This is a genomic window from Catenulispora sp. GP43 (assembly GCF_041260665.1).
Classification (GTDB): domain Bacteria; phylum Actinomycetota; class Actinomycetes; order Streptomycetales; family Catenulisporaceae; genus Catenulispora.
The window spans coordinates 228,572-341,307 of the sequence record NZ_JBGCCT010000004.1; the positions used below are offsets into that span (position 1 = coordinate 228,572).

Here is a 112,736-nt window from a genome sequence, read left to right on the forward strand (position 1 = left end):
ATGAGAAGCCTGACATGGAGGCCTACCTGGCTGACGTCCTGCCGACCGGGCCGGTGGGTCTGCCGGATGTGCCTTCGGCGCTGTCGCGGCTAGCCTGACTCGGTGACCGATGCCGCTGCTGCCGCCGCCAATGCCGACACCGCTGCTTTGTGGGTACTGCCGATCGCGCTGGATGAGACGACGCGGCCGGTACTGCGTCCGCTGCCGCTGCGCGCGGCAGAGCTGTTGCGCGACGTCCAGGCTCCGCCTCGGCTCGTCGCGCATCTGCGGGCGGTACACGATGTGGCGGCACAGCTGGTCGCCTGGACCGCGAAGCGGGGGCTGCCGATAGACGCGGACGCCGTCCTGTTCGGGGCGGCGACGCATGACATCGGCAAGGCGGTGCATCCCGGCGAGCTGTCCGGCCCGGGATCAGAGCACGAACCCGCGGGCCGCGATCTGTTGCTGGCCCACGGGATCGCACCGGAGCTGGCGAAGTACGCGGCGATCCACTCGACGCTGAGCACCGACTCCACGCTGGACGAACTCCTGGTGAGCCTCGCCGACACCGTGTGGAAGGGCAAGCGGCGCACCGAGCTGGAGGATCTGGTGGTGGCGCGGCTGGCCGCGGCGAGCGGGCGCGAGGCGTGGGACGAGTTCCTGGAGCTCGACACACTGCTCACCGACATCGCCGACGGCGCCGATGAGCGGTTGGCGTATCAGATGGGCTATCCCTTGGCTGCTGCGGCTCCTGCGGCTCCTGCGGCTCAGAAGTAGGTACGAGCGCCGCCGACGACGTCGTAGCCCTCGTTCACCAGCAGGAACAGCCGCCACCGGTCCATCGTCATGCAGGGGTGCGAGACGCCGAGGGCCACCAGGTCGCCGACGGCCAGCGGGCTGGCGGGATCCACGCGCAGGAAGGCGTGCTGATCGCTCAGGGCGCTGATGTGGGCGGCGTCGCCGAGCTCGACCGGGCTGTCCGTGGCGGCGCGCCAGGCGGCCAGCGGGACCGGCAGGCCCGCGTCGTGGGAGACGTCGCGGCGGCCGGCGTTCAGCAGGACCAGGTCCGGTTCGGGGCGGGAGACGACGCGGGTCCAGACCTCCAGCGCCGGCTGGAACGGCGGGAGGGTCCATTCGGGGCGCGCGCTCGGCGTCAGGGTGGCGTACTGGCCGTTGTCGTGGGTCAGGTAGCAGCCGCTGCGCAGTACGACACGAATGCCGTCGGTGGTGAGCGGGCCGAGGATGTGCGCGACGCGCTCGAAGAAGCTGCTGCCGCCGGCGGTGGCGATCGGTTCGCGGTCGGGGGCGAACAGGCCGCGCTCGGCGAGTGTGGCGGCGAGGTCGCGCAGGTCTGTCAGGAAGGCGTCGACCCGCGCGAGGGTCTGCTCGGTGCGGTCGTGGCCGATGGTGCCCTCGTAGCCGGCGACACCCGCGACGGCAAGATGCGGGGCGGCGGAGGCGGCTTCGGCGACGGCGAGGGCGGTGTCGAGGTCGCGGGCTCCGGTGCGGCCGGACTCGTGGCCGAGCTCGATGAGGACCGGGAGTTGGAGGGTCGGTGCGGCTGATCCGTCGGCCGGCAGCGAGGCGGCGGCAGCAGTGGCATCGGCAGCTTCCGCGACCTCGGCGAAGGCCTCTTCGGCGAGCCGGACCCCCTCCGCCGAGTCCACGTAACACAGCAGCTCGCGCTCAGGATGCGCGGCGAGTTCGCGGGCCAGCCAGCGCAGCGCCGCGGGGTCGGTCAGCTCGTTGGCCATCAGGACCCGGCGCGCGCCGAAGGACCACAGCATCCGCACCTGCGCCGGCAGCGCGGCGGTCAGGCCCCAGACGCCGGCAGCGAGCTGGCGGGCGATGAGCTGCGGCGACATGGTGGTCTTGGCGTGCGGGGCGATGCTCACGCCGGCCGCGTCGCAGAAGCGGCGCATGACATCGAGGTTGGCGTCCAGGGCCGCGTCGCGCAGGACGGCGACCGGGGTGGAGGTGTCGCCGCGGCGGATGTTCCAGCCCTGCGCCGCGAGGCCGTCGAGGGTGGTGGCGGCGTGCAGCGGCAGGCCTTTGAAGGAGGCGTCGAGCAGTTCCGGCGCGGTCATACCTTGGGCCCTCGCAGGTAGTCGACGATGTGCACGGCCTTTGTGCGGCTCTTTGACTTCCGCAGCCCGGTCTGGAGTTGGCGCAGGCAGCCGGGGTTGACCGCGATGACCAGGTCCAGGTCCGCGGCCTCGATCTCGGCGATCTTCTTGGCCAGGATGGCCCTACTCTCCTTCTTCCGCACCAGGGCGTAGGTGCCGGCGGCGCCGCAGCAGGAGCCGGCGGAGGGCAGCTCGACGTAGGTGGCCGTGCGGCCGAGGAGTTCGCGGGGTTCTTTCCAGACGCCGAGGCCGTTGCGCAGGTGGCAGCTGTCCTGCAGGCCGACACACAGGGGGCGCTGCGCGGGAGCAGCATCGGTATTGGTGTCGGTATTGGTGTCGGTATTGGTGTCGGTCTCGGTACCGATGCCGGTGCTCTTCTTCAACAGCCACTCGGAAGCCTCGACCACGCGCTCGCGCCCGATCACGTCGGCCAGGTGCGCCGCGCAGCCGCCGCTGGTGGTGACGATGGTGCCGGGCAGCCGTTCGCCGAGCTTGCGCGCCAGGTCGCGGCCCTGTTCGAGCTCGCCGTTGTGGGCGTGCAGGGCGCCGCAGCAGCCCTGGTCCGGGTCGACGGCGAGGTCCGGGTCGAGGGCGGCGATGCCGCGGCTGACCGAGGGGAACAGGCCGCGTTCGAAGCAGCCGAGCATGAGGGTCGGCTGGCCGGTCGCGCCGCTTCGCTTGCGGGCGCTGCGGCGCACGAGGCCGAGAATCCGCAGCACCCACTTGCGATTCGCGACCAGCAGCAGCGGCCGGACGATCCACGGCCGCTTCAGGCCGCTCCATTGCTCGTCGCGCCACTCCTCCAGCAGGTGGCCGTACTGGACGCCGGCCGGGCACACCGTCTCGCAGGCGCGGCAGCCCAGGCAGAGCGAGGCCTCCTCGGCGAGGGTGGCGTCGTCGGGGGCCAGATCGCCGGTCTCCAGCAGGCGCATCAAGGTGATGCGGCCGCGCGGGGAGGACTGCTCCTGGCCGGTCAGCGCGTAGGTCGGGCACGCCGGGAGGCAGAAGCCGCACGAGATGCAGGCATCCAGCAGGTCCTTGCTGAAGATGCCCTTGGGCGCGCCGGGGCCGGTCTGCTCAGAGCCGGTCTGCTCCGCGCTGGTCTGCTCGCTCACGATCCCAGCTTCCCGGGGTTGAGCAGCCCGAGCGGGTCGAACGCGCCCTTGATCCGCCGCAGCAGCGCCATCTGCTCGGGCCCCAATCGGTGTTCCAGGTAGGGCAGCTTCGCCGCCCCCACGCCGTGTTCGCCGGTGATCGTACCGCCGAGATCCACCGCGTGCCGGAAGATCTCGTCGAAGGCGGCCATGGCCGCCGCGGTGGCCGCCGGGTCGTCGCCGTCCACCACTGCCGTGGGGTGCAGGTTGCCGTCGCCGGCGTGGCCGAAGGTGCCGATGCGGACGCCGTGCTTCTCGGCGGTGGCCGCGACGAAGGCGACCATCTCGGCCAGCTTCGGGCGCGGCACGGTGACGTCCTCCAGGATGGTCATGCTGCCGCTGCGCGCCAGGGCCGGCAGGTTGCAGCGGCGGGCGGCGAGCAGGTCCTCGGCGGCGGCGACGGACTCGGCGAGCTCGATGTGGGTCGCGCGCTTGCCGCAGACCTCGGCCATGCGGGCCACGGAGCGGTCCACGGCGTCGGGTTCGCCGTCGTCGCCGAACAGCAGCAGCGCCCCGGCGTCCAGGCGCAGGCCCAGGTGGGCGAAGTCCTCGACGGCGGCGACGCAGACCGCGTCCATGAACTCCAGGGTGGCCGGCGCGGGACCGGAGGCGACGATGTCGCGGACCGCCTCGGAGGCGTCGGTCATGGACTCGAAGTAGGCCACGCCGTAGCGGGCGGCGGCGGGGTTCGGGACCAGCGCCATGGTGATCTCGGTGATCACCGCGAGCGTGCCCTCCGAGCCGACCAGCAGGCGGGTGAGGTCGTAGCCGGCGACGTCCTTGACCAGCCGGCCGCCGGTGCGGATGACCTCGCCGTCGGGCAGGACCGCCTCCAGGCCGAGCACGTACTGGCGGGTGACGCCGTACTTCAGGCCGCGCAGGCCCCCGGCACAGGTGGCCACGTTCCCGCCGACGGTGGAGGCCTCCTTGCTGCCCGGGTCGGGGACGTAGACCAGCCCGACGGCCGCCGCCGCGCGGTTCAGGGCCCCTGCGGTGACCCCGGGCTGGCACACCGCCAGCATCTCGTCCCGGCTGACCTCGGTCAGGGCGGTCATCCGGGTCGTGGACAGCACGATCCCACCGGACAGCGGCACGGTCGCCGCGCACAGGTTCGTCCCGGCGCCGCGGGTGGTGACCGGGACCCGGTGCCGGGTCGCGATCCGCATCACCCCGGCGACCTCCTCGGTGGTCAGCGGCTGTACGACCACGTCCGGCGCGTGCCGGAACAGCGGCGTGGCGTCCCGGCCGTAGGCGGCCAGCGCCCCCGGTTCGGTGAGCACGCGCTCCCCCAGCAGGGCCTGCAGATCGGCGATCGCCGCGGGTGGGATCTCGGTCATGGCCTCAGCCTGGCAGACGGCCTGTGACCGTGGTCATGGCGGGCACCGATCAGGCGCCGAGCATCGAAAACGGCATCGGTGCGAGGATGGCCGGCATGACATTCGAGGCGGGCAAAGCGGTCGCGGCGGACGGAACCGCGATCGCCTACCAGAGCGCCGGCGCCGGCATCCCGCTGGTGCTGCTCGCCGGGCAGTCCAACACCCACCGCTGGTGGGACTCGGCGCGCGCCGACTTCGAGACCGCCGGCTACCGCACGATCACCCTGGACTGGCGCGGCACCGGAGCCAGCGACAAGCCCGACGAGCCTTACAGCACCAGGGGTTTCGCGGCGGACGTGGTGGCGGTGCTCGACGAGGCGGGCATCGAGCGGGCCCAGGTCTACGGCACCTCGATGGGCGGCCGCGTCGCGCAATGGCTGGCCGCCGACTTCCCGGAGCGGGTCGGGGCGCTGGTGCTGGGCTGCACCTCGCCGGGCGGGGCGCACGCGATCGAGCGGGACCGGTCGGTGCGTCAGGCGCTGGCGCAGGCCGATCGCGAGGCAGCTAATCGGTATCTGCTGGAGCTGATGTACACGCCGGGCTGGCTGGCCGCGCATCAGGGTCCTTATTACGTGGTCGGCGATCCGGAGATGCCGGCGTATGCGAAGGGCCGGCATCTGACGGCCAGCGGCAAGCACGACGCTTGGGACGTGCTGCCGGCAATCGCCGCTCCGACGCTGGTGGTGCACGGCACCGACGACATGTTCAACCCGGCGGCCAACGCACCGCTGATCGCCGAGCGGATCCCGGGGGCGCGGATGGTCCTGATCGAGGGTGCGCGGCATGCGTACTTCGACGAGTTCCGGGACGTCGCCGGTCCCGTGGTGCTGGATTTCCTCGGCGAGCACTGATCCGGCTGACGGCCGATGGCCGCGGACGTCCGGAGCGTCCGCGGCCATCGGCGGGCATCACATGGCGCTGAGCAGCTTCTGGATCCCCGGGCTGACGGCGTTCGGGCCGCCGAAGATCTCCACGAACTGCAGCGCCTTGGCCTGCCGCAGGTCCGTCACATAGCGGAAGGCCTCCGGCGACAGGGCCTGCGGGTCGGTCAGGAGCAGCGGCATCCCGAGCTTCGCCGCGAAGGCACCGCCGCTGAGCGCGTCGGGGAAGACCACGCCGCTGGCCAGGCCGACCATGGTCGGGGTGTGCCCGGTGACCGCCGCGTAGCGGGCCGCCACCGCGACCGCGGTCGCGTACCGGGTGGCGCCGGCGAGGGTGTGGTCGACGGTCTGGCCGGCGGTGTTCAGCGCCGCCACGGCCTTCTGCGCCTGTCCGCCGATCGGGTCGACATCGGCGTGCTGCCGGATGAAGGCCGCGGTGGCCGGGTCCGTGACGGCGTCGGCTGTGAGGACGATGGGCGCGTTCTCGGCGGCGCCGAGCGGGCCGGCGGCCAGCGCGTCCGGGAAGTTCAGGCCGGTGGCGACGATGACGTGCTTGGTCGCGCCGAAGTGGGCCGCGACCTTCAGTGCGGTCTCGTAGCGGGTGTCGCCGCCGATCCGGACCACGGTGTACCCGGCCGTGCGCAGGGTGTCCTCCTGCTGCTGCGACACCGCGCTGAGGCCGCCGAGGATGTAAACGGTCTTCTTCGTCTTCGGGCCGCCGGTCACGTGGTCGATCATGTCGCGGACGACGGTGGGCATCGCCGAGGTCTGCGTCAGCAGTAGCGGGCCGTTCACGTGGGCGGCGAACGGCACACCGGCGAGGGCGTCCGGGGCCGTGTCGCCGCGCGCCAGGACGACGGCGTCGGCGGTGCCCGGCGCCCACTGGTTCGCGACGGCCGCCGAGGTGTCGTAGCGGTCGATGCCCCAGAACCGCCCCACGCCCAGACCGCCGGGGTGGGTCTGGGTCTCGGTGCTGTCGATGACGACTGAGGTGGTCGCCGTGTACTGCGGCAGGGAGGTGTTGTTCGGGTCTGCCTCGTCGGCCATCTTCACCGAGATGGTGTAGGTGCCGGTCTTGGCGTAGTAGTGGGTCTGGTCATACGAGCTGGCGATCTGCTCGACCGGGCTGCCGTCACCCCAGTTGACGTAGTACCCGTAGTCGTGGCCGTTCGCGAGCGGGGCGCCGTAGCCCTGCTGCGCGAGGTGGGCGCCGCCGTTCGCGACGGAGGTCGCCGACGCCGTCAAGCCGTAGCCCGTCGCCCACGCGGTGTTGTTCTCGACGTAGTTGCTCCACGAGACGTCGATGCCGTCGGTGGTGTGCGTCGTGACCAGGTACCGGCCCATCTTCGCGTACAGGTGCTGGAGCTTCAGCGGGCCGCTGGCGGGCGCCTCGACGGTCTCGGCCGGGCTCCCGTCGCCCCAGGTGACGGTGTAGCTCTTGGTCGCCGCCGGGTCGACCGTGCCGCCGGAGATCTCGGCCTCGGCGGTGAACGGGGCGTCGCCGCCGGGCGTGGTGAGGATGACGGACGGTTCGGTGGGCGCCTGGACGTAGTGCCGGGTGGCGGAGAAGATCTGGCTGACCGGGGCGGCACCGTTGCCCTCGTCCACGGTCACGGTGCCCTTGTAGACCTGGTGCGCGGCGTACGTGTGGGTCATCCACAGCGGCGTCTGCCAGGTCGGAGCCGGGACGCCGGTCGTCGAGGACGTCGTGCCGTCGCCCCAGTCGACCGTGTACGTGGCGTTCGTCCCGATGGTGTCGCTGGTGGCGAGATAGATCTCGAATTGGGCATAGCCGGTGGTCGGGTTGACTCCTGGCAGGACGTTGATCCCGGTCGGCGTGAGCGTCTCCGTCGGCGTCTGGTTCGGCGCTACGACCGCCGCCGAAGCCGAGGCGGGCAGCGCGGTCGCCAGACCCCCGGTGACAGCCAGCGTGGACAGGGCAAGAGATGTGATGCGACGCCGTCGCGCCATGGTCGACCCCCACTGATCGGACGCTCGACGAGCGAGGTCCAGCCGATAGACGGCCGGATCCTAGCACTGATGATCCAATGTCAGGGGACGTTCATTGAACGCCGGCAGCCAACCGCTCCAGCACCGCCGCTATCCGCGCGGCCGGCACCGGCCTGGAGTAGTAGAACCCCTGCCCGAAGTCCACACCGAGCGCGGTCAGCCGGCGTGCCTGGTCCCCGGTCTCGATGCCCTCGGCGGTGACCGTCATGCCGGCGGCGTGGGCCAGGGCCACCAGGCTGGTGATCACCGACTCGGCGAAGCCGCCGGCCTGGCTGCCGAGGTCGGCGACGAAGGAGGCGTCGATCTTCAGCGAGGTGGCGGGCAGGTCGCGCAGCCGGGCCAGGTTGGAGTAGCCGGTGCCGAAGTCGTCGACCGCTATGCCGATGCCCATGTCGGCCAGGGTGCGCAGGGCGGCGGGGCCGGGGCCGGGCAGGCCGGCGTCCTCGGTGTCCATCAGCGCGGTCTCGGTGATCTCCAGGCACAGGCGGCGGGGCGGCAGGCCGGAGGCCTCCAGAGCGGCCGCCACCTCGCGGACCAGGTTGTAGTCGTGCACCTGGCGGACCGCGACGTTCACCGCGACCGCGGGGCCGTCCGGCCAGGACGCCGCGTCGTGGACCGCGCGGTCCAGGACCCAGCGGCCGAGCTCGACGATGGCGCCGGTCTCCTCGGCGACCGGGATGAACTCCTCGGGCTTGAGCAGGCCGCGTTCCGGGTGGCGCCAGCGGACCAGCGCCTCGACCGCCGGCGGGCGGCCGCCGGACAGGTCCACGATCGGCTGGTAGTCCAGGAACATCTCGCCGGACTCCAGGGCCGCCGGCAGCGCCTGGGCCAGGGCGTAGCGGTGGACCTCGCGGGCGTTGCGGTCCTCGTCGAACAGCGCGAAGTCGGCCTTGCCGGCCGACTTGGCCCAGTACAGCGTGATGTCGGCGGCGCGCAGCAGCTCGGTGGCCTCGGCCCCGGCCGCGGGCCGCTCGACCAGGCCGGCGCTGGCGGTGACGGTGACGCTGTGGCCGTCGAGCAGGACCGGCTGGCGGACCGCGTCCAGGACGTTCTCGATGACCGGGAACACCGACTGCGGGCCCTGGGTGCGCCGGAACAGGATCACGAACTCGTCGCCGCCCATGCGGGCCACGACGTGGCGGCGCGGGTCGGTGGCCGCCGACAGGCGGTGCGCTATCTCCGTCAGGAGCTCGTCGCCCGCCTGGTGGCCGAGGGTGTCGTTGACGCCCTTGAAGCCGTCCAGGTCCAGGAAGCACAGGCCCAGGCGGTCCTCGGGGCCGGCGCTGCGCAGCAGCTCCTCGACCGCGTCCAGCAGCCGGACCCGGTTCGGCAGGCCGGTCAGGGCGTCGTGGGTGGCCTGGTGCCGGAGCTGGTCGGTGGCCCGGCGGCGCTCGGTGACGTCCTCGTGCAGGGCGATCACCAGCGCCACGTCGCCGCCGTCGTCGCGCACGGCGGTGGTACGCACGTGGGTCCACACCACGCCGCCGTCCAGCCGCCGGATGCGGGTGTCGGCCTCGGCCTCGGTCTGCTCCCCGGCCAGCAGGGCGTTGTAGCCGCGCCAGTACTCCCCCGGCTCGGTCGGGTCGATCAGGTTCCTGATGGTGCGGCCGCGCGCGGCGTAGGCGTCGACGCCGAGCATCTCGGCCAGCGCCGGGTTCACCTCCAGCACCTGGCCGTGCTTGTCGGTGATGACGATGCCCAGGGCCGCGTTGCGGAACACGGTGCGGAACCGCGCCTCGCCGGCCCGGTAGGCGGTGAGCACGGCCTCGTGGATGGAGGCCTGCTCGGCGCGGGTGCGCTCGCGCAGGCCCTCGGCGAAGGCGGAGGCCAGACCGGCCCGCAACGCGGAGCGGGTCTCCGGACGCAGATAGGGCGGCAGGTGGCGGTCGATCACCTCGATGGAGGTGGCGACGCAGGCGCCCTGGAAACAGTGCGCGTCGATGAGCGCGCCGGCCGCCTGCACGCCGATCTTGCGGGCCAGCTCCGGATCGTCGGGCGCGGCGACGACCTGCTCGGCCAGCGGGGTGACGACGCGCAGGGAGTGCTCGAAGCCGAGCGGCGTGGCCGCGGCGGCGGACAGGGCGGCGGCCCAGGCGCGCGCGAAGGATTCGGTGGGGCCGCTGTCGGGGTCGGCGGCCGGCGGCGGGGACGTAGGCGCAGCCGTGGGGCCGGATAAGTCGGCGCTCTCGCGGGCGGCCGGGTCGGTGGTGGTGGCGAAGCGGACGTCGACCAGGCCGGCGATGACGGGGCGGTCGGAGTCCGGGCCGAGGTGGGAACCAGGATCGCGATGGGAGTCAGGGCCCGGGCCGAGGTGAGAATCAGGGTCGCGATGGGAGTCAGGGCCGGGGTCGAGATGAGAATGGGGCTCCGCGTGGTCGGGAGCGGTGTCCGGCGCGGCGGGGCGCGGCTCGGCGAGACCATCGCCGGCCGGCGGGAAAGCAGTGTCCGACCCGGGGTCGGGACTTCCGACCCCGAACTGCGCGTACCGTGCCACGGCCGTCCGCCTCTCGCCGGGGCGCCGTCAGCCGGCCGCGGGCTTGGTGCCCACGGCGGCGTAGGAGGCGTAGCGGACGTGGTCCAGGTCGGTCTGGCGGCTCTCCTCGGAATCCGGGCGCCACTGCTGCACCTGCACCACACCCGGTTCCAGGATCGTGAAGCCGGTGAAGAGGTTCTCGATCTCGTCGTGGGTGCGCCAGTACATGGGCTCCGGGGAGTTGGCGTTCCACATCTGGAGCATCTCGACGATGTCGCCGGACTGGCCGTCGTGGGAGGCGTGCTGGATGACCAGGATGCTGCCCGGGGCCACGGCCTCGCGCAGGGTCGCGACCAGGGCGGCGGGGTCGTCGGCGTCGGAGACGAAGTGCAGCAGCGAGCACAGCAGCACCGCGACCGGGCGGTCGAAGTCGATCAGGGCCCGGACCTCGGCGTGGTCCAGGATGGCCCGCGGGGAGCGGGCGTCGGCCTGGATGAAGGCCGCGTCGGGGTCGCCGGCCAGCATGGCCCGGCCGTGGGCGACGGCGACCGGGTCGTGGTCGACGTAGACCACGCGCGCGCCGGGGACGGCCTGGCGTGCGGTCTCGTGCACCGGGCCCATCGTGGGCACGCCGGCGCCGATGTCCAGGTACTGGTCGATGCCGGCGGCCGCGACGGTGCGGACCGCGCGCTGCAGGAACATGCGCACCTGGCGGGCCAGGTCGGGCATGTCCGGCTTGAAGGAGATGGCCTGCTCGGCGACCCGGCGGTCCACCTCGAAGTTGTGCGACCCGCCGAGGAAGTAGTCCCAGACCCGGGCCGAGCTGGGCTGGTCCAGGTCGATGGAGGCCGGGGCCCATTCCGGTCTGCTGTCGCTCATGTCTGGAACCTTCCGAGGGATCGGGTTCCCGCAGGTGGGGGCGGGTGCTGTCGGTGGTGCCCGGAAGGTCGCGGCCGGGCCGGGCCGGATCGGCCGGGCACCACGTCAAGACGCTGATCTACATGTTAATCATATGTCCGGCAAGCCCGTGGACGGCTTCCTTCACCGCCTCGCCGAGGGTCGGGTGGGCGTGGATGTTGCGGCCCACTTCGTGGACCGTCAGGTCCCACTGCTGGGCCAGCGTCAGCTCGGGCAGGAGCTCGGTCACCTCAGGGCCGATGAGGTGCGCGCCAAGCAGCTCGCCGTACTTGGCGTCGCTGATCACCTTGACGAAGCCGACCGCGTCGCCCAGACCCGCGGCCTTTCCGTTGGCGCTGAACGGGAACTTGGCGACCTTGACGTCGAAGCCCTCCAGCCGCGCCTGCTCCTCGGTCCAGCCGAAGCTGGCGATCTGCGGCTGGCAGTAGGTGGCGCGCGGCACCATGACGAAGTCGATCTCCATCGTCTCGGCACCCGCGATGGTCTCGGCGGCCACCATGGCCTGGGTCTCGGCCACGTGCGCGAGCATCACCTTGGCCGTGACGTCGCCGATCGCGAAGATGTGCGGAACGTTGGTGCGGCCGCGGCCGTCCACCGCGATCGCGCCGCGCTCGGTGATCGCCACCCCGGTCTTGTCCAGGCCGTAGCCGTCGACGTTCGGCGCGAAGCCGATGGCCTGCAGCACCTTGTCGGCCTCCAGCACCTGCTGGGCGCCGTCCTTGCCGGTGACGGTGACGCGCACCTTCGGGCCGGAGTCGTCGATGGCGTCGACCCGGGTGCCGGTGAGGACGTCGATGCCCAGCTTGCGGTACTGCCGGGCCAGCTCCTTGGAGACCTCGATGTCCTCCAGCGGGACCATCCGCTCCAGGAACTCCACGATCGTGACCTTCACGCCGTAGCTGTTCAGCACGTAGCCGAACTCCACGCCGATCGCCCCGGCGCCGGCGATCACGATGCTCTCCGGCAGCGTGGGGGACAGGATCTGCTCTTCGTAGGTCACGACGCGCTCGGAGAGCTGCGTCCCCGGCAGCAGCCGGGTGCGCGCGCCGGTGGCGATGATGCAGTGGTCGAAGGTGAGGGTCTCGGTGGTCCCGTCGGACTTGGCGACGCTGAGCGTGCGCTGGTCCAGGAACGTGCCGCGGCCGTCGTACTCTTCGATCTTGTTCTTGCGCATCAGGTAGTGGACGCCCTTGACCCGGCCGTCGGCGACCTGCCGGCTGCGCTCGTAGGCGGCGCCGTAGTCGAAGGTGATCGGGCCGTTGGAGGAGATCCCGAAGGTCTTCGCCTCGTGCTGGACGATGTGCGCCAGCTCCGCGTTGCGCAGCAGCGCCTTGGAGGGGATGCACCCGACGTTGAGGCACACCCCGCCCCAGTAGCGCTCCTCCACAACGGCGACTTTCTTGCCCAGCTGGGTCGCTCGGACCGCCGCTGTGTACCCGCCTGGCCCCGCGCCCAGGACGACGACATCGAAATGCGTGCTCATGGCTCCGACTCTAACCGCCGGGGCGTATGGCACGCCCGGTGGCCGGTGGAGCCGTGGGACTTACCGGGTTGGAAACCTGCTGGTCCAGGAGTTGTCAGCGTGGTCACCCCGGGTCCGGGGCCGGGTGACCGGCGCGGGTCAGGCAGCGGAGAGCGCGCGGCCGGCTTTCAGCGCGGCGGCGACCATGACGCACCGGCGGGCCTGGTGCCGCGCGGCCTCCAGCGCGACCTCGCCGGGCGCGCCTTCGCCGGCGACGTGGGAGGTGCCGTAGGGGTTGCCGGACGTGAACTGGATCGGGTCGGTGTAGCAGGCCCTGGCCCGGTGGTCTCCAGGAAGGCGCGCAGCTGGCTGGCCGGGTTGCCGAACCGCGTCGGGGCGCCGAACAGGAGGACGTCGGCCCAGGTCAGGTCGTCGTGGGTGGCGTGCCTCGGCGGCCCCCTCGGCGGCGGCCTCGGCCAGGGTGCGGATGGTGCCGGTGGCGCTGTAGTAGATGATCGCGTGTCTGCCATGCCGCCGCAGTGCCCGTGTCCGCAGTGCCCGTGTCCGCCGTGCCCGTGTCCGCAGTGCCCGTGTCCGCAGTGCCCGTGTCCGCAGTGCCCGTGTCCGCCGTGCCCGTGTCCGCCGTGCCCGTGTCCGCCGTGCCCGTGTCCGCCGTGCCCGTGTCCGCCGTGCCCGTGTCCGCCGTGCCCGTGTCCGCCAGGCCCGTGTCCGCCAGGCCCGCCGGCCGCGCGGCGGATACCTTGGGCACCGTGCCAGAACTGATCACCACTCCGGCCGGCGACGCCAGGCTCACCCGCTTCCCGACACCGGCGCGCACCAAGCGCCGGGCGGTCCTGGCGCTCGGGCACGGCGCGGGCGGGGGCATCGAGGCCGCCGACCTGCAGGCGCTGGCCGGGGCGCTCCCGGCGTCCGGCATCGAGGTGGTGCTCGTCGAGCAGCCCTGGCGGGTCGCGGGCAAGAAGATCGCGTCGGCGCCGAAGACCCTCGACCTGGGGTGGGTGCCGGTCGCCGAGGTGTTGCGCAAGCGCGCCCGCAAGACGCCGTTCGTCGTCGGCGGGCGCAGCGCCGGGGCGCGGGTGGCGTGCCGCACCGGGCTCGAGACCGGGGCGGTCGGCGTGGTCGCGCTCTCCTTTCCGCTGCACCCGCCGGGCAAGCCGGAGAAGTCGCGCATCGAGGAACTCCGCGACAGCGGGCTGCCGACGCTGATCGTGCAGGCCGGCGCCGACACGTTCGGGACCGCGTCGGAGTTCCGCGGGCTGCCGGGCACGCACCGGCTGGTCGGGCTGCCGGCCGGCGACCACGCGTTCAAGGTGAAGAAGGGTGATCCGCCGGTGCTGGACGCGGTGGTGGCCGCGGTCACGGAGTGGATCGAAACGCTGCTGCGGTAAGGAGTCCTCTAGAGTCTTGGGCATGGACCAGCCCCGCGCGATGCTCTTCGATTTCTCCGGCACCCTGATGCACTTCGAATCAGCGGAGAACTGGGTGCGCACCGTCACCGACCAGGCCGGGCTCGGCTTGGACGAGGGCGAGGTGGAGCACTGGGCCGGGCGCCTGAAGGAGGCCGGAGCCTGGTACGGCGCCTATCCGACGCACGTCCCGGACCACCTCGCGGAACTGTATGAGACCCGCGACCTGGACGCGCCGCACCACCGTGCCTGCTATATCGGCCTGATCCGCGAGTCCGGGTGGCCCTGGCCGGAGCTGGTCGAGGCGCTGTACGAGCGCAGCAACTCCCCCGAGGCGTGGGTGCCGTATCCGGACGCGCTGGAGGCCGTGAGCGAGGCCAAGGACCGCGGCCTGGCGACCGCGCTGATCAGCAACATCTCCTTCGACATCCGGCCGCACCTGAAGCACGCGGGGCTGCTGGACCTGCTGGACGCGGTCGTGCTGAGCTACGAGGTCGGCATGGTGAAGCCGGACCCGAAGATCTTCCAGCTGGCGTGCGACACGCTGGGCGTGGACCCGGCGTCGGCCGTCATGGTCGGCGACAACGCGGCCGACGGCGGCGGGTCCGCGCTCGGCGTGCGCACCCACTACGTCGATCTGGTGCCGGTCGAGCAGCGGCCGGACTCGTTGATCAGCGTGCTGCGAGAGATCACGGCTTCGTAGCCGGTTCCTGGCCGGGCGTGCCCGGGCCGGCGTCCGCCGACGCTTCCCCGGGCCTGCGGACCGAGCGCAGCAGCACCTCGGAGACGTCGGCGACCCGCACCGCCTCGTCGGCCTTGCCCTGCTGCTTGCGGGTGGCCACGCCGTCGGTGAGCATCACGATGCAGTAGGGGCAGGCGGCGGTCACCAGGTCGGGCGAGGTGCCGAGCGCCTCGTCGGTCCGGGTCTCGTTGATCCGCGAGCCGATCGTCTCCTCCATCCACATCCGCGCGCCGCCGGCCCCGCAGCAGAACGACTTCTCGCGGTTGCGCGGCATCTCGGTCAGCTTCACGCCGGGGATGGTGCCGAGGATGTCGCGCGGGGCGTCGAAGACGCGGTTGTGGCGGCCGAGGTAGCAGGGGTCGTGGTAGGTGACCGCGACGTCCACCTCGCCGGCCGGCTTGATCCTCCCGTCCTTGATCAGCTTGGCCAGCAGCTCGGTGTGGTGCACGACCTCGTAGTGGCCGCCGAGCTGCGGGTACTCGTTGGCCAGGGTGTTGAAGCAGTGCGCGCAGGTGACGACGATCTTCTTGGCGCCGGCGGTGTTCAGCGTCTCCACGTTCTGCGACGCCAGCTCGTGGAACAGGAACTCCTGGCCCAGGCGGCGGGCGGCGTCCCCGGTGCAGGTCTCCCCCGAGCCCAGGATCATGAACTCGACGCCGGCCTCGTGCAGGAGCTCGGCGACGTTGCGGGAGGTCTTCTTGGCGTTGTCGTCCAGGGAGCCGGCGCAGCCGACCCAGAAGAGGTACTCGACGTCGTCGGGGATGCGCTCCTCGCCTCCTGCGCCCAGGACCCGGACCTCGAACGGCAGACCGGCCGTCCACTCCAGGCGGGCCTTGGCGCCGCGGCCCCACGGGTCGCCGTTCTTCTCCAGGTTGCGGAGCATCGTGCCGGCCTCGCGCGGGAACTCCGTCTCGATCAGGACCTGGTAGCGGCGCATGTCGACGATGTGGTCGACATGCTCGATGTCCACCGGGCACTGCTCGACGCAGGCGCCGCAGGTGACGCAGGACCACAGGATGTCGGGGTCGATGACGCCGTTGACGTCCGCGCCGCCGACCAGCGGGCGCTGGGCCTCGGCGAAGACGTCCACGGCGCTCGTCTCCAGCGCCGCCTTGGCGTCCTCGCCTTCGGCGAGCAGGTACGGCGCCTTGGCCAGCGCGTGGTCGCGCAGGCTCATGATGAGCAGCTTCGGACTCAGCGGCTTCTCGGTGTTCCAGGCCGGGCACTGCGACTGGCAGCGGCCGCACTCGGTGCAGGTGGCCAGGTCCAGCAGGCCCTTCCAGGTGAAGTCCTCGATCGCGCCGCGGCCGATCTTGTCGTCCTCGCCCGGGTCCTCGAAGTCCACGGCCTTGCCGGCCGAGTAGACCGGCAGCAGCGGGCCCAGGGCGCGGGGGCGGCGGGAGAAGGCGATGTTGAACGGGGCCAGGAAGATGTGCAGGTGCTTGGAGTGCACGACCAGCACCAGGAAGCTCAGGACCACGCCGAGCGAGAGCAGCAGGCCGGCGGTCTCCAAGACGTCGTTGCCGGTCTTACCCGCACCGTGCAGCAGGTGGCCGGCGGCCTGGCTGGCGAACGCGCCGTGGGGGAAGGGGAAGTTGCCGGTGTTGATCTGCGCGCCGCGGTAGAGCAGCAGGGTCCACATGACGTTGAAGATCATGAAGAGCACGACCCACGCGGCGGTGGTGTGGGAGCCGAAGAAGCGGGACCCGCGGCCGCGCTTCTCAGGGTCCTGACGGAGGCGGATCACGGCGAAGGCCAGCAGCCCGGCCAGGACCGCGACGATGAAGAAGTCCTCCAGGAAGCCCAGCCAGGCGTCGGTGCCGATGAGCGGGATGTGGAAGTCCCGGTCGAACAGCGCGCCGAAGCCCTCGGCGATCGTCGCGCCGAGGATGACGAAGCCCCAGAACACCGCGAAGTGCGCGGCGCCGGGACCGGACCATTTCAGGAGCTTGCGCTGCCCGAAGACCTCGGTCACGACGGCCCACAGCCGCCTTCCCGGTTGGTCTGTGCGCCCCGGCTCGGCCGGCTGCATCGTGCGGCCCAGGCGATAGAGCATCAGCACACGGCGTCCGGCCAACGCGAACGCCGTGAGCGTGATCGCCGCGCCGATGATGAGTCGTACAGCCACAGGGGCCTCCGTTCAGGTGATCGGGATACGGGCTCTGATTTCCTCGAGGAGAGCGGGCAGGATGGCGCGGGCGTCACCCACGACGCCGAGTTCGGCGAGCTTGAAGATCGGGGCCGCCGGGTCGTCGCCGATCGCCACGACGGTCTTCGCCCCCTGCATCCCGGCGCGGTGCCGGACCGAGCCGGAGACGCCGCAGGCCAGGTACAGGCGCGGGTTGACGGTCTTGCCGGTGAGGCCGACGCGCGCCTCCGGCGGGATCCAGCCGAGTTCGGCGGCGGTGTGCGAGCCGGCCAAGGCGGCGCCGAGGGCCTCCGCGACGTCGGCGAGGACGGCGAAGGCGGCGCGGGAGCCGAGGCCGCGGCCGCCGGCGACGACGATGTCGGCGTGGTCCAGGGCGGGCGCGGCGGCGCGGGGCTTGGGGGTCGCGACGATGCGCGGAGCGCGAGTCCTGGAGGGTTCGACGGCGATGGTGCGCACGGCCGGGACCGCGGGGCTCGGCTCGGGGACGGCGGCCTCGGGGCGGACGGTGATGATCGGGGTGCCGCGGACGACCGTCGACTCGACGAGGTGGGAATCCGCCAGGCAGCGCTGGACGGCTATGGGGCCGGGGCGGATGTCGACGGCGTCGGTGATGATGCCGGAGTCGAGACGGATCGCCAGGCGGGCGGCGGCCTCCTGGCCTCGGTGGGTGGCGGCTATGAGGATCGCGGCGGGATCGAGATGCCGCGCCACGGCCACCAGGAGGTCGGTTTCCGTGCCTGTGACGGATTCGCTCGGGCCCCGTTGCCCGGGCAGCGATATCGCAGAACTGTCCGGGCACCAGATCTCCGTCGCGCCGTGGCGCCCCAGGACCCCGATCGTCTCCTCGTCGGGCCGCGCCGGGCACACCGCGACCGGCTCCCCCAGCCGCCGAGCCAGCGTCAGCAGCGCGCACGCCGAGCGCCGCACCGTGCCCTCGCGCGCGTCGCGGTCGACGAGCGCCACCACTTTCGCCATCCGGCCTCCTTGCCGTGATGTCGGTCGTGCGGGTCAGAGGAACTGTCGTCGGGTCAGGAAGTCGGCGATCCGGGCGGCCGCCGCCGCGGGGTCCTCGTTCACGGTCGTGGTGCGCGCCTCGGCGCGGGTGACGCCGGTGACCTTCGTCGCGGCGGCGGCCAGGCCCACCTCGTCCGGCCCGATGCCCAGGTCGTCCAGAGACCAGGTGCGGACCAGCTTCTGGCGGGCGTCGGCGACGGCTTCGAAGCGGGGGTAGCGGGGTTCGCCGCTGCGGTCGGTGACCGAGACCACGGCGGGCATCGCGGCGGCCAGTTCCTCGGTGCCGGTGCCGGGGGCGTCCTCGCGGGTGGCGAAGAGCATGTCCTCCTCGGTCTCCAGGGTGTCGCAGCAGCACAGGGCCGGGACGCCCAGGCGCTCGGCGAGCATCGCGGGGATCACGGACATCGCCGAATCCGTGGAGGCGGTGCCGCACAGGACGAGGTCGAAGCCGAGGCGGCGGCAGGCGGCGGCCAGGACCAGGGAGGTGGCCGGGGCGTCGCTGCCGTGCAGGGCGTCGTCCAGAACGTGCACGCCCTCGTCGGCGCCGCGGGCCAGTGCGGAGCGCAGCGCCCCGCTCGCTCCGGACGGGCCCATGGTCAGGGCGGTGACCTGCACGTCGAGACGACGGCAGGCGATGCGCGCGGCCTGCTCGACCGCGTATTCGTCGGCGTCCTGCAGGCGGCAGCGCACCGCCGACCGGTCCACCGTCAGATCACGGCCGAACGACACCTCCGCCACCGCTTGCGGGACGTGCTTGGTCAAAACGACGATCTTCATCCCACACCTCGCAACTGCTGCGGGAGTGTAGAGGCCTGATGACCAATGGAGAAGACCCCTGACACGCACGGTGCGCGTCAGGGGTCTCGCGGACACCCCGGAGGGTGATGCCGGGTCAGTGGACCAGGGTGTAGCCGGCCTCCTCGACGGCGGCCTCGACGGCCTCGGCCGCGAGCGGGGCGGCACTGGTGACGGTGACCAGGCCGGTCTCCAGGACCACCTCCACCTGCCGCACGCCGTCGATCGCGCTGACCTCCTCCGTCACCGACTTGACGCAGTGACCGCAGGTCATGCCCGATACGGTGTAAACGGTGGTCGTGACGTCCTCGGACACGAGGCTCTCCTTCGGGGCGGCGGCGACGGCTGCGGAATCGGCTGTGGCACAACAAGAACAGCCCGAGGCGGCGGAGGCCTCAGTCTGGATCACAGTCAGCTCGGTCATGCCGGCTACTATACCCCCCTAGGGTATTGACCCCCGAGGGCCGGCCTGTGATCTCGATCACAGACCGGCTACCTCACATCAAGAGCCTCAGCGGACGTCCAAGGTCACCGCGGCGATGTGCAGCACCCCGGCCGTCTGGAACTGCAGGTACATCCGCCACTGCCCGGCCTTCGGCAGCGTCGCCTCGAAGGTCAGGTCCGGACCGCCGGTCGGGGTGATCGCGATCCCGCCCTGCGGGTGCAGGTGCGCCATCGCCAGGTCGCCGGCGTGGAAGCCGGACAGGTGGGCGTAGGTCTCCAGGTAGGGCTCCAGATCCGTCACCGGCTTGCCGTCCTTGGCGATCGACACCTTGAGCGGCATCTCCATCCCGGCCATCAGCTGCGAGGAGTCGACCGTGAGGGTGTAGCCGTCGGCGGTGGCCGTCGAGGACGCGGCGGGCAGCGGCCGGTCCGGGGCCGACCCGGCGGAGGTCACCTGGTCGGACAGCACCAGCGGTACCGCCTTGCCGTCCGCGCCCTTGGCGATGAACTGCGCGTAGACCCGGTACGTGCCGGGCCCGGCGGCCTCGGTCGGCGCGGTCCACGTGCCATCCGCGGCCATCGTCGGGTGCACGTGCTGGAAGCCGGACAGATCCGAGCGAATCAGGTAGAAGTGCATGAGCTTGGTCTGCTCGGGGTCGAAGGCGGTGACCGGCTTGCCGCCGGGGCCAAGGATCCGGAAGCCGAAGCCGGCGGCCGCGACCGACTTGCCGGTCGGGGCCAGGGTGTAGCCCTGAGCGCTGGCGGCCAGGCCGTCGCCCATGTACATGGGCTCGCCGCCGGCCATGCCGGTCATGCCGGTCATCCCGTCCATGCCGGCCATCGAGGAGTGGGAGTGGGAAGTACTGGAGCACGCCGCCAGGAGAAGAAAGGCGGGAACGAGGGCGAGAATGCGGACACGATTGGCCGAACGCATGAGAATGAGACCTTCCGGAAGTACGTGAACGGTTGACGGGATCAGCCGTCTGTCACGTCCGGGAGATGCTCAGCGTGTGCAGGATGTCGACGCCGGCCCGGGGTGGGCCGTGCGGCCAGCGCGAGTGGACCAGGCGCGGCACCGGCGGCAGTCCGGGCTGCCACAGCGCTATGACCACGAGGAACAGCGCCAGGAACAGGGCCGACATACCTTCCGGACGCAGCGGGACACAGGACTCGCCGGCCTGCATATGGGCGGCTGTCTGCTGCGGTTCGCTGACCGAGGTCGGCGCGTCGGCATGCGACGGCACCGCCGCCGGCATCGCGGACTCCATATGCGATGACACCGGCATCGACACTGGCACCGACATCCGCATCGACATCGGCATGCAGTGCATCGACGGAGCACTGAGGCCGTGCATCAGGAACAGCCCGGCGAGCACCGCGAACAGCAGCATCACGCGCCGCCGCCCGGGCCCCGGGGCCATGATCCCTCCCATGCTGGATACCAGTTACCGGTATAGGGTAGTGCCCGGGAGGCGGAAGCGATGGGTGCGATCACACATGCGTTGAAAATCACGGGAACCATGACCTGGGAGATCACCTGGGCCCTGATCCTGGGCTTCACACTCTCGGCGATCATCCAGGCGGTGGTGCACAAGTCGACGATCGGGCGGCTGCTCGGCGACGACCGGCCGCGGACGCTGGCGGTGGCCTCGGCGCTGGGGGCGGCCTCGTCCTCGTGCTCCTACGCGGCGGTGGCGCTGGCGCGCTCGTTGTTCCGCAAGGGGGCGGACTTCACCGCCGCGACGGCGTTCGCGATCGCCTCCACCAACCTGGTGCTGGAGCTCGGCGTGATCCTGTGGCTGCTGATGGGCTGGCAGTTCACCGCCGCGGAGTTCATCGGCGGCCCGGTCATGATCGTGGTGCTGGCGCTGCTGTTCCGGCGGTTCCTGAAGCCGGCCCTGACGCGCCAGGCGCGCGAGCAGGCCGACCGCGGGATCGCGGGGTCCATGGAGGGGCACGCGGCGATGGACATGGCGGTGCCCGGGGACGGCCCGTTCCTGCGGCGGCTGCTCTCGCGCGCCGGGTTCACCTCGGTGTCGCACGTGTTCGTGATGGAGTGGGCCGCGATCCTGCGGGACCTGGTGATCGGGCTGTTCATCGCCGGGGCCATCGCGGCCTGGGTGCCGGACTCGTTCTGGGAGCACTTCTTCCTGACCGGGCACCCGGTCCTGAGCGGGCTGTGGGGCCCGCTGATCGGGCCGGTGGTGGCGGTGATCAGCTTCGTGTGCTCGATCGGGAACGTGCCGCTCGCGCTGGTGCTGTGGAAGGGCGGGATCAGCTTCGGCGGCGTGACGTCGTTCATCTTCGCGGACCTGCTGATCCTGCCGATCCTGAACATCTACAAGAAGTACTACGGCAAGCGGATGGCCTGGTTCATGCTGTGGACCTTCTTCATCGCGATGGCCGGCGCCGGATACGTGGTGGAACTGCTGTTCAACGCCTTCGGCTGGATCCCGGAGCGCGGCGGGACGACGGTGATGAGCCAGGGCGTGACGTGGAACTACACCACGTGGCTGAACATCGTGTTCCTGCTGCTGGCGCTCGTGCTGGTGGTGCGGTTCGTGCGCACCGGCGGGACGGCGATGATGCGGATGATGGGCGGCGGGCCCGCAGAGCATGAATCCATGGAACACAGCGGACACTAGGCGCACGTCACCGGCGTTTGGGCGAGAATACGGACCATGGTCGACTCTGCGAACTCGTATCTCCTCGTCGGCGGCTACGGCGCGGGCGTGCACTGCCTGCGCTACGACGCCGACGGCGCCCTGTCCCCGGTGTCGTCGGTGGACATCGCCGACCCCTCCTACGTCGCCTACGACAGCACGCGCGGCGTCCTGACAGCGGTGGTCGAGCAGGAGCCGGCCGGCCGGGTGGCCTCCGCGCGCTTCACCGTCGCCGACGGCGGCGCCGACGTGCGCGATCAGACCGACAGCGGCGGCTCGGCACCCTGCCACCTGGCGCTGCACCCCGACGGGACCACGCTGTTCGTCGCCAACTACATGTCCGGGACGGTCGCGGTCTTCGCCCTGGACGCCGACGGCCGGGTCACCGGCAGCGAGCCCACGCAGGTGATCCAGCACTCCGGCTCCGGTCCGCGCGCCGACCGGCAGGAGGGCCCGCACGCGCACCAGGTGGTGGTCTCGCCCTCGGGACGCTGGGTGCTGGCCGTGGACCTCGGGACGGACGCGGTGTACGTGTACTCCTACGAATCCGAGTCCGGCCGGCTGTCGGCGCAGAGCCACGTGAAGCTGCCCGGCGGCTCGGGCCCGCGCCACCTGGCCTTCCACGGCTCGGGGAACTACTTCTACCTGCTGAACGAGGTCTCCTGGACCGTCGCGGTGTGCTCGTGGGACGAGTCCACCGGCGTCGGCGAGGCCGGTCCGGAGGTCCCGAGCCGGGCCGCGGCCGACCGGGCGGCGTCCGACCGCGCCTGGTGCGCGGCGATCCGGGTGTCGGCCGACGACCGTTTCGTGTACGCCTCCAACCGCATCGACGACACGATCGCGGTCTTCTCGGTCGTCGCGGACGGCGCCGGCCTGGAGCCGGTCGAGGTCGTGCCGGCCGGCGGTTCGTGGCCGCGGGACATCGTGCTGTCCCCGGACGGCACACTGCTGTTCAGCGCGAACCAGCAGTCGGATTCGATCACGGTGTTCCGGGTCGACGCCGAGAGCGGGCGGCTGACGCCGGTCGGGACGCCTTACGCGGTCAAGACCCCGGCGTCGCTCCTGCCGATCTGTGTCTGACATCAAACGCCCGGCTTAACGAACGCATCGAGGGGGGAACCGCGGCGGTGGGTGTGCTGTCACCACCGCGGTTCTCCCCTCCGCAGGCTCTAACTCGATCGTGTGGTCGAATTCTTCCGGGACACGGCGCTCAATCGGTGTCGGTCGCGGCGAGCACGGCCAGGCTCTCCCCGTCGGGACGGACCGCGACCAAGCCGATGTCCCAGAAGACGTGCGTGTACCAGGGCGATTCGGCGTCGAAGCCGAACCAGGCGCACTCCTGCGCCGTGGCCCACACCTGCTGGGGGCTCGCGTCCTGCTCCGCCCCGGCCAGCGCGGCCAGCGAGCGCCACGCGTACAGCCGGCTGTAGGCGCCGTGCCGGCCCCGGCCGTAGGCGCTGCCGTCCAAGGCCGCGTGGAACAGGATCCACCACGCCGCGTACGCCTCGACGGCGAACACGGCCAGCCGGAACGGGACCTGGCCGGCTTCCAGGCACGCCAGGCCGAGCCCGGCCAGGGCCTCCGGGATGTTCTCCGGGGTGACGGCTTCGCCGAGGTCGAACACCCTGGCCTCGATCTCGCCGTTGGAGTCGTCGGCCCAGTTCATGACGGCCGCGGCCAGCGCGTCCGCCGCCGCCTCGGTGCTCACGTCGGTCGCGGGCCACGCCGGACGCTCCCCCGGCGCGATCCTGATCTCGCGGTCCGCCGCGCCGATGCACGGCGGCCCCTGGTCCCAGCCGGCTTCGAACCCGGCCAGTTCCAGCGGCAGCCAGCCGAGCGGATGCCGCCGCAGCGCCGCCGAGGACGCCCACTCAGCGATCTGCGGCCGCCGGGCGAGTGAGCCCTCCCGGAGGATGAGTTCGTGCACCAGGCACGCGCGGAACGTTTCGCCGTCGTCCCCGGCCCCCTCGATCGCCGCCGCCAGGGCCGTGCGCGGGCCCTCGGCGACCAGCAGGGCCGCGGCGAGCCGGTCGATGTCGTGGCCGGCGGCCCGGCTGGCCGCGATCAGCCGGAGCGCCTGGGACAGGTCGCCGTTGCCGCAGACGCCGGCGAGCAGCTTGAACAGGTGGTCGAAGGTGTGCAGGTACTGCCAGGCCCGAGGTTCGGCCTGGTGGCACTGAAGCAGCGCGACGCCGAGGTCGCCGAGGTACGCGCTGTCGCCGTCGGCGCATCGCCGCTCCGACTCGGCACGGACCCAGCGGATGACCTTCCCCGGTTCGGCGTCGGTGGTGCGCCCGAGGTCGCGCAGCAACCGGATGGTTCGCTCGATCTGATCCGCCACGCCGCGAGCGTACGAAGCCTGCGACGCCCGCGATGACGGCCTTTTTCCCCGCCTACCGCGCGGTCACTAGCGCTACCCCCGCGCATCCCAGGCCGCCAGGAGCGCGCGCTCCTTCTCGGCGCTGAGCCCGTGCGGCCTGCGCGGCTGGTACGAGCGCCGTACCGCCCCGCCGTCGGCGGCCATCCAGGCCCAGGTGTCCCGGACCGTCTCGCGCAGTGGACGGCAGCGCAGCCCGGCGGCCTCGGTGCGGGAGGTGTCCGTCTCCCAGGGCACGTCGCCCGGCGGGATCCAGATCGGCAGTTCGCTCCAGGCCTCGACGTCCTGCGTCTCCAGGAAGTCGCTCGCGACCCATTCCAGCTCGGCCGCCGAACCGGTGGCCTCGACGCAGGCCTCGAGGAGTTCGCCGTGGGTGGAGGCGTTGGAGGGGGTGCCGGCGACCAGGTAGCCGCCGGTCAGGCCCTGGTCGACGGCGGTGAGGACGAAGTCTGCGATGTCCCGGACGTCGATCGGGTTGACCGGGGAGGAGGGATCGCCGGGGGCCAGAGTGCGCAGGCTGCGGGTGGTGCCGGCGTCAGCCATGCGCAGCAGCAGGGCCGGGAGGCGGCCGATGTCCTCGTGCGGGCCGAGCAGCAGGCCCAGGCGCAGGGACAGGGCGCGGCCGGGGAAGTCGCGGGCCACGACGCGCTCGCAGCCGGCCTTGAGGGTGCCGTAGTCGCCGTCGTCGGGGCCGGCGTCCGGGGAGCAGTCGTGGACCGGCGAGGCGTCGGTGACAGGGCTCGTCGGCCAGTCGGGGAAGACGTTGATGGTCGACATGAACACGTAGGTCGCCGCGCTGTCCGCCAGGGCCCGGACCGCGTCGCCGACGACCCGCGGGACGTAGCCGGAGGTGTCGACGATCGCGTCCCAGGGGCCGTGGCCGGCCAGGCGTCCGAGGTCTTCCCCAGACTCGCGGTCGCCGCGCACGACCTGGACGCCGGGGACGTCCGGGGCGGTGCGGCCGCGGTTGAAGACGGTCACCTCGTGGCCGGCCGCCAGCGCCCGCGCCGCCACGGCCCGGCCGAGGAACGCGCTGCCGCCGAGTATGAGAAGTCGCATTTCCCCACCCTCGCAGGGCGCGGAGCGCGAAGGCCAGATCCCTCTGCTGACGGCGGAGGGATCGGCCCGATGGGTTTCTCAGAGCGTGAGCCGCTGGTCAGAGCGTGAGCTGCGTGATCGTGTAGATCAGCAGCCCGGCCAGCGCGCCGACCACGGTCCCGTTGATGCGGATGAACTGCAGGTCGCGGCCGACCTGGAGCTCGATCTTGCGGGAGGTGGCCGGGCCGTCCCAGGCCGCGACGGTGTCGGTGATCAGGGACGTGATCTCCTGGCGGTAGGTGGTCACCAGGTGCACGGCGACCTCGCGGACCCAGCCGTCGGCCTTCTCCTGCATCGCGGTGTCGGTCTCCAGGCGGTGGCCCAGGCTCTGCAGCCCCTGCCGGGCCCGCGTCTGCAGGTCGCTGCCCGGGTCCTCGGCGGCGTCTATCACCGCCGAGCGCAGTGCGGTCCAGCCGGAGGCCACCAGGCCCTGGAGCTCGGGGTGCTGGAGCAGGTCGGCCTTGAGCTTGTCGACGCGGCCGCGGGTCTCAGGGTCGGACTTCAGCTCCTCGGCGTAGTCGGCCAGGAAGCGGTCCAGCGCCCCGCGCACGGGGTGGTGCTGGTCGTCGCGGACGCTGCCGGCCAGCTTCACCAGCTCGCGCTGGAGGCGGCGGGCGACGGCGTCGTCCAGGAAGCGCGGGGACCACAGCGGGGCCTCGTTCGACACCGCGTTCTCGATGGCCTCGGGGTGCTCCTCCAGCCAGTCGTGGGCACGCGCGGCGAGGATGTCGACGAGCTGGTGGCTGCCGGACTCGGTGAGACGCTGGAGCAGGCCGCCGAGCGGGGTGGCGACGTCGGCCTTGGCCAGCCGGGTGGTGACGGCCTCGCCGAGGATCTTCTGGATGTCCTCGTCGCGCAGCACGGTCAGCACACCGCGGACCGCGGTGGCCAGCTCCTTGGTGACGCGCGCGGCGTTCTCCGGCTGGGAGAGCCACTGGCCGGTGCGGCGGGAGATGCCCAGGGCGGACAGCCGGCCGCGGATGACCTCCTCGGACAGGAAGTTCTCGCCGACGAACTCCCCGAGGCCCTCGCCGAACTGGTCCTTGCGCTTGGGGATGATCGCGGTGTGCGGGATCGGCAGGCCCAGCGGGTGCTTGAACAGCGCGGTGACGGCGAACCAGTCGGCCAGGCCGCCGACCATGCCGGCCTCGGCGGCGGCCTGGACGTAGCCGGTCCAGCCGGTGACGCCGTGGTTCTGGAGGATCTTCATCGTGAGGTAGACCACCGCGGCCGCCAACAGGAACCCGGTCGCCACCGACTTCATGCGGCGCATCCCGCGCCGCCTGGTCAGCTCACTGGGGGTCAGCGGGTCACGGGGCCGGGCTTTCGTCACGATCGTTATTGTGGCCCAGCTGGCGGACTTGCGCCGAGCCCACGGCCCGGTAGCGCTCGGGGTCACAGGTGAAGACGATGATTTGGGCCGGTTCGGGACGGTTTGCCCCCTCGGGCGTGGCGCCGGCGCTGCCGGCGTGGTTGAGCAGGGCGCCGAGCATGCGGCGGCGGCCGGGGTCGGCGGCGCCGAGCGCGTCGTCGATGATCACCGGCACCCCGCCCTCGGGCCCGACCAGCGCGGCGCACGCCAGGCGGACGCACATCGCCACGGCCTCGCGCGCGCCGGTCGAGAGCTCGGCGTAGGGGTCGGTGCGGCCGGCCAGGGTGCGGGCGGCGATGCGCAGGTCGGCGTCCACGGTGACGCCGAACGAGGCCCCGAACACCAGGCGCCCGAACCGCTCGACCTGCTCCTTGAACGGGCCCTGATAGGAGCGTGTGGCCTCCTCGCGGCGGTGCAGGATGGTCCTGCGCAGCAGGTCCGCCGCCTCGGCGCGCGCGGTGACGGAGTCCAGGTCGCGCTCGGCGGCGTCGCGCCGGGCCTCGGCCTCGCGGTACCGGTCGGCGAGGTCGTCGCCGACCGCGTCCAGGCGCCCGGCCAGGTGCTGCAGGTCCGCGCGGGCATCGGTGATCTCGGCCTCGGTGCGCGCCACGACGTCGCGGGCGTTGCGCAGCAGGAGCTCGACCTGCTCGGGCTGGGCGTCGCGGTAGTTGGCGTCGTGGGCGGCGCGGTCCTGGACGGCGGTCGCCAGAGCCTTGGCCGCATCGGCGTCGCGCTGCTCGACGGCCGCGTCGTCGGCGGCGACCCGGGCCTCGGCCAGCCGGGTGCGCGCGGCCTCGTGCTCGGCGGCCAGGTGCTCGGCCCGGCCGGCCAGCTTCTGCGCGTCGGCGACGATCTCGTTCGCGCGCGCCTCGGCCAGGCGCAGGGCATCGCCCGCCCGCTCGAGATTGGCGGCGGTCTCCTCGGACTCGGCCCGCCGGTGGTCGGCGACGGTCTCGGCCTCGCCTCGGTCGGCCGGCGGCAGCACCCCGGCATCGCGGCGCTCCAGATGCTCGGCGATGCGCGCTTCCAGGCGCGCCTGCTCGTCGGCGAGGGCGGCAGGGTCCTTGCTCAGCTTCTTGCGCGCGGACTCCGCGGCGACAAGGGCGGCGCGCGCCTCGACGTGCCGCTGGAGGCGCACTCGCGCGGAGGCCAGGTCGCGGACGCCGGTCTGGAGGCAGAGCGCGGCGAGGGAGGACTCGGCGGTGTCGAGCTTGCCGCGCAGCTCACGCTCACTGGCCCCGGGGGCGAGGGTGACGCGCAGGACGCCTTCGGCCTCGATGACGAGGTGGTCGGTGATGCGGCGGACGAGGGGGTCGGCGCGGTCGGTCGCGGTGCGGGCCTCGGGGACCGGCGAGACCGATTCGGCGGCGATGCGGGCGCGGGCCTCGGGCACGGTGGCTGCTGCGACGGATGCGGATGCGATGCCGGTGCCGGCGGTCGCAGTGCCGGCGGTTGCGGTGCCGGTGCCGGCGGTCGCAGTGCCAGCGGATGCGATGCCGGTGCCGGTGCCGGCGGTTGCGGTGCCGGCAGTGCCTGCGGATGCGGTGGCGGCGGCCAGACCGCGGGCATCCAGGGCCGACACCGTCACCGGCGCGCTCCCCAGCCGCTCCACCCGCACCGTCGCGGCGGCGACCTCGATCGCCGTCCGCGCGTCGCGCACGCCGCGGTCGGCCTGGTCGAGGGCCTCGACCGCGCGGTCGTCAATCTCGGTGGCGGCGGTCTCGGCGGCGGCGAGTTCCACCTCACGGTCGGCCTCGGCCAGGGCTTCGCGGTCGGCGCGGACCCGCTCCAGTTCGTAGGCGTCGCGCATCCAGCGGTAGTCGGCGTCCGCCTCCTGGTACCGGCGCAGGGCGAGGCGGTGCGCCTCGTCGGCGGTGCGGTGCATCGCCGAGGCGCCCTCGCGGCGGGAGTCGGCCTCGGTGCGGAGGTCGGCGTGCGCCGCGAGCTGCTTCTCCAGCGCCTGGAGTTCGCCCTCGTAGTCGGTCACGCTCCGTACCAGCGCCTGGCGCGCCTCGCGCGCGCCGGCCGCGAGCTCCGCGTCGCGCGAGGCCCGTTCGACCAGGGCTGCGGCGTCGTCGCGGCGGGCTCGCAGGGTCTCCACGTCCTTGGCGCGCTTGCCGAACTCGTCGAGTTCGGCGCGGTCCGTCACCAGGCGCTGCCGCAGCTCCGTCAGGCGCGCGGTGACCTCGCTGTGCCGCTCGGTGTCGGCCTCGACCCGCGCCAGGGTCCGGGTCAGGTCCGCGGCCTCGGCCGTGGCGGTCGCGGCCGCTTCCTGCGCGGCCCGGTACTCCCCTGTCGGCTGGTGGTTCTTCGCCGTGAAGTAGCGCGCGAACTCCTTCTCAACCCGCTGGACCAGCGTGTCCTCGGAACCGTCGCCGGATCCGGATTCGCCGCCGGCCGCCGCGTCCAGGGCGGCGCGCAGGGACGCGCTCCCAGCGATGCGGTCCACGTCGAAGGGCTTGTCCTGCAGCACCCGCAGGGCTTTGAACAGGTCGTAGTCCGTGGCCTGGTTCAGGATCGCCAGGACGCGCTCGTGGGCCTCGCGGCCGGTCAGCGTCTCCGGGGCCGGCGCCAGGATCCGCAGCTCGGTCAGCGGACGGAGCCAGCGCTTGCGGTAGACCAGGTGGTGGCCGCCGACGCGGAACTCGGCCTCGACCTCCGGCGCGGCGTCGGTGTGCCGGGGCTTGACCGCGCGCACCGCCTCCTTGCGGGAGGAGTCCAGCTCGTCCAGCAGCAGGCCGAAGGCCTCGATGGTGCTGCTCTTGCCGGACTCGTTGGGGCCCTGGACCACGGTCACGCCGTGCTCGGCGAAGGTCAGCTCGCGGTCGGCGACGCCGCGGAAGTCGGTCAGGCGGATCCGCAGCAGCCTCACGAAGCCCTCCCGGCACCGATGCCCGCGCCCGACAGGCGCACCAGCAGACCCAGCGCGTCCGAGGCCTGGCGCGCGGCCGCCTCATCGCCGCCGGCGGCCAGCTCCCGCAGGTCGTCCAGCGCCCGCGCGGCGAAGCCGGTCAGCCCGAGCGCGCCGAAATCGTCGTCGGCGGGCCGGATCGCCAGATCGGTGCGGGACGAGGAATCGCGGAATCCGGCGAACAGGTCGGCCGCCTCCTCACGCACCGCGTCGAGCGCTTCCTTCTCGCCGACTGACAGTGTCCCGCGCAGTGCGAAATTCAGTACAGTGCGGTCTTTGTCCGGCATGTCCATCAGCCGTGCTCGAAGCGCCTCGACATCGGCCGCGCCGCTGAGCTCGACCGACACCGGCTCGAACCGCCACGTCCCGACCCGGTGCCGGGTGACCTTCGGCGCCGGCCCGGGATCGGCCTCGTCGATCTCCACGACCAGCACGTTGCCGGCGTCCACCTCGTCGAAGTCCGTCGGCTCCGGCGCCCCGGAGTACCACACCCGCGGCGTCACCTCAGTGGTCGAATGCCGGTCCCCGAGCGCGACGTAGTGCGCCTTGCCCGCCTCCAGCGCGGCGCGGACGCCGGCGACGCGGATCAGCGACACCGGGTCCGACTGCGGGGCGACGGCGTCCACCGCGCCGTGCCCGACCGCGACCCGCACTACGCCCGGCGGGGCCGGGTCGAGGGCTTCGAGCAGGTCGCCGAGCAGGTCCGAGGTCGGCCGCTTGGACCGCCACGGCGCGCCGACCACCTCGAAACCGGGCCGGACCTCGACCGGGTGCTCGTCGCGCAGCACCACCACGTTGGCCGGGCACGCCTGGGCGAAGCGCTCCGAGTCCCAGATCGACGCGGCATTCAGCGGATCGTGGTTGCCCGGGAGCAGGAACACCTTCAGCGGCAGGGCTTTCAGCTTCTCCATGGCCTGCCGGATCGTCCGCGCCGACTCGGTGTTCGTCTCGAACACGTCCCCGCTCACCACGATCGCTTCGCAGCCCTCGGACACCGCCAGGCGCCCCAGCGTGGCCAGGACGTCACGGCGCGCGGCGTCGAACTGGCCCTGGCGCTCGGGGTCCAGGAACCGCCGGCCCATGCCGAGCTGCCAGTCGGCGGTGTGCAGGAATCGCATAGAGGTCAACCGTAGACCGTCGGACTGTCAGCCCGCGGCGGTTCGCGTCAGGACTGGACCCGCCACCCCGACGCGGCCAGGTCCGCCGCCAGGCGGTCGGCCACGGCCGGGTCCACCAGCAGCTCCACCAGACCGGCCTCGCGGCCCTGGGAGTGGTCGATGCGGACGTCCTCGATGTTCACCCCGACGCTGCCGGCCGTGGCGAACAGCCGCGCCAGCTCGCCGGGACGGTCGGAGATCAGCACCGGTACCGCCGTGTAAGAGGCCGAAGCCGCTCCGTGCTTGCCGGGGATGCGCGCGTGGCCCGCGTTGCCCCGGCGCAGCAGCTCGGCCAGGTCGGAGGCGCCGCGCTTGGCGGCCTCGGCGTCCGGGCCGGCGAGGGCGCGCAGCGCGTCGACGGCCTCGTTCAGGTCCGCGGCGTAGGCGGCCAGGACCTCGGCGATGGCCGGGGCGTTGGCGGAGAGGATGTCCTCCCACAGCTCCGGGGCGCCGCCGGCGATGCGGGTCAGGTCCCGGATACCGGTGCCGGAGATGCGGACCGACTCCTCGCGGGCGTTCTCCAGGCGCGCCGCCATCAGCGCGGCGACCAGGTGCGGGGCGTGCGAGATCAGGGCCACGGCGTGGTCGTGCTCTTCGGTGTCCATCACGACCGGCACCGCGCCGCACAGCGAGACCAGCTCCAGGGCCTGGTTCAGGGCGTCGCGGGAGGTCGTCGGGCCGGGCGTGAGCACCCAGGGACGGCCCTCGAACAGGTCCGCGCGGGCCGCCAGCGGGCCGGAGCGCTCACGGCCGGCCAGCGGATGGCCGCCGATGAACCGGCTCAGGTCGGCGCCGGCCTCCTCGGCGGAGCCGTGCACCAGCGCCTTGACCGAGCCGACGTCGGTGTAGACCCGGGCCCAGTCCTCGCGCTGCGCCTCGGCCAGCATCGTCCCTATCCGCGCCGGCGGCACGGCCAGGATGCACAGGTCCACCGGCTGCGGCGGGCGGCCGGTGCGGCCGGCGCCCAGCGAGGCGGCGGTGCGCGCGGCGCCCTCATCGGCGTCGCTGAGGTGCACCTCGATACCGCGGCGGGTCAGCGCCAGGGCGATGGACGTGCCGATGAGTCCGGTACCGACGACAAGGGCGGAACGCATAGTCGAACCCTATCGGCTGCGGATCCGCTTACTGTGCGATGTCCTTGCGCAATGCGGCAGCACCACCGAGGTAGACATGCTGGATCTCGTGCTTGGAGCGCAGCGTGTCCACGTGCGCCAGCAGCCGGACCACGCGCGGCATGGCGCCAGCGACGTCTATCTCCTGCGCGCACATCAACGGCACGTCGACGATGCCCAGCTCGCGCGCGGCCAGCGCCGGGAACTCGCTGTGCAGGTCCGGGGTGGCCGTGAACAGCATGCTGATCAGGTCGTCGACGGTGAAGCCGTTCTGCTCCATCACCTGCTTGACCAGCTCCGTGGTGCCGGCCAGGAGGTGGTCCCGGTCATCGACGTCCAGCTGGATAGCGCCTCGCACCGCCCGCACTGCCATGAGGCCACCCTACTGATCACCCGAACAGGCCGCGCCCGGCGTCCCGCCGTGCGAGACGGCCTACGCCGGAGGGTCGAAGCTGTGGCCGCAGGCGTAGGTCATGCCCTGCGGCAGGCGGTCGCCGCGCAGCAGCTCGAAGCCCTTGCGGGTGGCGTCGTCGTTCGGGGTGTAGACCATCATCCGGGTCTCGGGGGTGGCGGCCACGTCGAGGGTGGTGACCACGACGTTGAGATCGCCGATCGCCGGGTGCCGGAAGACCTTCACCCGAACGCCGCCGTCGGCCACGCCGTGCTCGGCCCACAGCTCGGCGAACTCCGGGCTGGCCGCGCACAGCCGCTTCACGAACTCGTCCCAGGCCGGCTCGCCGACGTGCCGGCCGTAGCGGGCGCGGAAGTTCGCGACCATCCGGGCCAGGTCCTCGCTGCGGTTCACGAACGGGTGGCAGCACTTGGGGCTGGTGAAGCACGACCACAGGGAGTTCCGCTTGTCCTCGGGCAGGTTCACCAGGAACGGGAACAGCAGCGCGTAGGGACGGTTCCAGGCCAGGATGTCGCTGCGGCCGTTGACCACCGAGGCCGGCAGCGGGTCCAGGCCGTCCAGGATCTCCTGGACCTCCGGGTCCAGGCGCCGGCAGCCGGACACCGACGGCACCGCCGGGACGTCCGCGAGCTGGTACAGGTGCTCGGTCTCGGCCGGGTCCAGGCGCAGCGTGCGGGCCACCGCGTCCAGGACCTGGACGCTGGCGTTGATCTGCCGGCCCTGCTCCAGCCAGGTATACCAGGTCACCCCCACGCCGGCGAGCTGCGCGACCTCCTCGCGGCGCAGGCCCGGGGTGCGGCGCCGGGTGCCGGTGGGCAGGCCCAGGACCTCCGGGTCGAGCCGCTCGCGGCGGCTGCGCAGGAACGAGGCCAGCTCCGAACGGCGCGGCGCGGCGTCCTTGGCCGGGGCCCGCACCGGGGACAGCGGGGGGAGGGAAACGTCTATGCTCACACCACCATGATGCATCCTCGGACATCCTGGTGCCAGGTACTGGTGGTAATAGGATAACTGGACTCCTGGTACCCCCATAAAGTCCGGCGCATCCTGGTGTTGTGACCAAGACGATAATGAGCGAGTCCGGGAGCGGACCGAACCAGATGACGACCGCCACCGCCGGCGGCACCGCGACCTTAACCCCGCCAAGACACCAGCGTACGCCGGTCGCCGCGGACGCCCCGGCGGGCAACCGCCGGTCGGGGCTGATCCTGGCGACCGTGCTGGTCGGCTACTTCATGGCGCTGCTCGACGGCTCGATCGTGAACGTGGCCCTGCCCAGCATCCGCGAGAAGCTGCACGCCACCGGCGCCAGCCTGCAGTTGGTGGCCGCCGGCTACATCATCGCCTACGCGGTGCTGCTGGTGACCGGGGCCCGGCTGGGCCGCATCCTGGGCCACGAGCGGCTGTTCAAGGCCGGACTGGCCGGCTTCACCATCGCCTCGCTGGCCTGCGGCCTGGCCCAGAACAGCGGTGAGCTCATCGTCTTCCGGGTGATCCAGGGCATAACCGCGGCGATCATGCTGCCGCAGGTGCTCAGCCTGATCCAGCAGAACTTCCAGGGCGAGGCCCGGGCCAAGGCGATGAGCGCCTGGACCGCGGTGCTGGCCTCCGGGATCGTGGTCGGGCAGGTGCTCGGCGGCGTACTGGTGACCGCGAACCTGTTCGGCTGGTCCTGGCGGCCGGTGTTCCTGGTGAACGTGCCGATCGGGATCGTGCTGTACATCGCGGCGATCCGCTCGCTGCCCTCGGTGAAGCCGCAGAACACCGCGGCCGGCAACAAGGTGGACCTGGCCGGCGTGCTGACCCTGTCGCCGACCATCCTGGCCCTGGTGGTGCCGCTGGTGCTGGGCCACGACGAGCACTGGCCGATCTGGGGCTGGGTCCTGCTGGCCGCGACCGTGCCGCTGCTGGCCCTGTTCCTGGCCGTCGAGCGCCGGGTGGCGCGCCGCGGCACCTCGCCGATCCTGCCGGGCCGGATCCTGTCGATGTCCGGGATGAAGCCCTCGCTGATCGTGATCTTCCTGGTCATGGTGGTCTACGCCGGCAACCTGTTCGCCACCGCCATCCACCTGCAGGGCGCCCTGGGCTTCAGCGCGCTGAAGACCGGCCTGGCCTTCGCCCCGTGCGCGGCCTCGTTCGGCCTGGTGAGCTACTTCTGGCGCAACATCCCGGCGCACCTGGTCCGCCGGCTGTCGGTGATCGGCCTGCTGATCGGCGCGGCCAGCATGGCGGCGCAGATCTGGATGTTCAAGGACGGCGGCTACGGCGGCCTGTGGTTCTACCTGAACCAGATGGTCTTCGGCTTCGGCATCGGGATCGGCAACGCCCCGACGATGACCCTGGCCCTGATGCGGGTGCCGGTCGCCGACGCGGCCGACGCCTCCGGCACGCTGGCCACGAACGCGCAGCTGGCGCAGGTCGTCGGCATCGCCTCGCTGGGCACTCTGTACCTGACGGTGGCCGCCGGCCACGCGGTGCACTCCGCGGGCCACGCCATGGCCTACCTGTCGGGCGCCGGGGTCGTGGTGACGCTGGTGGCGGTGGCGTTCTCCTTCCACCTGTACCGGCTGGACAAGCACGAGCGGGCCGCGACGGCCGCGGCTGCCGCGACGGTCTGAGCCTGACCTCGCACTGAACACAGCGAAGCGCCCCCGGAGATCTCTCCGGGGGCGCTTCCTTGTTGTCTAGAGCCCGACTGACTTGTAGATCGCGCCGACCTCTTCCTTGTTCAAAGGACGCATGCGCTCCGGCTTCTGGTCGCCGAGCGAGATCGGGCCGAACTTGGTGCGCACCAGACCGCGCACCGGGAGCCCGACCGCGTCCATGATGCGGCGGACGATGCGGTTGCGGCCCTCGTGGATGGTGATCTCCACGAGCGCGTTGCGGCCGACGGAGTCCAGCAGGCGGAAGTGGTCCACGCGCGCCAGGCCGTCCTCCAGGTCCACGCCCTCGCGCAGGCGGCGGCCCAGGTCCTTCGGGACGGTGCCGTAGACCTGCGCGCGGTAGACCTTGCGGATCTCGTACGACGGGTGCGCCAGCCGGTGCGCGAGCTCGCCGTCGTTGGTGAGCAGGATCAGGCCCTCGGTGTCGACGTCCAGGCGGCCGATGTGGAACAGGCGCTCGTTGCGGCCGCGCACGTAGTCGCCGAGGTTGGGGCGGTCCGGGTCGTCCATCGCGGAGACCACGCCGACCGGCTTGTTGAAGGCGAAGTGGACGATGCCCTCGGCGGTGGAGATGCGCATGCCGTCCACGCGGATCACGGCGGTCTCGGGGTCCACGCGCATGCCCTGGTGGCGCACGATCTCGCCGTTGACCTCGACCCGGCCGGCGGCGATCAGGTCCTCGCTGACCCGGCGGCTGCCGACGCCGGCCTGGGCCAGGACCTTCTGGAGGCGCACGCCTTCTTCGTTGGGGTCCGCGAAGGGGTCGTAGTCGCGCCAGTCGCGGCCGCCGGCGTTCGGGGCGGACTGCTCGGCGCCGCCGGAGCTGCCCGAACCGCCGGAACCGCCGGAACGACCGCTGGACTTGCCGGGCGAGCGCCCGCCGTAGGGCGCGGGCTGACGACCGCCGCCGGACCCGGAGCCCGCTCCGGCCTGCCGCGATCCGCCGGACCCCCGGGATGCGCCGCCGGAGCCGGAGCCCCGGCCTCCACCGGATTTGCTGGGCTGGGAACGGCGAGCGGGGGTGTTCATGGCAACCATTGTCCCCCATCGGGGACCCCCGCTCGTCCGCCCTCGTTCAGCCGGGCTACACGCCCGAGGTATGCCGGCCGGGCGGCCGGGTCAGCTCTTCAGGATCGAGCCGGTGAAATCGCTGTCGTTCTCGTACACGCAGGTGATGTCGTGGTAGCCCTGCGCCCAGGTGCTTTCGTCCGCGTACAGCATGCTGGGCTGCGCGTTCTGCGGGAGCTTGGACTGGTCGACCTTCGTCTTGGCCGCGTTCTCGCACAGCGGCTGGGCGTTGGTCGTCAGGTCGTCGTCGCTCGGGGCGACCGAGGTCGCGCCGGGGTAGGTGAAGCTGTAGAAGGCCTGGGCGTTGTGCGGCTGGGTGCAAGGGATCGCCTTCACCGAGTCGAAAGCCACCGAGGCGTCCGTGGGCTTCTCGTAGCAGTCGCCGGCCCGCAGGCTGACGGCGTCGAGGTTGCCGCTCTTGCTGATGGTGCCGCTGGAGTCGCGGTGCGACTTGTGGGCGTTGGTCACCAGCCAGCTGACGCCGCCGATGATCAGGACCACGACGAAGATCCCGGCGCGGATGTACACGAGCATCGGACCGCGCCGGCGCTTGGGCGCCGGACCGTAGGCGCCGGCACCGCCGCTGCCGTACGGGTTCTGCGGCTGGGCGTAAGGATTCTGCGGCTGGCCATAGGGATTCTGCTGCTGGCCATACGGGTTCTGCGCCCCATAAGGCATCTGGTCCTGTACCGGCGCGGAATTCCCGCCGGAACCAGATATGCCCTGGTAAGGCGACTGGTTTGGTTGAGGTTCGGTCATGGCGGTGAACTGTAGTGGACCGCGCCGACAGCGTATTGCTCACTTGACACACTGATGATCGATGCCTGAATCATCCCGAAATCAGGCCAGGGTCTCGGACTCCTCCATCGACTCCACCGACGGCAGCAGCGGCGCCAGCTCCGGCAGCTCGTCGAGGGTGCGCATGCCCATCTTCTCCAGGAACAGCAGCGTGGTCCGGTACAGGATGGCGCCGGAGTCCACGTCGGAGCCGGCCTCCTCGATCAGCCCGCGGGTCAGCAGGGTGCGCATGACGCCGTCGCAGTTCACGCCGCGCACCGCGGAGATCCGCGAGCGGCTGACCGGCTGGCGGTAGGCGACCACCGCGAGGGTCTCCAGCGCGGGCTGGCTGAGCTTGGCCTGCTGGCCGTCGAGCACGAACTTCTCCACCAGCGGAGCGCACGCCGCCCGGGTGTAGAACCGCCAGCCGCCGGCGACCTGGCGCAGGTCGAAGCCGCGCTGCTGCTCGGTGTACTCGGCGGCCAGCTCCTGCAGGGTCTGGACGACCTCGTCGCGCGGGCGCTCGGTGATCTGGGCCAGGACCACGTCGGCCACCGGCTCCTCGACCACCAGGAGGATGGCCTCCAGGCACTGGCGCAGGGGCGGCAGGGGGGCCATGTCGGTGGAGAGCTGCCAGGTGGCGTCGTCGAGGGCGTCCAGGGACGGCTCGACGGGGGAAGGCTTGGTGGGGGAAGGCTTGGTGGCGGCAGTCTCGGCGCGCGGCGCCGGGAGCGGGGACTTGGCCTCGCTGCGGGGGGCGGGCAGGCCGGGGCGGGCAGGGCTGCCGGCGGCCGGAGGCGCTCCAGAATCGGCTTCGGAGGCCTGGTCAGGCGCGGCGGCGGAAGGCAGTTCGGCAGCCTGGTCGGGCGCGGTACCTCCCTCGCCCTCGCCACCCTGCTCAGCACCGGCCGCGTACTCCGGGCTCTCGTACTCCCAGTCGTCGCTCATTCCGGCTCTCCCGCTTCCCACTGCTCGTCCTCGTCCAGCACGTCCAGCACGTCCAGTTCGTCCAACCCGTCCGGTTCCTCCGGCGCCTCCTCGGCCGGGGCGCTGCGGTCGAACTCGTCCACCGCGACCTTCAGCTCGCCCTCCTCGGTGCCGGTCCAGGAGACCGTCAGCTCGGCGAACGCGTCCGGCTGGTCGAGCATCACCGCGGTCTCGCGGAACAGCTCCAGCAGGCCGAGGAAGCGCGCGACGATCGTCAGGGTGTCCGGGGCGTCCTCGCACAGCTTCTGGAAGGAGGCCTTGCGGAACTCGCGCATCTTCGCGATCAGGACCGCCACCTGCTCGCGGACGCTCACGGCGCTGCCGTGCAGGTGCGTGACCGACACCTCGGGCGGGGTCTTGGGCGTCATCGCCTTCACCGCCAGGGCCGCGAACTGCTCCGGGGTGAGGTTGATGATCACCTCGGGGAGCAGGTCGGCGAAGGAGGGCTCCAGCTTCACCGCGCGGGGGAACATGCGGCCGGCGGTGGCGTGGCGGTGGCCCAGTTCGGTGGCGACCTGCTTGTACGCCTTGTACTGCAGCAGGCGGGCGAACAGCAGGTCGCGGGCCTCCAGCAGGGCCAGGTCGCCCTCGTCCTCGACCTCGGCGGCCGGCAGCAGGCGCGCGGCCTTCAGGTCCAGCAGGGTGGCCGCGATGACCAGGAACTCCGAGGCCTGGTCCAGGTCCCAGGAGTCGCCCAGGGCCCGGATGTGGGCGATGAACTCGTCGGTGACCTTGGACAGCGCCAGCGTGGTGACGTCCAGCTTGTGCTTGGCGATCAGGCCCAGGAGCAGGTCGAAGGGGCCCTCGAACTCCGGCAGGCTGACCTGGAAGCCGTCGACGCGCGTCGCGCCGCCTTCGGCCTGGCCGGTCTCGGCCGGCTGAGCCGTCCCGGCCGCCTCGGCCGCCCCGGTGGCGGGGCCGGCCGGCGCCGGGGCCTGTTCGGCGGAGGCTGCTTCCAGAGTCACGCTTGCACTCTAGCGGTCACCCGCCGGCGGACAGCCGCTTGACCAGGATGCTGTCCCGGCCGCGCGCGTCGAGGTCGGCCAGCAGCGCGGCCACCGCCTCGCGGACGATGCGACCGCGGTCCACCGCCAGGCCGTACTCGCCGCGCAGCATGATGCGCGCGTGCTCCAGGCCGAGGAGCTCGTCCGGGGACACGTAGACGGTGATCTTCTCGTCGTGGCGTTCGCGGCCGCTGGGCCGGCGCGGGGCCGTGACCTTGCGGGCCGGGGCTGACGGAGCCGGGGGCGCGGTCTGAGCCGGAGCCGTCGGGGCGGCAGCCGGCGACGCCGGTTCGCCCGAGACCGCCGCGGACGTCTGCCCCCTGGACGTAGACGCCGACATAGACGTAGACGCCGACGCCGACGCGGACCCGGCCTGGTCGGCCGAGGCCGCCGGAGCCGGGACGGCCTTGGCCGAACCCTTGGTCCCGGGGGCGCTTCCGGCCGTGCCACCGGCACTCACCGAGCCGTCAGAGCCACCCGAGCCGACGGTGTTCGCCGCCGCGACGGAGGCGGTGTGCCCCCGCTCGCGGCCGGGGCGCTCGGCACCGGCTCCGGCTCCGGCACCGTCCTCACCGTGAGCCTCGCGCGCTTCGCGCACGAGCGTCCCGTTGCCGGCGGTCGTCCGGAACAGCTCGTCAGCCGCGGGCATCCTCACCCGGCGTGGCACCGGACCAGAACCTCCCTCGCCAGCTGGCGGTAGGCGGCGGCGCCCACCGAGGCCGAGGCGTACGAGGTGATGGGCTCGCCGGCGACGGTGGTCTCCGGGAAGCGGACGGTGCGGCCGATCACGGTGTGGAACACCTGCGGGCCGAAGGCCTGCACCACGCGGGCCAGCACCTCCCGGCCGTGCACGGTGCGGGCGTCGTACATGGTGGCCAGGATGCCGTCGAGCTCCAGCTCCGGGTTCAGCCGCTCGCGGACCTTCTCGATGGTCTCGGTGAGCAGCGCCACGCCGCGCAGCGCGAAGAACTCGCACTCCAGCGGGACGATCACGCTGTGCGCGGCCGTCAGGGCGTTGACGGTGAGCAGGCCCAGGGAGGGCTGGCAGTCGATGATGATGAAGTCGTAGTCCTGCATCACCGGCTTGAGCGTGCGGGCCAGCGCCGACTCGCGGGCGACCTCGGTGACCAGCTGCACCTCGGCGGCGGACAGGTCGATGTTGGACGGCAGCAGGTCCATGCCCGGCGTCACCGTCTTGAGCAGCACGTCCTCGACGTTCACCCCGCGGTGCATCAGCAGGTTGTAGACCGTGCGGTCCAGCTCCATCGGGTTCACGCCCAGGCCCACCGACAGCGCGCCCTGCGGGTCGAAGTCGACCAGCAGCACCTTCTGCCCGTACTCGGCCAGCGCGGCGCCCAGGTTGATGGTCGACGTGGTCTTCCCGACGCCGCCCTTCTGGTTGCACATCGCGATGATGCGCGCCGGGCCGTGCTCGACCGGGGGCCGGGGCACCGGGAAGCGCGGCATCGGGCGGCCGGTCGGCCCCACCCGCTCGCGGCGCTGCGTCGCCGGGTCCGGCGCCAGGGTGGCGGCGTAATCGGGGTCCGGCTCTATCTCCGCGTCCGGGTCGAACCCGTCCTGGTAGCGGAGTTCGTCCTCGATGATGCCGTAGGGGTCGTCGAACTCCACTCCGGCGCGGGTGGCGTCGGAGGTCTTATCAGTCGTGTTCATCATGTCCTCGGAACGCTGTGGATTACGAGGAGCAGGCGTGATCCCCGTCTGAGACGCCATCGCGCCGGCGGAGCCGCCCGGGGCGGCGGAGGTCGGTGCGACCACCCGGCCGGCGGCAAATGTCGACTCATTCACAAGTCGTTCTACCTCCTTACCGACTTGCCCACTCTCATCGCTGGAGTGACTCTATGGGCACGGTGTCATTACAGCAAGGCAATGAGACACAGGCGGGTCGTTTCACCCTGGTTCCTGGCGGAAAACGCGAGATAAATCACCCGAACCGGTATGCGGCCCCGCTATCTGTCATCTCATATCAGGAGGGTAGGTCACGATCGCGTCTCAGCGTCCGACCGAGCGCCCACCGAAGCCGCGCGCGGCCCCCGTCCCGAATGGTCAGGGTACCGCGATCAGCTGTTCAGGGCCCTGGGATGGCTGGTCGCGTACACCTCACGCAACCGGTCGACGGTCACCCGGGTGTAGATCTGGGTGGTCGTGGCCGAACTGTGACCCAACAGCTCCTGCACGGTCCGGATGTCCGCTCCCCCGTCGAGCAGGTGGGTCGCGAAGGAGTGCCGCAGCGTGTGCGGGGAGACCTTGCCGGCCAGGCCCGCGCGTTCGGCCACCGCGCCGAGGATCGTCCACGCGCCCTGACGCGTCAGCCGGCCGCCGCGCGCGTTGAGGAAAAGCGCTCCGGCGTTCCCCGATCTGGCTTTGCGCGTCAGTTCCGGACGCAGCCGCACGAGATAGTCGTCGACAGCGCGGCACGCATAGGAGCCGACCGGGACCAGGCGCTGCTTGCCGCCCTTGCCGTCCAGGATGACCGTGCGGTCCTCGCGGTCGACGTCGTCCACGTCCAGCGCCACCGCCTCGCTCACCCGCGCGCCGGTGCCGTACAGGAACTCCAACAGGGCCCTGTCGCGCAGGGCCATGGGCTCGTCCGCCTCGGTCGCGGCGAGCAGCCGCTCGACGTCGTCCAGCGGCAGGGCCTTGGGCAGGCGCAGCGGCACCTGCGGCGGCGGCACGTCATCGGTGACGTCGACACCGGCCCAGCCCTCGGCCAGCCCGAACCGGTGCAGCCCCCGGACCGCGGACATGGTGCGCGCGGCGGAGGACGCGGCGCCGTCCTGAAGGCTCGCCAGGAACGCCGAGACGTCGGCGCGCTCGATGTCGGCGAAATTTGCACGGCCCCGGGTGTCCAAGAAAACCCTGTATCGAGCGAGATCCCGCCGATAGGCCGCGAGCGTGTTGGCGCTCAGGCCACGCTCGACGGACAGGTGCTCCAGGTGGGCCTTCACACGGGATTCGAGGTCGTCGGACACGGGGTCACGGTACCCCGGCCCTGATCGATCAGGTTTCTGATGGGTCGGCAGGTCGGATCGCGTTCCGCTGATGTTTGCTTAGGCCTTCGGCCGAGGGACTTTACTTGTGGGGGGTGGCATGGCGTAAAACAGTCGTTCCGACATCGTGTCGGAGTGCGTTCGTCACGCATCGGGAAAATGGGGGTTCGGGCAATGGACTTCAACCAGCTACAGGCCAGACTCGGCCGCAACGGGATGGTCATCGTCGTCGGCGGTCTGCTGATGTTCGTCGACAGCTTCTTCTCCTGGTACGGGCTCAGCGGCGGCGGCTCCTCCGAGCTCAAGGCCATGGGCATCCAGACCAGCGTCAGCGCGTGGAGCGCCGGGTTCGGGGCCTGGTTCTCGGTCCTGCTGCTGCTGGCCGTCGCGGCCGTCGCGGTGCTGGGCGCGCTGGGCCGGCTGCCGTTCGCGCCGCTGATGCTCGGCTTCGTCGAGTTCGCCGGCGGCGCACTGGCCGCGGTCATCGTGCTCCTGCGGTGGATGACGTACCAGACCGCCTCCGGCGGCGGCGCGAGCGTCGGGGCGCTGTGGGGCACCTACGTGGGCGTGGTCCTGGCGATCGTCGTCGCGGTGTTCGGCTACCTGGACTTCGTCGCCAAGGGCGGCGACATCAAGAACCTGGGCGCCGTGTTCCAGAACGGGACGGGTCCGCAGGGGCCTCAGGGTCCGCAGGGCCCTCAGGGGCCGTACGACCAGGGTGGCCCGTACAACCAGGGCCAGGGTCCGTACAACCAGGGCCAGGGTCCGTACAACCAGGGGTGACCCGGCTTGGGCAAAGGACGGTGAGAAGGGCCCCGGCTTACGCCGCGGCCCTTCTCAGTGCTTTGTCACAGTCGCGGTGCTACGCCGGCACCTCGCCCTGCTTCGCAGTACTACGCCAGCACCTCGTCCAGCTTCAGCGAGGGCAGGTCGTGCGCCTCGCCGACCTGCGGGTAGGTCAGCTGGCCGTCGTGCGTGTTCAGGCCCAGGGCCAGGGCGTGGTCGCGCTGGCAGGCTTCCTTCCAGCCGTGGTTCGCGATCTCGACCGCGTACGGCAGCGTGACGTTGGTCAGCGCGTAGGTGGAGGTGTAGGGCACGGCGCCGGGCATGTTGGCGACGCAGTAGAAGACCGAGTCGTGGACCTGGAAGGTCGGCTCGGCGTGCGTGGTCGGGTGCGAGTCCTCGAAGCAGCCGCCCTGGTCGATGGCGATGTCCACGAGCACCGAGCCCGGCTTCATGCGCGAGACCAGCTCGTTGCTGACCAGCTTGGGCGCCTTGGCGCCGGGGACCAGGACCGCGCCGATGACCAGGTCGGCGTCCAGGCAGGCCTGCTCGATCTCGAAGGCGTTGGAGGCCAGGGTCTGGATCGAGCCGAACTGGTCGGCGTCCACCTGGCGCAGCCGGGAGATGCTCTTGTCGAGCAGCTTCACCTGGGCGCCCATGCCCTTGGCGACGAGCGCGGCGTTGATGCCGGACACGCCGCCGCCGATGACCACCACGTTCGCGGCCTGCACGCCGGGCACGCCGCCCATCAGCACGCCGCGGCCGCCGTTGGCCTTCTGCAGGGTGGCAGCGCCGACCTGGGCCGCCATCCGGCCGGCCACCTCGGACATCGGGGCCAGCAGCGGCAGCGAGCCGTCGGGCAGCTGCACGGTCTCGTAGGCGATGGCGGTGATGCCGGAGTCCAGCAGCGCGTCGGTGCACTCGCGGGAGGCGGCCAGGTGCAGGTAGGTGAACAGCACCTGGTCGCGGCGCATGCGGTGGTACTCGGCCGCGATCGGCTCCTTGACCTTCAGGATCAGGTCGCCGGTGGCCCAGACCTCGTCGGCGGTGTCCAGGATCGTCGCGCCCGCGGCGACGTACTGCTCGTCGGACAGGGAGGAGCCGGCGCCGGCGTCCTTCTCGACGAAGACCTCGTGGCCGTTGCGGACCAGCTCGTGGACCCCGGAGGGGGTGATCGCGACACGGAACTCGTTGTTCTTGAGCTCGCGGGGAACGCCGACCTTCATGGCGACCAGATCCTTCGTTCGGTTCGGTACGGCGCCGACCTCGCTGTCGGCCCCGAGTGTGCATAGAAACGCCTGAGACACCCGATACGTGAGGAAATGCGATCGAGTGACCGACTCGTACTCAAGGTGTTGTGGTGAGTGTATCTCCGCGTGACCGGCTCGATCGGTTACAGCATGTCAGGCCGGAGGCCGGAATTCGTACGAGGTGCAGGGCCCCACACCTGGCGATCGAAGGCCGCCGAGGTCATCGCCCTGGGGAAGACAGGCGAAACCCCGCCCGCCTCGTGTCTTCGAGGCGGGCTGGGTCAGCGGTCTTGTGGGTCACCCCCTGCGGGTCACCCCTTCACACAGACGACCTGCTTCAGCTCCGCGACGATCTCCACCAGATCGGTCTGCTGTGCCATGACCGACCGGATGTCCTTGTAGGCGCCGGGAATCTCGTCGACGACCCCGGGGTCCTTCCGGCACTCGACCCCCTTGGTCTGCACCTTCAGGTCCTCGACGGTGAACTGCTTGCGCGCCTGCGTCCGGCTCATCCGGCGCCCGGCACCGTGCGAGGCGGAGTTGAAGGCGGCATCGTTGCCCAACCCCCGCACGATGTAGGACCCGGTGCCCATGGAACCGGGGATGATGCCCAGGTCCCCACCCCCGGCCCGAATCGCACCCTTGCGGGTGACCAGGACGTCGACGCCGTCGTAGGTCTCCTCGGCCACGTAGTTGTGGTGGCAGGAGATGGCCTTGTCGAAGCCGATCTTCGGAAACTCCTTGCGCATGACCTCCGAGAACAGCCAGAGCATCACAGCCCGGTTCCGCCGCGCGTACTCCTGCGCCCAGAACAGGTCCCGGCGGTAGGCCGCCATCTGCGGGGTGTCGGCGAGGAAGACCGCGAGGTCGGGATCGGGGAGGTCCTGGTTCTGCGGGAGGGTGCGGGCCACCTCGATGTGGTGGGCGGCGAGCTGGTTGCCGATGCCGCGGGAGCCGGAGTGGAGCATGAGCCAGACGGAACCCGGCTTATCGAACGTAAGTTCGATGTAGTGATTGCCTCCGCCTAGAGTGCCAAGCTGTTGATGGATTTTTCCCAGCTTGCCACGGGTGACAGTACGCTCAAGATCGTCGAAGCCTTGCCAGAACTCATGCCAGCCCCGCAACGGCTTCTTCGCTCCGGGTTCCTGGACGGCTTCCAGGCGCAGTTCCTTGTGATGCAGGCCTCGCCCGACCGGAATCGCCTGCTCGATCCGCGACCGCAGCTTGCCCAGGTCGTCAGGCAGCTGATCGACCGTGAGCGTGGTCTTCACCGCCGACATGCCGCAGCCGATATCGACCCCGACCGCCGCCGGCGACACCGCCCCCTCCATCGCGATGACCGAACCGACGGTAGCGCCGATCCCGGGGTGCACGTCGGGCATCACCGCGACCCCGCGCGTCCAGGGCAGCGCCGCGACGTTTCGGAGCTGCTCCAGCGCCTGCGGCTCCACAGACTCCGGATCGGCCCACATCCGGATCGGCGAGCTCTGCTCGGTCGACCCGGGAATTGTCGTGTACATGCTTCTACCCTGCCTCTTTCGCATTCACGTTCGTTGGAAGACGGGAACTATGAGGCCATGGGGGAAGGTGGTACGGCAACAGAATTAGCCGCCGCTTCACGTCAGCCGACCGCGACGGGCTTGGTGAGCCGCCACCTACGCATGGAGCAACTCTGTTCAGTGCGGCCCAGGATCTGCGCCGCATCGGCTACGGAACTGGCCAGGACGACCGCGTCCTGTTCGGGAGTCCACCGCCTCGTTTCGCTTCGACGCCGCATCCCCGCAGGACGGGTCCACGCCGATATCGACTCCGCCGCCGATTGCTTACGCTCGAGCGCGATGCCGCCGCCGTAAAGGACGCGGGCAAGCTCGACGGCAGGCTCGTTGACAAACACGATGTTGAAGACCCCGTCTCTCGCATTCCGCTTCACCCTGTGGCGACAGCCGACCGCTTCGAAGACGAAATCACTGACATAGTCGAGCAGGAAGGCGCTCTCCGTAACGAAGGAGACAAAGGGGTATCCCTTTGCCGTGGTCCCCACCGAGCCGTCGCCGTCTATCAGACCTCTCACATAATGCGGCGAGGAGTGCTCCGCCCTCGGTGGCGCGACCAGGCCCGACTTCCTTCCCACGATGAACCCGAGCTCGATGAGCTTGAGACGGCCTTCGAGAGAGCACATCGTCCAGACCGAGGACTCGTAGCCGACCTTGAAGTTGGTGGTGCGTGTTCGCCTGCTGACACGGCTGTTGTAGGGAGTCAGCCTGCGGAACTCATGCAGGATCGGCTCGTCCCGACGCTGGATCTCCACCGAGACCCTGCCCTTGAGCCCTTTGCCCTGGCTCAGGGTCCCATCGGTCTGCAGGAATCCGAACATGTACGAGTACTCAGGCTTGCTGAGGTCCATGAACTCCATGAACCCAACCTGCAGATCAAGACCCGAGCTCGTCCGATGATCGACGACACGCCACCCGTTCGGCCTAGTACCCCCGAGCCCGCGTCAGCGCATGCTCCAGCACCACGATCAGCGACTCGCGCACCGAGTCCCCGCTTCGTGCGTCGAACGCCACGACCGGCACCTCCGGTGCCACGTCCAGGGCCGAGCGCACGGCGGGCAGCGAGTGCGAGAGCACGCCGTCGAAGGCGTTCACCGCGATCGCGAAGGGGGTGCCGTCGCGCTCGAAGTAGTCCACCGCGGGGAAGCAGTCGTCCAGGCGGCGGGAGTCCACGACCACCAGGGCGCCGAGGGCGCCCTGCGTCACGTCCTTCCACATGAAGCCGAAGCGGTCCTGGCCCGGAGTGCCGAAGATGTAGAGCTTCAGGGTCGGGTCCAGGGTCAGGCAGCCGAAGTCCATGGCGACCGTGGTGGTGGTTTTGCGGGGGGTCATGCTGGTGTCGTCCACGCCCGCTGCCACCTCGGTGATCGCGGCTTCGGTGGTGAGCGGTTCGATCTCGCTCACGGCTCCGATCGCGGTGGTCTTGCCGACGCCGAAGCCGCCGGAGATGACCATCTTCACCGGCTGCGGGGGGCGGGTGGCGGTCGCGGTGGCGGTGCCGTCAGTCATGGCCGGGCCCGCCTGACGTGTGTATTGCGCGGAGGCCATCGATCACCCTTCTCAAGATGTCCAGATCCGAGCTGCCGGCCGCGCGGGGGACGTGGACGGTCAGCAGTTGTCGGGTGTGCAGGTCGCCCACCAGGACGCGGACCACGTTCAGGTGCAGACGCAGGCGCGCTGCCAGTTCGGCCAGGGAGACCGGGACGCGGCAGGTCTCGATGATGGCCCGGCGTTCGAAGGCCAGGTGCGGCTCCTCCAGCCGGGCCAGCGCCTCGGGGGTGGCGACCAGCTGCGTCTCCATCGGCAGCGCCTGCTCCTCGGCGACCACGCGGCCCTCCGTGAGCAGGAAGGGGCGCACCGCCGAGACCGGCTCGGCGGCGTCCGCGGTGTGCTCCTGGTCGGCGGCGCCTCCCCCGCCCGGCTCGGTCACCCCTGCCCACCGCCCGGTCTGCGTGCGGGGACGCCCATGCCGACGGTGTTCTTCAGCTCGATGATCAGCGCCGGGCTCAGGACCGCGCCGACCCGGTTGGCGAACAGCGTCATCTCGTAGGCCACGTTGGCGAGCTTGGCGTCGGCGGTGGTGACCGCGCCGAGCACCGCGCCGCTGCCGATCCGGGTGATCAGCAGGTAGCCGCCCTCCATGTCGATGATGACCTTGTTCAGCGCGCCCAAGCCGTAGTTGCCGCCGGCGCCGGCGGCCAGCGAGGTCATCCCCGAGACCACGGCGGCCAGCCGCTCGGAGGACCCCGGGTCCTGCGGGCGCGAGACCGCGATCAGCAGCCCGTCGGACGAGACCGCGATGGCGTCGACCACGCCGGCGGTCTCGTTGGCGAAGCGGGCGACCATCCACGTGAAGTCCGCGGCGTCGGCAGCGAGCCGCTGTTCTTCGCTCTCCCAAGGGGCGGCACTGTTAGAGCCGATCATGGTGTCGTCCTCCTATTGGTCTTCCCCGTCCCGCTCCGGCGTGGCCGGGCCCGCGTGGCGGGCCGCCTGCCGGCGGGTCGGCAACTGTTCGGCGCTGTCGCGGTTCGCTCGTTCCACGCCCGCTTCGAACTCCTCCAACGCGTCCCGCACGGCCCGCGCGTCCTGCGGCTGGGCCGGCCCGGCGACCGTCGGCATCTGGCTGGTCGGCCAGTCCGGGTGCGAGGGCGTCTTGCGGACTCGGCGGGGCAGGGCTCCGTCGGCGGGCTGCGGGGTGGTGGCGCTCGGCGGGGCGGTGCCGGGCGGGGCGGCGGGCGCCTGGCCCGCGGCGAACCGCGGCGGCTCCGGCGCCGGCTGGTGCGGCTGCGCCATTCCGGGCGCCTCCGGAGCGGGTGCGCCGGGCGGTGCCGGGACCGTCGGCGGCCGGCGCACCGGCAGCATCTCGGTCTCCCGGCGGGGCTCGGGCACGGGCTGGTGCGGCAGGTGCTGCGGCTCGCCGCCGGACAGCGCGCGCCGTCGGCCGAGGCCTTCGGGCGGCACCGGCGCCAGCGGACCGAGCGAGTAGCGGGCTCCGGGGGCGTCCGGCGCGGCCGGCTGGCCGAGCGCGTCGAGTCCGGACACCTGGAGCGAGGTGCCGTCCGGTCCGGCGGCCGGTGCCTGGGGCTGGATCGGCTGGTACGAGGGCGAAGCGGGCGGTGCGAACGGTGCGGACTGGCCGTCTGCCGAGTCGGCGGCGGGGTCCACGGGAGCGGGCTGGAACGACGGGGCGGCTTGCGCCCCGGCCGATCCGGGAACTGCGTACGCGTCGAAGTCGGTGCTCGGCGCCGGCAGGCTGAACGACTCCGCGGGCTGCGAAGCCCCGGGCACCCGCCGCGGCAGCCCCTCGGCGCCGGGCGGCAACGCGGAACCGGGCGGCAACGCGGAACCGGGCGGCAGCGCAGAACCCGGCGGCAGCGCAGCGGCGGCGGGGTTCGCGCGCGGCGCGGCCGGCGGCGCGTGCAGCGGCTGCGCCGGCGTCAGCGGCGGCCGGCCCCGCATCTGCAGGGCCTGGGCCTGCGCGTGGGCCTGCGCCGGGCTCGACGGCAGCGCGGGCACCCCGTTGGCGGCCGGCCCCGAGCCCGCCGCCGGCGTCCCGGTCGCGGCCGCCTCGGCGGCGTCCCCGCGCGGGGCCCGCGTCCCGGCCGCCTCCGCGACCGGGCCGGCCAGCAGGAATCCGGGCACGTACACCCGCGCCGTGGTCCCGCCGCCGGTGGTCGGCGACAGCTCCACCGCGGCGCCGGTCCGCACCGACAGCCGGCCCACCACGAACAGCCCCAGCACCCGGGTCGGCGCCAGATCCAGGCGCTCGCGGCGCACCAGGCGCGCGTTCTCCTGCGCCATCTGCTCCGGGGACATGCCCATGCCGCGGTCGACGATCTCGATCACGAAGCCGCGCGCCGACAGCCCGACCGCGATCTCCACGCGCTGGCTGGCCGGGGAGAACGACACCGCGTTCTCCACCAGTTCGGCGACCATCAGCGTCAGGTCGCCGACCGCCGAGGGCGCGACCATGGCGTCGTCCTCGGCGATCAGCACCACCCGCTGGTAGCCCTCGACGCGGCCGACGGCCGAGCGCACGACGTCGGTGAGCCGCATCGGCGCGCCGGAGATGTTCGCCTCGCGCTCGCCGGAGAGCAGGATCAGGCTGTCGGCACCGCGCTGCAGACGCACCGCGAGGTGGTCGATGCGGTACAGCCGGTCCAGCAGCACCGGGTCGGTCTCGGTGCGCTCCACCTGGTCGATGATCGACAGCTGGCGCCCGGTGAGGTTGTGGATCCGGTGCCCGACGTTGCCGAACATCTCCGCGGTGTTGCGCCGGATGGTGACCTGCCGCTCCAGCATCAGCAGTGCGGTCTCCTGCACCTTGTTGAACGCCAGCGCCAGGTCGCCGAGCTCGTCGTCGGTCGGCACCGGGATGGCCTCGAACTCCGGCAGCTCGCCGCGCTCGCCGAGGTCCTCGTCGGTGACCCGTTCCAGGTCGGCCGCGGCGGCCCGGGCCACGCGGGTGGCCGCGCGGGTCAGGGCCAGCACCGGGCGCACCACCGAGCGCCGGATCAGCCCGGACAGCACCATCAGCGCCCCGGCGGCCAGCACGCCGACGCCGATCATCAGCGCCACGGTGATCTCCGCCTGCTGGGCGTTGTCGTGGGCCAGGCCGATGATGCGGTCGGTGATCTGCGCCTCGGCCGCGGCGCGGGCGTTGCTCGCGGTCTCGAAGGCCGCGGTCAGCGTGCTGCGGTCGTTCAGGGTCTGGATGCTCTGCAGGTCCACCCCGGCGTTGCCGTTGACCCCGCGGATGGCGTCGAAGGCCTGGCCGTACAGGGCCTCGGCCTTGTCCTGGTAGGTCCGGAAGACCTGGTCCTGCGAGGAGCCGAGCAGGGCGCTGATCGCGGTGCGGTCGGCACTGGCCTGGGACTGCTGCACCAGCCCGAACTGCACCTGCGCGACCTGTTCCCAGCGCAGCGCGGTGGCGTACTGCTCGCCGGCGTTGAACTCGGTGGGGCCGGAGGCGAAGGCGGTGAGCGAGGCCTCGCGCTGGCTCTCGGCCATGTCGCCGGAGTACAGCGCGGCCAGCTCGGCCTCCAGCGAGGCGGCCGGGCCGCCGGCGGCGGCGTGGCCGCCGAAGTCCAGCGCCGAGACCATCTGCGCGTCGATGGCCCCGTACACGGTGTCGACCAGCTGCTGGACGTGGGCCTGCAGGACATAGTTCTGCGACATGCCCTCGCTGGCCGGCAGCTCGCGCACGTAGCTCAGGTCGGAGACGGCGGCCAGCGCGGCGGTCAGCGTCGGCGTGGCGTGCCGCCCGAAGTCCCGGGTGACCTGGTCCACCTGGGCGTCGGTGATGGTGATGGCGGCGACGTACTCCTTGTCCTTGTCCGGGTCGCCGCTCATCGCCGCCTGGGCCTTGTCACGTTCCAGCGACAGGTCCTGGATCAGCTGGCTGACGGACTTGGAGGAGGACAGGAAGTCCGCGGCCGAGTTCCACTGGCCGGCCACGTTCACCTCGTGGACCGCGACCGGGGTCATCAGCGCGGCCATGGCCACGGTGGGCAGCACGACCAGCAGGTCCATGCGGCGCCGGAACGGCAGCCGGCCGCGGGTCACCGGTCTGGAGGCCGTGGTGGAAGCGGTGGTGGTGGTGGCGACGTCGGTGCCCGAGCCCTGCGTCATGTCCGCACCGCCTGCCTTTCCCCGTGCGGTCATTGCTGTTTGATCCGGTTCCAGGCGGCCACCCACTGCGGGTAGGCCACACACCCGCCGGTCCTGCCGTCCAGGCACTTGGCGGTAGGCGTGACCCACATGTGCACGTCGGCCCAGTAGGACTCGTCGGCGGCGTGGTAGGCGGCGCAGAACTTGGCTTCCAGGGCGCAGGCCTGGGCGTTCGCCGGGGCCTCACCGACATACTGGGCCACTTGCGCGTTGACCGTCGGGGAGGTGACGTAGTCGAGCCACTTGTAGGCGCAGGTCAGGTTCTTCGCCGTGGAACTGACCATCCAGGTGTCGGACCACCCGGTGGTGCCCCCGGCCGGCTTGGCCGTGGCGATCTCCTTGTGCCCGGAGCCCTGCAGCCCGTTGACCACCACCTGCCAGCCGGTGCCGATGGTGTCCGCGCCGTGCGCGAAGGCGGCCTGCTGGGCGGCGGTGTCCGGCCAGTAGTCGGCGACCGCGGAGCGCTGTTTGGTCAGCACGGCCACGGCGTCGGCGAACTGGTTCTGGTCCAGCGCGTAGGGGTTCGTGATCCCCAGGGCCGGCTGGCTCTGCATCAGGTACACCGCGGCGTCGGCGATGGTGATCGGGGAGTCGTAGACCGACACGTGGCCGACGGCCGACGGATCGGGGGCGAACACCGCGCTCAGCGAGGTGGGAGCGGGATTGACCTTGTCCTTGTTGTAGATCAGGACGTTGGCGCCGCGGCCCTGCGGGATGCCGTAGGGCACGCCGTCCACCGAGTTCCAGGGCCGGTTCTTGAGCGTCGGGTAGATCTGCGGGTAGCTGGCGACCTTGGAGACGTCGACGGGAGCGACGTCTCCGCTGGCTATCATCCGCAGGCTGGCGTCGCCGGAGGCGGAGACCACGTCATAGCGGCCGGACTTGACGTCCGCGACCATCTCGTCGGAGCTGCCCGCGGTCTCGGCGTGCACCGTGCACCCGGACTGCTGCTGGAACGGCGCGATCCACTGGTTCTCGGCGTAGCCGTCCCAGACGACCATGTAGAGGTCGCCCTCTGAGGACGTGCCGGGCTCGGCCATGGGTACCGGCGGGGCCACGAAGGCGCCGCCCTCGGCCGATCCCGGGCCCGACGAGCAGCCGGCCACCAGAGCCAGCGCGGCGACCGCGGAGGCCAGACGCGCCGCGAGGGACCCGTATCGGTGTCTGGGAAACACCGACCGCACTATCGCCATAGACCGGGGCGCCTTCTGCTCACTCGTCGCTTGTCATGCCAGAGCCTTGCGTGGGGGGGACACGGACGGCACGCAACCGTACGCGACGCGCTGCACACTACACGATCGTATGGTCGGTAGAGAATCAGCGAACGTATGAAAAGGCCTGGATCCGTCCAGGCCCAAACATCAGTACAGGAACGATCCGGCAGGTGAGCCAGTCGGTGACGACCTCTAGGATCACTCTATGGCGAAGAACCCGGAGCGCTTGATGGTGCTCGACACCCCGACGCTGTACTTCCGCGCCTTCTTCGGCGTCCCCGACACGATCCGCTCCCCCGACGGAATGCCGGTGAACGCAGTGCGCGGCACCCTGGACTTCGTCAGCCACCTGATCGCCACCTACAAGCCGGACCGCCTGGTGGCCTGCTTCGACGCGGACTGGCGGCCGGCGTTCCGGGTGGAGGCGATCCCGTCGTACAAGGCGCACCGGGTCCTGGAGCCCGAACCGGCCGGTGTGGACGTCGAAGAGGTCCCGGACACCCTGACCCCGCAGGTCCCGGTGATCGAGGCGGCCCTGGACGCGCTCGGCATCGCGCGCGCCGAGGCCCCCGGCTTCGAGGCCGACGACGTGCTGGCGACCCTGGCCGAACGCTGGGCCGGCCGCGGCCCGGTCGACGTGGTGACCATGGACCGCGACCTGTACCAGATGGTCGACGACGCCCGCGGCATCCGGGTCCTGAACATCGGCAAGGGCGTCACCAAGCTCGAGGTGGTCACCGACGACACGCTGCGCGAGAAGTACGGCATCACCGGCGGCGAGTACGCGGACTTCGCGGCGCTGCGCGGCGACCCGAGCGACGGCCTCCCGGGGGTCGCGGGCATCGGCGAGAAGACGGCCGCGGCCCTGATCTCCCAGTACGGCGATCTGGCCGGGGTCCGCGCCGCGGCCGGGGACCCGGCCTCGGCGCTCAAGCCCGCCCAGCGCAAGCGCATCATCGAGGCCGCCGGCTATCTGGACGCGGCCCCGACGGTGGTGCGCGTGGTCCGCGACGCCCCGGTGGCAGAGCACGACGATCTGCTGCCCCGGGAGCCGAAGGACCCGATCATGGTGGCGATGCTCGCGGAGAAGTTCGGGCTGAAGGGCGCCGTCACCCGCGTGACCCGGATGATGGCCGAGCGGTAGGGCCCGGCCGGGCTGCGGCGCGCCGCGCCGCAGCCCGGCACCCTCATCCGTTCATCATCGAGTAGGCGACCACTCCGCGCCGCAGCCCGTCGATGGCCTCCTGCGCGGCGCCGCGCACCGTGCTCGCCCTGCCCCCGGCCGCCGTGAGCTCTGCGGCGGCGTTCGCCACCTGGCCCAGCAGGTCGATCAGCTGCTTGCACCAGCGCACGAAGTCCCCCGCGGGCATCTCCACATCCCACAGGACCTCTTCCAGCGCCTTGCCGGACGCCCAATGGAAAGCCGGCAGCGCGAACCCGAGATCCGGCTCCCGCTGGAACTCCAGGTGGTGGTCCGTCTCCAGCTCCTCGAGCTTCGCCCAGAGCCGCACCATCTCATCGAGCGTCTTCGGGACCGCGCCTCCGGGCAGCCTCGGCGGCCCGGCGTCGTCGGCCCGCCGCGCCTCGTACACCAGCGCCGACACGCAGGCCGCGAGCTCGGGCGGGGTCAGCCCCTCCCAGAGCCCGGCGCGCAGGGTCTCGGCGGTCAGCAGGTCCAGCTCCGTGTAGAGCCGGCCGAGCCGCTTGCCGATCGGCGTGACCTGGTCGCCGTCCAGGTACCCGAGCTGCTCCAGCAGCCCGCAGACCCGGTCGAAGACCCGGGCGATGCTGTTGGTGCGCCCGGCGACGCGCTTCTCCAGTGCCTTCGTCTCGCGGTCCAGCTTGTGGTACCGCTCCGCCCAGCGCGCGTGGTCCTCGCGGTCCTGGCAGCCGTGGCAGGGATGCGCGCGCAGCGCCTTGCGCAGCCTGCTGATCTCGGTGTCGTCGGCGGCCGCGGAGCGATAGCGGGTCTTGCGATACGGCGGGATCTCCTTGTCCCCCGCCTTGCTGCGCAGGACGGCGGCCAGGTCCTTGCGCGACTGCGGCGACTTGGCGTTGAAGGACTTCGGGATGCGCATGCGCTCCAGCGGCTCGGCCGGGGTGGGGAAGTCCGTCACCGACAGCCGGACCACCTGCCGGTCCACCGTCAGCACCACCGGCCGCGGCCCGTCGCCGGTGACCTGCTTGGGACGGCCCGCGGTGGCGGCCGGTATCCCCGGGTCCAGGACCACGGCCACTCCGGCGCGCTTGCCGGCCGGCACCACGATGATGTCGCCGGGCTGGAGCTTCTCCAGGGACTCCAGCGCGGCGGCGGTGCGGTTCGCAGCGCCCTGCCGCGACAGGTCGGCCTCGCGCTCGGAGAGCTGGCGGCGCAGCGCCATGTACTCGTCGAAGTCGCCGAGGTGGCACGTTATGGCCTCGGAGTAGCCCTCCAGGGCGTTCGCGTTCTTGCGCACCTGGCGGGTCAGGCCCACGACGGCCTGGTCGGCCTGGTACTGCGCGAACGAGGTCTCCAGCAGGTTGCGCGCCCGCTCGGCGCCGAACTGGCCGACCAGGTTGACCGCCATGTTGTAGGACGGCTTGAACGAGGAGCGCAGCGGGTAGGTCCGGGTCCCGGCGAGCCCGGCCAGCGCCTTGACGTCCAGGTCGGGCCGGTACAGCACCACCGCGTGGCCCTCGATGTCGATCCCGCGCCGGCCCGCGCGCCCGGTGAGCTGCGTGTACTCCCCGGCCGTCAGGTCGACGTGGTTCTCACCGTTCCACTTGGTCAGCGCCTCCATCACCACGGTGCGCGCCGGCATGTTGATGCCCAGCGCCAGCGTCTCGGTCGCGAACACCGCCTTGACCAGGCCCTGGACGAAGAGCTCCTCGACGATCTCCTTGAACGTCGGCAGCATGCCCGCGTGGTGCGCCGCCACGCCGCGCTGCAGGCCGTCGAACCAGTCGTGGAAGCCCAGGACGTTGAGATCCTCCGAGGGGATCCGGCCGGTCCGCTCCAGCACGTGCGCCTTGACCCGGGCGCGCTCGTCGGCGTTCAGCAGCCTGACCCCGGCGTGCAGGAACTGCTGCACCGCCGCGTCGCAGCCGGCGCGGCTGAAGATGAAGGTGATGGCCGGCAGCAGGCCCTCGGTGTCCAGCTTCTCGATGACGTCCACCCGGCTGGGCACCCAGCCGCCGCGGCCGCGGCGCTGGTTCCGGCCGCGCTGGCCGCGGTTGCCGCCCGCGCCCCCGCCGCCGCGCGGGCCGCCGCGCTTGTACATGGATTCCGAGCCCTCGCGGTTCAGCCGCACCAGCTCGGGGTTGACCCGCAGCTCGCGGGCCGCCGAGATGCCGCCCTGGCCGTTGGCCCCGGGCATGGCCTCGCCGTCGGCGCCGTTGGCGAACAGGTCGAACATCCGCCGGCCGGACAGCACGTGCTGCCACAGCGGAACCGGCCGGTGCTCCCAGACGATGGACTTGGTGTCGCCGCGCACGGTGCGCAGCCAGCCGGCGAACTCCTCGACGTTCGACACCGTCGCCGACAGCGCGATCAGGCGCACCGACTCCGGCAGGTGGATGATCACCTCTTCCCAGACCGCGCCGCGGAAGCGGTCGGCGAGGTAGTGGACCTCGTCCATGACCACGTAGCCGAGCCCGGACAGCGTCCCGGAGCCGGCGTAGAGCATGTTGCGCAGGACCTCGGTCGTCATCACGACGACCGGGGCCTCGCCGTTGACCGTGTTGTCGCCGGTCAGCAGGCCGACGTTGGCGGCGCCGTGCCGGGCCACCAGGTCGGCGTACTTCTGGTTGGACAGCGCCTTGATCGGGGTGGTGTAGAAGCACTTGACGCCCTGCGCGAGGGCCAGGTGGACGGCGAACTCCCCCACCACGGTCTTGCCCGACCCGGTCGGGGCGGCGACCAGGACGCTGTCCCCGGCCTCCAGCGCGCGGCAGCCCTCGATCTGGAACCCGTCGAGATCGAAGTCGTAGCCGCCGCGGAAGCGCTGGAACTCGGACAGGGCAGGCACATCGGGAGCCCGCAGGGGCTCAGCGGGCGATGACATGCCTCCACCCTAACCGCAAGCTTGATCGCCGCGCCTCAGGTTTGCCGGGCGGGCCCGTCGGTGCTCTCGCGGGGGTCTCGCGGGGGTCTCGCGGCGCAGGTGGCACCCGGTCCGCGACGGCGGTCCGGACTCAGTTCGCGGCCGGTGCGGGCCGGTACACCCGCAGCGCGCCGGGCAGGGTCCGCAGCGTCACCGGCAGCGCGCCGATCCGCTCGCCGTCGGCCCAGCAGCTGACGTTCTCGGCGTGCAGCTCGACCACGGCCGCGTGATGGACGTCCACCTTGGGGTGGTTCACGTGCCGGCCGGAGAAGACCTTGGGGAAGATGGTCAGCAGCGTCGGCTTGGAGATCTTGCGGACCGCGGTGAGCTGGAACCGGCCGTCGTCCATACGCGCCTCGGGGCAGACCAGCATGCCGCCGCCGTAGGAGGGGCCGTTGCCGACCGCGACCAGCATGCACTCGGCGTCCACGCTCTGGCCGTCCAGCACGATCCGGAACGCCGGCGCCTTGAAGCGCGGCAGCTCCAGCAGCATCGCCAGGTCGTAGCGGCGCTTGCCGCGCGGCCAGCTCATCTGGTTGGCGCGGTCGTTGACCTTGGAGTCCAGGCCGCAGGCCAGCACCGTGGCGAACCGGCGGACCACCTCGGCGGAGGTGCCGGCGCCGACGGTGGCCTCGCCGAGATCGATCTCGCCGATCTCGCCGGCGGCGATCACCCGGGCCGCGGCCTCCGGGTCCTTCAGCGGGATGCCCAGGCTGCGCGCGGTGTCGTTGCCGGTGCCGGCCGGGATGATCCCCAGCACGGTCCCGGGCTCGGCGGCCAGCAGCCGCAGCCCGGCCGAGACCATGCCGTCGCCGCCGACCACCACCAGGGCGGCGTCGGGGTCCTTCAGCAGGGCGTCGGCGGCACGCTGCTCGCCGTCGAAGGCGTCACGGCCGACGATGTCGGTCACCTGGATCCCGGCGGCGCGCAGCGCGGCGACGGCGCGCTGGCCGGCTGCGGCGCCCGCGCCCTTGGCGGACGTGGGGTTGATCAAGGCGACGACGTGGTCGGGTCTGTGTTGGTTGCGGCTGCTCGGCACCCGCAGACGTTAGCAGCGCGCGCCCTCCCGCGTCATGGCGGCGTGACCGGCGCGTTATCGCGGGACGCTACGTGAGGTCGTCGTAGTCGTCGTCGAAGCTGCGGCGGACCTGCTCGACGGGGCGCGCCTGGTCGACCGGGACCGGGCTCAGATCGAGATCGGAGGCCTCGTCCGGGGACAGGTTGGCGTTGATGTTGCGCGCGGCGCGGCGCTTGTCGTTCACCACGGCGATGCCGATGGCGGTGTAGTAGAGCAGGCACATCGGCGCGGCCAGGGCGGTCATGCCCAGCGGCTCGCCGGTCGGGACCGCCGCCGCGGCGAAGATGAAGATGCCGAAGGTGACGTAGCGCCAGGTCTTCTTCAGCCGCTCGGCGGACAGCACGCCGGTGAAGTTCAGCGCGACGACGATCAGCGGGATCTCGAAGGAGACCCCGAAGATCAGGACCATCCGCATGAAGAAGCCGATGAACGTCTCCAGCGGCAGGTTGTTGGACGCCACGTCCGGGGTGAAGCCGAGTAGCACCTTCATGATGCTGGGGAAGATCAGGTAGCACAGGCCGGCACCGGCGGCGAACAGCGGGACCGCGGCGGAGACGAAGCCGATGCTGTACTTCTTCTCGTTCTTGTGCAGGCCCGGCGCGATGAACGCCCACAGCTGGTACAGCCACACCGGCGAGGACAGCAGCAGGCCGACCAGCAGCGAGACCTTCAGGCTGACCGACAGGCCCGCGGTGGCGCCGGTGATGGTCAGCAGGCCGTTCTTGCAGTACTTGGTCGGCTTGCCGATGCCGTTGACGTTCTTGATGTCGCAGACCGTGTGGGCCAGCTCGTGGATCACCCACTCGTGGACGAACCAGCCGGCGATCGCGCCCAGCGCGATGCCCACCGAGGCGCGGAACAGCCGGGTGCGCAGCTCGCGGATGTGCTCGCCGAGCGGCATCCGGCCCTCGGGGTCCTTGGGGACCTTCACGGCCTTCGGCGGCTTGCTCTTGCCCTTGGGCCGGGTCCCGTTGGCGCTGGCCTGCGTCGTCATGGTGTCGGGGGTCCGTTCAGTTCTGGGCGTTGTCGGCGCGCTGGGCGCCGCCGTCGACGATCGTGCCGGGGATCACCTTGGCCTCGGGCAGCTCCACGTCGTCCGCCGCGGACTGCATCTCGGACTTCATGATCCGCGCCGACTTGCGGACGTTGCGCACCGAGTCCGGCAGCCGGTTGCGCCCGAACAGCGCCCACGCGGCGAGCACGATCAGACCGATCTCGATCAGCCTCATGAACACGGGCCGACCCCCTTCACTGCGACGAGCCCCCGGTGAGCGGGCGTCACGGACACGAACACGGGCACGTTGCGAAGACTAATCGTGCTGGGCCCGTGCCCGCATCGCCTTGACGCCCTCCATTTCCTGAACACCGCGCAATGTCTCACTCGCGTCGTTCAGAGTCTGGGTGGTCTTCTTCAGTTCCCGGATCAGCCCCTTGGCCGCGGCGAACACCCGCCAGCCGAAGGCGGCGGTGATCACCAGGGTGAGGACGACGGTGACCGTGATCAGCAGGACCCAGTACATGCCAGAAACTATAGGGCCTGGCCCGGCCCGCGACGCAGGGCCAGGGTGGCCACACCGGAGGATTTCAGGATCGCGGCCAGCTCCGGCCCGGCCGGCCGGCGCACCCGCGCCCCGCAGGCGGGGCAGGTGAAGAGGTAGCGGTTGGCTTCGGCGCCGTCGCCGGTCTCGACGAAGCGGAGGTCGGAGACGGCGACGTACTGGGGTCCGCAGTCCGGACAGCGGACCCGGAAGTCGGCGGCGGACGGCGGCTGGGGCTGCGGGGGCGGCGCCGGCCGGGCCGGCCCCTGGCTACGGAGCGCGACGGACTCGACACCGATCGCGGCCAGGGCGTCGGAGAGGTCTGCCAGGCCGCCGGTCAGGGCCCGGAGACGGACGCGGCCGTCGGGTTCGGGGGTGGGGGCGGGGTCGCGGTCGGGGTCGGGGTCAGGGTCAGGGTCAGAGGCAGAGTCGAGGTTGGGCGGCGCGGCCGGGCCGGAGCCGGCAGCGGTCGCGGCACGGTCGGCCTCGGCCGCGGGTTCGCCTGTTTCGGCGGGCGGGCTCGCGGCGGCGCCGGCGCGCATCTCGACCAGCGTGCCGAATCCCTCACCATCGGCCGCCTGCTCATCCCCCGCGTCGAACCAGTCCGACTCTCCCGCCGCCCCGTCCGCCCCATCCGCTCGCCGCAGGTGCCCGAAGGCCTCGCCGACCGGCCGGGGTGCGCGGGGCGCCAAATCCGATACCGATTCCGATGCCGATTCCGATGCCCGGCGGCCGCGGAACCAGTCGCTCGCGTCGGGTGCGGGCGGGTCGCCCGCTTCGCTCACGCCGGGACCTCGGCGTCGCCGTACAGCGCCAGTGCCTCCGCGGCCGTCTTGCGGACCTGGTCGGCCAGGGCCGGGGGGTCGACGATGCGGCCGTCGGCGCCCAGGCGGAGGACCAGGCGCAGGATGCGGCCCTGGTCGGGGGCCCGCAGGGCGATGCGCAGGCCGCCTTCGGGGAGTTCCTCCACGCCCTCGTTCGGGTAGTTCTCGGCGACCCAGCGGGCGTGGCGGGTGACCTCCAGGGTGACCAGCGGGTCGTCGGCCGCGGGCCGCAGGACGCCGTCGTCCAGGTCCTGCGGTTCGGCGGACTCCGGGATCTCGGCGGCGACGTCCAGGACGTCGATGGCCACTATGCGCGACAGGCGGAAGACGCGGACCGCCTCGCTGCGGCGGCACCAGCCCTCCAGGTAGGCGTGGCCGTCGGAGAGGATCACGCGCATCGGGTCCACGTCGCGTTCGGTGACCTGGTCGCGGGACGGGACGAAGTACTCCAGGCGCAGGCGGCGGCCGGTGTCCAGGGCCTGGCGGATGCGGTCCAGGACGGTGGCGCGCGCCTCGAAGGCGACGGTGACGCGCTGGGACGCCTCCGCGCCGCGCTCGCCGGCCGCCTCCTCCAGTTTGGCGATGGCGCGCAGCAGCGCGTCGCGGTCGGCGACGCCGGGGAGCTGCGCCAGCGCGCGCAGGGCGACCAGCAGGGCCACCGCCTCGCGCACCGAGAAGCGCAGCGGGCGCACGATGGCCTCGGCGTTCTCCAGGTGGATGGTGCCGCCCTCGCCGATGTGCGCCTCCATCAGGTCGTCCGGCAGACCGCCGGGCAACCCGCACATCCACAGCGTCTCCAGGTCCTTGCGCAGCTGCTTCTCGGAGACGTTGAACTCGCCGGCCACCTCGGTCAGCTTCGCGCCCTCGTGCTCCAGCAGGTAGGGCACCAGGTTCAACAGCCGGCGGACCTGCGCCGCGGCGCCGCTCATCGGGAGGCTCCCGTCATCTCGCCGGTGTCGGAGCGTTCAGTGCGTTCAGTGCGTTCAGTGCGTTCGGCGCCGGCCTGCGCGCCGATCCGGACGCCCGGGTGTGTCATCTCGTCGCTGGCGGCCAGCGCGTTGCCGGCCACGGCCGCGCGCAGCCGGCCGACCACCGCGGCGCGCAGCTCCGGGGGCTCCAGGACCTGCACGTCGGGGCCGAACTCGGCGAGCCAGCCGGCCATGCCGGTGTTGCGCGGCACGGTCAGCACGTCCCAGCCGGTCGGCTCGCCGTCGCGCAGCTCCGGCTCGCACTCGGTGGCCCGGCGGCGCAGCAGGAAGCCGGTGTCGGCCTTCAGCCGCAGCCGGGCGGTGCCGACGTTGCGGTTCTGCTTCCAGGCGAAGTCGGCGACCTTGGCGTGCACGTCCATGTCGTCGGGCACCGGCTCGGTCAGGTGCCCGGCCAGCAGCACCACCTCGCCGACGATGCGGTCCAGCCGGAACATGCGGTCGGCGCCGCGGTCCCGGTCGTACCCGGCCAGGTACCAGTGCCCGCGCCAGGAGTCGATGGCCCACGGCTCGACCTTGCGCTCGGCCGGGTCCACCTCGCCGGACTTGCGGTAGCGGAAGGACACCGGGCGCCGGTCGCAGATGGCCTGCAGCAGCGGCTCGAACGCGCTGGTCTCGGTACGCACCCGCGGCTCGATGCCGGACTGGCTGATGTCCCCGACCTCGATGCCCGCGCTCTTGAGCTTGAGCAGCGCCGAGGAGGCGTCGGAGGCCAGCACCGCCTGCTGCCAGAAGCGCGCGGCGACGCCGAGCACGGCCGCCTCGTCCCGCTCCAGGCGGATCTCCGGCAGGTTGTAGGAGTCCTTGGGGATCCGGTAGCCGATCTCGTCCTCGAACAGCGCGCTGTTGGTGCCGGTCTCCAGCGGGATGCCCATCTCGCGGAGCTCGTCCTTGTCCCGCTCGAACATACGCTCGAAGGCGTCGTCCGTGGGGCACTCGCGATACGGCTCCAGCGTGGCGCGGAGCCGCTCCTTGGTCACGTACTGCTTGGACGCGAGCAGGCAGATGACCAGGTTCACCAACCGCTCGGTCTTCGTGGCGGGCATCGAGGCTCTCCTACAACTACTCGGGGTACGCGTGAACGGTAGCGCTAAACGGAGGAGTGGCGCAGCGTCGTACAGATTGGCGAACACAAACGAGTGAACCAGCGACGCGAAGCGTCTCCATGACGGGCGGTGGTGGGAGACGGGTGGGCGAGTGAAAACAGGTGGGCTAATGGGTGCCACAGGAGCGGTAGCGTGGGGTGGGTGATCCAGTGGCGGCGCGGGGTGGTTGCAGCTGTAGGCCGCGCATGGCGCGGTTCCCTAGAGATAGATGTAACGGCCGCAGACGGACGAATGTTCCATGCCCTCGCCTATCCGGAGCTGGTCGGACGCCCGGAGGTCGGCGACGAGGTGCTGCTCTCCGTCGCGGCCCTGGAGATGGGACTGGGCACCGGCGGTTACGCGCTCGTAGTGGCGATCCCTTCCCGACTCCCTGAGGACGCTCCTCTAGAGGGACACATGGTGAAGGCGCGCTATACGCCGCTCCAGACCATTGTCGACGGAGCCGAGGAACGCTACCCGGAGTTGGCGAGCGCATCGTCTCTGGACGGGATGCCGGTGGTCGTGGCCGATCTGCATTCGGCGCTGCCCGCGGTGCTCGCCGGCATCCGCGCGGAGCGTCCCGCTGCACGCGTCGCCTATGTGATGACCGACGGAGGCGCACTCCCTCTATGGTTCTCGCGAACAGTCGACGGACTGCGCGAAGCCGGCTGGCTGACAGCAGGCACGGTCACGGTGGGGCAGGCGTTCGGCGGGGATCTGGAGTGCGTGACCGTGCACAGCGGGCTTCTCGCGGCGCGCCACGTACTGAACGCCGACATCGCCGTCGTTACGCAAGGACCCGGAAACCTCGGCACGGGAACCGAGTGGGGCTTCTCGGGGATCGCGTGCGGAGAAGCTGTTAACGCGGCGGCAGTATTAGGGGGACGTCCGGTCGCCGCGCTAAGAGTCTCCTCCGGAGATGCCCGCGAGCGGCACCACGGAGTGAGTCACCACAGCCTCACCGCCTATGGGAAGGTCGCCTTGGCGCGCGCCGAAGTCGCCGTGCCTGATGTGGACGACGGCTTCTGGCACGGAGTCGCTTCGCAGACTGCGGAGTTGGCGGCGCGGCACACAGTCGTCTCCGTACCGGTCGACGGACTGGATTCCGCTTTGCGTTCCTGTCCGGTGAAGCTGAGCACTATGGGCCGCGGACTTGAGCAGGACTATGCGGCCTTCCTCGCCTCGGCCTGTGCGGGCCGACTGGCGGGTGTCGGCTGTTGTCAGCACTATGGGATGCTGCACACCTGAGACCGAGATCCGGGAGGGACGTTGGTCGTGGAAGAGGGCGTCGAGGAAGTCAAGACCGGCGCGGAGCATGAAGAGCACGAGCACATCGTCACCCCGACCGAGCGCAAGCTCCGGGCGGTGCCCGTGCTGATCCTGAGCTGCGTCGTGTTCGGCCTGGCGGCCGCGGCGTTCGCCTGGACGACGCTGCGCGTCCACGACCGCCAGATGTCGGCGGAGGCGAACGAGAAGGCGGTCGCGTTCCTGCTGGGGACGCCGGGCCTGCAGACCTCGGAGCAGCCGGCGGCCGGCGGCGGCTCGGTGACCGCGTTCTACTCCCCCAAGCTGCACCGGTTCGCGATCACCGGCCACGACCTGCCGGCCCTCGGCCACGGCAAGACCTACGAGTTCTGGTACCGCACCGGCGCCGGCCAGCCCGCGAAGGAAGCCGGGACCTCGCGCTTCGACGCCCCGCAGAACGACATGGTCGTCGTCTCGATCCCGGCCGCCGCGGCCTCGCTGGTGGTCTCGGTCGAGCCCTCGGGCGGCGCGCAGACGCTGTCGGGCACGCCGATCGCCGAGCTGACGCTGGGCTGACCAGCTCTGACGCTGGGCTGACCACGGCGCCGCCGGCCCCGGCGGCTCCTCACTCGGTGATCAGCAGGTCGCCGGCGAGCACCGCGAACAGCGTTCCGGTCACCGCGTCGACGACCCGGCGGGCCCGCGCGTAGCCGGCCGCGATCCGCTTGGCGGAGAACAGGCAGGCCACGAGCACGTACCAGGCGACGCCGATCGCCGGGATCGCCACGCCGATCGCGGTCCGGTACTCCCAGTCCACGTGCGGCGGGAGCAGCGCGGCGAAGACGCTGGAGAAGAAGACGGCGGCCTTCGGGTTGCCGATGTTGCACAGGAAGCCGGCACGGAAGGCCGCGAGGGCACCGCGGGGACGGACGCTCGCGGTGCCGGCGGCCGAGCCGTGCAGCTTGCGGCGCGCGGCCGAACGCAGCAGCTGGAAGGCCAGCCACAGCAGGTAGGCCGCGCCGGCGATGCGAACCGCCTCGAACACCGGCTGGAACCTGACCAGCAGCACCGTCAGGCCGACCAGGCTGGTGGTCGCCCAGACCGCCATCGCGCAGGCCACGCCGAGGCCGACGAAGACCGCGTCGCGGCGCGAGCGCGCGACCGAGGCGTGGGAGACGGCGAGGAAGTCCGGGCCGGGGATCAGCAGGGCCAGAGTCCAGACGGTCAGCAGCGCGGCGAAGGACGCGAGAGGCATACCGCCGATGCTGCCACGGGGACGGTGCCGCACGGCAGGTCGGCGGGGGTGTATCAGGCCACCGGCCGCGGATTGGCCCGCCAGGGGCGCCGATGGCCGTCCCGGAACCCGGGACGGCCATCGAAGGCGCGAGGCCTGCTCGAGCTGATCGGTTCAGCTGACGCCGAGCAGGTCGACGACGAAGATCAGCGTCTCGCCCGGCTTGATCAGCGGGCTCGGGCTGCGGTCGCCGTAGGCCAGGTGCGGCGGGATGACCAGCTTGCGCCGGCCGCCGACCTTCATGCCGGCCACGCCGCGGTCCCAGCCGGCGATGACCCGGCCGCCGCCCAGCGGGAAGCTGAAGGGCTGGCCGCGGTTCCAGGAGGCGTCGAACTCCTCGCCGGTGGAGTAGGACACGCCGGCGTAGTGCACCGTGACCTGCTGGCCGGCCTTGGCTTCCGCACCGCTGCCGACGGTGATGTCCTCGATCACCAGGTCGGCGGGGACCGGGAAGTCGGGGAAGTCGATCTCAGGCTTGTCAAGACTCATGGGCTAGCTGTTCCCAATCCTGTCGATGATGGACTCCTCGTTACGCTATCAGGGCGTCTTCCGCACCACCCGGCGGAGCGCGGCGAAGGTCGTCAGCGGGCGTCCAGGATGTCCACCACGAACACCATGGTGTCGGTGCCCTGGATCCCGGCGTCGGGCTGGCCCTGCGCGCCGTACCCCTTGTCCGGCGGCACGACCAGCAGCACCCGCGAGCCCACGGTCTGCCCGACCAGGCCCTCGTCCCAGCCCGGCACCACGTCGCCGACGCCGATCTGGGTGGCGAACAGCGACTTGCCCTTGCTGAACGAGGAGTCGAAGATCTGCCCGGTGCGCCAGACGATCCCCTCGTACTGGACCACCAGGGTCTGGCCCTTCTTCACCGGCGCGCCCTTGCCGACGATCACCGGCTTGTACACGGCCGCCGTCGGCGGCTGCTTGCCGGCCGGGATGGTCACCTTCGGGTCGTCCTTGCCCACGGCGGTGCCCACGCTCGGCAGGGTCGGGTCGTTCAGCACCCCGGTCCCGGCCGGGATGTCGGCCTGCACCGACGGATACACGCCGATGATGTCGATGTCGAAGATGATGGTGTCGGTGCCGGTGATGGTGATCTTGCCGTCGGTGGTGCCCTTGGCGCCGAAGCCGAGCGCCGGCGGCACGGTCAGCTCCACCCGGCTGCCGGCGGCCTGGCCCTTCAGGCCCTGCTCCCAGCCGGCCAGCATCTGGTTCTGGCCCTCGACCTGCACCGCCGGGTGCTGCCCCTGGTCGTAGCTGCTGCCCAGGTCCGAGCCGTCGCGCCAGAGCTTGGCGCCGAACTGCAGGACCAGCACGCTGCCGTCGGTGACCTTGGGCCCGTCGCCCTGGATCTTCACCTTGACGCCGAGCTTGCCGTCCGGCTGCCCGGCGGGCACCGTGATGGCCGGCCGCGTCCCGATCGCGTCGGCGGCCGGCGCCCCGGAGGAGGCCGCGGACCCCGCCGACGGCTTCGGCGCGGCGGGCTTGCTCGACGACGAACACCCTGCGAGCAGCACCAGGCCGGCGGCGAGGCCGGCGAGGGCGGTCTGGGTCCTGCGGGTGGCCACGGGACGGCGCACTGGAAAACCTCGAATCGGCGCGGTGAAGGCGGTTATGACGATCACACGTCAAGGGACCGCACCACAGTAGCGTGGCCTGCTGCCGGCGGGCGCCGACAGCAGGCCACGAAAAAGCAAATCCCGAGCGCTGCGCTGCAGGTGGTTCTGGGCTACAGGCAGTTCTGGGCTACATCGAGGAGATGAGCTTCTCCACCCGCTCGTCCACCGAACGGAACGGGTCCTTGCACAGCACCGTCCGCTGAGCCTGGTCGTTCAGCTTCAGGTGCACCCAGTCGACGGTGAAGTCCCGCCGCTGCTCCTGCGCCCGCTTGATGAACTCCCCGCGCAGCCGCGCCCGGGTGGTCTGCGGCGGGACCGACTTGGCCTGGAAGATCTCCAGGTCGGTGGCCGTCCGCTCCACCATGCCGCGCTTCTCCAGCAGGTAGTACAACCCGCGGTTGCGGGAGATGTCGTGGTAGGCCAGGTCCAGCTGCGCCACCCGCGGGGCGGACATCGCCAGGTTGTTCTTCGCGCGGTAGCGCTCGATCAGCTGGTACTTGATCACCCAGTCGATCTCCCGGGAGATCAGGTCCAGGTCACCGGTCGACACCGCGGTCAGGGTGCGCTCCCACAGGTCCAGGATCCGGTCCACCGCGCCGGTGCGCAGGCCGCGCTTCTCGGCGAAGTCCCGGGCCTTGGTGAAGTACTCCTCCTGTATCTCCAGCGCGCTCATCTCGCGGCCGTTGGCCAGCCGGACCTTCTTCTGGCCGGTCATGTCGTGGCTGACCTCGCGGATGGCCCGGATCGGGTTCTCCAGGGTCATGTCGCGCAGCGTGGTGCCGGCCTCGATCATGCGCAGGACCAGGTCCGTGGCCCCCACCTTCAGGAGCATCGTGGTCTCGGACATGTTCGAGTCGCCGACGATCACGTGCAGGCGCCGGTACTTCTCGGCGTCGGCGTGCGGCTCGTCGCGGGTGTTGATGATCGGGCGGGAGCGGGTGGTGGCGCTGGAGACGCCCTCCCAGATGTGCTCGGCCCGCTGCGAGACGCAGTAGACCGCGCCGCGCGGGGTGGCCAGGACCTTGCCGGCGCCACAGATCAGCTGGCGGGTGACCAGGAACGGGATCAGGACGTCGGCCAGGCGGGAGAACTCGCCGTGCCGGCCCACCAGGTAGTTCTCGTGGCAGCCGTAGGAGTTGCCGGCCGAGTCGGTGTTGTTCTTGAACAGGTAGACGTCGCCGGCGATGCCCTCCTCGTGCAGGCGCCGCTCGGCGTCGGCCAGCAGCCCCTCCAGGATCCGCTCGCCGGCCTTGTCGTGGACGATCAGCTCGCGCACCGAGTCGCACTCGGGGGTGGCGTACTCCGGGTGCGAGCCGACGTCCAGGTACAGGCGCGCGCCGTTGCGCAGGAAGACGTTGCTGGAGCGCCCCCAGGACACGACGCGGCGGAAGAGGTAGCGGGCGACCTCGTCCGGGGACAGGCGACGCTGACCGCGGAACGTGCAGGTGACGCCGTATTCGTTTTCGAGCCCGAAGATCCGCCGGTCCATGTTGACCACCTTATGCCGCGTTAGACTTTAATCCGCGTCAGACCTCTGCGTCGTTGTTCGGCCGGCGCATGTGTCAGGACTCCGAGGAGTCCCCGTCCTCGTCCAGGAGGTCGTCGACCGCGCCGAGCACGTCCTTGTCGGACAGCTCCGGCTCGGCGGCCGGGGCGTCGCCTCCGGTGTCCCCGTCCTCGCCGCCCTTGCCGGCGTCGGCGTCGGCGTCGCCGTCGACGCCGAGCAGCGCGGCCAGCGCCGGGCCGGTGATGCGCCGGAACTTGCGCACCCGGCTGCGGGTGCGGTCCAGGACCGCGACCTCCAGCTGGTTGGGGGCCAGGGTGCGCGGCTCGGTGCCGTCCCGGCCCAGGGCGTCGACCGCGGCGTTGAGCACCGTCTCCAGCGCGGCGTTCTCCTCGTAGGAGGACTCCAGCACCTGGGTCACGCCGTCCGCGGCGCCGCCGAGCACCTGGAAGCCGCGGATGTCGGTGACCTGGCCGTCGAAGGTGACCCGGTAGCCCTGGTCGTCGGCGGCCCTGTCGCCGACCTCGGCCACGGCCAGCTCCACCTCGTAGGGCTTGCCCGCGCCCTCGCTGAACATCGTGCCCAGGGCCTGGGCGTAGGTGTTGGCCAGGGCCCGGCCGGTGACGTCGCGGCGGTCGTAGACGTACCCGCGCATGTCGGCGTGCCGGACGCCGGCGATGCGCAGCTGCTCGTACTCGTTGTACCGGCCGGCCGCGGCGAAGGCGATGCGGTCGTAGATCTCGGAGATCTTGTGCAGGGCCCGCGACGGGTTCTCCCCGACGAACAGGATGCCCTTGTCATAGAAGATGACTGCCACCGACCGGCCACGCGAGATGCCCTTGCGGGCATACTCGGCCCGGTCCTTCATGATCTGTTCGGGCGAGACGTAGAACGGCGTCGTCACGACGGGTCACTCCTGACTGGGACCGAGGGCTGCAAGATGGGTGAGAGTGCTGCGATCAGCACGTTAGCGCAGCGGGGAGCGGGGACCGTCGGGCACCACGCGGCGGGCATCCATGATGCCCTCCACCAGCGTGGACAGTTCCTCGTCCGGCAGCCGCCGGTAGCCCTCGTCGGTGACCACCGCGACGACGGGGAAGATCTTGCGGAACAGGTCCGGGCCGCCGGTGGCCGAGTCGTCGTCGGCGGCGTCGTAGAGCGCCTGCACGGCCGCGACCGCGGCGTCCTCGGCGGTGAAGTCCGGGCGGTACAGCTTCTTCAGGGCGCCGCGGGCGAACATCGAGCCCGAGCCGACCGAGTAGAAGTCGTGCTCCTCGTACATGCCGCCGGTGACGTCGTAGCTGAAGATCCGGCCCTGGCCGGTCTCCTCGTCGTAGCCGGCGAACAGCGGGACCACGGCCAGGCCCTGCATCGCCATCGCGAGGTTGCCGCGGATCATGGTGGCCAGGCGGTTGGCCTTGCCGTCGGTGGAGAGCGTGACGCCCTCGATCTTCTCGTAGTGCTCCAGCTCCAGCTGGAACAGCCGGACCACTTCCACGGCCAGGCCGGCGCTGCCGGCGATGCCGACCGCGGAGAACTCGTCGGCCGGGAACACCTTCTGGATGTCCCGCTGGGCGATGAAGTTGCCCATCGTGGCCCGGCGGTCGCCGGCCAGCAGCACCCCGCCGGGGAAGGTGATGGCGACGATGGTGGTGCCGTGCGGCGCGATGTCGTTGCCGGACACGGAGGTGCCGGCCGGCAGGACGCGCCCGCCGGGCAGGTAGTCGGGGGCGAACCCCTTCAAGAACTCGCTGAAAGAGGAGATGCCGGGCGTGAGGAACGCCTGCGGCAGACCGCCCCGAGAGCCCCAGTCCGCGTTGGATTCCACTTCAGCAATCCCCTTCTATCAAGATTCGTACGAAACAGAGCTTGAGGTGCTGCGACCCTAGTTGATCGCGAACCTCACTGGCCACCCTTCTGGACGAAGCCCCGGACGAAGTCCTCGGAGTTGGCCTCGAGCACCTCGTCGATCTCGTCCAGCATGGAGTCCACGTCCTCGGAGAGCTTCTCCTGACGCTCCTGCAGGTCGCTGCTCGCCTCGGGGGCGGTTTCCTCGACCTCTTGCTTGTCACGGTTGGCGTGCTGCTGGCCGCCGCGTTCGTCCGCTGCCATCTCAGCCCTCTCCCACTCCTCGGCAAGGTTGCCGATCTTCCTCACTCTAGCTTCAACTTCCCCCGAACGGGGGTATTCCACGCGTGATCGGGATCCCGGATTAATTACGTTTGTGGAATTCGTCGGACCAGCGCCGAAGAGGCGCTGGTCCGATATGTGGAACGATTCGTCTCAGCCTTCGGTCAAAGCCCGCACCAGGTCCTCCGCGGTGCGGCTTCTATCGATCAACGCTTGGACGTGCTGCTTGGTTCCGCGCGTCGGTTCCAGTGTCGGCACCCTTTGCAGGGATTCGCGACCCGGCACGTCGAAGATCACCGAATCCCAGGACGCGGCGGCCACCGAGTCCGCGTACTTGTCCAGGCACCGGCCCCGGAAGTAGGCCCTGGTGTCCTCCGGCGGGTGGTCCACCGCCTGCCGGATCTGCTCGTCGGTGGTGATCCGCTCGAACCGCCCGCGCGCCGCCAGGCGCTGGTACAGGCCCTTCTCCGGCCGCACGTCGGAGTACTGCAGGTCGACCAGCTCCAGGCGCGAGGAGTCCCAGTCCAGCCCGTCGCGCTTGCGGTAGCCCTGCAGGATCTCGTACTTGGCGACCCAGTCCAGCTCCCTGGACAGCGACATCGGGTCGGACTCCAGGCGGGTGAGCACCGACTCCCAGCGCTCCAGCACGTCCTTGGTGACGTCGTCGACGTCGGAGCCGTACCGGTCCTCCACGAACTTGCGGGCCTGCTCGCAGTACTCCATCTGCAGCTGCACGGCGGTCAGCTTGCGTCCGCTGCGCAGCGTGACCAGCTGCCGCAGGCTCGGGTCGTGGCTGACCTGGTGCAGCGTGCGCACCGGGGCGTCCACCGACAGGTCGGTGGACATGAAGCGCTCCTCGATCATCGCCAGGACCAGCGCCGTGGTGCCGGTCTTGAGGTAGATCGAGATCTCGGCCAGGTTGGCGTCGCCGATGATGACGTGCAGCCGGCGGTAGCGCTCGGGGTCGGCGTGCGGCTCGTCCCGGGTGTTGATGATCGGGCGCTTGAGCGTGGTCTCCAGGCCCACCTCGACCTCGAAGAAGTCGGCACGCTGGGAGATCTGGAAGCCGTGCGCCCGGCCGTCCTGGCCGATGCCGACCCGGCCGGCGCCGGTGACCACCTGCCGGGAGACGAAGAACGGGGTGAGGTTGCGGACGATGTCGGCGAACGGCGTGGTGCGCTGCATGAGGTAGTTCTCATGCGAGCCGTAGGAGGCGCCCTTGTTGTCGGTGTTGTTCTTGTACAGGTTGATCGGCGCGGTCCCGGGGATCTCGGCGGCCCGGCGCGAGGCCTCGGCCATGATCCACTCCCCGGCCTTGTCCCAGATCACCGCGTCGCGCGGATTGGTGACCTCCGGCGAGGAGTACTCCGGGTGTGCGTGGTCGACGTACAGGCGGGCCCCGTTGGTGAGGATCACGTTGGCCAGGCCCGCGTCCTCGTCGGTGAGCTGGCTGGCGTCGGCGATGTCGCGGGCCAGGTCGAAGCCCCGGGCGTCGCGCAGCGGGTTCTCCTCCTCGAAGTCCCAGCGCGCACGGCGGGCCCGGTGCATGGCCGCCGCGTAGGAGTTGACGATCTGGGACGAGATCAGCATCGCGTTGGCGCCGGGGTTCCCTGGTACGGAGATGCCGTACTCGGTCTCGGTGCCCATGATTCGCCACACGCTCATACCGGCCACCTTATTCCGCGGGGGTGACGTGTGGCAGTGCCTTGTGCACGGTTTTTACTGGGATGATGGGTTGCCACTCGGTGTGTGTACCCGGGCGGTGATCAATGAACCGTGGGCGGACGAGGGGTTACGTCACGCTCAGAGATGACCCAGCACGGCCCTGACGACCTGGTCCACCCGCCGCCAGTCGGGCCCGGACAGCGCGCCGCGCGGTGCCGTGAGCCCGGAAGCCGGAAGCCACTCGATGAGCTCGGCCAGCACCGTGCCGGTCAGCGGGGTGGTGATCGGGACGTCGCCGGCGAACTCCTCCAGGGGCGCCGGCTCACCGGGAAGCACCGGGCACACGATCACACGGCCGGGGCCGGCCTCGTTGTAGAGGTCTGAGGACAGGATCAGAGCCAGAGTCGGCCGGTCGCCGCGCTCCCAGACCTCACCCTGCCGCACGCTGCTCCTCGATGCCGTTCTTGTGCTGCGCCAACCACTCCGGCGTGACACCCAGCCGACGCTCCCGCTCGGCAGAGCGACTGAACCGCTGCCGCCAAGCCGCCTCCGCGAGAACCTTGTCCGTCCAGTTGGACAGGTTCATCCCGGCGGCCGCGGCCGCGGCCCGGGAAGCCGCTATGGTCTCCGCCTTCACGCTGACGTCAAGCTTCGGCATGGTACGGAGAATACCATGAGAAATGGTACGAGACGCGGATCCGCAACGCCTCGACCGCGCCGCCGAGGCGCTGACGTGCCGCCACAAAGCACGCGCCGCCCGCGCGCCGTCCGAAGACGGCGCGCGGGCGGCGGAGGCGGCCTTTGCCCAGTCGGTCCTACAGGTACTGGCCGGTGCTGGCGATCGTGTCGATCGACCGGCCGGTGTCGCCTCCGCGCTTGCCGGTGACCAGGGTGCGGATGAAGACGATGCGCTCGCCCTTCTTGCCGGAGATGCGGGCCCAGTCGTCGGGGTTGGTGGTGTTCGGCAGGTCCTCGTTCTCCTTGAACTCGTCGACGCAGGCGCCGAGCAGGTGGGAGACGCGCAGACCCTTCTGCTTGTGGTCCAGGAAGTCCTTGATCGCGGTCTTCTTCGCGCGGTCGACGATGTTCTGGATCATCGCGCCGGAGTTGAAGTCGCGGAAGTACATGACTTCCTTGTCGCCGTTGGCGTAGGTGACCTCCAGGAACCGGTTCTCGTCGATCTCGCTGTACATGCGCTCGACCGTGGCCTGGATCATCGCCGACACCGTGGCCTGCCGGTCACCGCTGTGCTCGGCCAGGTCCTCGGCGTGCAGGGGCAGTTCGGGGGTGACGTACTTGCTGAAGATGTCCTTGGCCGCCTCGGCGTCCGGACGCTCGATCTTGATCTTCACGTCCAGCCGGCCCGGGCGCAGGATCGCCGGGTCGATCATGTCCTCGCGGTTGGAGGCGCCGATGACGATGACGTTCTCCAGGCCCTCGACGCCGTCGATCTCCGAGAGCAGCTGCGGGACGATCGTGTTCTCCACGTCCGAGCTGATGCCGCTGCCGCGGGTGCGGAACAGCGAGTCCATCTCGTCGAAGAACACGATGACCGGGGCACCCTCGCTGGCCTTCTCGCGCGCCCGCTGGAAGACCAGGCGGATGTGCCGCTCGGTCTCGCCGACGTACTTGTTCAGCAGCTCAGGGCCCTTGATGTTCAGGAAGTAGCTCTTCACGTTGCCCGAGCCGGTCACTTCCGCGACCTTCTTGGCCAGCGAGTTGGCCACCGCCTTGGCGATCAGGGTCTTGCCGCAGCCGGGAGGCCCGTACAGCAGCACGCCCTTGGGCGGCCGCAGCTGGTGCTCCTTGAACAGGTCAGGGTGCAGATACGGGAGCTCGACGGCGTCGCGGATCAGCTCGATCTGGCCGTCCAGGCCGCCGATCTCCAGGTAGGAGATGTCCGGGACCTCCTCCAGCACGAGGTCTTCGACCTCGGACTTGGGGATGACCTCGTACACGTAGCCGCTGCGCGGCTCCATCAGCAGCGCGTCGCCCGGGCGCAGCTTGACGCCGGACTCCAGCAGCGGCTGGCCGAGGCGCACCACGTGCTCCTCGTCGGTCCGGCCGGTGACCAGGGCGCGGGTGCCGTCCTCGAGGATCTCCTTGAGGCTGACGATCTCGCCCACGCTCTCGAAGCCGAACGCCGCGACCACGTTGAGCGCCTCGTTCAGCATCACCTCCTGGCCGGGGCGCAGGGAGCCGGGCTCGATGGACGGGCTCACCGACACCCGCATCTTGCGGCCGCCGGTGAAGATGTCGGCATTGCCCTCGCCGGCGTCCTCCAGGAACACGCCGAAACCGCTCGGCGGCTGCGCGAGACGGTCGATCTCCTCCTTCAACGCCACGATCTGGTCGCGCGCTTCCCGCAGCGTCGCCACCAGCCGTTCGTTCTGGCTCGTGAGCCCGGCCACAGTGGCCTGCAACTCGTTGATCCGCTCCTCCACGGCCCGGCCGCCCCGTGGGGCGTCCGCGGCGTCGCGGAGCCTGCGCCGCAGGACGGCGATCTCCTGCTCCAGGTACGTGACCTGGGCAGCGAGGTCGTCCGACCCGCGCGCCGAGCGGCCGGCGCCCTCGCGGATGTCGTCGTCGTGTGCTGGCACGGTCCTCACCTCCCGCCGGAAGCTGCGATGCTCAAGAACTTCCTTGCTGCTGTCCTGCCTAGCGGAAGCGTTCTTGAAACCGCTGAATGTTGTGCAGTTGCGACCGAGGCCGGGAGCGGCATCCCCCGCGGGTCCGGAACTCGGGTGCTCTTCGTTCGAACAACAAGGCCTGTCGTCATGACGATTCCCCCTCACTCGGCCGGTTATGTGGCGCCGGCCCGGAGTTGTGATCCCGATCCTTGCCCACCGGTGGTGCTTTGTCGAGGACAATCGATCAACGACTGAGCCCGCCGGATGGTTCGCCGTCACGGCTTGGTAGCGTCTCGAATATGACCGTCACCACTGACACGGATGCGCTCGAGGTATGGATCGATCACGATCTGTGCACCGGTGACGGCATCTGCGCGCAGTATGCGCCGGACGTGTTCGAACTCGACATCGACGGCGTCGCCTACGTGAAGGACGGCGCCGACGCCGAACTGCGCACCGGCGCCGAGGCCCGGGTCCCGGTCCCGGCGGATCTGGTGCTGGCCGTCATCGACTCGGCCAAGGAGTGCCCCGGCGAGTGCATCCACGTCCGGCGGGCGGCCGATGGGGTGGTCGTGGCCGGTCCGGACGCCGACGGGGCGTGACAAGAGCGAGCCGGACGGCGGGAGACGGGTTCCGCCCCAGCTCGGCACCTGTCTCCATCGCCGTCGTCCCCGTGGCCCGCTAACCCAGACGTCTCACCGGCCGTCCAGGTTGCCGTCTCAGGAAAAATTTCGCTCTACCGGGTGACCGCCCAGGTCATAACGCTGCGCCAGGACCGGCAGCAGCCGCGCCGGACCGCCGACCGGGTGCAGCCTCTCGGGGGCATCTGTGTGGATCGGGACCACGGTCCGCGGCGCCACCCGGTGCACCAGGGTGTGCAGGTCGTCGGCGGTGGCGTGGCCGAAGGAGCCGATCCGGCGCAGCGGGATGCCCAGCGCGTCCAGCCACTCCGTGAACAGCGACCAGCGGGACTCGAACGGCCCCAGCGGCTCGCCGTTGGCGTGCAGCCAGACGGTCCGCTCCCCCACCGGCAGGTCCGCCAGGTTCGGGATGCCGCGCAGGTCGCGCAGGTCGGGCTGGTAGACGAAGGCTCCGGGATCGGCCTTGACCTCCTCCAGCCCCACCTCGGAGTAGGCCACCACGCCCTCGACGTCCAGCGCCCTCAGGAACGCCGCGACCGGGTCGCCCCACAGGATCCGCCGTCCGGCGGCACCGGCCACCTCGATGAACTCCGCGACCCGCTCCAGGTCGCGCGGGTACATCGCGAGCAGCACCAGGTCCCCGCGGGCCTCCTCCAGCACCGCGGCGAAGTCCCGCACCACGTCGTCCTCGGTGCGGACCGGGCCGGGGAACACCGGCAGCCCCAGGGCCGTACCCTCTGTGACGAACATCTCACAGCCCGCGGCGCGCTCGGCCAGCCGCCAGGCCCGCTCCGGCGCGCGGCCGTGGAAGCGGATGTCGCCGGTGAAGGCCAGGACGCCGTCGGAGGTGGTGACCAGGTACCCGCTGGCGCCGGGCACGTCGTGGTCGACGGTGATCCGCTCGACGGTCAGCGGCCCGAAGGCCACCGGCGTCTCGGCAGCCAGCGGCCGCCAGTCCGGGTCGCCGCCGGGCAGGCCGTCGCCGGCGGCGGCCAGCGCGCGCATCACCGCGACGGTCTCCGGGGCGGCGTGAACCTCAATTCCGGGCCTGAGGGTTCCGACCAGACCGCAGTGGTCGATGTGGGCGTGGCTGACGAACACCGCCGTGGCCGGGCCGTCCTCGCCGAGCGGGTCCCCCGGTTCGACCATCGCCGGGTCGTAGACCCCGGGCAGCCGCGGCGCCGCGCCGACCCGCAGCCGGTCGGCGAGGTAGCGGTGCGGCCGGGGCACGACCGGCGGCCGGAACAGGTCGGTGCCGCGGGGGATGTCGAGCCCGAAATCGAGCAGGACCCGGTGGTCCCCCTCGGTGATCAGGATCTTGCTGGAGCCGATGACGCCGACCCCGCCCCAGAACTCGACGGTTGTTGCCATGGAGATGTGTGTTCTCTTCCTATGAATTGTGCGCGCCGGCCCAGGAGAAGATCCCGGGCAGGATGTCCTCGACCACCGCGGCGCTCAGCGTCGCGGGGCCGTCGGCGCGGCCGAACCGGTCGATGTAGCCGGCGCACGCGCCGACCGCCATCGCGGGCTCGATCTCGTTGAAGTAGTGGTCGCCGAGCGAGAAGAGCTCGCCGGCCGGCCGGTCGGCCAGCGACGCCGCGATCCACCGCCGCAGTCCCTCGGGTTTGTTCGCTCCGGAGACGACCTCCTCGAACAGGGCGGTCACCCCGAGCCGGGCCAGCAGCGGCGCCAGCCCTCCGGCCGGGCTGTTGGTGGCCAGGACGATCCGCACCCGGCCGCGCAGCTTCTCGAACGCCTCGACCAGCGCCGGCACCGCCGTGACCCGGCACGCCGCGGTCAGCATGTACTGCCGGCTGGCCAGGAAGGCCGAGTCGAGGGCCGCCGGACCGACGCCGGACAGCGCCGCCAGGCCGGCCGCCGCGCCCCAGGCGTCCACCGAGGAGCGCAGCACGGCGGCCGCGGCCTCGTCGGCGACCCGGTCCGCGGCGGCCATCCCGTGCTCGAGATAGGCCTCGAACAGGTCCAGGAACCGCCCGCGCCACTCGTTCGGCAGGCTGCCGGCCGCGTGCTCGGCGTAGAAGCGCACCGGGCCGTCGTCGCGGTAGACGGTCCCGTCGAAGTCCACGACCAGGATCGGCCGGCGGTCCGGCCTCCCCGTCTCCATCCCCGGCTCAGCCACGGACGCCTCCGGCCGCCGACAGCGCGCCGCGGATGAACTGCCGCTGCAACAGCAGGAAGAACACCATGACCGGCAGCGTGGTGAAGGTGACCGCGGCGGCCAGGCCCGGGAAGTCGGTGCCCTCGGCGTTGGCGAAGGTGGACAGCCCGACCTCGACCGGCTGCACCGTGTTCGAGGAGTCCATGCTGGAGTTCGTCATGATCACCGGCCACAGGAACGAGTTCCAGGAGCCCAGGAACACGTTGATGGCCACGATGATCAGCGCCGGGCGCACCATCGGCACGCCGATCGAGCGCAGGAAGCGCAGCCGCGAGGCGCCGTCCAGCGCCGCGGCGTCCAGGATCTCGGCGGGCATGGTCAGGAAGAACTGCCGGACCAGGAAGATCCCGAAGACGCTGGCGCCCCACGGGATGATCTGGATCCAGTAGGTGTTCAGCAGGTGCAGGTCGTTGGCCAGCACGTAGTCCGGAATGATCAGCACCGTGCCGGGCATCATCAGCACGGACAGGACCACCAGGGTCAGCACCTTGCGGCCCGGGAAGCGCAGCACGCCGAAGGCGAAGCCGGCCAGCAGCGAGGTGACCAGGCACAGGACCACGGTGCACGAGGCGATCAGGATCGTGTTCCCGAACAGGCGCACCCACGGCGCGGAGTGCCAGGCCCGGGACCAGTTCGACCAGTCCCAGTGCGGCACCAGCACCGGCGGGAAGTTGCTGAACTCACCGGGGTGGCCCAGCGAGATGACCACCGTCCAGTAGAACGGGAAGACGAAGGCCAGACCGATCGCGACGGCGAGCGCGCGCCGGGCGTAACGCCCGGCGCGGCTCGACCCCGCCATGCCGCGGGATGCCGTGTTCTTGCTCACCCCTGCGCCTTCGCGGCGGTGCAGGCGGACTGCGCGGTGTTCAGCGCGTCAGAGGGCTGCTTGCCGTTCTCCAGCACCTCCTGGATCGCGGTGGCCTCATAGCCCTGGCACTTGAAGATCCAGTCGAAGCCGGGCAGCGTGAAGGCGGTGTCGAGCTCGGAGACCGCGGCCGTGACGTACGGGTTCTTGGCCACGAAGGACTGCATCACCGGGTCGCTCAGGGCCTGGCTGGTCACCGGCAGGTAGCCGGAGGTGGCCGACCACCCGGCCTGCTCGGCGGGGCTGTCGATGAACTTCAGGAAGGCCCAGGCGGCGGCCTTCTGGTCGGCGCTGGCGCCGGTGAACATCACGATGTTGGTGCCGGTCAGCTCGTTGACCGCGCCGGCCGGGCCCGAGGGCAGGGCGGTGATGCCGAGCTTGAACTTGCCGGCGACTGTCTTGTTCTCGAAGCCGTAGCCGGCCGCCGAGGAGATGTCGAACGCGCCCTTCTGGGCGCCCAGCGCGGTCTCGCCGGGGTAGTTCTTGCCGGTGGCCAGGGCGTTGGCGTTCTTCAGGTCCTGCATGTACTGCAGGGCCTTGACGGCACCGGGGTCGCTCAGGTGCGGGGTGCCGTCGGCGTCGTAGAGCTTGGCACCGTTGGCCTCGGACAGGATCTCGAACCACTGGGTGCCGTAGGCGGCGCCGGTGGCCGAGCCGGGGTCGATGGTGGAGCCGGTGACGCCGTCCTTGGAGACCGCCTTCATGACGTTGGCGTAGTCGTCCCAGGTCTTCGGGTCGGTCTGGCCGTCCTTGGCGAGCATGTCGGAGTTCTCGAACAGGACCAGCACGCTCTTGTTGAACGGCCACATCCAGGTCTTGCCGTCCGGCAGCTTCATGTCGGTCTGGATGCCCTTGTAGAACGTGGACATCTCGGCCGGGGTGTCGGTGCCGGCCAGGTCGCTGATCGGGACCAGCTTGCCGGCGGACTGGAAGTAGGAGGCCCAGCTCTCGTAGGCCTGGCCGATGGTCGGGGCGTTCCCGGCCTGCACCTCGGCCTTCTCCTTGGTGTACATCGTGCCGTAGTCCGGGTCGCCCTGGAGCTTGACCGTGATGTTCGGGTACTTGGCCTGGAAGTCCGAGACCAGCTTGTCCATCGCCGGCTTCAGGGTGCCGATGGTCATCGCCTCCTCGAAGGTGATGGTCACCGGGCCGGTGGGCACCGCGAGCTCGGTGCCGGAGCCGGTGCTCTTGGCGGAGGTGCCGCTGCTGGACTTCGGCGTGGAGGTCCCGCCGCCGGCACAGGCGGTGGCGGTCAAGGCGAGGGCGGCCAGGCCGGCGGCCGCGGTTATGCGCTTGCGCATGGGTGTTCGGTCTCCCGATTTCGAGGGGTGTGGGTGGCAGTGCGGATCGGACGAGAGCGTGCGGATCAGACGAGGGCGTGCGACTCGCCGCCGGCCGCGGTGCGGCGCCGGACGAGCGTGAAGAAGATGGTGATGGCGAACAGGACCACGGCCAGCGCCGCGCCGTAGCCGGTGTCGCTGAAGACGAAGGCCTCCTGGTAGACCAGGTAGCTCAGGGTCGTGGTGGCGTAGGCCGGGCCGCCGTTGGCCAGCTGGTAGAACTGCGTGAAGGCCTGCAGCGAGGTGATCGCGGTGATGGCGACCACGAACACGGTCACCGGCCTGAGCTGGTGCCAGGTGACGTGCCAGAACTCCTGCCAGGCCGAGCAGCCGTCCACGCGCGCGGCCTCGGACAGCTCGTTGGACAGCGTGGCCAGGCCGCCGAGGAACACCACGGTGGTGAAGCCGACCTCGTGCCACAGGCTGTAGATCACCACGGCGGGCATCGCCGAGGACGAGGACTGCAGCCACTGCGAGGTCGGCAGGTGCAGGCTGTGCAGGACCCAGTCGGCCAGGCCGAACTTGTAGTTGAAGATCCAGGTCCAGATCATCGAGGTGGCGATCACCGGCGTGGCGTGCGGCAGGAAGAGCGCCACCCGGGTGCCGTTCAGCAGCGCGCCGCCGCGCTGCAGCAGCAGGGCCAGGCCCAGGGAGATCGCGGTCCCGCCGATCACCATCGCGCCGGTGAAGTACAGCGAGTGCCACAGGCTGCTCAGGAACGTGGGCTGCGTGGCGTCGAACAGCCGCGAGTAGTTGCCCAGGCCCTTGAACTTCGACAGCGCCGGGTTCAGCGCGTTCCACTTCCACAGGGAGACGTAGAACGTGTACCCGGTCGGGACGATCACGAAGGCCAGGAACACGAGCACGGCCGGGGCCGAGTACGCCCAGCCCCAGCGGGTCGCGCGGAAGTCGCGGGCGCGCTGTCGGCGGGCCGGGCCGGGCGGTGCGGCGAGGGCCTTGCCGGCCTCGGTCGTTGCGGTCACGGCACGAAACTGTCGCGGGTCCGGATTGCGTTCCCGCGACGTTTCGATGAACAGATGACTACAAGGCTTCTTATATTCGTGATCTTGTGGTGTCCTGGAATGTTGGCCAGTCCCTAACCAGGAAGACCGGCCGACCCTCCGCGCCCACGCTGGGCCGGTACGGCTAGGGCAGCACGCGGCGCGCCACGGAGGAGGTCACCGTGCCGTCCTCGTTGAACTCGGGGTCGGCGACGCTCCCGGCCGCCGGCGTCGCGCCCTCGGCGACGTAGTCGGCGGCGTAGGCGCCCTTGGACGGCCGGCGGCGGCGCACAGGCGGGGTGACGCCGTCGGCCAGCCGGCGCGCGGTCACCAGGAAGCCGGTGTGGCCGATCATCCGGTGGTCCGGCCGCACCGCCAGGCCCTCCACGTGCCAGCCGCGCACCATCGACTCCCAGGGCTGCGGCTCGGTGAACGCGCCGTGCGAGCGCAGGGTCTCCACGGTGCGCGAGAGCTGGGTGGTGGTCGCGACGTAGCAGATGATCACGCCGCCGGGCACCAGCGCCTTGGCGACCGCGTCCACGCAGTCCCACGGCGCCAGCATGTCCAGCACCACCCGGTCGACCTCCTCGTCGACCAGCTTCTCGGCCAGGTCGCCGATGGTCAGCTCCCACGCCGGGTGCTCGGCGCCGAAGAAGGAGCGCACGTTCTTCGCCGCGATCTCGGCGAACTCCTCGCGGCGCTCGTAGGAGTGCACGCTGCCGGAGTCCCCGACGGCCCGCAGCAGCGAGCAGGTCAGCGCGCCGGAGCCGACGCCGGCCTCGACCACCCGGGCCCCGGGGAAGATGTCGGCCATCTGCACGATCTGCCCGGCGTCCTTGGGGTAGACCACGGCCGCCCCGCGCGGCATCGACAGCACGAAGTCGGACAGCAGCGGACGCAGCGCCAGGTACTCGTTGCCGCCGGAGGTCTTCACGACCACGCCCTCGGGCGAGCCGATGAGCTCGTCGTGATCGAAGGAGCCCTTGTGGGTGTGGTACTGCTTGCCCGCCTGCAGGGTGATGGTGCTCATCCGCCCCTTGGCGTCGGTGAGCTGAACCTGGTCGCCGGGCTTGAGGAGGCCGCGTCGGTGGTCCGCGCCGGTCGGCTCGGAGGGGGGCGTAGAGGGCGTGCTGTCCATCCCTTCAGCCTACCGGCGCTGCTGGTCCCCCTAGACCGGCATGCGCGGCTGGGCCGGCGGGGGCGGGCTGGGCGGCTTGCCCAGGAACGCCGCCTGCACATCGGAGGCGGCCAGCACGCCGACGATCTCCCCGCCCGCCTCGACGACCAGGTACTCCGGGGCCGGGTTGGCGCGCAGCACGTCCAGCAGGGCCTCGCCGGTGAGGTCGGCGGCCACTATCAGGTTGGCCTCCAGCGGCCGCGCCACGTCGCCGGCCTCGACCCACGGCCGGCGCTGCTCCGGGGTGGCGATCACCTGGGCCTCGTTGACCAGGCCGGTGGGCTTGTCGTTGCCGTCCACCAGCACGATGCCGCGGGCGTTCACCTCGTGCGCGCGCCGCAGCGCCTCGGCCAGCGGGGTGCGCGCCTCGACGCTGATCGCCCGGCGGGTCATCTTGCGCGCCGACAGGCCGGGGATGCGCTCCCGGAGCTTGGCCACGACCAGGGCCTGGGTGGCGCCGAACCAGATGAACATCGCCATGAAGACCGCCAGGCCCAGGCCGAAGGGCTGGATGGTGCCGCCGCGGGCGTAGAGCAGGTTCATCGCGAGGAAGACCGCGATCGCCAGGACCCGGCCGGCCCAGGCGGCCGCGACGGTGCCGGCCATCGAGCGGCCGGTGGCCTTCCAGACCGCGGCGCGCAGCATCTGGCCGCCGTCCAGCGGCAGGCCCGGCAGCAGGTTGAACAGCGCCACCAGCAGGTTGGAGGCCCAGAAGCCGAAAACCAGCGTGGCGGCGACCTTCTGGCCCAGGCTGACCGTGTCGTCGTGCGGGATGACCTGGTAGACGGCGAAGCCGATGCCGGCCAGCGCGGCGGAGGTCAGCGGGCCGACGAAGGCGATCCAGAACGCCTTGCCGGGCGCGTCGGACTCCTTCTCGATCTCCGAGACGCCGCCGAGGAAGTGGATGACGATGCGGCGCACCGGCAGGCCCAGGCGCTTGGCCAGGGCGGAGTGCGCGAGCTCGTGGACGACGACGGAGGCGTAGAGGAAGATGGCGTAGGCGAGCGACAGGACATAGCGCCAGCCGCCGAGTTCGTTGCCGAAGTCGTTGGACGGGTCGGTGACGTCGCCGGACTGCGGAGCCAGCAGGACGGTGATGAAAGCGGCGACGACGAACCAGGACGGGGAGACGTACAGGGGGATGCCGAACGGCCGCCCCAGGCGCAGGCCGGGGCCGCGGATGATCTGGTTGCGGCCGGATCTGTGCTCCTGCGACGCCCCCCCGCCCTCGCCGTCGGAGCCACCATCACCGGTGCTCTGCCTGCCATCGTCATCCGCCACGTCTTCGACTCTATGCGCAGGCGAACTTGCAAGACCACTCACCGCGCGGGCGATCTGGTCACACGGCGCGCCCGGCGCCGGGGATGTCGGGACCGCCGAGTAGGGTCGAGGCCCATGGACGCGATGGACGCAGCGGTGACGACGAGCCCTGTGACGGTGACGACGGTGACGCTCCCGATGGCGCTCTCGCCGTCCCGGGCGTCGGACTTCATGACCTGCCCGCTGCTGTTCCGCTTCCGCGTCATCGACAAGCTCCCGGAACGCAAGAGCGCGGCGGCCACCCGCGGCACCCTGGTCCACGCCATCCTGGAGCACCTCTTCGACCTGCCGACCGGCCAGCGCACCCCGACCTCGGCCTCCAGCATGCTGTCCCCGGAATGGGAGCGCATGGTCCAGGCCGACCCGGCTCTGGTGGAACTGGCCGAGGAGGCCGGCGGCGACGAGGCCTGGCTGGCCGGCGCGGTGAACCTGCTGGAGCGCTACTTCCGCCTGGAGGACCCGAACCGCCTGGAGCCGGCCGAGCGCGAACTGTTCGTCCACGCCCGGGTCGCCGACGGCCTGCTGCTGCGCGGCTTCGTCGACCGCCTCGACGTGGCCCCCGACGGCGCGATCCGCGTGGTCGACTACAAAACCGGGCGCGCCCCGGGCCCGGCCTTCGAGGGCAAGGCCCTGTTCCAGATGAAGTTCTACGCCCTGGTCCTGTGGAAGACCCGCGGCGTGGTCCCCCGCCGCCTGCAGCTGATGTACCTCGGCGGCGACAGCCAGATCGTCACCTACGACCCCGACGAATCGGACCTGCGCGCCACCGAACGCAAGGTCGCCGCCCTCTGGAGCGCGATCCGCGCCGCCGCCGAGCGCGGCGAGTGGCGCGCGAACCCGTCGCGGCTGTGCGACTGGTGCGATCACAAGGCGCTGTGCCCGGAGTTCGGCGGGACGCCGCCGGCGTTGCCGCCGGTGGAGGTGGTCGAGGCGTCGGAGGCGGTGCCGGGGCAGCGGGGGCGGGGCGCGGCGGGGGCTGCGGCTGCTAAGGGGGGCGGCGAAGTGGGCGAGACAGAGGGCTGATTCGGCGGGCGAGCGGAGGGCTCGGCGGTATCGGGGCGGGCGCCGAGCAGCCCGCTGGTCGCCGGTCGCCAGTCGCCGGCTTCCGCCGCGACAACCCAACCGGCTCAGGGCACCGGATCCGCGCCGCCGGCAGCTCCCGGCCGGCACCGCCGCAGCCGCCGGACGGCGAGCCGGGTCCCGGCCAGCGCGCCATGCCGTCGCAGCGCCTCGGCAGCGTACGCCGAGCACGTCGGCGGGTACCGGCAGCCGCCGTGGCCGGGGCGGCGCGCGCTGAGCCGCAGCTGGTAGTAGCGCACGCCCTGGTGCAGCGCCGCCGCCAGCGCCCCGCGCGGCTGCGCCTCACGCCGAAGCCGCCGCCCGGTCGGTCCGGCGCCGGCGATCGCCGCGAACAGGCCGCCGCTCGTCGCCATCAGGGCTATGAGTGCCACCAGGCAGTTGGCATCGCAGGCATTGCTCACCTCGCAGCCCGCCGACCAGCATTCCGGTTCGCAGCCTCGCTCCAGCCATCCCGTTCCCAGCCGGAACCGGCGGTTGCGGCCGATCGTGTCGTCGAGGATGTCGCCGGTGCCTATGCTCTTGTCGTCCCCCATGGGCCAGTTATCTCTCGTCCGGCGTCTACTCGTCGAACAAGCCGCGCAGGAAGGACAGATTCACCCGCCGGAGCGAATCCACGACCGTCACCCGCTCGCGGGCCGGCACCTGGGCCGCGTGCGGGACCGCGATCACGCGGCAGCCCGCGGCGTGGCCGGCGGCGGCGCCGGTCGGTGAGTCCTCCAGCACCACGCAGCGGGCCGGGTCGACGTCCAGGTGGCGGGCTGCCAGCAGGTACGGGTCCGGTTCGGGCTTGCTGTGCTCGACGTCGTCGCCGGAGACCGTGACCCGGAAGTGCTCGGCGCCGATCAGCGGCAGGCAGGCGTCCACGATGCGCCGGGACGAGGCCGAGACCAGGGCCAGCGGCAGGCCGGCGGCCTCCAGCTCGACCAGCAGGTCCTTCGCGCCGGGCATCATCGGGACGCCGTCGCGCAGGCGCTCGATCATCGCCACCTCGATGCCGTCGGCGAACTGCTCGGCGCTGACCGGGTGGCCGGTGAGGTCCAGCAGGTAGGCGGTCGAGACCTCTATCGGCTTGCCCAGGACGTGCGGGTAGTGCTCGGGGCCGAGGGTGAACCCGTAGGCGGCGAGCATGTCCTGCTCGGCCTGGAACCAGGTGGGCTCGGAGTCGATGAGCAGGCCGTCCATGTCGAAGAAGACGGCGGCCGGCGGTATGGGGCTGGGCATGGCGATCAAGATACCAATGCGCGGCCCGGGATCATCGCCCGTTCTGCGCCCGGCTTGGCGGCGAACCCGAGAAACGGCGGCTCAGCGCGACTACTGTTGAGACTTGTGACCACAACCGGTGCCGTCCCCGATACCACCGTCCGGCCGGACCCGACCAGAACCGAGGACTTGGGAAAGTGACCACCATCGACGCCGCATCTTCGTCCGCCACTCCCATCTCCAACCGCACCCGCGGGGAAGACCGCGAATGGCTCAGCACCGCGGTCGACCTCGCCTGGCGCTGCCCGCCTTCGCCGCGCGCGTTCAACGTCGGGGCGCTGATCATCGACGCCGACGACCGCGAACTGGCCCGCGGCTGGTCCCGCGACACCGACGAGCACGTCCACGCCGAGGAGTCGGCGCTGGCCCGCCTGGCCCCGAACCACCCGCGGCTGCCCGGCGCGACCATGTACTCCTCGCTGGAGCCCTGCTCGATCCGCAAGTCCCGGCCGGCCAGCTGCACCCGGCTGATCATCGACTCCGGCATCCGGCGCGTGGTGTTCGCCTGGCGCGAGCCCTCGCTGCTGGTCGAGGACTGCCAGGGCGCCGAACTGCTGCGCGAGGCCGGGATCGAGGTCGTCGAGTTCCCGGAGTTCACGCCGCAGGTCAAGGCCGCGAACGCGCACTTGTTCGGCGAGGGCTGAAACACCGGCGACCCCGGCGACACCAGCGACCCCGACGAACCCACCGACCCCGATCAAGCCTGGGCGGCCCCGCTCCCGCGCCGCCGCCCTACGCGCGCACCGACCGCCGCACGGCGGTCCGCACCGCGCGCCGCGCCGCCGCCCGGGCGGCCGGCCCCAGGTCGTCCAGGTACTCCAGCAGCGCGCCGAGCTGGTCCAGGGCGCGGAACGCCGCCTTGTCGCCCTCCGGGTCGACGGCGGCCAGCAGCTCCATCCCGATGAACGAGGCCGCCACCGCGCGCGCCAGCCCCGGCACGTCGGCCACCTCCCCGAGCGGCGAGTCCGCCAGCACCCGGTTCAGGACCCGCTCGATCTCCACGGTCCACAGCGCCAGCGCGTCGCGCGTCGCCGTCGCGAAGGCCGGGTTCGTCTGCGCCCCGGCGAGCATCTGTCCCAGGACCGTGACGTTCCCCGCCGCGCTCTCCCGCTTGTGCAGGTCACGCCCCACGCGTTGCAACTCCCGCAGCGAGCGCACCCGCTCGAACGGCTCCCGGTACTCGGCGACCTGCTGCTCGGTCGACCACACGGCGGCCACGGCGAGCAGCTCGTCGACGCTGCCGAAGTGGTAGAACACCAGCGCCTGGTTCACCCCGGCGGCCGCGGCGATGGTGCGGGCCGACACCCCGGCTATGCCCTGGGTCCGCAGGGCGTCGATCGTCCCCTGCAGCAGGCGGTCCCGGGTGTCGGAGGTCATGCCGCGACGCTACCGGATCGCACAAGGGTTCGTTGAGCGCGCGCTCAACACGGCTCGACCCCGCGCGACTCGACCTTGTCGGCGCGAACCATGAGGATGGTGACATGACGCCCGAACAGAAGGCCCGAGAGACGGCCGCGCTGGAACGCCTGCGCGCCATCTGCCTGGCCCTGCCCGAGGTCGAGGAGCGCGAAAGCCATGGCGAGCCACCCATGAATCAGCGACGCGTAGCGTCTCCTCAACGGGCGGTGGTGGGGAGGGGCTGGCACATCCGCGGCAAGCGCACGCTGGCGATGTTCTGCGATCACCACCACGGTCAGCGCCTGGGCTTCTGGTGCCCGGCCCCGGAGGGAGTGCAGGAGCTGCGGATGGACCAGGACCCGGACACGTTCTACCGGCCGCCGTACGTCGGCGCGCGGGGCTGGCTCGGCGTGAACCTGGACGGCGACCCGGACTGGGACGACGTCGAGGACATCGTGCGCGACGCCTACCGCAAGGTGGCGCCGAAGACCTTGGCAGCCCGAGTCGCCGGCGGTGCGCCTTGGCTGAGCTGAGGGTGTCAGTGGACGTCGCGGCCTCGGTCGAGCGGGCCTGGGAGACGCTGTCCGACTGGGAGTCGCAGGGCGCGTGGATGGTCGCGACCAAGGTGCGCGGGACGGCGAGCGCCGTCGGCGGCAGCCTGGAGGGCTTCACCGGGATCGGGCCGATCGGGTTCCTGGACACGATGACGGTCACCGAATGGGAGCCGCCGCGCAGCTGCACGGTGCGGCACACCGGGCACGTGGTGCGCGGCACCGGCGGGTTCGAGGTGGCGCCGCAGGGTGCGGACGGCTGCCGGGTGACCTGGTGGGAGGACGTCGACCTGCCGCTGGGGGTGCTGGGGCGGATCGGGTGGCTGGTGATCGGGCCGACGACCCGGCTGTTCTTCAAGGTCTCGCTCGGCCGCCTCAAGCGGATTCTTGAGGCGGCGGAGCGAGACATCACCGGATGACGCGGTCCAGAGTGCGCCGGCCCATCCGGCTCATCGTCGGGTTGCTGTCGAGGTAGTACCAGACCAGGCCCATGGCCTGCTGGAACGCCCAGGCCCGGCCGCGCTGCCACTGCAGGTCGTCGCAGGCCAGGGCTTCGCGCACCACCTCGCGGGGCCCGGCGTCCAGCAGGTGCCAGACGGCGACCAGATCCAGGGCCGGGTCGGCCGCCCCCAGCCCGCCAGTGTCGAGGACGCCGGCCAGGCGCCCTTCGGCGACCAGGACGTTGCCGGGGATCAGGTCGCCGTGGGTCATCCGGTCGGCGTCGGTGCGCGGCAGCCCGCGCAGATCGGCCCACAGCCGGCGCAGCCGGGGCACGTCGAGAAGGTGTTCGCTGCGCTCGAAGCAGGTTTCCATCCAGACGTCGTGGGCGCGCAGGTCGCCGCCGCGGCCCGAGCCGCCGAAGGTCCGGCCGCGGGTGTCCAGGGCCCGGACGCCACCGATGAACTCGGCCAGGTCGCGAGCGAACAGAACCGAGGCCGCCGGGTCGTCGTCGGTGGCGGTGACACCGGGAAGCCAGGTCTGGACCGCCCACGGCAGCGGGTAGCCGGCGCCGGGCTCGCCGATCACGACCGGCTCGGGGGTGCGGAAGCGGGTGCTTCCGGCCAGTTCGCGGGCCGCCTCGGCTTCGGCCTCGAGCCAGCGGCGGATGCCGTCAGGCTCCCCGTCTTTGAGGGGGAAGCGCGCGGCGAGGCCGTCGCCGATGCGGAAGATGGCGTTGACCGTGCCCGGCGAGGCGATCTCGGTGACGGGCAGTTCGCGCCACTGCGGGAACTGCTCGCCGACGAGCCTGCGGACGACGGGTTCTGACACGGTCAACTGGCCGGTGTGCATCCGCATCGCGGCAGTCTCGCATGCGAGCGCCCGCGCCGAACACCGGATTTCGGCGCGTGAACCGCTAGTCGAGCATGCCCCGCAGCTCGTCCACGGCCCGCGCCGCCGCGTCCCGCAGTCCGGCGATCGACGGGCCGCCGGCCAGGATCTCCCGGCTGCTCGAGGGCACCACGTTGCGCGCCCCGGCGCCGAAGATCCGGCGCACGTCGGCCGCGGTCGCGCCCTGGGCGCCGATGCCGGGGACCAGGTAGGCGCCGTTGAGCCGGGCCAGGTCGAAGTCCGGGGTCTGAACGGTGCCGCCGACCACCACGCCGATCGGGCCCATCGGGGAGGCGCCGGCGTTGCGGGCGGCCGCGGCCGTGATCATCTCCTCCGCGACGCTGCGCCCCGAGGCGCCGACCGCGCCCTGCACCTGGGAGCCCTCGGGGTTCGAGGTCAGGCCGAGGACGAAGACGCCCGCGTTGTTCTTCTCCGCCGCCGCGTACAGCGGCTCCAGGGAGCCGAAGCCCAGGTAGGGGCTCGCGGTCAGGGCGTCGGAGAACAGCGGCGAGGACGGCTCCAGGTAGGCGTCCGCGTAGGCCGCGACCGTGGACCCGATGTCGCCGCGCTTGGCGTCCATGATCACCACGGTGCCGGCCGAGCGGGCGTCGTCGACGACCCGCTCCAGGACCGCGATGCCGCGGCTGCCGTAGCGTTCGAAGAAGGCCGACTGCGGCTTGAGCGCGGCGACCCGGTCGGCCAGCGCCTCGACCACCGTGTACGCGAAGCGCTCCAGCCCCGCGACGTCGTCGCTGAGGTCCCACTGCGCCAGCAGCGCGGTGTGCGGGTCGATCCCGGCGCACAGCGGGCCCCGCTCGTCGAGAGCAGTCCGCAACCGAGCGCCGAACGACGAATCCGGTCGAGCAGCCATGACAACTCTCCTCTTATATATGGGTTCTAAGAAACGCGGGCCGCCTCGACGGCGTCGCGCAGGCTCGTGTAGCCGCCGGCCCGCACCTTCGCGGCGATGCCGCGGTTGATCCGCGAGGCCCAGGCCGGCCCCTCGTAGATGAAGCCGGTGTAGCCCTGGACCAGGTCCGCGCCGGCGACGAGGCGCTGCCAGGCGTCGTTGACGGTCTCCACGCCGCCGACCGAGACCAGCGCCAGCCTGCCCTCGGTGCGGGACCGCAGGCGCCGCAGCACCTCCAGCGAGCGCTCCTTCAGCGGCGCGCCCGACAGACCGCCGCCGCCGGCGGCCTCGATCTTCTCCGCGGAGGACTTCAGCCCTTCCCGGCCGATCGTGGTGTTGGTCGCGATGATGCCGTCCAGGCGCAGCTCCAGGGCCAGGTCGGCGACCGCGTCGACGTCCGCGTCGGCCAGGTCCGGGGCGATCTTCACCAGCAGCGGGACGTGCCGGCCGGGCACCGCCTCGTCGGCCGCCGCGCGCACCGCCTTCAGCAGCGGCCGCAGCACCTCGACGGCCTGCAGGTCGCGCAGCCCCGGGGTGTTCGGCGAGGAGACGTTGACCACCAGGTAGTCCGCGTACGGCGCCAGCAGTTTGGCCGACACGACGTAGTCGGTCGCGGCCTCGTCCTCCGGCACGATCTTCGTCTTGCCGATGTTGACGCCGACCACCGGCGGCACCTTGTCCCAGCGCTCGGGCTTGGCCACGCGCCGCTTCAGCCGCCGCGCGACCTCCTCGGCGCCGCCGTTGTTGAAGCCCATGCGGTTCACCACCGCGCGGTCGGCGATCAGCCGGGCCAGCCGGGGCTGGGAGTTGCCGGGCTGGCCCTGGCCGGTGACCGTGCCGATCTCCACCGAGCCGAAGCCCAGGGCGGCCAGGGCGTCGATGCCCGCGGCGTTCTTGTCGAAGCCTGCGGCCAGGCCGAACGGCGCCGGGAACCCGACCCCGAACACGGTCTGCTTCAGGACCGTGTCATGGGCCGGGAACAGCCGCTCCAGCAGCGCCAGGCCGACGCCGGCCGGCAGCGCGCCGACCGCCTTGATCGCGCCGAACCCGAGGTGGTGCGCCTGCTCGGCGTCCATCCGGCGGAACACCAGGTTGAACAGTTTCGGATAGACCCGCATCAACAGGCACCTCTCTCAGTCGGACATGATCATCGTCTCGCGGACCCGGGGCTCTCAGCCCTCGGCGCGCGAGGCGTTGATCTTGTCCGCGTACTCCTGCAGCGACCCGATGCCGATCTCCCCGCGCTGCAGCGCCTCGATCCCGTGCACGGCCGCCGCGAAGCCCTGGACCGTGGTGATGCACGGCTTGCCGGCCTGCACCGCCGCAGTCCGGATCTCGTAGCCGTCCAGCCGCGAGCCGACCCCGAAGGGGGTGTTGACGATCAGGTCGATCACGCCGTCGACGATCATCTGCACGATCGTCGGCTCGCCGTTCGGGCCGGTCCCCTGCGAGAGCTTGCGCACCGTGGTGGCCGGGATCCCGTTGCGGCGCAGCACGTCGGCGGTGCCGTCGGTGGCCAGGATCTCGAAGCCCAGGTCGTGCAGGGCCTTGACCGGGAACACCATCGAGCGCTTGTCGCGGTTGGCCACCGAGACGAACGCCCGGCCCTTCAGCGGCAGCGAGCCGTAGGCCCCGGCCTGGGACTTGGCGAAGGCCTTGCCGAAGTCGGCGTCGATGCCCATCACCTCGCCGGTGGAGCGCATCTCCGGGCCCAGGATGACGTCCACGCCCTGGCCGTCCGGGGTCCGGAACCGGGACCACGGCATGACCGCTTCCTTCACCGAGATCGGCGAGTCCGGGGGCAGCGTGCCGCCGTCGCCCTCCTTGGGCAGCAGCCCCTCGGCGCGCAGCTGGGCCACCGTGGCGCCCATGCCGATGCGCGCGGCGGCCTTGGCCAGCGGGACCGCGGTGGCCTTGGCCACGAACGGCACCGTGCGCGAGGCGCGCGGGTTGGCCTCCAGCACGTACAGGATGTCGCCGGCCAGCGCGTACTGGATGTTGATCAGGCCGCGCACGCCCACGCCGCGGGCGATCGCCTCGGTGGAGGCGCGCAGCCGCTTGATGTCGTGCCCGCCCAGGGTGATCGGCGGCAGCGCGCACGCCGAGTCGCCGGAGTGGATGCCGGCCTCCTCGATGTGCTCCATCACGCCGCCGAGGTAGAGCTCCTCGCCGTCGAACAGCGCGTCGACGTCGATCTCGATCGCGTCGTCCAGGAACCGGTCGACCAGCACCGGGTGCTCCGGGGAGATCTGGGTGGCGCGGTCGATGTAGTCGTGGAGCATGGCCTCGTCGTAGACGATCTCCATGCCCCGCCCGCCCAGCACGTAGGAGGGCCGGACCAGGACCGGGTAGCCGATCTCGTCGGCGATGGCCTTGGCCTCGGCGAAGGAGAACGCGGTGCCGTGCTTGGGGGCCGGCAGGCCCGCCTCGGCCAGGACGCGGCCGAAGGCGCCGCGGTCCTCGGCCAGGTGGATGGCCTCCGGCGAGGTGCCGACCACCGGCACACCGGCGTCCTTCAGCGACTGCGCCAGGCCCAGCGGGGTCTGCCCGCCCAGCTGCACCACGACGCCGGCCAGCGGACCGGCCGCGCGCTCGGCGTCCACGATCTCCAGCACGTCCTCCAGCGTCAGCGGCTCGAAGTACAGCCGGTCGGAGGTGTCGTAGTCGGTGGAGACGGTCTCCGGGTTGCAGTTGACCATCACGGTCTCGTAGCCGGCGTCCCGCAGCGCGAACGACGCGTGCACACAGGAGTAGTCGAACTCGATGCCCTGCCCGATCCGGTTCGGCCCCGAGCCCAGAATGATGACCGCCGGCTTGTCGCGCGGCTCGACCTCGGTCTCCTCGTCGTAGGACGAGTAGTGGTACGGGGTCTTCGCGGCGAACTCGGCGGCACAGGTGTCGACGGTCTTGTAGACCGGCCGCACGCCCAGGGAGTGCCGCAGCTCGCGGACCACCGACTCGGTCAGGCTCCGGATGTCGGCGATCTGCTTGTCGGAGAAGCCGGTCCGCTTGACCCGGTGCAGCAGCTCCGGCGACAGGCGCTCGGCGTCGCGCAGCTCGCAGGCGGTCTCGTGGATCAGCAGCACCTGGTCCAGGAACCAGGGGTCGATCTTGGTGGACTCGTGCAGCTCGGAGATCGAGGCGCCGGCCCGGTAGGCCTCCACCAGCAGGTTGATCCGGCCGTCGGTGGGGCGCGCGGCCTCGGCGAGCACCGTGGCCTTGTCGCGGACCGGGCCGACCCAGGTGAACTCCGAGCCCTTCTTCTCCAGCGAGCGCAGCGCCTTCTGCAGCGCCTCGGGGAAGGAGCGGCCGATGGCCATGGCCTCGCCGACCGACTTCATGGTGGTGGTCAGGGTGCTGTCGGCGGCCGGGAACTTCTCGAAGGCGAACCGCGGCACCTTCACCACGACGTAGTCCAGGGCCGGCTCGAAGGACGCCGGGGTCTCCCGGGTGATGTCGTTCGGGATCTCGTCCAGGGTGTAGCCGACGGCCAGGCGCGCGGCGATCTTGGCGATCGGGAAGCCGGTGGCCTTGGAGGCCAGCGCCGAGGAGCGGGAGACCCGGGGGTTCATCTCGATCACGATGATCCGGCCGTCGGCCGGGTTCACCGCGAACTGGATGTTGCAGCCGCCGGTGTCGACGCCGACCGCGCGGATCACCGCGATGCCGATGTCGCGCAGCTCCTGGTACTCCCGGTCGGTGAGCGTCATCGCCGGCGCGACGGTGATCGAGTCGCCGGTGTGCACGCCCATCGGGTCGAAGTTCTCGATGGAGCAGACCACGACGACGTTGTCGCATCTGTCGCGCATCAGCTCCAGCTCGTACTCCTTCCAGCCGAGGATGGACTCCTCCAGGAGCACCTCGGTGGTCGGCGAGAGCGCCAGGCCCGTGCCGGCGATGCGGCGCAGCTCGGCCTCGTCGTGCGCGAAGCCGGAGCCGGCGCCGCCCATGGTGAAGGAGGGCCGGACCACGACCGGGTAGCCGCCGAGCTCCTCGACGCCGGCCAGGCAGTCGTCCATGGAGTGGCAGATCACCGAGCGCGCCGACTCCGCGCCGATGGTCTCGACGATGCGCTTGAACTTCTCGCGGTCCTCGCCGGACTGGATCGCGGCGATGTTGGCGCCGATGAGCTCGACGTTGTACTTGTCCAGGACGCCGTTCTCGGCCAGCGCGACCGCGGTGTTCAGCGCGGTCTGGCCGCCCAGGGTGGGCAGCAGGGCGTCGGGGCGCTCCTTGGCGATGATCTTCTCGACGAACTCCGGGGTGATCGGCTCGACGTAGGTCGCGTCGGCCACCTCCGGGTCGGTCATGATCGTCGCCGGGTTGGAGTTCACCAGGATGACCCGCAGGCCCTCGCTGCGCAGCACGCGGCAGGCCTGGGTGCCGGAGTAGTCGAACTCGGCGGCCTGGCCGATGACGATCGGGCCGGAGCCGACGACCAGGACGGACTTCAGATCTTGGCGCTTGGGCATCTCAGGCCTCGCCCTTCTTGTCGTTCTTGGCGGTGGCCATCAGATCCGAGAACCGGTCGAACAGGTAGGCCGCGTCGTGCGGGCCCGCCGCCGCTTCCGGGTGGTACTGCACGCTGAAGGCCGGGACGTCCAGCGCCTTCAGGCCCTCGACCACGTCGTCGTTCAGGCAGACGTGGCTGACCTCGACCCGGCCGTACTTGGTGTCCGAGACCCGGTCCAGCGGCGCGTCCACGGCGAACCCGTGGTTGTGCGCGGTGACCTCGACCTTGCCGGTCGCGCGGTCCTGCACCGGCTGGTTGATGCCGCGGTGGCCGTACTTGAGCTTGTAGGTGCCGAAGCCGAAGGCCCGGCCGAGGATCTGGTTGCCGAAGCAGATCCCGAAGACCGGGATCCTGCGGTCCAGGACCGCCTGGACGATGGGGACCATCGTCTCCTCGGTGGTCTCCGGGTCGCCGGGGCCGTTGCTCATGAAGAAGCCGTCCGGCTCCAGCGCCAGCACGTCCTCCAGGGTCGCCGAGGCGGACAGCACGTGCACCCGGGCGCCGCGCTCGGCCATCCGGTGCGGCGTCATGGACTTGATGCCGAGGTCGTAGGCGGCCACGGTGAACCGGTGCTCGCCGATCGGCTCGACCACGTAGCCCTGCTTGGTGCTGACGTCGCCGACCAGGTCCGCGCCGGCCATCTCCGGGCTCGCCTTGACCTTCTCGACCAGCGTCTTCGGGTCCTGCTCGGCCGCCGGCCCGGAGAACACGCCGCAGCGCATCGCCCCGCGCTCGCGCAGGTGGCGGGTGATGGCGCGGGTGTCGACGCCGGAGATCCCGACGATGCCCTGCCCGGCGAGCTCCTCGTCCAGCGTGCGCTGCGAGCGCCAGTTGGAGGCCACCCGGCTGGGGTCGCGGACCACGTAGCCGGCGACCCAGATCTGCCGGGACTCCGGGTCCTCGTCGTTGACCCCGGTGTTGCCGATGTGCGGGGCCGTCATCACGACGACCTGCCGGTGGTACGAGGGGTCGGTCAGGGTCTCCTGGTAGCCGGTCATGCCGGTGGTGAAGACGGCCTCGCCGAAGGTCTCGCCGACGGCGCCGTAGGCGTCGCCGCGGAAGGTCCGTCCGTCCTCCAGGACCAGGATCGCCGGGGGTCGGTTGTTCATGCGGACGGCCTTTCTGTAGCGCTGACTGCGAGGAAGGCCTCCAGGGCCCGCATCAGTCCATCAGTCCCGTGGCGGGGGTCGACGCCGGTGTCCAGGGTGCGGTCACCGTGCTGCCAGGTGATGACCACCAGGCCTTCATCCCGGAGATACTTGCCGGCCATGCCGGAGGCCAGGCGCACGCCGCGCACCGCCTCGGCCGGGATGAAGACCGCTGCGGGCTCGCGCTCGATCAGCACCCCCTCCTGGGCCACGTGGACCTGCGCGTTGCTGCGCACGCCGAGGCCCTGCGCCGCGATCCGGTCCAGCCAGTCGCCCTCGGAGGTCGTGGACACGTAGACCACCTCGAAGCCGCCCTCGCCGGAGAACACGCCCTCCGGGACGTCGTTCAGGGGCAGCAGGTCGGCCTGCCGGGCCTGGCGCTTCTTCCAGCCGCGCCACATCAGCAGGTAGATGCCGCCCATGGCGGCCAGCGTGACGATCGTCCAGACAATCCGCTGGCCGATGTGCGTGACCGGCGCGGAGTGCTCGCCGGCGGCGGCCAGGCCGCGGTGGACCAAGTACTGGTTGTTCATGCGAGCTTCCCATCGAGCACGGTGGCGGTCCCGCGCAGGAAGGTCGCGACGACCGCCCCGGGCAGCTCCATCCCCTGATACGGGGTGTTCTGCGACAGCGAGGCCAGGCCGGTGCGGTCCACGGTGCGCTTCGCCTTCGGGTCCACCAGGACCAGGTTCGCCGGCTCGCCGATCGCGATCGGGCGGCCGTGCCGGTCGGCGACCTGGCCGATGGCCGCCGGCCGCGCCGACATCCGGTCAGCGACGTCGGCCCAGGTCATCAGGCCGCTGTCGACCATGGTCTGCTGCACCACGGACAGCGCGGTCTCCAGGCCCAGCATGCCCATGGCCGCCGCGGCCCACTCGCAGTCCTTGTCCTCCTGCGGGTGCGGGGCGTGGTCGGTGGCCACGGCGTCGATGGTGCCGTCGGCCAGGCCCGCGCGCAGCGCCTCGACGTCCGCGGCGGTGCGCAGCGGCGGGTTGACCTTGTAGATCGGGTCGTAGCTCTTGACCAGGTCCTCGGTGAGGATCAGGTGGTGCGGGGTGACCTCGGCGGTCACCGGGTGGCCCTTGGACTTGGCCCAGCGGATCAGCTCCACCGAGCCGGCCGTGGAGACGTGGCAGACGTGCAGCCGGGACTTGGTGTGCGCGGCCAGCAGGATGTCGCGGGCGATGATCGCCTCCTCGGCCACCGCCGGCCAGCCGGTCAGGCCCAGGATCCCGGACAGCTCGCCCTCGTTCATCTGCGCGCCCTGCGTCAGCCGCGGCTCCTGCGCGTGCTGCGCGACCACGCCGTCGAAGGCCTTCACGTACTCCAGCGCGCGCCGCATCAGGTTGGCGTCGGAGACGCACTTGCCGTCGTCGGAGAAGACCCGCACCCGGGCCGCGGAGTCGGCCATCGCGCCGAGCTCGGCCAGCCGCTCGCCGGCCAGGCCCACGGTGACCGCGCCGACCGGGAACACGTCGCAGTGCCCGGCCTCCCGGCCCAGGCGCCAGACCTGCTCGACCACGCCGGCGGTGTCGGCGACCGGGTCGGTGTTGGCCATCGCGTGCACGGCGGTGAAGCCGCCGAGCGCGGCGGCCCGCGTGCCGGTGTCGACCGTCTCGGCGTCCTCGCGGCCCGGCTCGCGCAGGTGGGTGTGCAGGTCGACCAGGCCGGGCAGGGCGATCAGGCCGCCGGCGTCGATCACCACGGTGCCGGCGACCGGCCCCAGGGCGCCGGCCTCGGCGATGATGCCGTCGCGCAGGAGCAGGTCCTGCGGGTCACCGCCCAGGACGCTCGCGTTCTTGATCAGATAGGTGGTGCTCACGCGGCGGCGCCCTTCGGTTCGGTGTTCTGGTGCTGGCTGTGGGCCTGGCCTTGGCCCTCGTCGCTGCCGATCGCCGACTCGCTCCCGCTCAGCAGCAGGTACAGCACGGCCATCCGGACGCTGACCCCGTTGGCGACCTGCTCGACGATCACCGAGCGGTCGGAGTCGGCGACCTCGGCGGAGATCTCCATGCCCCGGACCATGGGCCCGGGGTGCATGACGATCGCCTTGTCCGGCAGCTTGGCCATGCGCTGCGCGTCCAGGCCGTAGCGGCGGCTGTACTCGCGCTGCGTGGGGAAGAAGCCCCCGCTCATCCGCTCGCGCTGGACCCGCAGCATCATGATCGCGTCGCTGCCCGGGATCGCCGCGTCCAGGTCGTAGGAGACCTCGCAGGGCCAGCTCTCGACCCCGACCGGGAGCAGCGTCGGCGGGGCCACCAGGGTGACCCGGGCGCCGAGGGTGGCCAGCAGGTGCACGTTGGAGCGCGCGACCCGGGAGTGCAGGACGTCGCCGACCACGGTGACCCGGCGGCCGTCGAAGCCGCCGAGGTGGCGGCGCATGGTGAAGGCGTCCAGCAGGGCCTGCGTGGGGTGCTCGTGGGTGCCGTCGCCGGCGTTGACCACGTGGCTGGAGCTCCAGCCGGCGTTGGCCAGCCGGTAGGCGGCGCCGGAGGCGCTGTGCCGGACCACGACCGCGTCGGCGCCCATGGCCTCCAGGGTGAGCGCGGTGTCCTTCAGCGACTCGCCCTTGGAGACGCTGGAGCCCTTGGCCGAGAAGTTGATCACATCGGCGCTCAGCCGCTTGGCCGCGACCTCGAAGGAGGTCCGGGTGCGGGTGGAGTCCTCGAAGAAGAGGTTCACCACGGTGCGGCCGCGCAGCGTCGGCAGCTTCTTGATCGGGCGGGCCGCCAGCCGGGCGATCTCCTCGGCGGTGTCCAGGATCAGGACCGCGTCGTCGTGGGAGAGGTCGGCGGTGGACAACAGATGGCGCTTCATATAGCCGTCTCGCTCTCAATCCCCAGGTAGACGGCATCTTGCTGCACACCGTCGTGCTCGCGCAGCCGGACCTTCACGCTCTCGCGCTGGGAGGTCGGCAGGTTTTTACCGACGTAGTCGGCGCGGATCGGCAGCTCGCGGTGGCCGCGGTCGACCAGGACCGCCAGCTGCACGGCGCGCGGGCGGCCGATGTCGTTCAGGGCGTCCAGCGCGGCGCGGATGGTGCGGCCGGAGTACAGGACGTCGTCCACCAGGACGATCAGGCGGCCGTCGACCCCCTCGTCGGGGATCTCGGTGCGCTCCAGCGCGCGGGCCGGCTTCATCCGCAGGTCGTCGCGGTACATGGTGACGTCCAGGAAGCCGACCGGGACGGTGGTGCCCTCGACGTCGGCGATGCGGGCGGCCAGGCGCTTGGCGAGCGTGGCGCCGCGGGTGGGGATCCCCAGGAGCATGACATCCTCGGCGCCCTTGGCGCGTTCGAGGATCTCGTGCGCTATCCGGGTCAACGCCCGGGAGATGTCGGCCTCATCGAGAACCGACCGCGCACCTTCTGGTATCGCGGGCATACTAAAAAGACCCCCTTCTCTGCCTCACGGGACAGATCGTTAAAGGACTCGGTCGGCAACGACTCTACCAGGACGATCACGCATGATCGTCAAGGGTGCTCCGCCATCCGAGTGCGGAGCACTGCTGTGAGTGACATAAGCTGATTGGACCAGACCACCCGGCAGTCACCGGTGTTCTTGACAACGACGGGACTTGCGCAGAATGACAGCTGCGCGTACCGTCACGCTAAGTCACCAACGGGTCATTTCGAGAAAACTGCCGATCCGCTGAACTGGGCCAAGCCGTGTGGCGAGGGGAACACGTAAGGCCGCAGTTGTGTCTATGGGGAGCTACATGTCCACCGAGTACGCGAAAGCGCTGGGCGTCCGACTGCGCGCCATCCGATCCCAGCAGGGCCTGTCCCTGCACGGCGTGGAGCAGAAGTCGCAAGGACGCTGGAAGGCCGTCGTCGTCGGCTCTTACGAGCGCGGCGACCGCGCTGTCACCGTGCAGCGCCTGTCCGAGCTCGCCGAGTTCTACGGCGTGCCGGTCCACGAACTGCTGCCCGGCACCGGTGCGCCGGCGTCGGCGCACGAGCAGGGCGGCAAGCTGGTGCTCGACCTGGAGCGCCTCAAGAGCCTCCCGGTCGACCAGGCCGGCCCGCTGCTGCGCTATGTCGGCAGCATCCAGAGCCAGCGCGGCGACTGGAACGGCCGCGTCATGACGATCCGCGGCGAGGACCTGCGCACGCTCGGCGTCATCTACGAGATGGCCCCGTCCGAGCTGATCAAGATGCTCACCGAGTGGGACGTCCTGAACCCGGCCGCGGCGCGTCCGTACAACGACGAGGAGGGCGACGGCGAGGCCGGCGGCTTCCCGGGCGGCTTCGCCGAGGACGACGAGGCCTGAGCGGGCTTCACGGCTTCGCACAGCTCAAAGCCCGCCCCGCAGTGATGCGCGGCGGGCTTTAGGCTGTTCGGCGGGCTTTAGGCTGTTCAGAGGACCGCCGAAGCTGAGAAACAAGCTAAGAAATCAGGCGGCTCGCGCGATGGTGCACGCCGCCTCGGCCGCCGAGCGCAACGAGCCAAGCGGGAAGTACCTCGTCGGCGGCTTCTCCTCGAAGAAGTCCAGCAGGATCAGGCTCACCAGCTCCGGCTTCTCCATCGGTGAGACGTGCGAGGTCCCCGGCACCACCGCCAGGCGGCCGTCCGGCGCCGTCCCGGCCATCGCCGCGGCGTGCGCGATCTCCACACAGTCGTCGTCGCCCTGCATGACCAGCAGCGGCATCGGCAGCGCCGCGATCTGCTCCATCGCCACCGGGACCGCCTCGCGCCACATGCGGTTCAGCTTCTCCTCGACCACCGGGAAGTGCTCCGGGCCGTCCGGGGACAACGCCTCGTAGAGCGGCCGCCAGGTCTCGGCCAGCCAGGACCGGCCGGGCTCCACCGACAGCGCCGTGGCGGCGGCGGTCTGACCCTCCACGCTCGCGACGCCGCCGCTGAGCAGCACCAGCCGGCTCACCAAGTCCGGCCGCCGCAGCGCCAGGCGCAGGACGACGCTGGCGCCGTTGCTCCAGCCGACCAGCCGGACCGGCCCGAGACCGAGCGCCTCGATGAAGCCGGCGATGTCGTCGGCGAAGGTCTCGTAGGAGTAGGGGCCCTCGACGTCCGCGGTCCGGCCGTGGCCCCGGCACTCCGGGGTGAAGACCCGGTACCAGTCGGCGAGCAGGTCCAGCTGCGCGGTCCAGCTGCCGGCATAGCCGCCGGTGCCGTGGACCAGCACCACCGGCTCGCCCTCTCCGGCGACTTCGTAGTACATGCTCAGACCGTCGCCATCGATATCGGCATAGGCGCCCATGGCAGTTCCCCTCGTTCCCTGTCCGGACGGCTTCGGCGTCCGGCACCGGCAACCAGGGTCGCGAAGGCGGCTGGCAGACCGCTGACGGGCCGCTGACAGCGCCCCGTCAGCCGTGCTCAGCCGTGCTCGGCTTCGGCACCCGCCTTGCGCGCCCGGTGCGCGCGCACGCGGCCGCGGCTCGCGCACGCCGGGGACGGGCACCAGCGGCGCCGGCCGTCCGGATCGGCGAAGACGCCGCGGCAGTCGGACTCCGGACAGGACTTCAGCGCGTGACGCTCGGGACCGGTGAGGTGCTCGGCGGCCTGGCGGGCGACCCGGCCCAGCGCCGCGGCGGCGTCCTGCGGCGCCGGCCGTCCCAGGCCCGGCGGACCGGCGGCGGCCGTGAGGTCCAGCGGCCCGTCGTGGGCCGCCAGGAAGGCCGTCAGGGCCGGTGCGGCCTGCGGGGACGGATCCTCGCCGGTGGCGGCGGACAAGGCCAGCGGACGCAGCGTCTCGCGCAGGTGGCATGCCAGCTCCAGATCCGCGTCCGTGACCGGGGCCCGCGGCGCGAGCTCCACGGCGGCCAGCCAGTCCGCCAAGCGCTCCGGAGTGGGGATGCGCTCCTCCGGATGGCGGCCGAACGCACTGCCCCGCGTGGCGAGGAGGTTCAACCACGTCGCCCCGGTGTCGAGGCGGAAGGGGATGGGTTCCATGGCGAAAAGTGTAACGGTGATGGCGTTACATCTGCTAGCGTTCTCAAGTAACGCTTGAGGCGTTACATCAATGGGGAGGACTCGCCATGGACTTCGAAGCCGCCATCCTCGACCGCGGGGCCGGCTACGCGCTGCTGGACGTGCTGCAGGACGAGACGACACAGAACGCCGCGCTGCCGGCCGTGGAGAAGCTCGCGCCGGGCTTCACCGACTGGATCGTGACCGCGCTGTTCGGCGGGACGTACCAGCGGGCCGGCCTGACCCTGCGCGAGCGGCAGATCGCGAACCTGGCCGCGCTGACCGCCCTGGGCGGCGTGGACCCGCAGCTGATCGGGCACGTGAAGACCAGCGAGCGGGTCGGGATGAGCCGCGAGGAGATCGTGGAGGTGTTCGTGCACCTGGCGCCGTACGTGGGGGTGCCCAAGGCGCTGGCCGGGCTGCGGGCCGCCGCGACGGCGTTCGACGCCGGGACCGCGCGATGATCCGCACGGTCCTCGGCGACATCGCGCCCGACGAGCTGGGCGTCACCGACTCCCACGACCACCTGTTCTTCGCCTCGGTGAAGCTGGCCGGCCAGGAGCTCGACGACGCGGCGGCGGCCGGGGCCGAACTGCGGGCCTTCGCCGCGGCGGGCGGACAGGCACTGGCGCAGTGGACGCCGATGGGACTGGGACGGCGCGCGGAAGAGCTGCCCGCGCTGTCGCGGGCCACCGGGGTGCACATCATCGCGGCGACCGGGCTGCACCAGGCCGGGCACTACCCGCCGGAGCGGCTCGCCGTGCTGCTCGACGGCCTGGCCGAGCGCTTCATCGCAGAGCTCGGCGAGGGCCTGCGGCTCGATGAGCAGCCCGATGGGGCACCGCTGCCGGCCCGGGCCGGACTGATCAAGGTGGCCGGCGACTTCCACCAAATGGACCGGCACGCCTCAGCCGTCTTCGAGGCGGCCGCCGCCGCGCACCACGCCACCGGGGCGACCATCGCCGTGCACCTGGAAGGCGGCACCCATCCGCTCGGCGCGCTGACCACGCTGCACGACCGGCTCGGGGTCCCCTCCGGCTCGGTGATCCTCGGCCACCTGAACCGCTTCCCCGACCCCGGACCGCACCGCGAGGCCGCCGAGGCGGGCGCCTTCCTCGGCTTCGACGGACCCTCGCGGGCCAACCACGCCACCGACTGGCGGCTGTTCGACCTGCTCGGCGCGCTCGTCGAGGCCGGCCACGCCGAGCAGGTGCTGCTCGGCGGCGACACCACCAGCGCCGCCGCCCGCGCCGCGAGCGGCGGTGGACCGGGCATCCCGTTCCTGCTCACCGACATCAGGGCCCGGGCGCTGCGCGACTTCGGCCCCGAGACCGCCGACGCCGTCTTCCGCCGGAACCCGGCGCGCGCCTTCGACACCGACTGGCGCCTCTGAGAACGAGGACGAGGACGCGGAAGGGCCCGCCGGCGCACATCGCGCGAGCGGGCCCTTCCGTGTCCTGCTTGGTCTTGCTTGGTCTTGCTTGGTCTTGCTTGGTCTTGCTTGGTCTTGCTTTGATCCTGCCTGGTCCTGCCGGGTGCTGATCAGCGCTTCAAGCTGTCCTTGACCTCGGCTATCCGCGCCAGCAGCCCGTTGACGAACTGCGGCGACTCGTCGGTCGACATCAGCCGGGCCAGCGAGACCGCCTCGTCCAGGACCACCGCGTCGGGCACGTCGGACTGCCACAGCAGCTCGTACACGCCGATCCGCAGGACGTTGCGGTCCACGGTCGGCATGCGGTCCAGGGCCCAGCCCTCGCTGTGCTCGTCGAGCAGGTCGTCGATCTTGTCCACGTGCTCCAGCACGCCCTCGACCAGGGTCGCCGCGTACGGCTGCACGGCCGGGATCGTGCCCTCGGGCCCCTGGGCGCGGACCCGGGCCTGGGTGTCGGCCAGGACTGTGCGCGGGTCGACGCCCCGCAGATCCGCCTCGAAGAGGATCTCCAGGGCCCGCTGGCGGGCCTTGCTGCGCGGTGAGGCCATCAGCTGCTGACGCGGCCGAGGTAGGAACCGTCGCGGGTGTCGACCTTGACCTTCTCGCCGGTGGTCAGGAACAGCGGGACCTGGATCTCGTGGCCGGTCTCCAGCTTGGCCGGCTTGGTGCCGCCGGTGGAGCGGTCGCCCTGCAGGCCCGGCTCGGTGTACTCGATCACGAGCTCGACCGCGGCCGGCAGCTCCACGTACAAGGGCGTGCCCTCGTTCGTGGCGACCAGGGCCATGGTGCCCTCGAGCATGTAGTTGGCCGCGTCCCCGACGGTGTCGCCGGAGACGTACAGCTGGTCGTACGTGTCCATGTCCATGAACACGAAGTCGGTGCCCTCCTGGTAGAGGTACTGCATGTCGCGGCGGTCGACGTTGGCCGTCTCGACCTTGATGCCGGCGTTGAAGGTCCGGTCGACCACCTTGCCCGAGAGCACGGCCTTGAGCTTCGTGCGCACGAAGGCGGGGCCCTTGCCGGGCTTGACATGCTGGAACTCCACGACAGACCAGAGCTGGTTGTCGATCTTGAGGACCATGCCGTTCTTCAGATCGTTTGTGGACGCCACGTCGGTGTGTACTCCTGCTTCCCGACTGCCGGCCCTGGCGAGTCAGGCCGCATCCAGCGGCCTACAGCACCAGCAGTTCCTTGGTGGTAATGGTGAGCAGCTCCGGACCGCCCTCGGCCTTCGGCCGGACCACCAGGGTGTCCTCGATGCGGACACCGCCGCGGCCCGGCAGATAGACCCCGGGTTCGACGGTCACCGGAGTGCGATCATCCAGTGTACCCGGCAGGCCGGCACCGAGCCTCGGGTCCTCATGGATCTCCAGGCCCACGCCGTGTCCGAGGCCGTGTCCGAAGTGCTCGCCGTAGCCGGCCGCCTCGATGACCTGCCGCGCGGCGGCGTCCACGTCGGCGCAGCGCGCGCCCGGCTCCAACGCCTGCCGCCCGGCCTTCTGCGCGGCGAACACCAGGTCGTAAACCTCGACCTGCCAGTCGGCCGGGGCCCGGCCGACCACGAAGGTCCGGGTCATGTCGGCGTGGTAGCCCTGGTAGAGCGCGCCGAAGTCGATCTTGAGGAACTCCCCCTCGCCGACCCGGCGCTCCCCGGGCCGGTGGTGCGGCACCGCGGAGTTCGGGCCGCAGGCCACGATCGTGTCGAAGGCCCGGCCGTCGGCGCCGTGGTCGGTCATCCGGCGCTCCAACTCCTGCGCGATGTGCCGCTCGGTGCGCCCGATCAGGATGGACTCGGTCAGCTCGGCCAGCGCCCGGTCGGAGATGGCGCAGGCCTCGCGGATGAGCGCGATCTCACTCTCGTCCTTGACCCGGCGCAGCTCCTCCACCGCGTGCCCGAGCCCGACCAGGTTCGCGGCCGGCGCGGCCGCGGTCAGCTCGGCGGAGAGCTGCCGGTGCTCCTCGACGGTGATCTCGTGCTCCTCCACGGCGATCCGCCGCAGCCCGTCCTTGGCGGCCCGCTCGACCAGCGCCGGCGCGCAGTGCCGGACGATGATCCGCTCCACGTCCGGCACCTCGGAGGCGGCCTGGGTGTCGTAGCGGAAGTCGGTGCAGAACACCGCGCCGCCCCGGGTGACCAGCACGGCGCCGTTGGAGCCGGTGAAGCCGGTCAGGTAGCGGACGTTCACCAGCTTGGTGACCAGCGCGGCGTCCGCGTCCACCGCCTCCAGCCGGGCCCGCAGCCGTTCGCGGCGGGCGGCGTACGCCGGGGGGTCGATGGCGGCGGGTCCGGTTGCGCTGCGGTCTGCGGTCATGCCCCCCAGACTACGAAGCTCCGTTCACTCCGGCAGCTCAGACAGGGCCCTTAGCGCAAGAAGATACGAGCCGATCCCGAACCCGGCGATGGTCCCGCTGGCCACCGGGGCGATGACGCTCTTGTGCCGGAACTCCTCGCGCGCGTGCGGATTCGAGATGTGCACCTCGATCAGCGGCGCGGTGCGCTGCGCGGCGGCGTCGCGCATGGCGTAGGAGTAGTGCGTGAACGCGCCGGGGTTGATGACCACCGGCACCCGGCCGTCGGCGGCCTCGTGCAGCCAGCGCACGATGTCGCCCTCGTCGTTGGTCTCGCGCACCTCGACGTCGAAACCGAGCTCGGCCCCGAGCGCCTCGCAAGCCTTGACCAGGCCGGCATAGGAGACTGAGCCGTAGACATCGGGCTCGCGGCTGCCCAGACGGCCCAGGTTGGGGCCGTTCAGGACCAGGACTTTGCGCGGCCGGCTCACAGGTCGACCACTCCCCCGGCGCTCTGCTCCTCGGCCACCTCGCTGTACGCCGCGACCAGCAACGCCGGGTCCGGCCCCTCCAGCACCGCCGGCTTGGCCAGACCGTCCAGCACGATGAAGCGCAGCATGTCCGCCCGCGACTTCTTGTCCACGCGCATGGTCTCCAGCAGCTTCGGCCAGGCATGCCCGTCGTACCCGGTCGGCAGGCCGAGCGCGGTCAGGATCTCGCGGTGCCGGTCGGCGGTGGCGTCGTCCAGCCGCCCGGCTACCCGGCCGAGTTCGGCGGCGAAGATCATGCCGACGCTGATCGCCGCCCCGTGCCGCCAGCGGTAGCGCTCATTGCGCTCGATGGCATGGCCCAGGGTGTGGCCGTAGTTCAGGATCTCGCGCCGCCCGGCCTCCTTCAGATCCGAGGAGACCACGTCGGCCTTGACCGCGATCGCGCGCTCGACGAGCTCGCGGGTGTGCGGGCCGTCGAAGCGCTTGGCGCCCTCGATGTCCGCCTCGACCAGCCGCAGGATCTCCGGATCGGCGATGAACCCGCACTTGACGACCTCGGCCATGCCGGCCACGAAGTCGTTTGCGGGCAGCGTCTGCAGGGTGTCCAGGTCGCACAGCACACCGGCCGGCGGGTGGAACGCCCCGACCAGGTTCTTGCCCTCGGCGGTGTTGATGCCGGTCTTGCCGCCGACCGCGGCGTCGACCATGCCCAGCAGCGTGGTCGGGATCTGCACCACCCGCACGCCCCGCAGCCAGGTCGCGGCGGCGAAGCCGGCCAGGTCGGTGGTGGCCCCGCCGCCCAGACCCACGACCGCGTCGGTGCGCGTGAAGTTGGACTTGCCGAGCACTTCCCAGATGTAGGCCAGGACCTCGACCGACTTGGCCTCCTCGGCGTCCGGGACCTCGATGGTCAGCGCCTGGTAGCCGGCGTGCTCGATGAGGTCGTCGCGCACCGCCTCGGCGGTGGCGGCCAGCGCGCGCGGGTGCACGATCGCCACCCGGACGGCCTTGGTCCCGATCATGGCGGGCAGCTCGCCGAGCAGACCGTGGCCGACCACGACCTCGTAGGGCGCCTCGCCGCCGACCTTGATGCGTGTTTCGCTCGTCACTTCCCCAGGCTTTCGACGATCTCCGCCGCGACCTCTTCGGGCGCACGGTCGGTACGGACGGTCAGGACGGCGACCTCTTCATAGAGCGGACGCCGCTCATCCATGAGCTTGAGCAGGGTGCCTCGCACGTTGCCCAGCAGCAGCGGCCGGTCGCGGTTGAGGCCGACCCGCGAGGCGGCATCGCTGAGCGTCACCTCCAGGAAGGCGACCCGGTGCTCCTTGAGCAGGATCCGGGTGTCGGCATCGAGAATGGCGCCGCCGCCGAGCGCGAGCACGCCGTCATGGCCGGCCAGCGCCTCCTTGACCGCGACTTTCTCCAGCGCGCGGAAGTGCGGCTCGCCGTGCTCGACGAAGATCTCGGAGATCTCCTGGCCCGCCGCGGCCACGATGTCCTCGTCGGAGTCCCGGAAGGCGACGCCGAGCTGCTCGGCCACCAGCCGGCCGACGGTGGACTTGCCGGAGCCCGGAGCCCCGACCAGGACGACGACCGGGCTCACGCCTGCGCCCCCTGCTCAGGCCCTGCGATCCGCACGGGCATGTTCGCGAGGTAGGACTCGTAGTTGCGCCGGGTCTCCCGCACCGAGTCGCCGCCGAACTTCTCCAGCACCGCGTCGGCCAGCACCAGCGCGACCATCGCCTCCGCGACGACACCGGCCGCCGGAACCGCACAGACATCCGAGCGCTGGTGGTGCGCCACGGCCGACTCACCGGTAGCGGTGTCCACGGTGCCCAGGGCCCGCGGAACGGTCGCGATCGGCTTCATCGCGGCCCGCACCCTCAGCACCTCACCGGTGGACATGCCACCCTCGGTACCACCGCTGTGGCCGGTACGGCGCCGCACGGAAAGCGGGTCGCTGCCCACCGCCTCCATCTCGTCATGGGCCTGCGAGCCGGGGATACGGGCCAGCAGGAAACCGTCGCCGATCTCCACACCCTTGATGGCCTGGATCCCCATGACAGCCCCGGCCAGCCTGGCGTCCAGGCGCCGGTCGGACTGCACATGCGAACCCAGACCCGGCGGCAGACCGTAGACGACCACCTCGACGACACCACCCAACGTGTCGCCGTCCTTGTGCGCCTGATCGATCTCGGCGATCATCGCCGCCTCAGCCTGCGGATCCAGACAGCGCACCGGCGAGGCGTCGAGCTTCTCGACATCCCCGGGCAGCGGCAGGACGGCATCACGCGGCGACTCGGCGGCCCCGATCCCGACCACATGCGAGACGATCTCAGCCCCGATGGCCTGCCGCAGGAAATCCCGCGCCACCTCGCCGAGCGCCACCCGCGCCGCGGTCTCCCGGGCCGAGGCACGCTCCAGCACCGGCCGGGCGTCATCGAAGCCGTACTTCTGCATGCCGGCCAGATCCGCATGACCGGGACGCGGCCGGGTCAACGGCGCATTGCGCGCCTGCGCGTCCAGCACCTCGGGATCGACCGGGTCGGCGGCCATGACCGTCTCCCACTTCGGCCACTCGGTGTTGCCCACCTGGATCGCGATGGGGCCACCCTGCGTGAGCCCGTGCCGCACACCACCGAGGATGGTCACCTGGTCCTGCTCGAACTTCATGCGCGCGCCGCGCCCATAGCCGAGGCGACGCCGGGCGAGGGCATCGGTGATGGCCTTGGTGGACGTCTCGACCCCGGCAGGCAGTCCTTCGAGGACCGCGGTGAGGGCCGGACCGTGGGATTCCCCTGCGGTGAGCCAACGTAGCGACATGGTGCGATTCTTCCACGTCTTGACAGGCGAGCCGGACGACGTTCGGGGAGTGGACGAGCCCCGAGACCACACGCTGGGTGTCCCGGGTCTTGCCACGCGCTCATGAACCCAAATCCCGTTGCACACCGCACCCGCCCGCTGGCACAGTGCCAAGTTCGCCCCCGGAAGGACAGCCCGTGGTCGTCTACGCCCTCATCTCCCGACAAGCGTTCCGGCGCTACCTCACCTACCGCGGCGCCCTGCTCGGCGGCGTACTGGCCAACACCGTCTTCGGCGCCATCAAGGCGTTCATCATGACCGCCGTCTGGGCGCAGCGGCCGAGCATCGGCGGCTACGGCCTGGCCGACGCCCTCACCTATGTCTTCCTCGCGCAAGCGATGATCGGTCCGATGTCGCTGCTGGCCAACGGCCTCGACATCCCGGCCCGCGTCAGGTCCGGGGACATCGGGACCGACCTGTTCCGGCCGGTCGACTTCCAGAACTACTGGCTGGCCACCGATCTGGGCCGTGCGGCCTTCGCCGTCCTGGGCCGGAGCGTCGTGCCCTTCGTGATCGGCGCGCTGCTGTTCCACCTGCACGTCCCGGAGGATCCGCGCGTCTGGGCCGCGTTCCTGGTGGCGGTGTTCCTCGGCACCATCGTCAGCTTCGCGCTGCGCTACCTGGCGGCGATGTCCGCCTTCTGGCTGCTGGACGAGAAGGGCGTGACCGGCCTGGCCAACGTCCTGACCTCGTTCCTCGGCGGCATGATCGTGCCGCTGGTGCTGTTCCCCGGCTGGCTGGGGCACCTGGCGCGGATGCTGCCGTGGGCCTCGCTGGTGCAGCTGCCGGCCGACGTGTTCCTCGGGAAGCGCACGGGGGCCGCGATCGGCGGGGCGTACCTGTTCGAGATCGGCTGGGCCGCGGCGCTGCTGCTGGCCGGGCGGCTGGTCACGCGGCGGGCCCGGCACCGGGTGGTGGTCCAGGGTGGCTGAAACCAGGGTTGCCGAGACCAGGGTGGCTGAACCGGGTCTGGAGGGAACGCCGCCAGGAGCAGTGGCGACATACATATGGACCGCCCGAATGTGGGGACGCTCCGCGCTCCAATACCGCGCCTCAATGATCCTGACCATGGTGAACTCCGGCTTCACCGCCAGCCTGGAACTCTTGGGCATCCTGGTCGTCTTCGGCAACGTCAGCTCCATCGGCGGCTTCTCACTACCGGAAGCGCTCTACCTCTACGGAACCGCCCAAGCCGCCTTCTTCACCAGCGACCTGCTCTTCACCGGCACCGAATACCTCGCCGACCGCATCCGCCTCGGCACCTTCGACGGCCTGCTGATCCGCCCAGTCGGCGTCCTCCCCCAGGTGTTCGCCGACCAGTTCACGCCCCGCCGCCTGGCGCCGCTGGTCCCGGCCTACGCCGCGCTGGCGATCGGCGTGGCCCGGGCACCGGTGCACTGGACGCCGCTGCGTGCCGCGATGGTGCCCTACACGCTGCTGATCGGCGTCGCGGTGTTCGGGGCGATCTGGATCCTGGTCGGCGCGTTCCAGATCGTCGCCGCCGACGCCTCGGAGGTGATGAACAGCATCACCTACGGCGGTCAGTTCATGACCTCCTATCCCTTGTCGCTGTACGGCCGCAAGCTGATGCTGTTCCTGACCTTCGGCCTGCCGTTGGCCTACGTGAACTGGCAACCCACGCTCTACGTCCTGGGCCACCCCGACCCGCTCGGCACCCCCGCCTTCCTCCGCTTCGCCGGGCCGCTGTTCGCCGCGGCCCTGTGGGCGCTGGCGCTGCTCGCGTGGCGCCAGGCCCTGCGCCACCACCGATCCACCGGGAGCTGACCGCCGTGACCTCTGTGATCATCGAGGCCGAGAACCTGTCGAAGACCTACACGCTGCGCAAGAAGGCCGGCCGCCTGAAACGCGAGCGGACCACCGTCGAGGCGGTCCGCGACCTGAACCTCGCCGTCGCCGAGGGAGAGCTGCTGGGCTACATCGGGCCGAACGGCGCGGGGAAGTCCACTTCGATCAAGATGTTCACCGGCATCCTGTCCCCTTCCTCCGGGACGCTGCGGGTGGCCGGATTGGAGCCGATCCGCGACCGCAAGCAGTTGGCCCGGCGCATCGGCGTGGTGTTCGGGCAGCGCACCACGCTGTGGTGGGACCTGCCGCTTCGCGACTCCTTCGCGCTGCTGCACCGGATGTACGCGGTCCCGGACGCGCGGTTCGCGGCGAACCTCAAACGCTACGTCGCCCTGCTTGAGCTGGAGCCCCTGCTGGACACGCCGGTCCGCCAGCTCAGTCTCGGCCAGCGCATGCGCGGCGACCTGACCGCGGCGCTGCTGCACGAACCGGCCGTGCTCTACCTGGACGAGCCGACGATCGGCCTGGACGTCACCAGCAAGGCCGTGGTCCGCGAGTTCCTGTCCGAGCTGAACCGCGAGCAGGGCACGACGATCGTGCTCACCACCCACGACCTGGACGACATCGAGCGCCTGTGCCGCCGGGTGGTGGTCATCGACCACGGGACCGTCGCCTACGACGGCGAGCTGACCGCGCTGCGAGCCCGGGTCGCCGCGGACCGGACGCTGGTCGTCGACCTCGCCGGGCCGGGCCCGGCGATCGACGTGCCGGGCGCGACGGTCACCCGGGTCGACGGCGCTCGGCAGTGGCTGGCGTTCCCGGCGGAGGCGAACGCGGCGGCTCTGGTGGCCGCGATCGCGGCGCGCTACGAGTTGCTGGATGTGTCGATCCGCGACGCAGACATCGAAGAAGTTATTCGCAACCTGTACACAGGCTGATACGGTAACCCGGCAATCTCGGGCGTAGCTGCTGGTCTGCACCATCTTCTCTGGGAGGCGCGTTGTCCGGATCGACGGTCCCCGGGTACACCGGAACCCGGGTGCTCGGCACTGGAGAAGCCGGCCGGATCGACGAGGCCGTGCACGACGCGAGCGGCGACCGGGTCGCGGTCACGTACCTGAGCGGGCAGCTGTGCTCGGACGAGGTGTTCCGCGAACGCTTCCGCCGGGAGGCGGAGCTTCTGGCGGGCCTGGAGCTCCCGAACGTGGTGCGGGTCCGTGATCTGGTGGAGTCCGGGAACGACATGGCGCTGGTCACGGACGCGGCGGAGGGCGCAGCACTGCGGAGGGTGCTCGCGATCTCCGGTCCGCTGTCCCCGGAGGCGGCGCTCGCGGTGCTGCGCGGGTCGCTGCTCGGGCTGGGCGCCGCCGGCGAGATCGGGGTCGTGCACCGGGACTACCAGCCCTCGGACGTGGTGATCGCCCCCGACGGGGCGGTGAAGGTGGGCGGCTTCGGGCTCGCGGTGCGGACCGAGGCGATGATGCCCGCGCCCGGTACGCCTTCTTATATGGCGCCTGAGTTGTGGGAGGGTGCGTCGCCAGCACCGGTGTCCGATATATACGCGGCCACGGCCACCTTCTACGAGTGCCTGACCGGGCGTGTGCCGTACTCGGCGGACTCCGTGTTCGAGCTGCAGACCATGCACCGGGCGGCGCCGATACCCGTGGCCGACGTGCCGGCGGCGCTGGCGCCCTTGCTGGCATTGGGGTTGGCCAAGACTCCGGCGGAGCGGCCGGCGACCGCCGCGGCGTTCCTGGCCGAGCTGGAAGCGGCCGCGGTCGTGGAGTACGGGCTGGAGTGGGAGTCGCGCGGACGGCAGGCGCTGGCGGCTTCGGTGGCGGCGCTCCCCGAAGACGCCATGTTCGAGGTGCCGACGAGTGTGCTGCATTTCGTTTCGGCCGACGCCCAGGACGCCGCCGCCACCGCGTTCGACGGCGTGGGGATGGGGCGCGGGACCAAGATCGGAATCGGCGCGGCCGTGATCGCGGTGATCGGGGCGGTGGTGGCGGCGATGGCCCTGTCCCCCGGCAAGCACAGCGCGGCGGCGGCCGGGCCGTCCGGCGGGATCGTGTCGAGCGGCGCGGACCGGGCCTCGTCGGCGGACGGCGGGGCGTCGCCCGGGGTGGCGGGAGCCGATCCGAAGCCGGGTTCGAGCCCTGTGGGCAGCGGCTCCTCAGGCTCGGCGACGACCGGGACCGGGACCTCGACAAGCGGCCCGAGCACGGCGACGACCTCGAAGACCGGCCCGGGCTCGACGCCGGCGACCACGGCGACGCTGGTCGGCCTGCCGGTGCCGACGCTGAACTCCTGGGACCCGCCGCCGACCTCCCCGCCGACCGAGCCGCCGACCACGACCGGCCCCGGCACCACGACCGGGAGCAGCACCCCGCCGACGACGCCGAGCGTCACGGTGACGATCTCGGCCAGCGCCAGCATGACGAAGAGCTCGTACAGCGGGCCGTGCCCGCCGACCGATCCGCCGACGGGGGCGGTGACCTTCACCGTGGGCGGGCTGCCGACCGGCAGTTCGGTGCCGATCACCTACCACTGGCACGTGGTCGGCGCGGCCGGGAGCGGCTCGGGCAGCGGCGAGCTCGACGCGCGCGACGGCACCACGACGACCGGGTTCACGGTCACGGTCGACCAGCATGCGCAGCAGAAGGGACTGTCCGGCACAGTCGAGGTCACGTGGAGCGCGCCGGGCACGTCCGGGGGCACGGCGACCGCCGGGTCCGTGGACATCGTCTGCACCCCCGGCAGCGGGGCCAGCAGCGGCGGCGGCGCCACGAGCGGCGGCTGAGCAACCCGCCGAGTGCCCGCCGAGTGCCCGCCGAGTGCCCGCTGAGCACCCGCCGAGCACCCGCCGAACGCCTGCTACGCCAGACCCAGCGCCTCGACAACGAACCGCCGGACCTCGCTGAAGGACGGCGGTTCCTCGTCGCGCCCGGCGAAGACCAGCTGCACCGACCCCACCAGCATCAGGGTCTTGAGCTCGGGGTCGAGGGCGGCGGGGAGCCGGCCGAGCGTGCGCTCGGCGTCGAGGTAGCCGGCCACCATACGCGTGCCCTCGGTCAGCACCGGCAGGCCGGGGACGCCGGCCGCGCGCAGCCGGGCGCGCAGGCCGTCGCGGAAGGTCACCAGGGCGAGGACGTGCCGGGCCACCGAGCCGAAGAAGTCGGTCAGCGCCTCGGCCAGGTTGTCGGCCGGATCGCCGTGCCCGGCGCGCGCCCGCAGCCGCTGGTCCTGCTCGGCGACCCGCTGCGCCCGGTCGATGAGGTAGTCGGCGAGGAAGGCGTCGAAGTCGGCGAAGTGCCGGTGCAGCACGCCCTTGGCGACGCCGGCCTCCTCGGTGACCGCCCGGCTGGTCAGCGCGGCCGGCCCCGGGCCGAGCAAGACCCGCTCGGCGGCGTCGAAGAGCTGCTGGCGGGGGTCTCGGATGGCGATGCCGGTCGGCACGGCGGGTTCCTTCCGTGGACGAGTGGGCAGGCGCCCATTAGAGTGGGCG

At 71.4% G+C, this 112,736-nt stretch carries 108 protein-coding genes and 1 pseudogene (1 of these 109 cut by a window edge); 24 read left to right on the forward strand and 85 right to left on the reverse strand.

Annotated elements, in window-relative coordinates:
- Both ABH926_RS11115 and ABH926_RS11120 read left to right on the forward strand, forming a co-directional pair.
- Positions 1-98, forward strand: the final stretch of a protein-coding gene (locus ABH926_RS11115; RefSeq protein ID WP_370365354.1) for a hypothetical protein. 406 nt of this gene lie to the left of the window's left edge; 98 of the gene's 504 nt are visible here — the last part of the coding sequence; the start codon falls outside the window, past its left edge; its stop codon occupies positions 96-98.
- A gap of 49 nt (positions 99-147) precedes the next feature.
- Positions 148-756 (forward strand): HD domain-containing protein, encoded by a 609-nt coding sequence (locus tag ABH926_RS11120; protein ID WP_370365553.1) that lies wholly within the window; start codon positions 148-150, stop codon positions 754-756.
- Here ABH926_RS11120 and ABH926_RS11125 read toward each other — a convergent pair.
- Genes ABH926_RS11125 through ABH926_RS11135 form a run of 3 tightly spaced genes read right to left on the reverse strand, consistent with a single transcriptional unit; the run spans position 747 to position 4,596 of the window.
- Positions 747-2,066 carry an alanine racemase gene (locus ABH926_RS11125; RefSeq protein WP_370365355.1) on the reverse strand — a complete coding sequence of 440 codons (1,320 nt, stop codon included), beginning with the start codon at positions 2,064-2,066 and terminating at the stop codon, positions 747-749. The two genes, ABH926_RS11120 and ABH926_RS11125, sit on opposite strands and share 10 nt — an antisense overlap.
- Positions 2,063-3,220, reverse strand: a complete 1,158-nt coding sequence (locus ABH926_RS11130) for a (Fe-S)-binding protein (protein WP_370365356.1) — start codon at positions 3,218-3,220, stop codon at positions 2,063-2,065. The genes ABH926_RS11125 and ABH926_RS11130 overlap by 4 nt, the downstream gene beginning before the upstream one ends.
- Entirely contained in the window at positions 3,217-4,596 is a 1,380-nt protein-coding gene (locus tag ABH926_RS11135) for an FAD-binding oxidoreductase (protein ID WP_370365357.1), read from the reverse strand. The genes ABH926_RS11130 and ABH926_RS11135 overlap by 4 nt, the downstream gene beginning before the upstream one ends.
- Before the next feature lie 95 nt (positions 4,597-4,691).
- Here ABH926_RS11135 and ABH926_RS11140 point away from each other — a divergent pair, with 95 nt between their 5' ends.
- Entirely contained in the window at positions 4,692-5,486 is a 795-nt protein-coding gene (locus ABH926_RS11140) for an alpha/beta fold hydrolase (RefSeq protein ID WP_370365358.1), read from the forward strand.
- A gap of 57 nt (positions 5,487-5,543) precedes the next feature.
- Here the strand turns inward: ABH926_RS11140 and ABH926_RS11145 are convergent, their stop codons facing one another.
- The 5 genes and pseudogenes from ABH926_RS11145 to ABH926_RS11165 all read right to left on the reverse strand — a co-directional run bounded on the left by ABH926_RS11145 (position 5,544) and on the right by ABH926_RS11165 (position 12,919).
- On the reverse strand, positions 5,544-7,487 hold the full coding sequence (locus ABH926_RS11145) for a cell wall-binding repeat-containing protein (protein ID WP_370365359.1): 1,944 nt from the start codon (positions 7,485-7,487) through the stop codon (positions 5,544-5,546).
- A 91-nt stretch (positions 7,488-7,578) separates the two neighbouring features.
- Entirely contained in the window at positions 7,579-10,020 is a 2,442-nt protein-coding gene (locus ABH926_RS11150; protein WP_370365360.1) for a putative bifunctional diguanylate cyclase/phosphodiesterase, read from the reverse strand.
- A 27-nt stretch (positions 10,021-10,047) separates the two neighbouring features.
- The gene (locus tag ABH926_RS11155) at positions 10,048-10,878 is read right to left on the reverse strand and encodes an SAM-dependent methyltransferase (protein ID WP_370365361.1); all 831 of its coding nucleotides are present in this window, start codon (positions 10,876-10,878) and stop codon (positions 10,048-10,050) included.
- A 118-nt stretch (positions 10,879-10,996) separates the two neighbouring features.
- The gene (lpdA, locus tag ABH926_RS11160) at positions 10,997-12,400 is read right to left on the reverse strand and encodes a dihydrolipoyl dehydrogenase (protein WP_370365362.1); all 1,404 of its coding nucleotides are present in this window, start codon (positions 12,398-12,400) and stop codon (positions 10,997-10,999) included.
- Positions 12,401-12,538: 138 nt separating this feature from the next.
- Positions 12,539-12,919, reverse strand: a pseudogene (locus tag ABH926_RS11165) (hypothetical protein).
- A gap of 230 nt (positions 12,920-13,149) precedes the next feature.
- Here ABH926_RS11165 and ABH926_RS11170 point away from each other — a divergent pair.
- Together ABH926_RS11170 and ABH926_RS11175 are read left to right on the forward strand one after the other, a co-directional pair.
- Complete coding sequence (locus ABH926_RS11170; RefSeq protein ID WP_370365363.1) at positions 13,150-13,788, forward strand: alpha/beta family hydrolase; 639 nt, start codon at positions 13,150-13,152, stop codon at positions 13,786-13,788.
- A 22-nt stretch (positions 13,789-13,810) separates the two neighbouring features.
- Complete coding sequence (locus ABH926_RS11175) at positions 13,811-14,509, forward strand: HAD family hydrolase (RefSeq protein ID WP_370365364.1); 699 nt, start codon at positions 13,811-13,813, stop codon at positions 14,507-14,509.
- On the opposite strand, the gene ABH926_RS11180 is transcribed toward ABH926_RS11175, so the two are convergent.
- From ABH926_RS11180 to ABH926_RS11205, 6 genes are all read right to left on the reverse strand, one after another.
- The gene (locus tag ABH926_RS11180; RefSeq protein ID WP_370365365.1) at positions 14,496-16,676 is read right to left on the reverse strand and encodes a (Fe-S)-binding protein; all 2,181 of its coding nucleotides are present in this window, start codon (positions 16,674-16,676) and stop codon (positions 14,496-14,498) included. The genes ABH926_RS11175 and ABH926_RS11180 overlap by 14 nt on opposite strands.
- Before the next feature lie 12 nt (positions 16,677-16,688).
- Complete coding sequence (locus tag ABH926_RS11185) at positions 16,689-17,672, reverse strand: electron transfer flavoprotein subunit alpha/FixB family protein (protein ID WP_370365366.1); 984 nt, start codon at positions 17,670-17,672, stop codon at positions 16,689-16,691.
- 33 nt (positions 17,673-17,705) lie between these two features.
- The gene (locus tag ABH926_RS11190; RefSeq protein WP_370365367.1) at positions 17,706-18,488 is read right to left on the reverse strand and encodes an electron transfer flavoprotein subunit beta; all 783 of its coding nucleotides are present in this window, start codon (positions 18,486-18,488) and stop codon (positions 17,706-17,708) included.
- 115 nt (positions 18,489-18,603) lie between these two features.
- Positions 18,604-18,930, reverse strand: coding sequence for a heavy-metal-associated domain-containing protein (locus ABH926_RS11195; RefSeq protein ID WP_370365368.1), 327 nt, complete (start codon positions 18,928-18,930; stop codon positions 18,604-18,606).
- A gap of 87 nt (positions 18,931-19,017) precedes the next feature.
- Entirely contained in the window at positions 19,018-19,782 is a 765-nt protein-coding gene (locus ABH926_RS11200) for a hypothetical protein (RefSeq protein ID WP_370365369.1), read from the reverse strand.
- A gap of 154 nt (positions 19,783-19,936) precedes the next feature.
- Entirely contained in the window at positions 19,937-20,371 is a 435-nt protein-coding gene (locus ABH926_RS11205; protein ID WP_370365370.1) for a hypothetical protein, read from the reverse strand.
- 60 nt (positions 20,372-20,431) lie between these two features.
- On the opposite strand from ABH926_RS11205, the gene ABH926_RS11210 reads away from it, so the two are divergent.
- Positions 20,432-21,595, forward strand: coding sequence for a permease (locus ABH926_RS11210; protein WP_370365371.1), 1,164 nt, complete (start codon positions 20,432-20,434; stop codon positions 21,593-21,595).
- 36 nt (positions 21,596-21,631) lie between these two features.
- Positions 21,632-22,693, forward strand: coding sequence for a lactonase family protein (locus ABH926_RS11215; RefSeq protein WP_370365372.1), 1,062 nt, complete (start codon positions 21,632-21,634; stop codon positions 22,691-22,693).
- A 130-nt stretch (positions 22,694-22,823) separates the two neighbouring features.
- On the opposite strand, the gene ABH926_RS11220 is transcribed toward ABH926_RS11215, so the two are convergent.
- The 8 genes from ABH926_RS11220 to ABH926_RS11255 all read right to left on the reverse strand — a co-directional run bounded on the left by ABH926_RS11220 (position 22,824) and on the right by ABH926_RS11255 (position 33,003).
- Entirely contained in the window at positions 22,824-23,954 is a 1,131-nt protein-coding gene (locus tag ABH926_RS11220; protein WP_370365373.1) for a DUF6183 family protein, read from the reverse strand.
- Positions 23,955-24,026: 72 nt separating this feature from the next.
- Complete coding sequence (locus tag ABH926_RS11225) at positions 24,027-25,049, reverse strand: NAD-dependent epimerase/dehydratase family protein (RefSeq protein ID WP_370365374.1); 1,023 nt, start codon at positions 25,047-25,049, stop codon at positions 24,027-24,029.
- A 97-nt stretch (positions 25,050-25,146) separates the two neighbouring features.
- Entirely contained in the window at positions 25,147-26,430 is a 1,284-nt protein-coding gene (locus ABH926_RS11230; protein WP_370365555.1) for a DUF445 domain-containing protein, read from the reverse strand.
- On the reverse strand, positions 26,399-29,332 hold the full coding sequence (locus ABH926_RS11235; RefSeq protein ID WP_370365375.1) for an AAA family ATPase: 2,934 nt from the start codon (positions 29,330-29,332) through the stop codon (positions 26,399-26,401). The genes ABH926_RS11230 and ABH926_RS11235 overlap by 32 nt, the downstream gene beginning before the upstream one ends.
- Positions 29,329-30,489 carry an exonuclease SbcCD subunit D gene (locus ABH926_RS11240; protein ID WP_370365376.1) on the reverse strand — a complete coding sequence of 387 codons (1,161 nt, stop codon included), beginning with the start codon at positions 30,487-30,489 and terminating at the stop codon, positions 29,329-29,331. The genes ABH926_RS11235 and ABH926_RS11240 overlap by 4 nt, the downstream gene beginning before the upstream one ends.
- Positions 30,490-30,536: 47 nt before the next feature.
- Positions 30,537-31,622: a prephenate dehydrogenase gene (locus tag ABH926_RS11245; protein ID WP_370365377.1), complete on the reverse strand. Its 1,086-nt coding sequence runs from the start codon at positions 31,620-31,622 to the stop codon at positions 30,537-30,539.
- A gap of 28 nt (positions 31,623-31,650) precedes the next feature.
- Positions 31,651-32,013, reverse strand: coding sequence for a chorismate mutase (gene aroH / locus ABH926_RS11250; protein ID WP_370365378.1), 363 nt, complete (start codon positions 32,011-32,013; stop codon positions 31,651-31,653).
- Positions 32,014-32,073: 60 nt separating this feature from the next.
- Positions 32,074-33,003, reverse strand: a complete 930-nt coding sequence (locus ABH926_RS11255) for a helix-turn-helix transcriptional regulator (RefSeq protein WP_370365379.1) — start codon at positions 33,001-33,003, stop codon at positions 32,074-32,076.
- A gap of 101 nt (positions 33,004-33,104) precedes the next feature.
- Between ABH926_RS11255 and ABH926_RS11260 the strand changes: the two genes are divergently transcribed.
- Positions 33,105-34,667: an MFS transporter gene (locus ABH926_RS11260; RefSeq protein ID WP_370365380.1), complete on the forward strand. Its 1,563-nt coding sequence runs from the start codon at positions 33,105-33,107 to the stop codon at positions 34,665-34,667.
- A 66-nt stretch (positions 34,668-34,733) separates the two neighbouring features.
- Here ABH926_RS11260 and ABH926_RS11265 read toward each other — a convergent pair whose 3' ends face one another.
- The 7 genes from ABH926_RS11265 to xerD all read right to left on the reverse strand — a co-directional run bounded on the left by ABH926_RS11265 (position 34,734) and on the right by xerD (position 41,538).
- Positions 34,734-35,741 carry a pseudouridine synthase gene (locus tag ABH926_RS11265; protein ID WP_370365381.1) on the reverse strand — a complete coding sequence of 336 codons (1,008 nt, stop codon included), beginning with the start codon at positions 35,739-35,741 and terminating at the stop codon, positions 34,734-34,736.
- Positions 35,742-35,831: 90 nt separating this feature from the next.
- Positions 35,832-36,539 carry a septum formation family protein gene (locus tag ABH926_RS11270; RefSeq protein ID WP_370365382.1) on the reverse strand — a complete coding sequence of 236 codons (708 nt, stop codon included), beginning with the start codon at positions 36,537-36,539 and terminating at the stop codon, positions 35,832-35,834.
- Between the two features lie 81 nt (positions 36,540-36,620).
- Complete coding sequence (gene scpB / locus ABH926_RS11275; RefSeq protein WP_370365383.1) at positions 36,621-37,505, reverse strand: SMC-Scp complex subunit ScpB; 885 nt, start codon at positions 37,503-37,505, stop codon at positions 36,621-36,623.
- Complete coding sequence (locus ABH926_RS11280; RefSeq protein ID WP_370365384.1) at positions 37,502-38,509, reverse strand: ScpA family protein; 1,008 nt, start codon at positions 38,507-38,509, stop codon at positions 37,502-37,504. Before ABH926_RS11280 ends, scpB begins: the two co-directional genes overlap by 4 nt.
- A gap of 16 nt (positions 38,510-38,525) precedes the next feature.
- Complete coding sequence (locus ABH926_RS11285) at positions 38,526-39,197, reverse strand: hypothetical protein (protein ID WP_370365385.1); 672 nt, start codon at positions 39,195-39,197, stop codon at positions 38,526-38,528.
- 2 nt (positions 39,198-39,199) lie between these two features.
- Positions 39,200-40,219, reverse strand: a complete 1,020-nt coding sequence (locus ABH926_RS11290; RefSeq protein WP_370341861.1) for a ParA family protein — start codon at positions 40,217-40,219, stop codon at positions 39,200-39,202.
- A 407-nt stretch (positions 40,220-40,626) separates the two neighbouring features.
- The gene (xerD, locus tag ABH926_RS11295) at positions 40,627-41,538 is read right to left on the reverse strand and encodes a site-specific tyrosine recombinase XerD (protein WP_370365386.1); all 912 of its coding nucleotides are present in this window, start codon (positions 41,536-41,538) and stop codon (positions 40,627-40,629) included.
- 192 nt (positions 41,539-41,730) lie between these two features.
- On the opposite strand from xerD, the gene ABH926_RS11300 reads away from it, so the two are divergent.
- Entirely contained in the window at positions 41,731-42,339 is a 609-nt protein-coding gene (locus ABH926_RS11300; protein ID WP_370365387.1) for a hypothetical protein, read from the forward strand.
- A 110-nt stretch (positions 42,340-42,449) separates the two neighbouring features.
- Here ABH926_RS11300 and ald read toward each other — a convergent pair whose 3' ends face one another.
- The 8 genes from ald to ABH926_RS11340 all read right to left on the reverse strand — a co-directional run bounded on the left by ald (position 42,450) and on the right by ABH926_RS11340 (position 51,987).
- Entirely contained in the window at positions 42,450-43,565 is a 1,116-nt protein-coding gene (gene ald, locus ABH926_RS11305) for an alanine dehydrogenase (protein WP_370365388.1), read from the reverse strand.
- 335 nt (positions 43,566-43,900) lie between these two features.
- A complete protein-coding gene (locus tag ABH926_RS11310) occupies positions 43,901-45,109 on the reverse strand; it encodes an RtcB family protein (RefSeq protein ID WP_370365389.1) in 1,209 nt (402 codons plus the stop codon).
- A 101-nt stretch (positions 45,110-45,210) separates the two neighbouring features.
- A complete protein-coding gene (locus tag ABH926_RS11315) occupies positions 45,211-46,002 on the reverse strand; it encodes an LAGLIDADG family homing endonuclease (RefSeq protein ID WP_370365390.1) in 792 nt (263 codons plus the stop codon).
- A 64-nt stretch (positions 46,003-46,066) separates the two neighbouring features.
- The gene (locus ABH926_RS11320; RefSeq protein ID WP_370365391.1) at positions 46,067-46,651 is read right to left on the reverse strand and encodes an ATP/GTP-binding protein; all 585 of its coding nucleotides are present in this window, start codon (positions 46,649-46,651) and stop codon (positions 46,067-46,069) included.
- A complete protein-coding gene (locus ABH926_RS11325; RefSeq protein ID WP_370365392.1) occupies positions 46,644-47,072 on the reverse strand; it encodes a DUF742 domain-containing protein in 429 nt (142 codons plus the stop codon). The genes ABH926_RS11320 and ABH926_RS11325 overlap by 8 nt, the downstream gene beginning before the upstream one ends.
- Entirely contained in the window at positions 47,069-47,566 is a 498-nt protein-coding gene (locus tag ABH926_RS11330) for a roadblock/LC7 domain-containing protein (protein WP_370341681.1), read from the reverse strand. The genes ABH926_RS11325 and ABH926_RS11330 overlap by 4 nt, the downstream gene beginning before the upstream one ends.
- A 12-nt stretch (positions 47,567-47,578) precedes the next feature.
- Complete coding sequence (locus ABH926_RS11335; RefSeq protein WP_370365393.1) at positions 47,579-50,806, reverse strand: ATP-binding protein; 3,228 nt, start codon at positions 50,804-50,806, stop codon at positions 47,579-47,581.
- Positions 50,803-51,987, reverse strand: coding sequence for an ABC transporter substrate-binding protein (locus ABH926_RS11340; protein WP_370365394.1), 1,185 nt, complete (start codon positions 51,985-51,987; stop codon positions 50,803-50,805). The genes ABH926_RS11335 and ABH926_RS11340 overlap by 4 nt, the downstream gene beginning before the upstream one ends.
- A gap of 268 nt (positions 51,988-52,255) precedes the next feature.
- Here ABH926_RS11340 and ABH926_RS11345 point away from each other — a divergent pair, with 268 nt between their 5' ends.
- Complete coding sequence (locus ABH926_RS11345) at positions 52,256-53,170, forward strand: 5'-3' exonuclease H3TH domain-containing protein (RefSeq protein WP_370365556.1); 915 nt, start codon at positions 52,256-52,258, stop codon at positions 53,168-53,170.
- Between the two features lie 43 nt (positions 53,171-53,213).
- Here ABH926_RS11345 and ABH926_RS11350 read toward each other — a convergent pair whose 3' ends face one another.
- The 8 genes from ABH926_RS11350 to ABH926_RS11385 all read right to left on the reverse strand — a co-directional run bounded on the left by ABH926_RS11350 (position 53,214) and on the right by ABH926_RS11385 (position 61,580).
- Complete coding sequence (locus tag ABH926_RS11350) at positions 53,214-56,069, reverse strand: DEAD/DEAH box helicase (protein ID WP_370365395.1); 2,856 nt, start codon at positions 56,067-56,069, stop codon at positions 53,214-53,216.
- 130 nt (positions 56,070-56,199) lie between these two features.
- On the reverse strand, positions 56,200-57,147 hold the full coding sequence (locus ABH926_RS11355; RefSeq protein WP_370365396.1) for a diacylglycerol kinase: 948 nt from the start codon (positions 57,145-57,147) through the stop codon (positions 56,200-56,202).
- A gap of 67 nt (positions 57,148-57,214) precedes the next feature.
- Positions 57,215-58,180 (reverse strand): twin-arginine translocase subunit TatC, encoded by a 966-nt coding sequence (tatC, locus tag ABH926_RS11360; protein WP_370365397.1) that lies wholly within the window; start codon positions 58,178-58,180, stop codon positions 57,215-57,217.
- Between the two features lie 16 nt (positions 58,181-58,196).
- Positions 58,197-58,421, reverse strand: a complete 225-nt coding sequence (locus ABH926_RS11365; RefSeq protein ID WP_370365398.1) for a hypothetical protein — start codon at positions 58,419-58,421, stop codon at positions 58,197-58,199.
- 75 nt (positions 58,422-58,496) lie between these two features.
- Positions 58,497-58,706, reverse strand: coding sequence for a hypothetical protein (locus tag ABH926_RS11370; RefSeq protein ID WP_370365399.1), 210 nt, complete (start codon positions 58,704-58,706; stop codon positions 58,497-58,499).
- Between the two features lie 8 nt (positions 58,707-58,714).
- Positions 58,715-59,509, reverse strand: a complete 795-nt coding sequence (locus ABH926_RS11375; protein WP_370365400.1) for a zinc ribbon domain-containing protein — start codon at positions 59,507-59,509, stop codon at positions 58,715-58,717.
- The gene (locus tag ABH926_RS11380; RefSeq protein ID WP_370365401.1) at positions 59,506-60,477 is read right to left on the reverse strand and encodes a helix-turn-helix transcriptional regulator; all 972 of its coding nucleotides are present in this window, start codon (positions 60,475-60,477) and stop codon (positions 59,506-59,508) included. The genes ABH926_RS11375 and ABH926_RS11380 overlap by 4 nt, the downstream gene beginning before the upstream one ends.
- A complete protein-coding gene (locus ABH926_RS11385; protein ID WP_370365402.1) occupies positions 60,474-61,580 on the reverse strand; it encodes a helix-turn-helix transcriptional regulator in 1,107 nt (368 codons plus the stop codon). The genes ABH926_RS11380 and ABH926_RS11385 overlap by 4 nt, the downstream gene beginning before the upstream one ends.
- A gap of 201 nt (positions 61,581-61,781) precedes the next feature.
- Between ABH926_RS11385 and ABH926_RS11390 the strand changes: the two genes are divergently transcribed.
- Positions 61,782-62,867 carry a DUF3866 family protein gene (locus tag ABH926_RS11390; protein WP_370365403.1) on the forward strand — a complete coding sequence of 362 codons (1,086 nt, stop codon included), beginning with the start codon at positions 61,782-61,784 and terminating at the stop codon, positions 62,865-62,867.
- Between the two features lie 27 nt (positions 62,868-62,894).
- Entirely contained in the window at positions 62,895-63,440 is a 546-nt protein-coding gene (locus ABH926_RS11395) for an anti-sigma factor (RefSeq protein WP_370365404.1), read from the forward strand.
- Between the two features lie 49 nt (positions 63,441-63,489).
- On the opposite strand, the gene ABH926_RS11400 is transcribed toward ABH926_RS11395, so the two are convergent.
- The 11 genes from ABH926_RS11400 to arc all read right to left on the reverse strand — a co-directional run bounded on the left by ABH926_RS11400 (position 63,490) and on the right by arc (position 73,676).
- Positions 63,490-64,119 carry a LysE family transporter gene (locus ABH926_RS11400; RefSeq protein WP_370365405.1) on the reverse strand — a complete coding sequence of 210 codons (630 nt, stop codon included), beginning with the start codon at positions 64,117-64,119 and terminating at the stop codon, positions 63,490-63,492.
- 153 nt (positions 64,120-64,272) lie between these two features.
- Positions 64,273-64,647, reverse strand: a complete 375-nt coding sequence (locus ABH926_RS11405) for an FKBP-type peptidyl-prolyl cis-trans isomerase (RefSeq protein ID WP_370365406.1) — start codon at positions 64,645-64,647, stop codon at positions 64,273-64,275.
- 92 nt (positions 64,648-64,739) lie between these two features.
- On the reverse strand, positions 64,740-65,738 hold the full coding sequence (locus ABH926_RS11410; RefSeq protein WP_370365407.1) for an FKBP-type peptidyl-prolyl cis-trans isomerase: 999 nt from the start codon (positions 65,736-65,738) through the stop codon (positions 64,740-64,742).
- Between the two features lie 166 nt (positions 65,739-65,904).
- Positions 65,905-67,266, reverse strand: a complete 1,362-nt coding sequence (pafA, locus tag ABH926_RS11415) for a Pup--protein ligase (RefSeq protein WP_370365408.1) — start codon at positions 67,264-67,266, stop codon at positions 65,905-65,907.
- Positions 67,267-67,339: 73 nt separating this feature from the next.
- Positions 67,340-68,185, reverse strand: coding sequence for a proteasome subunit alpha (gene prcA / locus ABH926_RS11420; protein WP_370365409.1), 846 nt, complete (start codon positions 68,183-68,185; stop codon positions 67,340-67,342).
- 63 nt (positions 68,186-68,248) lie between these two features.
- A complete protein-coding gene (prcB, locus tag ABH926_RS11425; protein WP_370365410.1) occupies positions 68,249-69,109 on the reverse strand; it encodes a proteasome subunit beta in 861 nt (286 codons plus the stop codon).
- 74 nt (positions 69,110-69,183) lie between these two features.
- Positions 69,184-69,393 carry a ubiquitin-like protein Pup gene (locus ABH926_RS11430; protein ID WP_370341705.1) on the reverse strand — a complete coding sequence of 70 codons (210 nt, stop codon included), beginning with the start codon at positions 69,391-69,393 and terminating at the stop codon, positions 69,184-69,186.
- Between the two features lie 171 nt (positions 69,394-69,564).
- Complete coding sequence (gene dop / locus ABH926_RS11435; RefSeq protein ID WP_370365411.1) at positions 69,565-71,076, reverse strand: depupylase/deamidase Dop; 1,512 nt, start codon at positions 71,074-71,076, stop codon at positions 69,565-69,567.
- Positions 71,077-71,214: 138 nt separating this feature from the next.
- A complete protein-coding gene (locus ABH926_RS11440) occupies positions 71,215-71,520 on the reverse strand; it encodes a type II toxin-antitoxin system PemK/MazF family toxin (protein WP_370365412.1) in 306 nt (101 codons plus the stop codon).
- Positions 71,507-71,734 (reverse strand): hypothetical protein, encoded by a 228-nt coding sequence (locus ABH926_RS11445; RefSeq protein WP_370365413.1) that lies wholly within the window; start codon positions 71,732-71,734, stop codon positions 71,507-71,509. The genes ABH926_RS11440 and ABH926_RS11445 overlap by 14 nt, the downstream gene beginning before the upstream one ends.
- Before the next feature lie 157 nt (positions 71,735-71,891).
- Entirely contained in the window at positions 71,892-73,676 is a 1,785-nt protein-coding gene (gene arc / locus ABH926_RS11450) for a proteasome ATPase (RefSeq protein ID WP_370365414.1), read from the reverse strand.
- Positions 73,677-74,005: 329 nt separating this feature from the next.
- Between arc and ABH926_RS11455 the strand changes: the two genes are divergently transcribed.
- Positions 74,006-74,308: a ferredoxin gene (locus tag ABH926_RS11455; RefSeq protein WP_370365415.1), complete on the forward strand. Its 303-nt coding sequence runs from the start codon at positions 74,006-74,008 to the stop codon at positions 74,306-74,308.
- A 117-nt stretch (positions 74,309-74,425) separates the two neighbouring features.
- Here the strand turns inward: ABH926_RS11455 and ABH926_RS11460 are convergent, their stop codons facing one another.
- The 7 genes from ABH926_RS11460 to ABH926_RS11490 form a co-directional block, all read right to left on the reverse strand.
- A complete protein-coding gene (locus ABH926_RS11460) occupies positions 74,426-75,718 on the reverse strand; it encodes an MBL fold metallo-hydrolase (RefSeq protein ID WP_370365416.1) in 1,293 nt (430 codons plus the stop codon).
- A gap of 19 nt (positions 75,719-75,737) precedes the next feature.
- Positions 75,738-76,487 (reverse strand): HAD family hydrolase, encoded by a 750-nt coding sequence (locus ABH926_RS11465; RefSeq protein ID WP_370365417.1) that lies wholly within the window; start codon positions 76,485-76,487, stop codon positions 75,738-75,740.
- Complete coding sequence (locus ABH926_RS11470; RefSeq protein ID WP_370365419.1) at positions 76,480-77,352, reverse strand: carbohydrate ABC transporter permease; 873 nt, start codon at positions 77,350-77,352, stop codon at positions 76,480-76,482. The genes ABH926_RS11465 and ABH926_RS11470 overlap by 8 nt, the downstream gene beginning before the upstream one ends.
- Positions 77,349-78,692, reverse strand: coding sequence for an extracellular solute-binding protein (locus tag ABH926_RS11475; protein WP_370365420.1), 1,344 nt, complete (start codon positions 78,690-78,692; stop codon positions 77,349-77,351). Before ABH926_RS11475 ends, ABH926_RS11470 begins: the two co-directional genes overlap by 4 nt.
- Before the next feature lie 65 nt (positions 78,693-78,757).
- Complete coding sequence (locus ABH926_RS11480; RefSeq protein ID WP_370365421.1) at positions 78,758-79,714, reverse strand: carbohydrate ABC transporter permease; 957 nt, start codon at positions 79,712-79,714, stop codon at positions 78,758-78,760.
- 163 nt (positions 79,715-79,877) lie between these two features.
- Positions 79,878-80,870: a tRNA (adenine-N1)-methyltransferase gene (locus ABH926_RS11485; RefSeq protein ID WP_370365422.1), complete on the reverse strand. Its 993-nt coding sequence runs from the start codon at positions 80,868-80,870 to the stop codon at positions 79,878-79,880.
- 30 nt (positions 80,871-80,900) lie between these two features.
- On the reverse strand, positions 80,901-82,190 hold the full coding sequence (locus tag ABH926_RS11490; protein WP_370365424.1) for a site-2 protease family protein: 1,290 nt from the start codon (positions 82,188-82,190) through the stop codon (positions 80,901-80,903).
- A 123-nt stretch (positions 82,191-82,313) separates the two neighbouring features.
- Between ABH926_RS11490 and ABH926_RS11495 the strand changes: the two genes are divergently transcribed.
- Complete coding sequence (locus ABH926_RS11495; protein ID WP_370365558.1) at positions 82,314-83,252, forward strand: RecB family exonuclease; 939 nt, start codon at positions 82,314-82,316, stop codon at positions 83,250-83,252.
- Positions 83,253-83,356: 104 nt separating this feature from the next.
- Here ABH926_RS11495 and yidD read toward each other — a convergent pair whose 3' ends face one another.
- Both yidD and ABH926_RS11505 read right to left on the reverse strand, forming a co-directional pair.
- On the reverse strand, positions 83,357-83,842 hold the full coding sequence (gene yidD, locus ABH926_RS11500) for a membrane protein insertion efficiency factor YidD (RefSeq protein ID WP_370365425.1): 486 nt from the start codon (positions 83,840-83,842) through the stop codon (positions 83,357-83,359).
- A 25-nt stretch (positions 83,843-83,867) separates the two neighbouring features.
- The gene (locus ABH926_RS11505; protein ID WP_370365427.1) at positions 83,868-84,530 is read right to left on the reverse strand and encodes an HAD family hydrolase; all 663 of its coding nucleotides are present in this window, start codon (positions 84,528-84,530) and stop codon (positions 83,868-83,870) included.
- Positions 84,531-84,706: 176 nt separating this feature from the next.
- Here ABH926_RS11505 and ABH926_RS11510 point away from each other — a divergent pair, with 176 nt between their 5' ends.
- Positions 84,707-85,213 carry a dCMP deaminase gene (locus ABH926_RS11510; RefSeq protein WP_370365428.1) on the forward strand — a complete coding sequence of 169 codons (507 nt, stop codon included), beginning with the start codon at positions 84,707-84,709 and terminating at the stop codon, positions 85,211-85,213.
- Positions 85,214-85,301: 88 nt separating this feature from the next.
- Here ABH926_RS11510 and ABH926_RS11515 read toward each other — a convergent pair whose 3' ends face one another.
- Positions 85,302-85,946, reverse strand: a complete 645-nt coding sequence (locus ABH926_RS11515) for a TetR/AcrR family transcriptional regulator (protein WP_370365429.1) — start codon at positions 85,944-85,946, stop codon at positions 85,302-85,304.
- A 104-nt stretch (positions 85,947-86,050) separates the two neighbouring features.
- Here ABH926_RS11515 and ABH926_RS11520 point away from each other — a divergent pair, with 104 nt between their 5' ends.
- Together ABH926_RS11520 and ABH926_RS11525 are read left to right on the forward strand one after the other, a co-directional pair.
- Positions 86,051-86,500: an MmcQ/YjbR family DNA-binding protein gene (locus tag ABH926_RS11520; RefSeq protein WP_370365430.1), complete on the forward strand. Its 450-nt coding sequence runs from the start codon at positions 86,051-86,053 to the stop codon at positions 86,498-86,500.
- A 2-nt stretch (positions 86,501-86,502) separates the two neighbouring features.
- The gene (locus ABH926_RS11525) at positions 86,503-86,937 is read left to right on the forward strand and encodes an SRPBCC family protein (protein WP_370365431.1); all 435 of its coding nucleotides are present in this window, start codon (positions 86,503-86,505) and stop codon (positions 86,935-86,937) included.
- Here the strand turns inward: ABH926_RS11525 and ABH926_RS11530 are convergent.
- From ABH926_RS11530 to pyrR, 9 genes are all read right to left on the reverse strand, one after another.
- Positions 86,927-87,808 (reverse strand): aminoglycoside phosphotransferase family protein, encoded by an 882-nt coding sequence (locus ABH926_RS11530; RefSeq protein ID WP_370365559.1) that lies wholly within the window; start codon positions 87,806-87,808, stop codon positions 86,927-86,929. The genes ABH926_RS11525 and ABH926_RS11530 overlap by 11 nt on opposite strands.
- Before the next feature lie 64 nt (positions 87,809-87,872).
- Positions 87,873-88,718: an orotidine-5'-phosphate decarboxylase gene (gene pyrF / locus ABH926_RS11535; protein WP_370365432.1), complete on the reverse strand. Its 846-nt coding sequence runs from the start codon at positions 88,716-88,718 to the stop codon at positions 87,873-87,875.
- 26 nt (positions 88,719-88,744) lie between these two features.
- Positions 88,745-89,875 (reverse strand): quinone-dependent dihydroorotate dehydrogenase, encoded by a 1,131-nt coding sequence (locus tag ABH926_RS11540; RefSeq protein ID WP_370365433.1) that lies wholly within the window; start codon positions 89,873-89,875, stop codon positions 88,745-88,747.
- Positions 89,876-89,929: 54 nt separating this feature from the next.
- Positions 89,930-93,229, reverse strand: coding sequence for a carbamoyl-phosphate synthase large subunit (gene carB, locus ABH926_RS11545; protein WP_370365434.1), 3,300 nt, complete (start codon positions 93,227-93,229; stop codon positions 89,930-89,932).
- A 1-nt stretch (position 93,230) separates the two neighbouring features.
- Positions 93,231-94,379 (reverse strand): glutamine-hydrolyzing carbamoyl-phosphate synthase small subunit, encoded by a 1,149-nt coding sequence (gene carA / locus ABH926_RS11550; RefSeq protein WP_370365436.1) that lies wholly within the window; start codon positions 94,377-94,379, stop codon positions 93,231-93,233.
- Complete coding sequence (locus ABH926_RS11555; RefSeq protein WP_370365437.1) at positions 94,376-94,951, reverse strand: hypothetical protein; 576 nt, start codon at positions 94,949-94,951, stop codon at positions 94,376-94,378. The genes carA and ABH926_RS11555 overlap by 4 nt, the downstream gene beginning before the upstream one ends.
- A complete protein-coding gene (locus ABH926_RS11560; protein ID WP_370365439.1) occupies positions 94,948-96,240 on the reverse strand; it encodes a dihydroorotase in 1,293 nt (430 codons plus the stop codon). The genes ABH926_RS11555 and ABH926_RS11560 overlap by 4 nt, the downstream gene beginning before the upstream one ends.
- Positions 96,237-97,235, reverse strand: a complete 999-nt coding sequence (locus ABH926_RS11565) for an aspartate carbamoyltransferase catalytic subunit (RefSeq protein WP_370365440.1) — start codon at positions 97,233-97,235, stop codon at positions 96,237-96,239. The genes ABH926_RS11560 and ABH926_RS11565 overlap by 4 nt, the downstream gene beginning before the upstream one ends.
- On the reverse strand, positions 97,232-97,801 hold the full coding sequence (gene pyrR, locus ABH926_RS11570) for a bifunctional pyr operon transcriptional regulator/uracil phosphoribosyltransferase PyrR (RefSeq protein ID WP_370365442.1): 570 nt from the start codon (positions 97,799-97,801) through the stop codon (positions 97,232-97,234). Before pyrR ends, ABH926_RS11565 begins: the two co-directional genes overlap by 4 nt.
- A gap of 334 nt (positions 97,802-98,135) precedes the next feature.
- Between pyrR and ABH926_RS11575 the strand changes: the two genes are divergently transcribed.
- Entirely contained in the window at positions 98,136-98,690 is a 555-nt protein-coding gene (locus tag ABH926_RS11575) for a transcriptional regulator (protein ID WP_370365443.1), read from the forward strand.
- 123 nt (positions 98,691-98,813) lie between these two features.
- Here ABH926_RS11575 and ABH926_RS11580 read toward each other — a convergent pair whose 3' ends face one another.
- Both ABH926_RS11580 and ABH926_RS11585 read right to left on the reverse strand, forming a co-directional pair.
- Entirely contained in the window at positions 98,814-99,638 is an 825-nt protein-coding gene (locus ABH926_RS11580; protein ID WP_370365444.1) for an alpha/beta fold hydrolase, read from the reverse strand.
- Positions 99,639-99,754: 116 nt separating this feature from the next.
- Entirely contained in the window at positions 99,755-100,330 is a 576-nt protein-coding gene (locus ABH926_RS11585) for an ABATE domain-containing protein (protein ID WP_370365445.1), read from the reverse strand.
- 86 nt (positions 100,331-100,416) lie between these two features.
- Here ABH926_RS11585 and ABH926_RS11590 point away from each other — a divergent pair, with 86 nt between their 5' ends.
- On the forward strand, positions 100,417-100,812 hold the full coding sequence (locus tag ABH926_RS11590) for a carboxymuconolactone decarboxylase family protein (RefSeq protein WP_370365446.1): 396 nt from the start codon (positions 100,417-100,419) through the stop codon (positions 100,810-100,812).
- Positions 100,809-101,741: a phosphotriesterase gene (locus ABH926_RS11595; RefSeq protein WP_370365447.1), complete on the forward strand. Its 933-nt coding sequence runs from the start codon at positions 100,809-100,811 to the stop codon at positions 101,739-101,741. Before ABH926_RS11590 ends, ABH926_RS11595 begins: the two co-directional genes overlap by 4 nt.
- Positions 101,742-101,890: 149 nt before the next feature.
- Here ABH926_RS11595 and nusB read toward each other — a convergent pair whose 3' ends face one another.
- The 7 genes from nusB to aroC form a co-directional block, all read right to left on the reverse strand.
- Positions 101,891-102,328 carry a transcription antitermination factor NusB gene (nusB, locus tag ABH926_RS11600; protein ID WP_370365448.1) on the reverse strand — a complete coding sequence of 146 codons (438 nt, stop codon included), beginning with the start codon at positions 102,326-102,328 and terminating at the stop codon, positions 101,891-101,893.
- Complete coding sequence (gene efp / locus ABH926_RS11605; protein WP_370365449.1) at positions 102,328-102,891, reverse strand: elongation factor P; 564 nt, start codon at positions 102,889-102,891, stop codon at positions 102,328-102,330. The genes nusB and efp overlap by 1 nt, the downstream gene beginning before the upstream one ends.
- A 61-nt stretch (positions 102,892-102,952) precedes the next feature.
- On the reverse strand, positions 102,953-104,092 hold the full coding sequence (locus tag ABH926_RS11610; RefSeq protein ID WP_370365450.1) for an aminopeptidase P family protein: 1,140 nt from the start codon (positions 104,090-104,092) through the stop codon (positions 102,953-102,955).
- Positions 104,093-104,116: 24 nt separating this feature from the next.
- On the reverse strand, positions 104,117-104,560 hold the full coding sequence (gene aroQ, locus ABH926_RS11615; protein WP_370365451.1) for a type II 3-dehydroquinate dehydratase: 444 nt from the start codon (positions 104,558-104,560) through the stop codon (positions 104,117-104,119).
- Complete coding sequence (aroB, locus tag ABH926_RS11620) at positions 104,557-105,669, reverse strand: 3-dehydroquinate synthase (protein ID WP_370365452.1); 1,113 nt, start codon at positions 105,667-105,669, stop codon at positions 104,557-104,559. The genes aroQ and aroB overlap by 4 nt, the downstream gene beginning before the upstream one ends.
- The gene (locus tag ABH926_RS11625) at positions 105,666-106,166 is read right to left on the reverse strand and encodes a shikimate kinase (RefSeq protein WP_370365453.1); all 501 of its coding nucleotides are present in this window, start codon (positions 106,164-106,166) and stop codon (positions 105,666-105,668) included. The genes aroB and ABH926_RS11625 overlap by 4 nt, the downstream gene beginning before the upstream one ends.
- Complete coding sequence (gene aroC / locus ABH926_RS11630) at positions 106,163-107,386, reverse strand: chorismate synthase (RefSeq protein ID WP_370365454.1); 1,224 nt, start codon at positions 107,384-107,386, stop codon at positions 106,163-106,165. The genes ABH926_RS11625 and aroC overlap by 4 nt, the downstream gene beginning before the upstream one ends.
- Before the next feature lie 176 nt (positions 107,387-107,562).
- Here aroC and ABH926_RS11635 point away from each other — a divergent pair, with 176 nt between their 5' ends.
- From ABH926_RS11635 to ABH926_RS11650, 4 genes are all read left to right on the forward strand, one after another.
- Entirely contained in the window at positions 107,563-108,357 is a 795-nt protein-coding gene (locus ABH926_RS11635) for an ABC transporter permease (protein ID WP_370365455.1), read from the forward strand.
- A gap of 124 nt (positions 108,358-108,481) precedes the next feature.
- A complete protein-coding gene (locus tag ABH926_RS11640; RefSeq protein WP_370365456.1) occupies positions 108,482-109,210 on the forward strand; it encodes an ABC transporter permease in 729 nt (242 codons plus the stop codon).
- A complete protein-coding gene (locus ABH926_RS11645; protein WP_370365561.1) occupies positions 109,207-110,169 on the forward strand; it encodes an ATP-binding cassette domain-containing protein in 963 nt (320 codons plus the stop codon). The genes ABH926_RS11640 and ABH926_RS11645 overlap by 4 nt, the downstream gene beginning before the upstream one ends.
- 62 nt (positions 110,170-110,231) lie before the next feature.
- Positions 110,232-112,031: a protein kinase gene (locus ABH926_RS11650; RefSeq protein WP_370365457.1), complete on the forward strand. Its 1,800-nt coding sequence runs from the start codon at positions 110,232-110,234 to the stop codon at positions 112,029-112,031.
- Positions 112,032-112,105: 74 nt separating this feature from the next.
- On the opposite strand, the gene ABH926_RS11655 is transcribed toward ABH926_RS11650, so the two are convergent.
- Positions 112,106-112,687: a TetR/AcrR family transcriptional regulator gene (locus tag ABH926_RS11655; protein WP_370365458.1), complete on the reverse strand. Its 582-nt coding sequence runs from the start codon at positions 112,685-112,687 to the stop codon at positions 112,106-112,108.
- Between the last annotated feature and the right edge of the window lie 49 nt (positions 112,688-112,736).

What these genes read in the sequence shown, in the direction of transcription:
- carB (WP_370365434.1), bottom strand. Translation starts at nt 93,229, where the DNA reads ATGCCCAAGCGCCAAGATCTGAAGTCCGTCCTGGTCGTCGGCTCCGGC.
- ABH926_RS11580 (WP_370365444.1), bottom strand. Translation starts at nt 99,638, where the DNA reads ATGGGCGCCTATGCCGATATCGATGGCGACGGTCTGAGCATGTACTAC.
- ABH926_RS11475 (WP_370365420.1), bottom strand. Translation starts at nt 78,692, where the DNA reads ATGCGCAAGCGCATAACCGCGGCCGCCGGCCTGGCCGCCCTCGCCTTG.
- aroH (WP_370365378.1), bottom strand. Translation starts at nt 32,013, where the DNA reads ATGGCAGTGCGGGCGGTGCGAGGCGCTATCCAGCTGGACGTCGATGAC.
- ABH926_RS11590 (WP_370365446.1), top strand. Translation starts at nt 100,417, where the DNA reads ATGGACTTCGAAGCCGCCATCCTCGACCGCGGGGCCGGCTACGCGCTG.
- ABH926_RS11315 (WP_370365390.1), bottom strand. Translation starts at nt 46,002, where the DNA reads ATGGAGTTCATGGACCTCAGCAAGCCTGAGTACTCGTACATGTTCGGA.
- ABH926_RS11200 (WP_370365369.1), bottom strand. Translation starts at nt 19,782, where the DNA reads ATGGACGGGATGACCGGCATGACCGGCATGGCCGGCGGCGAGCCCATG.
- ABH926_RS11515 (WP_370365429.1), bottom strand. Translation starts at nt 85,946, where the DNA reads ATGACCTCCGACACCCGGGACCGCCTGCTGCAGGGGACGATCGACGCC.
- ABH926_RS11345 (WP_370365556.1), top strand. Translation starts at nt 52,256, where the DNA reads ATGGTGCTCGACACCCCGACGCTGTACTTCCGCGCCTTCTTCGGCGTC.
- ABH926_RS11530 (WP_370365559.1), bottom strand. Translation starts at nt 87,808, where the DNA reads ATGCACACCGGCCAGTTGACCGTGTCAGAACCCGTCGTCCGCAGGCTC.
- ABH926_RS11575 (WP_370365443.1), top strand. Translation starts at nt 98,136, where the DNA reads ATGTCCACCGAGTACGCGAAAGCGCTGGGCGTCCGACTGCGCGCCATC.
- ABH926_RS11175 (WP_370365364.1), top strand. Translation starts at nt 13,811, where the DNA reads ATGGACCAGCCCCGCGCGATGCTCTTCGATTTCTCCGGCACCCTGATG.
- ABH926_RS11320 (WP_370365391.1), bottom strand. Translation starts at nt 46,651, where the DNA reads ATGACTGACGGCACCGCCACCGCGACCGCCACCCGCCCCCCGCAGCCG.
- ABH926_RS11215 (WP_370365372.1), top strand. Translation starts at nt 21,632, where the DNA reads ATGGTCGACTCTGCGAACTCGTATCTCCTCGTCGGCGGCTACGGCGCG.
- ABH926_RS11125 (WP_370365355.1), bottom strand. Translation starts at nt 2,066, where the DNA reads ATGACCGCGCCGGAACTGCTCGACGCCTCCTTCAAAGGCCTGCCGCTG.
- ABH926_RS11335 (WP_370365393.1), bottom strand. Translation starts at nt 50,806, where the DNA reads ATGACCGCACGGGGAAAGGCAGGCGGTGCGGACATGACGCAGGGCTCG.
- pyrF (WP_370365432.1), bottom strand. Translation starts at nt 88,718, where the DNA reads ATGGCTGCTCGACCGGATTCGTCGTTCGGCGCTCGGTTGCGGACTGCT.
- ABH926_RS11520 (WP_370365430.1), top strand. Translation starts at nt 86,051, where the DNA reads ATGACGCCCGAACAGAAGGCCCGAGAGACGGCCGCGCTGGAACGCCTG.
- ABH926_RS11380 (WP_370365401.1), bottom strand. Translation starts at nt 60,477, where the DNA reads ATGAGCGGCGCCGCGGCGCAGGTCCGCCGGCTGTTGAACCTGGTGCCC.
- ABH926_RS11565 (WP_370365440.1), bottom strand. Translation starts at nt 97,235, where the DNA reads ATGAAGCGCCATCTGTTGTCCACCGCCGACCTCTCCCACGACGACGCG.
- tatC (WP_370365397.1), bottom strand. Translation starts at nt 58,180, where the DNA reads ATGACGACGCAGGCCAGCGCCAACGGGACCCGGCCCAAGGGCAAGAGC.
- ABH926_RS11145 (WP_370365359.1), bottom strand. Translation starts at nt 7,487, where the DNA reads ATGGCGCGACGGCGTCGCATCACATCTCTTGCCCTGTCCACGCTGGCT.
- ABH926_RS11270 (WP_370365382.1), bottom strand. Translation starts at nt 36,539, where the DNA reads ATGACCGAACCTCAACCAAACCAGTCGCCTTACCAGGGCATATCTGGT.
- ABH926_RS11185 (WP_370365366.1), bottom strand. Translation starts at nt 17,672, where the DNA reads ATGGCGAAAGTGGTGGCGCTCGTCGACCGCGACGCGCGCGAGGGCACG.
- ABH926_RS11225 (WP_370365374.1), bottom strand. Translation starts at nt 25,049, where the DNA reads ATGCGACTTCTCATACTCGGCGGCAGCGCGTTCCTCGGCCGGGCCGTG.
- ABH926_RS11285 (WP_370365385.1), bottom strand. Translation starts at nt 39,197, where the DNA reads ATGCCCGCGGCTGACGAGCTGTTCCGGACGACCGCCGGCAACGGGACG.
- ABH926_RS11610 (WP_370365450.1), bottom strand. Translation starts at nt 104,092, where the DNA reads ATGACCGCAGACCGCAGCGCAACCGGACCCGCCGCCATCGACCCCCCG.
- ABH926_RS11330 (WP_370341681.1), bottom strand. Translation starts at nt 47,566, where the DNA reads ATGATCGGCTCTAACAGTGCCGCCCCTTGGGAGAGCGAAGAACAGCGG.
- carA (WP_370365436.1), bottom strand. Translation starts at nt 94,379, where the DNA reads ATGAACAACCGACCCCCGGCGATCCTGGTCCTGGAGGACGGACGGACC.
- ABH926_RS11405 (WP_370365406.1), bottom strand. Translation starts at nt 64,647, where the DNA reads ATGAGTCTTGACAAGCCTGAGATCGACTTCCCCGACTTCCCGGTCCCC.
- ABH926_RS11595 (WP_370365447.1), top strand. Translation starts at nt 100,809, where the DNA reads ATGATCCGCACGGTCCTCGGCGACATCGCGCCCGACGAGCTGGGCGTC.
- scpB (WP_370365383.1), bottom strand. Translation starts at nt 37,505, where the DNA reads ATGAGCGACGACTGGGAGTACGAGAGCCCGGAGTACGCGGCCGGTGCT.
- nusB (WP_370365448.1), bottom strand. Translation starts at nt 102,328, where the DNA reads ATGGCCTCACCGCGCAGCAAGGCCCGCCAGCGGGCCCTGGAGATCCTC.
- ABH926_RS11350 (WP_370365395.1), bottom strand. Translation starts at nt 56,069, where the DNA reads ATGTCATCGCCCGCTGAGCCCCTGCGGGCTCCCGATGTGCCTGCCCTG.
- ald (WP_370365388.1), bottom strand. Translation starts at nt 43,565, where the DNA reads ATGAAGGTCGGCGTTCCCCGCGAGCTCAAGAACAACGAGTTCCGTGTC.
- ABH926_RS11205 (WP_370365370.1), bottom strand. Translation starts at nt 20,371, where the DNA reads ATGGCCCCGGGGCCCGGGCGGCGGCGCGTGATGCTGCTGTTCGCGGTG.
- pafA (WP_370365408.1), bottom strand. Translation starts at nt 67,266, where the DNA reads ATGGACCGGCGGATCTTCGGGCTCGAAAACGAATACGGCGTCACCTGC.
- ABH926_RS11640 (WP_370365456.1), top strand. Translation starts at nt 108,482, where the DNA reads ATGATCCTGACCATGGTGAACTCCGGCTTCACCGCCAGCCTGGAACTC.
- ABH926_RS11190 (WP_370365367.1), bottom strand. Translation starts at nt 18,488, where the DNA reads ATGAAGATCGTCGTTTTGACCAAGCACGTCCCGCAAGCGGTGGCGGAG.
- ABH926_RS11460 (WP_370365416.1), bottom strand. Translation starts at nt 75,718, where the DNA reads ATGGCAACAACCGTCGAGTTCTGGGGCGGGGTCGGCGTCATCGGCTCC.
- ABH926_RS11495 (WP_370365558.1), top strand. Translation starts at nt 82,314, where the DNA reads ATGGACGCAGCGGTGACGACGAGCCCTGTGACGGTGACGACGGTGACG.
- ABH926_RS11265 (WP_370365381.1), bottom strand. Translation starts at nt 35,741, where the DNA reads ATGAACACCCCCGCTCGCCGTTCCCAGCCCAGCAAATCCGGTGGAGGC.
- pyrR (WP_370365442.1), bottom strand. Translation starts at nt 97,801, where the DNA reads ATGCCCGCGATACCAGAAGGTGCGCGGTCGGTTCTCGATGAGGCCGAC.
- ABH926_RS11485 (WP_370365422.1), bottom strand. Translation starts at nt 80,870, where the DNA reads ATGGACAGCACGCCCTCTACGCCCCCCTCCGAGCCGACCGGCGCGGAC.
- ABH926_RS11310 (WP_370365389.1), bottom strand. Translation starts at nt 45,109, where the DNA reads ATGTACACGACAATTCCCGGGTCGACCGAGCAGAGCTCGCCGATCCGG.
- ABH926_RS11290 (WP_370341861.1), bottom strand. Translation starts at nt 40,219, where the DNA reads ATGAACACGACTGATAAGACCTCCGACGCCACCCGCGCCGGAGTGGAG.
- ABH926_RS11135 (WP_370365357.1), bottom strand. Translation starts at nt 4,596, where the DNA reads ATGACCGAGATCCCACCCGCGGCGATCGCCGATCTGCAGGCCCTGCTG.
- ABH926_RS11300 (WP_370365387.1), top strand. Translation starts at nt 41,731, where the DNA reads ATGGACTTCAACCAGCTACAGGCCAGACTCGGCCGCAACGGGATGGTC.
- aroC (WP_370365454.1), bottom strand. Translation starts at nt 107,386, where the DNA reads ATGTCGCTACGTTGGCTCACCGCAGGGGAATCCCACGGTCCGGCCCTC.
- ABH926_RS11140 (WP_370365358.1), top strand. Translation starts at nt 4,692, where the DNA reads ATGACATTCGAGGCGGGCAAAGCGGTCGCGGCGGACGGAACCGCGATC.
- yidD (WP_370365425.1), bottom strand. Translation starts at nt 83,842, where the DNA reads ATGGGGGACGACAAGAGCATAGGCACCGGCGACATCCTCGACGACACG.
- ABH926_RS11430 (WP_370341705.1), bottom strand. Translation starts at nt 69,393, where the DNA reads ATGGCAGCGGACGAACGCGGCGGCCAGCAGCACGCCAACCGTGACAAG.
- ABH926_RS11210 (WP_370365371.1), top strand. Translation starts at nt 20,432, where the DNA reads ATGGGTGCGATCACACATGCGTTGAAAATCACGGGAACCATGACCTGG.
- ABH926_RS11540 (WP_370365433.1), bottom strand. Translation starts at nt 89,875, where the DNA reads ATGCGGGTCTATCCGAAACTGTTCAACCTGGTGTTCCGCCGGATGGAC.
- ABH926_RS11245 (WP_370365377.1), bottom strand. Translation starts at nt 31,622, where the DNA reads ATGCGTTCCGCCCTTGTCGTCGGTACCGGACTCATCGGCACGTCCATC.
- ABH926_RS11155 (WP_370365361.1), bottom strand. Translation starts at nt 10,878, where the DNA reads ATGAGCGACAGCAGACCGGAATGGGCCCCGGCCTCCATCGACCTGGAC.
- ABH926_RS11370 (WP_370365399.1), bottom strand. Translation starts at nt 58,706, where the DNA reads ATGTACTGGGTCCTGCTGATCACGGTCACCGTCGTCCTCACCCTGGTG.
- ABH926_RS11505 (WP_370365427.1), bottom strand. Translation starts at nt 84,530, where the DNA reads ATGCCCAGCCCCATACCGCCGGCCGCCGTCTTCTTCGACATGGACGGC.
- ABH926_RS11195 (WP_370365368.1), bottom strand. Translation starts at nt 18,930, where the DNA reads ATGACCGAGCTGACTGTGATCCAGACTGAGGCCTCCGCCGCCTCGGGC.
- ABH926_RS11555 (WP_370365437.1), bottom strand. Translation starts at nt 94,951, where the DNA reads ATGAACAACCAGTACTTGGTCCACCGCGGCCTGGCCGCCGCCGGCGAG.
- ABH926_RS11385 (WP_370365402.1), bottom strand. Translation starts at nt 61,580, where the DNA reads ATGCCCGCCACGAAGACCGAGCGGTTGGTGAACCTGGTCATCTGCCTG.
- ABH926_RS11585 (WP_370365445.1), bottom strand. Translation starts at nt 100,330, where the DNA reads ATGGAACCCATCCCCTTCCGCCTCGACACCGGGGCGACGTGGTTGAAC.
- ABH926_RS11455 (WP_370365415.1), top strand. Translation starts at nt 74,006, where the DNA reads ATGACCGTCACCACTGACACGGATGCGCTCGAGGTATGGATCGATCAC.
- lpdA (WP_370365362.1), bottom strand. Translation starts at nt 12,400, where the DNA reads ATGAGCACGCATTTCGATGTCGTCGTCCTGGGCGCGGGGCCAGGCGGG.
- ABH926_RS11240 (WP_370365376.1), bottom strand. Translation starts at nt 30,489, where the DNA reads ATGCGATTCCTGCACACCGCCGACTGGCAGCTCGGCATGGGCCGGCGG.
- ABH926_RS11400 (WP_370365405.1), bottom strand. Translation starts at nt 64,119, where the DNA reads ATGCCTCTCGCGTCCTTCGCCGCGCTGCTGACCGTCTGGACTCTGGCC.
- dop (WP_370365411.1), bottom strand. Translation starts at nt 71,076, where the DNA reads ATGAGCGTGTGGCGAATCATGGGCACCGAGACCGAGTACGGCATCTCC.
- ABH926_RS11445 (WP_370365413.1), bottom strand. Translation starts at nt 71,734, where the DNA reads ATGCCGAAGCTTGACGTCAGCGTGAAGGCGGAGACCATAGCGGCTTCC.